The 114,232-nt window shown below is 67.3% G+C and carries 105 protein-coding genes, 3 tRNA genes and 1 riboswitch (1 of these 109 cut by a window edge); of the genes, 49 read left to right on the forward strand and 59 right to left on the reverse strand.

Annotation, left to right across the window (positions count from 1 at the left end; translation table 11 throughout):
* Positions 1–103: 103 nt before the first annotated feature.
* From ABUA37_RS00005 to lepA, 3 genes are all read right to left on the reverse strand, one after another.
* Complete coding sequence (locus ABUA37_RS00005) at positions 104–1,885, reverse strand: amidohydrolase (protein ID WP_349897050.1); 1,782 nt, start codon at positions 1,883–1,885, stop codon at positions 104–106.
* A 295-nt stretch (positions 1,886–2,180) separates the two neighbouring features.
* Entirely contained in the window at positions 2,181–2,834 is a 654-nt protein-coding gene (locus ABUA37_RS00010) for a DUF1990 family protein (protein ID WP_349897051.1), read from the reverse strand.
* Positions 2,834–4,705 carry a translation elongation factor 4 gene (lepA, locus tag ABUA37_RS00015; protein ID WP_349897052.1) on the reverse strand — a complete coding sequence of 624 codons (1,872 nt, stop codon included), beginning with the start codon at positions 4,703–4,705 and terminating at the stop codon, positions 2,834–2,836. The genes ABUA37_RS00010 and lepA overlap by 1 nt, the downstream gene beginning before the upstream one ends.
* Before the next feature lie 270 nt (positions 4,706–4,975).
* Here lepA and rpsT point away from each other — a divergent pair, with 270 nt between their 5' ends.
* The gene (gene rpsT, locus ABUA37_RS00020; RefSeq protein ID WP_349897053.1) at positions 4,976–5,236 is read left to right on the forward strand and encodes a 30S ribosomal protein S20; all 261 of its coding nucleotides are present in this window, start codon (positions 4,976–4,978) and stop codon (positions 5,234–5,236) included.
* Positions 5,237–5,340: 104 nt separating this feature from the next.
* On the opposite strand, the gene ABUA37_RS00025 is transcribed toward rpsT, so the two are convergent.
* The 7 genes from ABUA37_RS00025 to ABUA37_RS00055 form a co-directional block, all read right to left on the reverse strand.
* The gene (locus ABUA37_RS00025) at positions 5,341–5,862 is read right to left on the reverse strand and encodes a hypothetical protein (RefSeq protein ID WP_349897054.1); all 522 of its coding nucleotides are present in this window, start codon (positions 5,860–5,862) and stop codon (positions 5,341–5,343) included.
* Between the two features lies 1 nt (position 5,863).
* Positions 5,864–6,607, reverse strand: coding sequence for a hypothetical protein (locus ABUA37_RS00030; RefSeq protein ID WP_349897055.1), 744 nt, complete (start codon positions 6,605–6,607; stop codon positions 5,864–5,866).
* Positions 6,608–6,713: 106 nt separating this feature from the next.
* On the reverse strand, positions 6,714–7,748 hold the full coding sequence (gene holA, locus ABUA37_RS00035) for a DNA polymerase III subunit delta (RefSeq protein WP_349897056.1): 1,035 nt from the start codon (positions 7,746–7,748) through the stop codon (positions 6,714–6,716).
* 88 nt (positions 7,749–7,836) lie between these two features.
* Entirely contained in the window at positions 7,837–10,194 is a 2,358-nt protein-coding gene (locus ABUA37_RS00040) for a ComEC/Rec2 family competence protein (RefSeq protein WP_349897057.1), read from the reverse strand.
* Entirely contained in the window at positions 10,191–10,835 is a 645-nt protein-coding gene (locus ABUA37_RS00045; protein ID WP_349897058.1) for a helix-hairpin-helix domain-containing protein, read from the reverse strand. The genes ABUA37_RS00040 and ABUA37_RS00045 overlap by 4 nt, the downstream gene beginning before the upstream one ends.
* Before the next feature lie 122 nt (positions 10,836–10,957).
* Positions 10,958–13,474 carry a leucine--tRNA ligase gene (gene leuS, locus ABUA37_RS00050; protein ID WP_407075334.1) on the reverse strand — a complete coding sequence of 839 codons (2,517 nt, stop codon included), beginning with the start codon at positions 13,472–13,474 and terminating at the stop codon, positions 10,958–10,960.
* Positions 13,475–13,642: 168 nt separating this feature from the next.
* The gene (locus ABUA37_RS00055; protein ID WP_349897060.1) at positions 13,643–15,049 is read right to left on the reverse strand and encodes an anthranilate synthase component I family protein; all 1,407 of its coding nucleotides are present in this window, start codon (positions 15,047–15,049) and stop codon (positions 13,643–13,645) included.
* Positions 15,050–15,060: 11 nt separating this feature from the next.
* Here ABUA37_RS00055 and ABUA37_RS00060 point away from each other — a divergent pair, with 11 nt between their 5' ends.
* Together ABUA37_RS00060 and ABUA37_RS00065 are read left to right on the forward strand one after the other, a co-directional pair.
* Positions 15,061–15,897, forward strand: coding sequence for an aminotransferase class IV (locus ABUA37_RS00060; RefSeq protein WP_349897061.1), 837 nt, complete (start codon positions 15,061–15,063; stop codon positions 15,895–15,897).
* Entirely contained in the window at positions 15,894–16,580 is a 687-nt protein-coding gene (locus ABUA37_RS00065) for a DedA family protein (protein WP_349897062.1), read from the forward strand. Before ABUA37_RS00060 ends, ABUA37_RS00065 begins: the two co-directional genes overlap by 4 nt.
* Before the next feature lie 69 nt (positions 16,581–16,649).
* On the opposite strand, the gene ABUA37_RS00070 is transcribed toward ABUA37_RS00065, so the two are convergent.
* From ABUA37_RS00070 to ABUA37_RS00090, 5 genes are all read right to left on the reverse strand, one after another.
* Positions 16,650–17,441, reverse strand: a complete 792-nt coding sequence (locus tag ABUA37_RS00070; protein WP_349897063.1) for an ABC transporter substrate-binding protein — start codon at positions 17,439–17,441, stop codon at positions 16,650–16,652.
* Between the two features lie 166 nt (positions 17,442–17,607).
* Positions 17,608–18,387 (reverse strand): ABC transporter permease, encoded by a 780-nt coding sequence (locus tag ABUA37_RS00075; protein WP_349897064.1) that lies wholly within the window; start codon positions 18,385–18,387, stop codon positions 17,608–17,610.
* A complete protein-coding gene (locus tag ABUA37_RS00080) occupies positions 18,321–19,004 on the reverse strand; it encodes an ABC transporter permease (protein WP_349897065.1) in 684 nt (227 codons plus the stop codon). The genes ABUA37_RS00075 and ABUA37_RS00080 overlap by 67 nt, the downstream gene beginning before the upstream one ends.
* Positions 19,001–19,837, reverse strand: a complete 837-nt coding sequence (locus ABUA37_RS00085; RefSeq protein WP_349897066.1) for an ABC transporter ATP-binding protein — start codon at positions 19,835–19,837, stop codon at positions 19,001–19,003. The genes ABUA37_RS00080 and ABUA37_RS00085 overlap by 4 nt, the downstream gene beginning before the upstream one ends.
* 169 nt (positions 19,838–20,006) lie before the next feature.
* Complete coding sequence (locus ABUA37_RS00090; protein ID WP_349897067.1) at positions 20,007–20,651, reverse strand: TetR/AcrR family transcriptional regulator; 645 nt, start codon at positions 20,649–20,651, stop codon at positions 20,007–20,009.
* Between the two features lie 196 nt (positions 20,652–20,847).
* Here ABUA37_RS00090 and ABUA37_RS00095 point away from each other — a divergent pair, with 196 nt between their 5' ends.
* A complete protein-coding gene (locus tag ABUA37_RS00095) occupies positions 20,848–21,909 on the forward strand; it encodes an App1 family protein (RefSeq protein WP_349897068.1) in 1,062 nt (353 codons plus the stop codon).
* Positions 21,910–21,955: 46 nt separating this feature from the next.
* On the opposite strand, the gene ABUA37_RS00100 is transcribed toward ABUA37_RS00095, so the two are convergent.
* Positions 21,956–23,320: a glucose-6-phosphate dehydrogenase gene (locus ABUA37_RS00100; RefSeq protein ID WP_349897069.1), complete on the reverse strand. Its 1,365-nt coding sequence runs from the start codon at positions 23,318–23,320 to the stop codon at positions 21,956–21,958.
* Between the two features lie 29 nt (positions 23,321–23,349).
* Between ABUA37_RS00100 and ABUA37_RS00105 the strand changes: the two genes are divergently transcribed.
* The 4 genes from ABUA37_RS00105 to ABUA37_RS00120 all read left to right on the forward strand — a co-directional run bounded on the left by ABUA37_RS00105 (position 23,350) and on the right by ABUA37_RS00120 (position 27,627).
* Complete coding sequence (locus ABUA37_RS00105) at positions 23,350–25,137, forward strand: glycoside hydrolase family 15 protein (protein ID WP_349897070.1); 1,788 nt, start codon at positions 23,350–23,352, stop codon at positions 25,135–25,137.
* Between the two features lie 188 nt (positions 25,138–25,325).
* Positions 25,326–25,658 (forward strand): hypothetical protein, encoded by a 333-nt coding sequence (locus ABUA37_RS00110; RefSeq protein WP_349897071.1) that lies wholly within the window; start codon positions 25,326–25,328, stop codon positions 25,656–25,658.
* 53 nt (positions 25,659–25,711) lie between these two features.
* Positions 25,712–26,761, forward strand: coding sequence for an FUSC family protein (locus ABUA37_RS00115; protein WP_349897072.1), 1,050 nt, complete (start codon positions 25,712–25,714; stop codon positions 26,759–26,761).
* A gap of 2 nt (positions 26,762–26,763) precedes the next feature.
* A complete protein-coding gene (locus ABUA37_RS00120) occupies positions 26,764–27,627 on the forward strand; it encodes a UbiA family prenyltransferase (protein WP_349897073.1) in 864 nt (287 codons plus the stop codon).
* A gap of 3 nt (positions 27,628–27,630) precedes the next feature.
* On the opposite strand, the gene ABUA37_RS00125 is transcribed toward ABUA37_RS00120, so the two are convergent.
* The 3 genes from ABUA37_RS00125 to ABUA37_RS00135 are packed head-to-tail and all read right to left on the reverse strand — an operon-like array spanning position 27,631 to position 30,543.
* On the reverse strand, positions 27,631–29,055 hold the full coding sequence (locus tag ABUA37_RS00125; RefSeq protein WP_349897074.1) for an MFS transporter: 1,425 nt from the start codon (positions 29,053–29,055) through the stop codon (positions 27,631–27,633).
* Positions 29,056–29,059: 4 nt separating this feature from the next.
* Positions 29,060–29,743, reverse strand: a complete 684-nt coding sequence (locus ABUA37_RS00130; RefSeq protein ID WP_349897075.1) for an esterase/lipase family protein — start codon at positions 29,741–29,743, stop codon at positions 29,060–29,062.
* A complete protein-coding gene (locus ABUA37_RS00135; RefSeq protein ID WP_349897076.1) occupies positions 29,740–30,543 on the reverse strand; it encodes an alpha/beta fold hydrolase in 804 nt (267 codons plus the stop codon). Before ABUA37_RS00135 ends, ABUA37_RS00130 begins: the two co-directional genes overlap by 4 nt.
* Before the next feature lie 103 nt (positions 30,544–30,646).
* Here ABUA37_RS00135 and ABUA37_RS00140 point away from each other — a divergent pair, with 103 nt between their 5' ends.
* Entirely contained in the window at positions 30,647–32,194 is a 1,548-nt protein-coding gene (locus ABUA37_RS00140) for a molybdopterin-dependent oxidoreductase (protein WP_349897077.1), read from the forward strand.
* Here the strand turns inward: ABUA37_RS00140 and ABUA37_RS00145 are convergent.
* The 4 genes from ABUA37_RS00145 to ABUA37_RS00160 are packed head-to-tail and all read right to left on the reverse strand — an operon-like array spanning position 32,181 to position 35,174.
* The gene (locus ABUA37_RS00145; RefSeq protein WP_349897078.1) at positions 32,181–33,140 is read right to left on the reverse strand and encodes an ABC transporter ATP-binding protein; all 960 of its coding nucleotides are present in this window, start codon (positions 33,138–33,140) and stop codon (positions 32,181–32,183) included. The genes ABUA37_RS00140 and ABUA37_RS00145 overlap by 14 nt on opposite strands.
* Entirely contained in the window at positions 33,137–33,958 is an 822-nt protein-coding gene (modB, locus tag ABUA37_RS00150; protein ID WP_349897079.1) for a molybdate ABC transporter permease subunit, read from the reverse strand. The genes ABUA37_RS00145 and modB overlap by 4 nt, the downstream gene beginning before the upstream one ends.
* The gene (gene modA / locus ABUA37_RS00155) at positions 33,955–34,758 is read right to left on the reverse strand and encodes a molybdate ABC transporter substrate-binding protein (RefSeq protein WP_349897080.1); all 804 of its coding nucleotides are present in this window, start codon (positions 34,756–34,758) and stop codon (positions 33,955–33,957) included. The genes modB and modA overlap by 4 nt, the downstream gene beginning before the upstream one ends.
* Before the next feature lie 8 nt (positions 34,759–34,766).
* A complete protein-coding gene (locus ABUA37_RS00160) occupies positions 34,767–35,174 on the reverse strand; it encodes a TOBE domain-containing protein (RefSeq protein WP_349897081.1) in 408 nt (135 codons plus the stop codon).
* A 130-nt stretch (positions 35,175–35,304) separates the two neighbouring features.
* Between ABUA37_RS00160 and ABUA37_RS00165 the strand changes: the two genes are divergently transcribed.
* From ABUA37_RS00165 to ABUA37_RS00195, 7 genes are all read left to right on the forward strand, one after another.
* Positions 35,305–36,519, forward strand: a complete 1,215-nt coding sequence (locus tag ABUA37_RS00165; protein WP_349897082.1) for a molybdopterin molybdotransferase MoeA — start codon at positions 35,305–35,307, stop codon at positions 36,517–36,519.
* On the forward strand, positions 36,516–37,481 hold the full coding sequence (gene moaCB / locus ABUA37_RS00170) for a bifunctional molybdenum cofactor biosynthesis protein MoaC/MoaB (RefSeq protein ID WP_349897083.1): 966 nt from the start codon (positions 36,516–36,518) through the stop codon (positions 37,479–37,481). Before ABUA37_RS00165 ends, moaCB begins: the two co-directional genes overlap by 4 nt.
* A gap of 230 nt (positions 37,482–37,711) precedes the next feature.
* A complete protein-coding gene (locus ABUA37_RS00175) occupies positions 37,712–39,001 on the forward strand; it encodes an HNH endonuclease signature motif containing protein (protein WP_349897084.1) in 1,290 nt (429 codons plus the stop codon).
* Between the two features lie 248 nt (positions 39,002–39,249).
* Positions 39,250–39,843, forward strand: coding sequence for a sulfite oxidase-like oxidoreductase (locus ABUA37_RS00180; RefSeq protein WP_349897085.1), 594 nt, complete (start codon positions 39,250–39,252; stop codon positions 39,841–39,843).
* Complete coding sequence (locus tag ABUA37_RS00185; protein ID WP_349897086.1) at positions 39,840–40,571, forward strand: ferredoxin reductase; 732 nt, start codon at positions 39,840–39,842, stop codon at positions 40,569–40,571. Before ABUA37_RS00180 ends, ABUA37_RS00185 begins: the two co-directional genes overlap by 4 nt.
* Positions 40,568–40,831 carry a DUF6510 family protein gene (locus tag ABUA37_RS00190; RefSeq protein ID WP_349897087.1) on the forward strand — a complete coding sequence of 88 codons (264 nt, stop codon included), beginning with the start codon at positions 40,568–40,570 and terminating at the stop codon, positions 40,829–40,831. The genes ABUA37_RS00185 and ABUA37_RS00190 overlap by 4 nt, the downstream gene beginning before the upstream one ends.
* A 42-nt stretch (positions 40,832–40,873) precedes the next feature.
* Positions 40,874–41,461: a GNAT family N-acetyltransferase gene (locus tag ABUA37_RS00195; protein ID WP_349897088.1), complete on the forward strand. Its 588-nt coding sequence runs from the start codon at positions 40,874–40,876 to the stop codon at positions 41,459–41,461.
* Positions 41,462–41,583: 122 nt separating this feature from the next.
* Here ABUA37_RS00195 and ABUA37_RS00200 read toward each other — a convergent pair whose 3' ends face one another.
* Together ABUA37_RS00200 and ABUA37_RS00205 are read right to left on the reverse strand one after the other, a co-directional pair.
* The gene (locus tag ABUA37_RS00200; protein WP_349897089.1) at positions 41,584–44,100 is read right to left on the reverse strand and encodes a DEAD/DEAH box helicase; all 2,517 of its coding nucleotides are present in this window, start codon (positions 44,098–44,100) and stop codon (positions 41,584–41,586) included.
* A complete protein-coding gene (locus ABUA37_RS00205; RefSeq protein WP_349897090.1) occupies positions 44,093–45,049 on the reverse strand; it encodes a nucleoside hydrolase in 957 nt (318 codons plus the stop codon). Before ABUA37_RS00205 ends, ABUA37_RS00200 begins: the two co-directional genes overlap by 8 nt.
* Here ABUA37_RS00205 and ABUA37_RS00210 point away from each other — a divergent pair.
* Positions 45,048–46,553 carry an SDR family NAD(P)-dependent oxidoreductase gene (locus ABUA37_RS00210; protein WP_349897091.1) on the forward strand — a complete coding sequence of 502 codons (1,506 nt, stop codon included), beginning with the start codon at positions 45,048–45,050 and terminating at the stop codon, positions 46,551–46,553. The two genes, ABUA37_RS00205 and ABUA37_RS00210, sit on opposite strands and share 2 nt — an antisense overlap.
* Before the next feature lie 25 nt (positions 46,554–46,578).
* A complete protein-coding gene (locus ABUA37_RS00215; RefSeq protein ID WP_349897092.1) occupies positions 46,579–47,364 on the forward strand; it encodes a class I SAM-dependent methyltransferase in 786 nt (261 codons plus the stop codon).
* Positions 47,365–47,381: 17 nt separating this feature from the next.
* Here ABUA37_RS00215 and ABUA37_RS00220 read toward each other — a convergent pair whose 3' ends face one another.
* A complete protein-coding gene (locus ABUA37_RS00220) occupies positions 47,382–49,697 on the reverse strand; it encodes an LLM class flavin-dependent oxidoreductase (protein ID WP_349897093.1) in 2,316 nt (771 codons plus the stop codon).
* A 74-nt stretch (positions 49,698–49,771) separates the two neighbouring features.
* Between ABUA37_RS00220 and ABUA37_RS00225 the strand changes: the two genes are divergently transcribed.
* From ABUA37_RS00225 to ABUA37_RS00235, 3 genes are read left to right on the forward strand one after another with little or no spacing between them, the layout of a single operon-like run.
* Positions 49,772–50,257, forward strand: coding sequence for a MarR family winged helix-turn-helix transcriptional regulator (locus tag ABUA37_RS00225; protein WP_349897094.1), 486 nt, complete (start codon positions 49,772–49,774; stop codon positions 50,255–50,257).
* A 12-nt stretch (positions 50,258–50,269) separates the two neighbouring features.
* Positions 50,270–50,764: a cation:proton antiporter regulatory subunit gene (locus ABUA37_RS00230; RefSeq protein ID WP_349897095.1), complete on the forward strand. Its 495-nt coding sequence runs from the start codon at positions 50,270–50,272 to the stop codon at positions 50,762–50,764.
* 12 nt (positions 50,765–50,776) lie between these two features.
* Positions 50,777–51,970, forward strand: coding sequence for a cation:proton antiporter (locus tag ABUA37_RS00235; protein ID WP_349897096.1), 1,194 nt, complete (start codon positions 50,777–50,779; stop codon positions 51,968–51,970).
* Here the strand turns inward: ABUA37_RS00235 and ABUA37_RS00240 are convergent.
* On the reverse strand, positions 51,960–52,994 hold the full coding sequence (locus ABUA37_RS00240) for an EamA family transporter (RefSeq protein WP_349897097.1): 1,035 nt from the start codon (positions 52,992–52,994) through the stop codon (positions 51,960–51,962). The genes ABUA37_RS00235 and ABUA37_RS00240 overlap by 11 nt on opposite strands.
* Positions 52,995–53,026: 32 nt before the next feature.
* Between ABUA37_RS00240 and ABUA37_RS00245 the strand changes: the two genes are divergently transcribed.
* The 5 genes from ABUA37_RS00245 to ABUA37_RS00265 all read left to right on the forward strand — a co-directional run bounded on the left by ABUA37_RS00245 (position 53,027) and on the right by ABUA37_RS00265 (position 56,665).
* The gene (locus ABUA37_RS00245; RefSeq protein ID WP_349897098.1) at positions 53,027–53,575 is read left to right on the forward strand and encodes a CGNR zinc finger domain-containing protein; all 549 of its coding nucleotides are present in this window, start codon (positions 53,027–53,029) and stop codon (positions 53,573–53,575) included.
* Positions 53,576–53,614: 39 nt separating this feature from the next.
* Positions 53,615–53,706: riboswitch (TPP riboswitch) on the forward strand.
* Entirely contained in the window at positions 53,697–54,512 is an 816-nt protein-coding gene (gene thiM / locus ABUA37_RS00250) for a hydroxyethylthiazole kinase (RefSeq protein WP_407075335.1), read from the forward strand. It overlaps the preceding riboswitch by 10 nt.
* A gap of 10 nt (positions 54,513–54,522) precedes the next feature.
* Positions 54,523–55,194, forward strand: a complete 672-nt coding sequence (gene thiE, locus ABUA37_RS00255) for a thiamine phosphate synthase (RefSeq protein ID WP_349897100.1) — start codon at positions 54,523–54,525, stop codon at positions 55,192–55,194.
* Positions 55,191–56,021, forward strand: coding sequence for a bifunctional hydroxymethylpyrimidine kinase/phosphomethylpyrimidine kinase (gene thiD / locus ABUA37_RS00260; protein WP_349897101.1), 831 nt, complete (start codon positions 55,191–55,193; stop codon positions 56,019–56,021). The genes thiE and thiD overlap by 4 nt, the downstream gene beginning before the upstream one ends.
* The gene (locus tag ABUA37_RS00265; protein WP_349897102.1) at positions 56,018–56,665 is read left to right on the forward strand and encodes a TenA family protein; all 648 of its coding nucleotides are present in this window, start codon (positions 56,018–56,020) and stop codon (positions 56,663–56,665) included. The genes thiD and ABUA37_RS00265 overlap by 4 nt, the downstream gene beginning before the upstream one ends.
* A gap of 62 nt (positions 56,666–56,727) precedes the next feature.
* Here ABUA37_RS00265 and ABUA37_RS00270 read toward each other — a convergent pair whose 3' ends face one another.
* Together ABUA37_RS00270 and ABUA37_RS00275 are read right to left on the reverse strand one after the other, a co-directional pair.
* A complete protein-coding gene (locus ABUA37_RS00270) occupies positions 56,728–57,339 on the reverse strand; it encodes a hypothetical protein (RefSeq protein WP_349897103.1) in 612 nt (203 codons plus the stop codon).
* On the reverse strand, positions 57,336–57,890 hold the full coding sequence (locus ABUA37_RS00275; protein ID WP_349897104.1) for an RNA polymerase sigma factor: 555 nt from the start codon (positions 57,888–57,890) through the stop codon (positions 57,336–57,338). Before ABUA37_RS00275 ends, ABUA37_RS00270 begins: the two co-directional genes overlap by 4 nt.
* A 239-nt stretch (positions 57,891–58,129) precedes the next feature.
* On the opposite strand from ABUA37_RS00275, the gene ABUA37_RS00280 reads away from it, so the two are divergent.
* Positions 58,130–58,459, forward strand: coding sequence for a hypothetical protein (locus ABUA37_RS00280; protein WP_349897105.1), 330 nt, complete (start codon positions 58,130–58,132; stop codon positions 58,457–58,459).
* A 379-nt stretch (positions 58,460–58,838) separates the two neighbouring features.
* Here the strand turns inward: ABUA37_RS00280 and ABUA37_RS00285 are convergent.
* The 8 genes from ABUA37_RS00285 to ABUA37_RS00320 all read right to left on the reverse strand — a co-directional run bounded on the left by ABUA37_RS00285 (position 58,839) and on the right by ABUA37_RS00320 (position 65,183).
* Positions 58,839–58,915 (reverse strand) — tRNA-Ala (locus tag ABUA37_RS00285).
* 91 nt (positions 58,916–59,006) lie between these two features.
* On the reverse strand, positions 59,007–59,540 hold the full coding sequence (locus ABUA37_RS00290) for a GNAT family N-acetyltransferase (protein ID WP_349897106.1): 534 nt from the start codon (positions 59,538–59,540) through the stop codon (positions 59,007–59,009).
* On the reverse strand, positions 59,527–60,516 hold the full coding sequence (locus tag ABUA37_RS00295; protein WP_349897107.1) for a hypothetical protein: 990 nt from the start codon (positions 60,514–60,516) through the stop codon (positions 59,527–59,529). Before ABUA37_RS00295 ends, ABUA37_RS00290 begins: the two co-directional genes overlap by 14 nt.
* A 16-nt stretch (positions 60,517–60,532) precedes the next feature.
* Entirely contained in the window at positions 60,533–60,910 is a 378-nt protein-coding gene (gene rsfS, locus ABUA37_RS00300; protein ID WP_349897108.1) for a ribosome silencing factor, read from the reverse strand.
* A gap of 47 nt (positions 60,911–60,957) precedes the next feature.
* Complete coding sequence (locus ABUA37_RS00305) at positions 60,958–63,057, reverse strand: hypothetical protein (RefSeq protein ID WP_349897109.1); 2,100 nt, start codon at positions 63,055–63,057, stop codon at positions 60,958–60,960.
* Positions 63,054–63,656, reverse strand: coding sequence for a nicotinate-nucleotide adenylyltransferase (gene nadD, locus ABUA37_RS00310; RefSeq protein WP_349897110.1), 603 nt, complete (start codon positions 63,654–63,656; stop codon positions 63,054–63,056). The genes ABUA37_RS00305 and nadD overlap by 4 nt, the downstream gene beginning before the upstream one ends.
* A gap of 9 nt (positions 63,657–63,665) precedes the next feature.
* Positions 63,666–63,845 carry a hypothetical protein gene (locus ABUA37_RS00315; protein ID WP_349897111.1) on the reverse strand — a complete coding sequence of 60 codons (180 nt, stop codon included), beginning with the start codon at positions 63,843–63,845 and terminating at the stop codon, positions 63,666–63,668.
* 69 nt (positions 63,846–63,914) lie between these two features.
* A complete protein-coding gene (locus ABUA37_RS00320) occupies positions 63,915–65,183 on the reverse strand; it encodes a glutamate-5-semialdehyde dehydrogenase (RefSeq protein ID WP_349897112.1) in 1,269 nt (422 codons plus the stop codon).
* Positions 65,184–65,240: 57 nt separating this feature from the next.
* Here ABUA37_RS00320 and ABUA37_RS00325 point away from each other — a divergent pair, with 57 nt between their 5' ends.
* Positions 65,241–66,527: an MFS transporter gene (locus tag ABUA37_RS00325; protein WP_349897113.1), complete on the forward strand. Its 1,287-nt coding sequence runs from the start codon at positions 65,241–65,243 to the stop codon at positions 66,525–66,527.
* Here ABUA37_RS00325 and proB read toward each other — a convergent pair.
* The 5 genes from proB to ABUA37_RS00350 form a co-directional block, all read right to left on the reverse strand.
* Positions 66,510–67,352 (reverse strand): glutamate 5-kinase, encoded by an 843-nt coding sequence (gene proB / locus ABUA37_RS00330; protein ID WP_349897114.1) that lies wholly within the window; start codon positions 67,350–67,352, stop codon positions 66,510–66,512. The two genes, ABUA37_RS00325 and proB, sit on opposite strands and share 18 nt — an antisense overlap.
* Positions 67,342–68,919, reverse strand: a complete 1,578-nt coding sequence (gene obgE, locus ABUA37_RS00335) for a GTPase ObgE (protein WP_349897115.1) — start codon at positions 68,917–68,919, stop codon at positions 67,342–67,344. The genes proB and obgE overlap by 11 nt, the downstream gene beginning before the upstream one ends.
* A 151-nt stretch (positions 68,920–69,070) precedes the next feature.
* Positions 69,071–69,328, reverse strand: a complete 258-nt coding sequence (rpmA, locus tag ABUA37_RS00340) for a 50S ribosomal protein L27 (protein ID WP_325520454.1) — start codon at positions 69,326–69,328, stop codon at positions 69,071–69,073.
* A gap of 26 nt (positions 69,329–69,354) precedes the next feature.
* Positions 69,355–69,663 carry a 50S ribosomal protein L21 gene (rplU, locus tag ABUA37_RS00345; protein ID WP_349897116.1) on the reverse strand — a complete coding sequence of 103 codons (309 nt, stop codon included), beginning with the start codon at positions 69,661–69,663 and terminating at the stop codon, positions 69,355–69,357.
* 101 nt (positions 69,664–69,764) lie between these two features.
* Complete coding sequence (locus ABUA37_RS00350) at positions 69,765–70,337, reverse strand: hypothetical protein (protein ID WP_349897117.1); 573 nt, start codon at positions 70,335–70,337, stop codon at positions 69,765–69,767.
* A 45-nt stretch (positions 70,338–70,382) separates the two neighbouring features.
* On the opposite strand from ABUA37_RS00350, the gene ABUA37_RS00355 reads away from it, so the two are divergent.
* Entirely contained in the window at positions 70,383–70,664 is a 282-nt protein-coding gene (locus ABUA37_RS00355) for a DUF4031 domain-containing protein (RefSeq protein WP_349897118.1), read from the forward strand.
* Positions 70,665–70,708: 44 nt separating this feature from the next.
* Here the strand turns inward: ABUA37_RS00355 and ABUA37_RS00360 are convergent, their stop codons facing one another.
* A complete protein-coding gene (locus tag ABUA37_RS00360; RefSeq protein ID WP_349897119.1) occupies positions 70,709–73,258 on the reverse strand; it encodes an Rne/Rng family ribonuclease in 2,550 nt (849 codons plus the stop codon).
* Between the two features lie 458 nt (positions 73,259–73,716).
* On the opposite strand from ABUA37_RS00360, the gene ABUA37_RS00365 reads away from it, so the two are divergent.
* The 3 genes from ABUA37_RS00365 (at position 73,717) to ABUA37_RS00375 (ending at position 76,625) form a co-directional block, all read left to right on the forward strand.
* Positions 73,717–74,715 carry a vitamin K epoxide reductase family protein gene (locus tag ABUA37_RS00365; RefSeq protein ID WP_349897120.1) on the forward strand — a complete coding sequence of 333 codons (999 nt, stop codon included), beginning with the start codon at positions 73,717–73,719 and terminating at the stop codon, positions 74,713–74,715.
* 103 nt (positions 74,716–74,818) lie between these two features.
* Positions 74,819–75,703 carry a DsbA family protein gene (locus ABUA37_RS00370; RefSeq protein ID WP_349897121.1) on the forward strand — a complete coding sequence of 295 codons (885 nt, stop codon included), beginning with the start codon at positions 74,819–74,821 and terminating at the stop codon, positions 75,701–75,703.
* Positions 75,704–75,734: 31 nt separating this feature from the next.
* Positions 75,735–76,625 carry a DsbA family protein gene (locus tag ABUA37_RS00375; RefSeq protein ID WP_349897122.1) on the forward strand — a complete coding sequence of 297 codons (891 nt, stop codon included), beginning with the start codon at positions 75,735–75,737 and terminating at the stop codon, positions 76,623–76,625.
* A 33-nt stretch (positions 76,626–76,658) separates the two neighbouring features.
* Here the strand turns inward: ABUA37_RS00375 and ndk are convergent, their stop codons facing one another.
* From ndk to ileS, 4 genes are read right to left on the reverse strand one after another with little or no spacing between them, the layout of a single operon-like run.
* A complete protein-coding gene (gene ndk / locus ABUA37_RS00380; protein ID WP_349897123.1) occupies positions 76,659–77,081 on the reverse strand; it encodes a nucleoside-diphosphate kinase in 423 nt (140 codons plus the stop codon).
* Positions 77,081–77,482, reverse strand: a complete 402-nt coding sequence (locus ABUA37_RS00385) for a DUF4233 domain-containing protein (protein WP_349897124.1) — start codon at positions 77,480–77,482, stop codon at positions 77,081–77,083. Before ABUA37_RS00385 ends, ndk begins: the two co-directional genes overlap by 1 nt.
* A 23-nt stretch (positions 77,483–77,505) precedes the next feature.
* Positions 77,506–78,897 (reverse strand): bifunctional folylpolyglutamate synthase/dihydrofolate synthase, encoded by a 1,392-nt coding sequence (locus ABUA37_RS00390; RefSeq protein ID WP_349897125.1) that lies wholly within the window; start codon positions 78,895–78,897, stop codon positions 77,506–77,508.
* Positions 78,890–82,258 (reverse strand): isoleucine--tRNA ligase, encoded by a 3,369-nt coding sequence (ileS, locus tag ABUA37_RS00395; protein ID WP_349897126.1) that lies wholly within the window; start codon positions 82,256–82,258, stop codon positions 78,890–78,892. Before ileS ends, ABUA37_RS00390 begins: the two co-directional genes overlap by 8 nt.
* A 371-nt stretch (positions 82,259–82,629) precedes the next feature.
* Here ileS and ABUA37_RS00400 point away from each other — a divergent pair, with 371 nt between their 5' ends.
* A complete protein-coding gene (locus ABUA37_RS00400; RefSeq protein ID WP_349897127.1) occupies positions 82,630–83,940 on the forward strand; it encodes a flavin monoamine oxidase family protein in 1,311 nt (436 codons plus the stop codon).
* 9 nt (positions 83,941–83,949) lie between these two features.
* Here the strand turns inward: ABUA37_RS00400 and ABUA37_RS00405 are convergent, their stop codons facing one another.
* Positions 83,950–84,624, reverse strand: a complete 675-nt coding sequence (locus ABUA37_RS00405; RefSeq protein WP_349897128.1) for a Pr6Pr family membrane protein — start codon at positions 84,622–84,624, stop codon at positions 83,950–83,952.
* Between the two features lie 91 nt (positions 84,625–84,715).
* On the opposite strand from ABUA37_RS00405, the gene ABUA37_RS00410 reads away from it, so the two are divergent.
* Positions 84,716–85,414 carry a GntR family transcriptional regulator gene (locus ABUA37_RS00410; protein ID WP_349897129.1) on the forward strand — a complete coding sequence of 233 codons (699 nt, stop codon included), beginning with the start codon at positions 84,716–84,718 and terminating at the stop codon, positions 85,412–85,414.
* Here the strand turns inward: ABUA37_RS00410 and ABUA37_RS00415 are convergent.
* Positions 85,353–85,988, reverse strand: a complete 636-nt coding sequence (locus tag ABUA37_RS00415; RefSeq protein ID WP_349897130.1) for a TetR/AcrR family transcriptional regulator — start codon at positions 85,986–85,988, stop codon at positions 85,353–85,355. The genes ABUA37_RS00410 and ABUA37_RS00415 overlap by 62 nt on opposite strands.
* A gap of 57 nt (positions 85,989–86,045) precedes the next feature.
* Between ABUA37_RS00415 and ABUA37_RS00420 the strand changes: the two genes are divergently transcribed.
* The 8 genes from ABUA37_RS00420 to ABUA37_RS00455 all read left to right on the forward strand — a co-directional run bounded on the left by ABUA37_RS00420 (position 86,046) and on the right by ABUA37_RS00455 (position 97,023).
* Positions 86,046–87,686: an ABC transporter substrate-binding protein gene (locus tag ABUA37_RS00420; protein ID WP_407075336.1), complete on the forward strand. Its 1,641-nt coding sequence runs from the start codon at positions 86,046–86,048 to the stop codon at positions 87,684–87,686.
* Positions 87,671–88,654, forward strand: a complete 984-nt coding sequence (locus tag ABUA37_RS00425) for an ABC transporter permease (protein WP_407075326.1) — start codon at positions 87,671–87,673, stop codon at positions 88,652–88,654. The genes ABUA37_RS00420 and ABUA37_RS00425 overlap by 16 nt, the downstream gene beginning before the upstream one ends.
* Positions 88,651–89,454 carry an ABC transporter permease gene (locus ABUA37_RS00430; protein WP_349897132.1) on the forward strand — a complete coding sequence of 268 codons (804 nt, stop codon included), beginning with the start codon at positions 88,651–88,653 and terminating at the stop codon, positions 89,452–89,454. Before ABUA37_RS00425 ends, ABUA37_RS00430 begins: the two co-directional genes overlap by 4 nt.
* On the forward strand, positions 89,451–91,031 hold the full coding sequence (locus tag ABUA37_RS00435) for an ABC transporter ATP-binding protein (protein ID WP_349897133.1): 1,581 nt from the start codon (positions 89,451–89,453) through the stop codon (positions 91,029–91,031). The genes ABUA37_RS00430 and ABUA37_RS00435 overlap by 4 nt, the downstream gene beginning before the upstream one ends.
* 147 nt (positions 91,032–91,178) lie before the next feature.
* Positions 91,179–93,746, forward strand: a complete 2,568-nt coding sequence (gene valS / locus ABUA37_RS00440; protein ID WP_349897134.1) for a valine--tRNA ligase — start codon at positions 91,179–91,181, stop codon at positions 93,744–93,746.
* On the forward strand, positions 93,747–94,328 hold the full coding sequence (locus tag ABUA37_RS00445) for a hypothetical protein (protein ID WP_349897135.1): 582 nt from the start codon (positions 93,747–93,749) through the stop codon (positions 94,326–94,328).
* Between the two features lie 53 nt (positions 94,329–94,381).
* Positions 94,382–94,657 (forward strand): hypothetical protein, encoded by a 276-nt coding sequence (locus ABUA37_RS00450; RefSeq protein WP_349897136.1) that lies wholly within the window; start codon positions 94,382–94,384, stop codon positions 94,655–94,657.
* A gap of 326 nt (positions 94,658–94,983) precedes the next feature.
* On the forward strand, positions 94,984–97,023 hold the full coding sequence (locus ABUA37_RS00455; RefSeq protein WP_349897865.1) for a M3 family metallopeptidase: 2,040 nt from the start codon (positions 94,984–94,986) through the stop codon (positions 97,021–97,023).
* Here ABUA37_RS00455 and ABUA37_RS00460 read toward each other — a convergent pair.
* Positions 97,016–98,191, reverse strand: a complete 1,176-nt coding sequence (locus ABUA37_RS00460) for a benzoate/H(+) symporter BenE family transporter (protein WP_349897866.1) — start codon at positions 98,189–98,191, stop codon at positions 97,016–97,018. The two genes, ABUA37_RS00455 and ABUA37_RS00460, sit on opposite strands and share 8 nt — an antisense overlap.
* A gap of 35 nt (positions 98,192–98,226) precedes the next feature.
* On the reverse strand, positions 98,227–99,504 hold the full coding sequence (gene clpX, locus ABUA37_RS00465) for an ATP-dependent Clp protease ATP-binding subunit ClpX (protein WP_349897137.1): 1,278 nt from the start codon (positions 99,502–99,504) through the stop codon (positions 98,227–98,229).
* 263 nt (positions 99,505–99,767) lie between these two features.
* Between clpX and ABUA37_RS00470 the strand changes: the two genes are divergently transcribed.
* The 3 genes from ABUA37_RS00470 (at position 99,768) to ABUA37_RS00480 (ending at position 101,819) form a co-directional block, all read left to right on the forward strand.
* Positions 99,768–100,388 (forward strand): hypothetical protein, encoded by a 621-nt coding sequence (locus ABUA37_RS00470; RefSeq protein WP_349897138.1) that lies wholly within the window; start codon positions 99,768–99,770, stop codon positions 100,386–100,388.
* Positions 100,389–100,518: 130 nt separating this feature from the next.
* Positions 100,519–101,220 carry a YcnI family copper-binding membrane protein gene (locus ABUA37_RS00475; RefSeq protein ID WP_349897139.1) on the forward strand — a complete coding sequence of 234 codons (702 nt, stop codon included), beginning with the start codon at positions 100,519–100,521 and terminating at the stop codon, positions 101,218–101,220.
* Positions 101,217–101,819: a copper resistance CopC family protein gene (locus ABUA37_RS00480; RefSeq protein WP_349897140.1), complete on the forward strand. Its 603-nt coding sequence runs from the start codon at positions 101,217–101,219 to the stop codon at positions 101,817–101,819. The genes ABUA37_RS00475 and ABUA37_RS00480 overlap by 4 nt, the downstream gene beginning before the upstream one ends.
* Before the next feature lie 114 nt (positions 101,820–101,933).
* Here the strand turns inward: ABUA37_RS00480 and ABUA37_RS00485 are convergent, their stop codons facing one another.
* The 5 genes from ABUA37_RS00485 to ABUA37_RS00505 form a co-directional block, all read right to left on the reverse strand.
* The gene (locus tag ABUA37_RS00485) at positions 101,934–102,602 is read right to left on the reverse strand and encodes an ATP-dependent Clp protease proteolytic subunit (RefSeq protein WP_349897141.1); all 669 of its coding nucleotides are present in this window, start codon (positions 102,600–102,602) and stop codon (positions 101,934–101,936) included.
* A gap of 10 nt (positions 102,603–102,612) precedes the next feature.
* Positions 102,613–103,227 (reverse strand): ATP-dependent Clp protease proteolytic subunit, encoded by a 615-nt coding sequence (locus tag ABUA37_RS00490; protein WP_349897142.1) that lies wholly within the window; start codon positions 103,225–103,227, stop codon positions 102,613–102,615.
* Positions 103,228–103,313: 86 nt separating this feature from the next.
* Entirely contained in the window at positions 103,314–104,516 is a 1,203-nt protein-coding gene (locus ABUA37_RS00495) for a trans-sulfuration enzyme family protein (RefSeq protein WP_349897143.1), read from the reverse strand.
* 130 nt (positions 104,517–104,646) lie between these two features.
* Positions 104,647–106,005: a trigger factor gene (gene tig / locus ABUA37_RS00500; protein WP_349897144.1), complete on the reverse strand. Its 1,359-nt coding sequence runs from the start codon at positions 106,003–106,005 to the stop codon at positions 104,647–104,649.
* Positions 106,006–106,077: 72 nt separating this feature from the next.
* A tRNA-Pro gene (locus ABUA37_RS00505) sits at positions 106,078–106,151 on the reverse strand.
* Positions 106,152–106,312: 161 nt separating this feature from the next.
* Here ABUA37_RS00505 and ABUA37_RS00510 point away from each other — a divergent pair.
* The 3 genes from ABUA37_RS00510 to ABUA37_RS00520 all read left to right on the forward strand — a co-directional run bounded on the left by ABUA37_RS00510 (position 106,313) and on the right by ABUA37_RS00520 (position 110,764).
* Positions 106,313–106,386 (forward strand) — tRNA-Gly (locus ABUA37_RS00510).
* 152 nt (positions 106,387–106,538) lie between these two features.
* Positions 106,539–106,817, forward strand: coding sequence for a DUF2510 domain-containing protein (locus ABUA37_RS00515; protein WP_349897145.1), 279 nt, complete (start codon positions 106,539–106,541; stop codon positions 106,815–106,817).
* A 137-nt stretch (positions 106,818–106,954) separates the two neighbouring features.
* Entirely contained in the window at positions 106,955–110,764 is a 3,810-nt protein-coding gene (locus ABUA37_RS00520; RefSeq protein ID WP_349897146.1) for an SCO7613 C-terminal domain-containing membrane protein, read from the forward strand.
* Positions 110,765–110,794: 30 nt separating this feature from the next.
* On the opposite strand, the gene ABUA37_RS00525 is transcribed toward ABUA37_RS00520, so the two are convergent.
* The 3 genes from ABUA37_RS00525 to ABUA37_RS00535 form a co-directional block, all read right to left on the reverse strand.
* Positions 110,795–111,442 carry a response regulator transcription factor gene (locus ABUA37_RS00525; RefSeq protein ID WP_349897147.1) on the reverse strand — a complete coding sequence of 216 codons (648 nt, stop codon included), beginning with the start codon at positions 111,440–111,442 and terminating at the stop codon, positions 110,795–110,797.
* 21 nt (positions 111,443–111,463) lie between these two features.
* Positions 111,464–112,858 (reverse strand): sensor histidine kinase, encoded by a 1,395-nt coding sequence (locus tag ABUA37_RS00530; RefSeq protein WP_349897148.1) that lies wholly within the window; start codon positions 112,856–112,858, stop codon positions 111,464–111,466.
* A gap of 117 nt (positions 112,859–112,975) precedes the next feature.
* The gene (locus tag ABUA37_RS00535; protein WP_349897149.1) at positions 112,976–113,956 is read right to left on the reverse strand and encodes an Fpg/Nei family DNA glycosylase; all 981 of its coding nucleotides are present in this window, start codon (positions 113,954–113,956) and stop codon (positions 112,976–112,978) included.
* A 206-nt stretch (positions 113,957–114,162) separates the two neighbouring features.
* Here ABUA37_RS00535 and ABUA37_RS00540 point away from each other — a divergent pair, with 206 nt between their 5' ends.
* Positions 114,163–114,232, forward strand: partial view of a DivIVA domain-containing protein gene (locus ABUA37_RS00540; protein WP_349897150.1) — the start only. Its footprint extends 1,016 nt past the window's final position; the window shows 70 of its 1,086 coding nt (coding positions 1–70); it begins with the start codon at positions 114,163–114,165; its stop codon lies off the right edge, out of view.

Below are 114,232 nucleotides of genomic sequence, written 5' to 3' on the forward strand. Positions count from 1 at the left end.
ACCTCCTAGAACGTGGTGTGTGATTACTCACAACCTAGGAGGTCTTCGCTATCTCACGACCCGAAAAGTGCCACCAACCTGCTGACCGAGTACACCTAGGCGGTTAGGAGCGGCGTCCGTAGCGGCGGTGCCGCGGGCCCCAACCCTGCTGCGGTGCCTTCAGCTCGCCGCTGTCGTGGACGACGTCGCCGCCGACCACGGTGAGGATGGAACGGGTCTGCGCGATCTTCGACTCCGGCACGGAGAAGAAGTCCTGGTCGAGAACGACGAGGTCGGCCTGGTTGCCCACCTTGATCGGGCCCAGGTCGTCCTCGTGGATGAACCAGGTGTTGCCGGCGGTCGCCATCCTGATCACCTCGGTGCGCGTGAGCGTCTGGCCAGCGTTGATCAGGTCTCCCCTGAGGTTGCGCCCGGTCACCATCGTGTAGAAGTTCAGCCACGGGTTGATGACCGTGATGTCGCCTCCGTCCGAGTGGTAACCGGTGGGAATGCCGCTGTCGAGGATCGTGCGGTACGGCGGTCCCTGCAGCGTGCCGCTGCGCGTCGGGCCCCAGCCCACCTTGAGCCCACCGCCCAGCGCCTTCAGCTTCTCGATGTACTCGGAGTTGATGAACGGAACGTGGGCGACAACCCAGCGCAGCGTCTTGATCGAGAACTCCTGGTTCACGGCGACCCAGCCATCGATGATCGCCTTGTAGTCGGTGGTGCTGAGCGAGTGGTTCTCGTTGCGCCAGCCCGCCTTCGCCACGCGCTTCGTCGCCTCCAGCCAGAGCGGCGTTCCCATGCCGGAAAGTCCCCCGCCGGTGAACTCGCCGATCGCCCCGGTGCGCATCATGTCGTTGCCGAAGAACGGGAACGAGTTCCTGAGCCTCGCCGTGAGCTCGGGGAGAGAGGGATCGGTGTCTTCGAGGAGGAAGTCCACCCGCAGCCTCACCGGCAGCTTCTCCGCGCCGTTGAGCGCGAGGAACGGCGCGTGCATCGTGAATTTGTTCTCGCCGAAGATCGCGCCGTTCGGCTCCTCCGTGTGGAACGCGCCCGCGTCGAGGTGGGTCGTGATGCCGAGGCCCGCGTAGTACTGCAGGGCGCCGAGCGCCGTGCGCTCGCGTGATTCGTCGGAGAGGAACTGCTCGCGCAGCAGGCGCAGGGCCTGGCCGGCCGCACCCGTGCCGAATGCGCTTCCGCTCAGCGATCCGTTGTCGTTGACGGCAATCCCGTGCGCCTCGAAGAAGGCCTTGCCGAGGCCGTTCGTCACGACGCCACCCTGAGCGGCCTCGATGAAGACCGGGCGGCTCACGGCGTCGAGTTCCGAGAGGTTCGGCAGGCGCCCCTCCTGGAACTGCATCGCCGAGATCGGACCGACGGTCGTGATGAAGTGCCCGGCCGGCACATCCTTGATCCGCGCCTTGAGTCGCGCGACGGCGTCGGGAATCGTGAAGACATCCTCGAGCGGCGTGTGGTAACCGGGACGGTTGCCGACGAGCACGATGTGGTTGTGGCTGTCAATGATGCCTGGGATGACCGTTCGACCGCGGAGGTCGACCCGCGTGGTCTTCCCTCTCGCACCTCGCTCGGCATCCTTGCCCAGGGCGACAAATCGACCGTCGCTGATGAGGGCCGACCCGACGACGGTGTCGCGCTCGTCCATCGTATGAATCCTGCCGTTGACGAGGAGCAGGTCACCGTCGCCGTCCGAATTCGATGAGGATGCGTCGCCGTGTGCTGCTCCGGAGGGTGCGGCGGCCGCTGGCACCGCAAAGGCCGGCGATGCCGCGCTGAACGCCGCTGCGGCCGCGGCCGCACCACCGCCCATGAGTAGGCCACGGCGGGACATTCCCGATTCGGCCGGTGAAGTACTTTCGTCGTGGTGCTGCCTGTTCTTGCCCATGAAATCCCCTAGCTGTTGACTGGCTGTGGTGTGCGTCACTGCACACCCATGGATGCGCCCTGTCGGCGCAAGCAGACCGGCGCGTCCCCTCGATGGGTCGGTCCGGCGTGCGTCATCACGTCCTGAGCCCCGGACTTCGCTCGTTGCAAAGGGAAGCACAATCGGTTGCAGGAGAGGATGTACCCCCGCGTCCACAACGTACCCAATTCGGGGGCCGTGTGTCCACAGTTAATTTTTGTGCACAGAGAGCGCACACGCTGCGGCCGGTCGAACGCGGCCGGTACCGCGGGCGGGACTAGTCGATCGGTCCCGAGAGCGCCCTCAGATAGCGCCGCGTGTAGATGGACTGCGCGATCCGCAGGCCCGGGTAGACGATCCACCACATGGGGCTCGACGGCCGCGAGAAAGCGCGCACCTCGAACCAGACCGAGCCGTCATCGCCGAGCTCGACCATGAATGATTCCTCGCCGCTCTCCGGATGCCCCGCGAGCGTTCCGTAACCGAAACCCTTGCGCTTCTTGTCATTGATGACGTAGACGACGCGAGCGGGTGCCTTGACCGAGAACGGTCCGACGGGAATGTGCAGCCAGGCCGTGTCGCCGGGGGCGACGATCGCGGTGCCGTCCGAGCCGTAGACCGTCTCCTCGTCTTCGGATTCCGTCGGCGGCACGGGAACGCCGTCGGTGTCGAGCGACAGCGGAGTGTAGCTGAGCTCGGTCACCTCCTGCGGCGACTCCAGGGTCTCCACGCGCAGGCCGCTGCGGCGCTGGACGCCCCAGGACAGCACGGCCTGGGAGGCGAAGCTCCAGCGCAGCGGCCCGTGTCCGATGCGCACTCGCTTGACCACCGGGCGGAAGCCGGCGGGCGGATACTGCAGCAGGTCGGCGGCCTGCGTCGCGCCGACCGCGGCGTAACTGACAGGCTGCTCCCACAGTTCGGAGCCGGCCATCACTTCTTCTCTTTTTTCTCTGTGTCCCCCGACAGAGCGGCGATGAACGCCTCCTGGGGAACCTCGACGCGCCCCACCATCTTCATGCGCTTCTTCCCCTCCTTCTGCTTTTCCAGCAGCTTGCGCTTGCGGGTGATGTCTCCGCCATAGCACTTGGCCAGCACATCCTTGCGCATGGCGCTGATCGACTCACGTGCGATGATCCTCGCCCCGATCGCGGCCTGGATCGGTACCTCGAACTGCTGGCGCGGGATGAGCTTCTTCAGCCGCTCGGTCATCAGCACGCCGTAGGCGTACGCATTGTCCTTGTGCACGATGGCGCTGAACGCGTCGACCGCCTCACCCTGCAGCAGGATGTCGACCTTGACCAGATCCGCATCCTGCTCGCCGATCGGCTCATAGTCGAGCGAGGCGTAGCCCTGGGTGCGGCTCTTGAGGTGGTCGAAGAAGTCGAAGACGATCTCGCCGAGGGGCATCGTGTAGTGCAGCTCCACCCGGTCCTCGCCGAGGTACTCCATGCCCTGCAGCGTGCCGCGGCGCCCCTGGCACAGCTCCATGATCGATCCGACGTAGTCCTTGGGAGCGAGGATGGATGCCTTGACTATCGGCTCCGACACGGAGGCGATCTTTCCACCGGGGAATTCGCTCGGATTCGTCACCGTGACGGTCTTCTTGTCGTCGGTGGTGACCTCGTAGATCACGCTCGGTGCCGTCGTGATGAGGTCGAGCCCGAACTCGCGCTCGAGGCGCTCCGTGACGATCTCGAGGTGCAACAGCCCGAGGAACCCGCAGCGGAAGCCGAAACCGAGCGCGACGGAGGTCTCGGGCTCGTAGACGAGAGCCGCGTCGCTGAGCTTGAGCTTGTCGAGAGCCTCGCGCAGCACCGGATAGTCCGAGCCGTCGATCGGGTACAGGCCCGAGAAGACCATCGGCTTGGGCTCGGAGTAGCCCTTGAGCGCGACCTCTGCGGGCTTCGCGGAACTCGTGACGGTGTCGCCCACCTTGCTGAGGCGCACGTCCTTGACGCCCGTGATGAGGTAGCCAACCTCCCCGACGCCGAGTCCCTTGGTGGGGGTCGGCTCCGGTGCGCTCACGCCGATCTCGAGCAGCTCGTGCGTGCTCCTCGTGCTCATCATCATGACCTTTTCGCGCGGGGAGAGAGACCCATCGATCATGCGAACGTAGGTGATGACGCCGCGGTACGCGTCGTAGACGGAGTCGAAGATCATCGCCCTCGCCGGAGCGTCCTTGTCGCCGCGCGGGGCGGGGATGAGCTCGATGACGCGCTGGAGCAACTCCTCGACGCCCTCCCCCGTCTTGCCGGAGACGCGCAACACGTCGGCGGGGTCGCCACCGATCAGGCCGGCGAGCTCCTTGGCGTACTTCTCTGGATCGGCCGCTGGCAGGTCGATCTTGTTGAGCACCGGGATGATGACGAGATCGTTGTCGAGAGCGAGGTAGAGGTTCGCGAGCGTCTGCGCTTCTATGCCCTGGGCGGCATCGACGAGCAGGATGGCGCCCTCGCAGGCCGCGAGGCTGCGCGAGACCTCGTAGGTGAAGTCCACGTGGCCCGGCGTGTCGATCATGTTGAGGGCGTAGGTGCCCACGCTCGCTGAGCCTGTCGACGCGTCGACTGCCCACGGCATCCGCACGGCCTGGCTCTTGATCGTGATGCCGCGCTCGCGCTCGATGTCCATGCGGTCGAGGTATTGCGCGCGCATGTCGCGATCGCTGACGACGCCGGTGATCTGCAGCATGCGGTCGGCGAGCGTGGACTTGCCGTGGTCGATGTGCGCGATGATGCAGAAGTTGCGGATGAACGCGGGGTCGGTCGATGCAGGCTCCAGGGCCTTGAGTGCTTTCGGCGACACGGTATCCTCTACTGCGGTTGGGTCAACACACCATTCTCCCATGCAACCGGCGCACGGAAGACCTCCGGCGGCCCGACTCGCGAGTCGTTCAATTGTCGGATGCGGTCAGCAACTGGTAATGTTGCCTGTTGGCTTGCGCGCACGGTTCGCAACCACACGCTGTGTGGACGCACCGAAGCGCGAATCGCAGCCGGGAGCCACTTCTCGTAGCGGTGGACGGCTGCCAGAACTCATTCCAAATATCACTCGGAACTACAGAAGGTTATAGACGTGGCAAATATCAAGTCGCAGATCAAGCGCATCCTCACCAACAAGAAGGCGACGGATCGTAACAAGGCCGTGCGCAGCGAGGTCAAGACCGCCATCCGCGCGACCCGCGAAGCCGTCGTGGCCGGCGACAAGGACAAGGCCGCCGCCGCCCTTCTCGTCGCGACGAAGAAGCTCGACAAGGCTGCCAGCAAGGGCGTTCTGCACAAGAACCAGGCGGCGAACCGCAAGTCGGCCATCGCCAAGCAGGTCGCGTCGCTCTAGTCGACACAGACTTCACGACAGGGCCCCCGCTTCGGCGGGGGCCTTTCGTGTGCCGGGCGCTGCCTGGGGGTAGGCGGCCCGCAACGCGCACGCACCTCGATAAGTTACGCCCCACCCTCCACGAAGCCGCTCCCGACATCGGGTTCATTGACATAGTCCTCGGTCGAGCAGCCAACACTTCCCAGGTTGATGCGGGTCTTGAAGTCACGCCGCCAGCCGCGCTCGCCGACGACCACGGCCCACAGCGAATAGTTCGAGCCGATCTCCACCCTCATACCTGCCCGAGAGGTGAAATAGAAAGAGCGAGTGTCGTCGGGAAACTTTGCAGAATAGTAATAGCCGAGGGTGCGATATGTGGGCGCCCAACTCGTGACATCGTTCGCACCGCGCAACTCGAACTTGATCTTGAGCCGCGTCACATGATTCTTACTGAGTTCCTGCACGCCCGCCGCGCCGGCCACTGAGCAGCGAGTGCCCTGTACGACACTCGCGACCCCGCCGGACCACGCGCGCAATTGAGCACTGTCGCCGTATCCCGGTCCCCACGCCGAGGCCGCGGTTCCCGGTGCGATCACGAGGAGCGCCACGAGGATGGCGGCCGGAACGATTTTGCGAACAGCTCCCATGTCATCGACCTCCCGTGGTGCCAAGGACAGCCTTCATCCACTCGATGGCCTGCGTTTGTATGTCGGCCGCGGTCATCCGCTTGTCAGTGCTGTAGATCGTGATGACGGCGTCTGCCCCCTTCTTCGACGCCACGAGGGTGTTGGCGTATGCCTCCGGGTACTTCGGCAACCACACCGCACCGGCACCCAGAGATTCGACTGGCACCCCCCGCGCGGCGGTTGCGGGGTCCAACCACGCCGTGTGCCCCGTGCGCTTGTAGAGCGCGACTGTCATTCGGTTCAGATCGGATGTTTCCAGGTAGAGGCACCGTTCGCCCGGTTCGATCTCGAATTGCGAGCCATGTGTGACGGGAGCAGTGCGGTCACGAGCGAATCGCACCCACGCGGGCATCCCCACGAAGGAGCACGGCTGGATCTGCAGTTCGTCATTGCCATCTGGCACGGCCTCGACGTCGTCGTCCAGTGCGGGCCCGGCCGAATCCTTCGCGGGCTCCACCTCGACACCATCCGTGCTCGGCCCCGTCGCTCCCTCCGCGGGAGCATCGTCACGGGTCGATTCTGCGAGGCCAGTTGTGTCGAACGACGCGGGAAACCACTTCAGGCCGGTTGCGTCGTAGGCCACCTTCTGTGGCGCCGTGGGCGTTGGAGAGGCCTCCGGCACGTGGTCTGCAACGCACCCGCTGAGGGCGAGCGCGGCCATCGCCGTCGTACACAGGAGAACATTTGCGAATCGGGTCTTTCGCATGACGTCATCATAGGGATGAACCTGCCGCCCGGATAGTGGCAAGTGCGCGTACTCGGTGCCACCACCGTGGCGAACTCAGAGGCTTCCGGAGCGCATCGCCGGTGCTCTAAAGGGCGCCCCGCGCGCTGATCACGTTCACCATGCGTTCGAGAGCGAAGACGGGGTCGCGCTCGGCGCCCTTGACCGCGGCATCCGTCTCGGCAAGGAGTTCGATCGAGCGGCCGAGACCGGCGTCGTCCCAGCCCTGCAGGTCGCGACGCGCACGGTCGACCTGCCAGGGCGCGAGCCCGAACTGCTGGGCGAGCTGCCCGGAGCCGCCGCGGGCTCCCGAGATCTTGGCCATGGTGCGCAGCTTGCTCGCGAATGCGGCCACCATCGGCACCGGGTCGGCCCCGGACGCGAGGGCATGCCTGAGCAGGATCAGCGCCTCGCCATGCCTGCCCGCGATCGCCACATCCGCCACCCGGAATGCATTGGTCTCGACTCTGCCGGAGTAGTACTTCTCCACGGTCTGCTCGGTGATCTCCTCGCTCGCATCGGCGAGGAGCTGCTGACAGGCGGACGCGAGCTCGGAGAGGTCGTCGCTGAAGGCGGCGGTCAGGGCACGCAGCGCGCCGGAACTGACGCGCCTGCCCGCAGTGGCGAATTCGGCGGCCGCGAAATCGAACTTCTCGGTGTCTTTCTTGAGCTCGGCGCAGACGACCTCGATTCCGCCGCCGAGGCCACCCCGCAGCGCATCCAGGAGCTTCTTGCCGCGCACTCCCCCGGCGTGACGCAGCAGCAGGTAGGTGTCGTCGGCCGGCGACTCGAGGTACTCCAGGACCTCCGTGATGAACGCGTCCGTGCACTTTTCGACGCCGGTCGCACGGATGAATCTGGGCTCGCCGAAGAGCGAGGGGCTCGCCACGGTGAGCAGCTCGCCTGGCGCGTAGGAATCCGCCTCGATGTCGCTGACCTCGAGGCTCGGGTCCTCCGCCTTGAGGGTGTCGCGCAGCAGTCGGATGGCGCGGTCGGCCAGCACGGACTCGGTTCCGGAGACGAGCACCACGGGCGCCGGGCGCACCTGCTGCCAGCCGAGCTGCGGGATGGTGACGACGACCTTGGACGATGCCCTGCCTGCCTTCGCTGCGGCGGCTGCCATGCGGTACCTCCTGCTGATCGCCCTCGTGGTCGAGTCAAGCTTATGCGCGGGGACCGACCTCGATCGCGCGGCGGCGGCCTCAGTGACGTCAGCCGGTACCGGAACGCCGCGTCCGTTCGGACCACACGGACAAGCCGCCATCCGGCCGCGGCGAGACGAGCACCATTCCCTGCCGATCGGTGCGTTCCGCGATGGTGCCGACCCGCGCCAGAATCTGCAGCAGGTAGTCGGTCGGATGTCCGTAACGATTGTTTGCCCCCACGCTGATGAGGCCCACGGTGGCCGCGATGCGCTCGTAGAGCACCGGGTTCTGGTCCGCCGAACCGTGATGGGCAACCTTGACGACATCCACGTGTCCGAGGCCGCGATTGGCCGCGAGCATCCGCGCCTGCGGTTCGTTACCGAGGTCGCCGAGAAAGAGCGAGCTGATGCAGCCGCTTGCGCACGCACCGACACCGGTGAACTCGAGAGTCACGCTCGAGTCGTTGCCTGGCTCGACGATGCCAGATCTTGTGGGCGGCCACAGCACGCTCCAGCGCAGCTCGCCCAGTTCACCGGTCTCCCCACGGCTGACCTGGTCGACCGTGGCGCCACCTCGCCGCACCGCCGCGGCGAGCCTGGTGTCGTGGGCGTCGGCGGGTGGACCGATCATGGCGCGGTCGACCATGCCGATGACCGCGGACGTGCCGCCGACGTGGTCGAGATCGTAGTGGGTGAGCACGAGCAGATCGATGCGGCCGATACCAAGAACATCGAGACAGTGGTGCAGCAGGGCCGGGTCCGGCCCCGTGTCGATCAGGGCGACCCGCCCGGCGCTGCGCACGAGCACGGCGTCGCCCTGGCCGATGTCGCAGGCGGCGATCTGCCAGTCCTGGGGGCGCATGAGTGTCTGCCGCAGTCGATCGCCAGCGGCTACGCCCGCGTAGCCGACGAGGAGCAGGGTGAGCGCGAGGGCAGCGAGCCTGCGCCAGCGACGCCGCTGCGCGGCCCTCAGCAGGACGACGACAAGACCCAGCGCTATCGCGCCGGAAACGAGAGCGACCCCGGCAGCCCCGGCAGGCCACGGAATGCTCTTGCCCGGTAGCGAGTCGAAGAAGCGTGCGACCCCGGCGATCCAGCTCGAGGGCAGCCACGCCAGTCGCGCGACGAGGATGCCCGGGCCGGGCAGCCAGGGCATCAGCACGCAGGCAACGAGGCCAAGAACCGTCGCGACGGGTGCCGCCGGTTCGGCGAGCACATTGGCCGGCACGGCGTAGAGCGGAATCGACGGGTTCAGCAGGATGAGCACCGGCTGACAGGCGAGCTGTGCCGCGAGCGGCACGGCGATAACCACCGCGAGGGCCGTGGGCAGCCACCGGGACAGCATGGCGGCCAGCGGGCGGGCGAGCAGCAGCAGCCCACCGGTTGCGAGCACCGAGAGCACAAAGCCGTAGCTGCGGGCGAGCCACGGGTCTGCGACCAGGAGGCCGAGTACGGCGAGGGCGAGCACGGGCAACCCCCGCACGGGTCGGCCACTCCCCATCGCGGCCAGCACGAGGGCCGCCATCACCGCCGCACGCAGCACGCTCGGCTGCGGCGTGACGAGCACGACGAAGCCCACGAGGGTCACCACTGCGGCCGCGAGACGCCAGCCGCGCGGCAGTCCGAGCGCCGCGCCCGCTGCCATGATGAGGGCGATGATCACGGCGCAGTTCGCCCCAGAGACCGCGGTGAGATGACTCAGCGAACTCGACTTCATCGCGGCACTCAGGGTCGGGTTCACGGCGCTCGTGTCGCCGATGGCGAGGCCGGGGAGCAAACCGCCGCCGTCCCCCGGCAGCGCGGCCGCGGCATCCGCAAACCGCGCGCGCAGACCATCTGCCCAGCCCAGATACCAGGGAGGTCCGGAGCGCAGGCTCGCCGGTCGCGCGGAGAAGAACAGGAACGCGACGTCGTCACCTGCCTCCGCGGCCGCGACGGTGCCCTGCAGCAAAACCGTTGAGCCGATGGCGAGCCTGGATCCGCCACGTGTGCCGGGCGATGGATCTTTCGACGCGAACACAGTGACCGGCGCCATAACAGCACGCTGGCGGCCACCGATGGTCACGGACTCGAGCGTGGCCGTGAACCTGGCTGTGCCGGGCTGCACGGTCTGCGTCGTCACGGCGAGGCCGTGCACGAACCTTCCCGCGGATGCGGCCTGCAGCAGTGCGCTCGGGCTGCGCGTGGCGAGCTGGCCAGCCGCAACCCCCAGCACGAGGCCGCTCGAGGCTGCGGCCACGACGACGAGCGCGAGCAGACTGAAGCCGGTGCGACCGCGGCGAAGAACGGCAACCGTGGCGCACAGGCCCGCGAGCAGCCAGGCCACGATGGACGCCAGCGCAAGCAGTGAGGGAATGGTGAGGAGGACCGCCACCGTCACCCAGGCCGCGGCGACGGGCAGTGCAAGCCGCAGGTCGACGCTCACACGGTCACGAGGTCTTTGAGCTGCTGAAAGGTCTTGTCGCCCACGCCCGTGACGCTCATGAGATCCTCGACGGCGGAGAAGCGGCCATTGCTCGTGCGCCAGTCGATGATGCGCTGCGCCATCGCCGGCCCCACGCGAGGCAGGGTTTCCAGCGTGCTGAGGTCCGCGGTATTGAGGTTGACCTTTCCGCCGGCGACGCCGGGCTTGGTGGCGACGGTGGGTGCCTCGCCGACCACCGGCACGATCAACTGCTCACCATCGGAGATGAAGCGCGCGAGGTTGACCTGCGTCTGGTCCGCAGACTCGGCGAACCCGCCCGCGGCCGCGATGGCATCCACCACCCGGTCGCCGTCTCGCAGCGAGAAGAGGCCGGGGCGCGCCACGGCGCCGACGACGTGAACAAAGATCTCCGTGCCGGACTTCGCTGTGCGCGACGGGTCGCCGGCCGAGCGGCTCGCGGCGCCGGTCGCGGAGTCGGTCGGATGCGTGCCGGCCGGCAGCGACTGGGTCGCGCCGTGCGATCCGAATGTGCTGACGAGCACGGCGATGCCGAGCCCGGCGAGAAGGAGCACGATGGCGGCACCGAGGCCCAGTTTCACCCGGCTTCCACGATGCGCCAGCAGGCGACCGGACGACGTCATGCCGGAATGCTACGGAGCGTAAGTGTGCGGCCGAACGCAATTAGCGGCGGCGGTGGGCAATCATCCTCTCCTCCTGCCGTGGGAGGAGAGGCTGCCGTGGGAGGAGAGGCTGCCCCGCGAACTCAGTGCTTGGTGACGATATTGACGAGTCGGGGCGCTCGAACGACGACCGAAGCGACCTCTCGATCACCCACCGAGCGCACCACCGGTGGGAGGGCGCGAGCGAGCCGCTCGAGCTCGGCCGGATCGATCGTCGGTGACACCTCGAGGCGGTCGCGCACCTTGCCGTCGACCTGCACGACCGCGGTCACCGAGCTCTGCACGAGCAGCGTCGGGTCGGCCTTGCGCCAGCCGTACAGGGCGACAGAGGGCGGATAGCCGAGCTTCTCCCACATCTCTTCGGCCGTATAGGGAGCGAACAGGCTGAGCGCGAGGGCGACGGTCTCGGTGGCCTCCCGCACCGCGGCATCCGCCGGTCCCGCTCCGCTGTCAATCACCTTGCGGGTCGCGCTCACTAGTTCCATGAGCTTCGCGACCACGACGTTGAACTTGAACGCCTCGACAAGTCCCGGGGCCTCGGAGAGGAAGCGGTGCGTCACCCGGCGAAGCGCGACGTCCCCCGTCTTCCACTCGATCTCTTTATTGCTCGTCACGTCGTCGGCGAGGCGCCACGCCCTGGCGAGGAACTTCGCAGAACCCGCGGGCGAGACGTCCTCCCAGTTGATGTCGTCTTCCGGAGGACCCGCGAAGGCCATCGTCAGTCGGATCGCGTCGACGCCGTGCGCGTCGATCTCATCGCCGAGATTCACGCCGCCCTTGCTCTTCGACATCTTTGAGCCGCCGGAGAGCACCATGCCCTGGTTCAGCAGAGCGCTGAACGGTTCGGTGAAGCTCACGTAGCCCAGGTCGTACAGCACCTTGGTGATGAAGCGCGCGTACAGGAGGTGCAGAATGGCGTGCTCGACGCCGCCGACATACTGGTCGACGGGCGCCCAGCGGTCAGCCTCGGCCGGGTCGAACGCCTTGGTGTCGTCGTTCGGGTCGAGGAAGCGCAGGAAGTACCAGGAGCTGTCGACGAAGGTGTCCATCGTGTCGGGGTCGCGCAGCGCCGGCGTGCCGTCGTTCGGGTTCGTGACGTTGACCCAGTCGGTGGCCGCGCCGAGCGGCGAGGTGCCCTTGGGCTTCAGGTCGAGCCCCTCCGTCGAGGGCAGGCGCACCGGCAGCTGGTCCTCCGGAACGGGGATCAGTTCGCCGTCCTCCCCGTGAATGATCGGGATGGGCGTTCCCCAGAAGCGCTGGCGGGAGATCAGCCAGTCGCGCAACCGGTAGGTCTTCGCGGACCGACCGGTGCCCGCGGCCTCCAGCTGCTCGATGATGCGGCGGATCGCGTTGCTCTTGCTGAGCCCGTCGAGCGGACCCGAGTTGATCATCCGCCCCTCGCCAGCAAGCGCGATGCCCGTGGATGCGGGGTCGAGCGGCGGCAAATCGTCGGGAAGTTCGCCGTCGACGATGATCGGGATCGCTCCCGTGACAGCGGCATTCGTGTCAACGACGACGCGCACCGGCAGGGAGACCTTGCGGGCGAAGTCGAGGTCACGCTGATCGTGAGCCGGAACGGCCATCACGGCGCCGTGGCCGTAGTCGGCCAGAACATAGTCGGCCGCCCAGATCGGGATGCGCTCACCGTTCGCCGGGTTGATGGCGAAGCGGCCGAGCGGAACGCCCGTCTTCTCGCGGCTGGCATCCTGTCGCTCGATCTCGGTCTTCTTCTGCACCTGCACGAGGTAGTCGGCGAAGTCCTTCTGCACCTCGGGCGTCGAGGCGGAGACGAGCTCAGCGGCCAGCTCAGACTCGGGGGCGACCACCATGAAGGTTGCGCCGTAGAGTGTGTCCGGCCTCGTCGTGAACACCGTGACCTTGCCGTCGAAACCGGCACCGAGGCCACCCTCGATGACGAAGTCGACATCAGCACCGGTCGAACGACCGATCCAGTTGCGCTGCATGCTCAGCACCTTGGCGGGCCAGGCGCCCTCGAGCTGGTTGAGGTCGTCGAGCAGGCGATCCGCGTAGTCGGTGATCTTGAAGTACCACTGGGTCAGCTTCTTCTTGACCACGACCGCGCCGGAGCGATCAGAGGTCCCGTCAGGCAGCACCTGCTCATTCGCGAGCACGGTCTGGTCGATCGGATCCCAGTTGACCCAGCTGTCTTTGCGGTACGCGAGGCCCTTCTCGTAGAGCTTCAGGAACAGCCACTGGTTCCACTTGTAGTACTCGGGGTCGCTCGTATGAAGCTCGCGATCCCAGTCGAAGGATGCGGCGTAGCGTCGCATGCTCTGTTTCTGCTGGTCGATGTTCGAATAGGTCCACTCGCGCGGGTCGACACCGCGCTTGATCGCGGCGTTCTCCGCGGGCAGACCGAAGGAGTCCCATCCGATCGGATGCAGCACCCTGAAGCCCTGCTGGCGCCAGTAGCGCGCGACGATGTCGCCGAGCGCGAAGGCCTCGGCGTGCCCCATGTGCAGGTCGCCCGAGGGGTACGGGAACATGTCGAGGATGTACTTGCGCGGACGCTTGTCGCCCGGGTCATCGGTGCGGAACGGCTTCAGCTCGTCCCAGCGCGCGAGCCATTTCGCCTGCAGATGGGCGACGTCGTAGTCGGACTCGTGTTCACCGGTGCTGCTGTCGTGGTCGTATGCCAAAGGGGACTCTCAATTCATCGCAGAAGTAGCCGGATCGCCCTTGATCGTGTGCCCGACGAATGCGCGAGGCACGGCCCAGTCTTCAAGGTTACTGGGCGGATGCGCGGCTCAGCTACCGGAGACGCCCGCCCCCAGCACCGCGAGCAGCGCGGCCGCCTTGAGCTTGACCTCGTCGAGCTCCTCCTCGGGCACGGAGAGCGCGGTGATTCCGCCTCCGGTGCCGATGGTGGCGCCGCGATGATCGAGCACGATGCTGCGGATGACCATGGCGAGTTCGATGCGCCCGTCGAGACCGAAGTAGCCGAAGGCGCCCGAGTAGACGCCGCGCGGTCGCCGCTCCAGGCCATCCAGGATGCTCGTCGCGCTCGACTTGGGGGCGCCGGTCATCGAGCCGGCGGGAAAGCAGGCGAGCACCGCATCCACGGGGCGCGTTCCGCTGCGCAGGCGGCCACGCACTGTGCTCACGAGCTGGTGCACCTGGGCGTAGCTCTCCACCTCGAGCAGGCCCGGAACGCTCACCGAGCCCACCTCGCTCACCTTTGCGATGTCGTTGCGCATGAGGTCGACGATCATGAGGTTCTCGGCGCGTTCCTTCTCGCTCGCCTCGAGCTCGCGGCGCAGGGCCAGGTCTTCCTCCGCAGTAAGGCCTCGGCGACGGGTGCCCTTGATCGGTCTCGACTCGATGGTGCCGTCGGCATCGACGGTGAGAAAGACCTCGGGCGAGGAACTCAGCAGCGAGAACTCGCCGACCCGCAGGTACCCGCCGTGATGGCTTGGGCTCGACGCCCGCAGCGCGAGATAGCTGGCGGCAGGCTCCGCCCGGATGTCGACCTCGACCTCCGTGGTCAGGCACAGCTGGTAGGCGTCACCGCGCGTGATCGCAGCCTGGCAGTTCCGGATCATCCCGAGGTATTCGTCGTCGCTGTAGCGCCAGCGCACCTCGGTCGCCGATGGGACTACTGGTGCCGCGAGCGACTTCTGTGTCTTTCCCAGCGCCGCAAGGACGCTGTCGCGCCACTCACCCCGCTCCCCCGACCAGTCCTCACCCAGCGCGACGAGGGTCACGGTGCGTGCCGCGTGGTCGAACTCGATCATCCTGAGGACCTCGAGCCAGGCGGCGTCGGGATAGCGGGAGCGTCGCGGCACATCCGGAGCACCCATCGTCGTGGAGCGAAGCTCGTAGCCGAACCAGCCCACCCAGCCGAGCCTGAAGCCGCCGGCACCGCTACCCTGGGCGCCATCCGTGATGTCACCGCGCGCGCTCTCGTCGAGGAACTCGAAGATGTCTCCCGCCACGGTTTCGCTGTCTTCTCCCGTGCCGCTGACCGTCAGCGTGCCGGCAGCCAGCGAAGCCGTGACGAGCCGGGCGCCCTGCCCCACATAGCTGTAGCCCTTGACCGCTCCTCGACCGGCGTCGAGCCAGAAGACGCGATCGTCTGCCGCGTGGAGCGCCGCGAAGACGACATCGGGGTCGAACCAGGGTTCCAACTGATGTCGAACGACGTCGTTGCGCATAACCTAACTCTATGAGCGGAGCAGTTTCACCCGGTGCTGCGTCGCGGGTCGCCGGGCTCTATCGCTGGCAGCACGACGAACTCGAGTTCCTCGACTATTGCGACCCGGCAGAGCTGTCGCTCGAAGTCGCAGATTCCTGGCTTGTCAGCGACAGCCTCGTGCTCGCGCTCGAGCTGCATCGCTCGCGCTTCTTCGCCTCGATCAAGGCCCGCGGGTTCGATGCAGCCATCGCCGAGGAGTTCTGGGATGCCGCCGTTGACGCCATCCCGAGGACTGGCGACTGGTTCCCCAGGGTCGAGCTTGTCTCCCGCGCAGGAGCGCCGCACCTTCAGTTTCGCTTGCGGAGCGCACCGGCGCGCTCGCGATCGATCGTGCTCGCAACCCACGTCGGCGACGACCCACGCACCGCGCCGACGATCAAGGGCCCAGACCTCGCCGCGATGCTCAGGATCCGCACCGAGGTGCAGGCGCTCGGAGCCGATGACGCCGTGCTGCTGTCGCCGCTCGGCTTCGTTGTCGAGGGGGCACACACCTCGCTTCTGTGGTGGCGCGGCAACGTGCTGTGCGCTCCACCAGCAGAGTTCGGGCGGATCGACAGGGTCACGGCGAAGAGCATTCTCACCCTGGCGACCGTGCTCGGCGTGAAGCTTTCCTACGAGGCGGTTGCGCCGCGAGAACTCGAGGGGCTGGAGGTGTGGGCGGTGAACGCACTGCACGGCATTCGCCTGGTCACCTCGTGGATCGACGGGCCCGCCACCGCGGAGGAGCCCGGCCGCCTCAAGCAGTGGCGCAGCCTACTCGACACGCTGAAGAAGCCGATGTCGCCGGCGGTGGAGAGCGCACCGTGAACGACGCACTCAACTGGATTCTCGGTGTGGTGCACGAGGTCGATCCGGTGGTGCGCATCCTGCTTGCCGCGGTCGGGATCTTCTGTGAAACCTCCATCCTGATCGGGCTCATCGTGCCCGGTGACACGATCGTGATCGTCGCCGCGACGGCGACGACGAACTGGCTGGAGTACGCCGCGCTGCTGATCGCCGTGATCATCGGGGCCCTGGGAGGCGAGACTGTCGGCTTCGCGCTCGGCCACTATTTCGGCCCCAAGATCCGCTCCAGTTGGCTCGGCCGTCGCATCGGCGAGACGCACTGGGTGCGGGCCGAAAACTACCTGGACCGGCGCGGAGGCATCGCCGTCTTCATCTCCCGCTTTCTCCCCGTGCTTCACTCGCTCATCCCGCTCACCGTGGGCATGAGCACGATGCGCTACCGCAAGTTCATGGCCTGGACCGCCCCCGCCTGTGTGGTCTGGGCGCTCGCCTATGTGAGCGTCGGCTGGGCGGCGGCGGACTCCTACCGGCATCTCTCGCAGCAGCTGCACTTCGCGGGCTATGTCTTCGTGGGCGTCGTCGTGGTCTTCCTGATCCTCGTGGTGCTCGTGAAGAAGCTCATCGCCAGAAGCCAAGCGCGACACATGCTCTATCCGGGCGACGGCGACGCCAACACGATCGATGCGCCGTACGTCGAGGACTGATGCGCCGACTGCAGACGGCAGAAGGGGGCGGATGCCGCGCATCCGCCCCCTTCGCTCGCAGCGTTCTGACTACTTGACGATGCCCACCTTGGCGAGCCACGCCTTGGCGATGACCGCCGCAGACTTCTTGTCGTTGACGCTCTCTGCGTTCAGGTTGACGAGATCTTCCTGCGACAGCTTGGCGTCGACCTTGTTGAGGATCGACTCGGCCTTGCCGTCTACCTTCTTCGAGACGATCGGAGCGACGTTGTCGGGGAAGAACAGCCCGTCTGGGTCTGCCAGCGCAACAAGGTGGTTCGACTTGATGTTCGGGTCGGCCGTGTAGATGTTGGCCAACTGGATCTCGTTGTCGACGAGCGCCTTGACCGTGAGCGGTCCGCCGCTGTCTTCGACCGCCTTGAATCCGGCGGTCGTGATGCCGTACTTGTCCTTGAGCGCCTTCGGGCCATAGGGTCGCGTCTCCAGCTCGGAGTTGCCACCGACGGTGATCGGCTCCTTGACGTTCTTGAGCGAGGCGATGTCGGTGAGGTTGTACTTGTCGGCGAAGGCCTTCGTCACTGTCCAGGAGTTCTGGTCGGCGGCATCGGCCATGTCGAGCACCCGCAGGTTTTTGGGAAGCGCGGCCGCGAGAGCGGTGTGCACCGCGTCGGGCTTGCCACCGGCTGCGTTCTTGTCGAGCGCCTGCAGCAGGCTGCCGATGTACTCGGGGAAGACGTCGATCTTGCCCGCCTCGATCTCGGGCAGGTAGACCTCGCGCTGACCGATGTTGAACTGGCGATCCACCGTGTACCCACCGGCCTCGAGAGCCTGCGAGTAGATCTCCGCGACGATCTCGTTCGAGTAGTACTGCTGCGATCCCACGACGAGCGATCCGCCTGCCGCGGGGGTCTTGTCCCCCGTGGTCAGAGGGTTACTCGAAGCACACCCTGAAAGGGCGATTGCTGCCCCAACCACGACTGCGCCCAGGGCGACGAGTCGGCCTTTTCCTCCTGTGAACATGACTGCATTCCTTATCGGTAATGGGTTGTTAGCCCGTGGTCGCACGAAATCCGGATGATTTCACGCGAAGCTGTGGTGTCTGGCCGGCGACAACTCCCGCGGGCACGACGAGTCGCTGCAGGATGCCGAAGACGATCTCCGACACGATGGCGAGAACGATCACGAGGATCGACCCCGCCAGCATCTGCGGGTAGTCGTTGGTCTTGAGCCCGCGGAACAGGAAGAGACCGAGCCCGCCGCCGCCCACGTAATCCGCGAGCGTCGCTGTGGCGATGACCTGCAACGCGGCGAGCCGCAGCCCGCCTATGAGCAGCGGAAGCCCGAGCGGAATCTCCACCCGGCCCACGATCTGCCACTCGGTCATGCCCACCGCGCGCGCCGCATCGATGGTGTGTCGGTCGATGGCTTCGAAGCCCGAATACGCCCCAGCGAGGATCGAGGGCACGGCCAGCACGACGAGCGCGATGAACGGCGCCTCGAGCCCGATGCCCACCCCGAGCGCGATGATGATGAGCAGGCCCAGGGTCGGCAGGGCCCGGATGCCGCCGGAGAGTGCGATCGCGACGCTGCGGCCCCGGCCGGTGTGCCCCACGACGTACCCGACTGGAATCGCGATAACGGCCGCCACGGCAACGACGGCAAGGCTGATGACGACGTGCTGCAGCGTGCGCGTATCCACACCGTCGTAGCCGCCGAGATGCGCGGGATCGAAGATCCAGCGGATGGCGTCGGCGAAGTAGTTCATGCGATCGCCGCCCTCGCCGTGTCCCTGCGCGCAGTCGTCGCAGCCGGATTCGCTCGTGTCCACGGCATGAGCATCCGGCCGATGGCCACGAGGGCGACGTCGATTACGAGCGCGATGACAATGGTCAGCACGATCCCGGTGAGGATCTCCTCAGGGATATTGCGTTGGAACCCATCCGTGAACAGGGAACCGAGGCTGCCGATGCCGAGCACCGCTCCGACCGTCGTGAGGCTGATGGTGCTGACCGAGACGACGCGGAGTCCTGCGAGCAGCACCGGACCGGCGAGCGGGAGCTCGACGCGCCAGAATCGCGACCACCCGGAGAAGCCCATGGCGGTGGCGGACTGGGTGACATCCGGATCGACCGATTCGAGGCCGTCTGCCGTGGATCGCGCCATAAGAGCGAGGCCGTAGATCGTGAGGCTGATGGTCACGTTGATGCTGTCGCGGATGCTCGTTCCGATGAAGAGCGGCAGCACGAGGAAGAGCGGCAGAGAGGGGATCGCGTACAGCAGCGCGCTCACGGTGAGCACGAAACCGCGGCTGCGGCGGAACCGATTGGCGAACCAGCCCACGGGAACGGAGAGCAAAAAGCTCAGCAGGATGGCGGGGAGTGCCGTGGCCAGATGAGCGAGCGTGAGCTGCCCGATGAGTGGGAGGTTGCCGAGCACCCAGGTCATCGACCCGTGCTTCCGTCTGGGTCGGAGACGAGCACTCCGGCCGCCCGACCCTCGCTGTCGACGACGATCTCGCCGCGCTCGGTCTTGCGGATGCTGAGCGCGCGCTTTCCCTTCTCGGCACCGATGAAGTTCGCGACGAAGTCGTTCGCGGGCGCGGAGATGATCTCGGTCGGCGACCCGACCTGCGCCACCTTGCCGCCCTTCTCCAGGATGACGACCTGATCGCCGAGCAGGAAGGCCTCATCGATGTCGTGGGTGACAAAGACCACGGTCTTGTCGAGCTCACGTTGGAGGCGGATCAGTTCTGTCTGCAGTTCTGCCCGGACGATCGGGTCGACCGCGCCGAACGGCTCATCCATCAGCAGGATGTTCGGGTCAGCCGCGAGGCCGCGCGCGACTCCGACTCGCTGCTGCTGGCCGCCGGAGAGCTGGCTGGGGTAGCGATCGGCGAGCGAGCGGTCGAGACCGACGGTGTCGAGCAGCGCGAGCGCGCGCTCGCGAGCCGCCTTCCGCCGCATCCCGTTCAGCACGGGAACCGTAGCGACGTTGTCGATCACGGTGAAGTGCGGGAGCAATCCCGAGTTCTGCATGACGTAACCGATGCGACGGCGCAGCGCCACCGGTTCGAGGGTTCCGGTGTTCTCACCATCGATCTCGATCGCGCCGGAGGTGAGTTCCACCATGCGATTGATCATGCGCAGCAGCGTCGTCTTGCCCGATCCGGAGGACCCCACGAGCACCGTCGTCTTGCGGGAGGGCATAACGAGGCTGAAGCCTTCGACCGCGACCGTGCCGTCGGGAAACCGTTTGGTTACGTCGCGGAACTCGATCATCGATGGCTCATTCCTGGTCGTCGTCCACCCGAATGCGTGGCATCCACTCAAACACTATTCGGAGCCGCTGTCATTCCCGGATGGGTTAAATAAGCGCGGAAAAGGCCAGCACGTCACACGAGTAACGCCGCGGCGTGACGATCGCGATGCAGCGATCGCGACGACCGGCTTAGCGGGAGTAGTACCCCGCGAGGTAGTCAACGGCCACCTTGCGGGCCTCGTCGATGAACTTCTTGTCACCGTCGCCGAACGCGAAGGCGCGGGCCAGCAGGGCGTCCGCAAGCTCGAGCGCGACCTCCACCCGAAACCGCAGCTGCGCATCGTCTTTAAGGTCGAAGCGATCGCTCAGGATGGCGGCAAGTTGGCTCGCAACGGTGCCATTGCCGGTCGATCCCTGAGCACGCGGTCGAACATCGAGCACGTCTCCGAAGCGAAGGGACTTGAAGCCCGGCTCGTCGCGAAAGAAGGCCGCGATGCCGTCCACCGCGGCTTCGACGGCCCGGGCCCAGCCCGTGACGGCCGAGTCGCTCGCCCCGGCGAGACCGCGCGAGGTGAACTCGTTCAGATTGCGCGCACTGAGGCTCTGCAGAACGGCGATGCGGTCGGGGAAGTAGCGGTACACGGTGCCGATGGAAGCGCCGGCACGCTCGGCGACCATTGCCGTCGTGAGACGCTCGTAGCCGATCTCGCCGATCACCGAGGCGGCGGCATCCAGAAGCGCGGTGAGTCGCGCGGTGCTCCTCGCCTGTACCGGCTCATTCCTGAGCAGAGTGGCACCCGCAGGCAACGCGTCAACCACGTGGTGTGCAACCATTTGCGACTCCCTTTCGACTGACGACAATTCTATCCTGCCCCCGCAACGGGGGCGTCAGTTCCCACACCGGAATACATGTAAAGATCTTCCATATTTGACGTCGCCCGCGTGGCTGCAGCCCGCGGTTACGGGATTGATTGAGGCACCCTGAAAGGCCCCGGAGGACTCCCGCACACAATCGTGAAAGACTCTAGGGATGGCCAGGTCCCGCAGAGTGTCCGCCCGCGGGCGCACAACCGAGACCGAAACAGAGCCCATCATCCATCTCGCCGCGCGAATCGAAGACTCCTTCCACCGCTTCCGCGAGAAGCGCGCGCGCAAGCGCGGACTGACCCCGGTGGTCATCGCCTACACCGGTTACGGCGCCCCCGGCTGGAGCAGGGTGCTCTGCCGGGTGTTGCTCGCCAAGCCGGGCGCCGAGGACGTGCGGTACAAGAAGATTCGCGGATGGCGCAGCTTCACGAGCGTTCCCGTCAACGATGTCGCGGTTACCGTCACGATCGGCGATGTCGAACAGGTCGTCACGGCCGACCGCGGCGGCGTGGTGGACGAGGTGCTCACCTGTGACCTCACCCCCGGTTGGCACACCATCACGCTGCGCACCGAGGACTCTGCGCCCGTCGAGGCACCCGTGTTCATCGTCGATCCGGCCGTGCGATTCGGGATGATCTCCGACGTGGATGACACCGTGATGGTCACGGCGCTCCCCCGCCCGCTGCTCGCCGCGTGGAACACCTTCGTGCTCGACGAGCACGCCCGGCGACCCGTGCCCGGCATGGGCGTGCTCTACGAGCGATTGCTCCGCGCTCATCCGGGCGCGCCGGTCATCTACCTCTCCACGGGCGCCTGGAATGTCGCTCCGACGCTCAGCCGCTTCCTCTCGAGAAATCTCTTTCCTGCCGGGCCGCTGCTTCTCACCGACTGGGGGCCGACCCACGACCGGTGGTTCCGCAGCGGTCAGGCGCACAAGGCCGAGAGCCTCGCCCGGCTTGCAGGAGAGTTCCCTAACATCAGGTGGCTGCTCATCGGTGATGACGGTCAGCACGACGAGTCGCTCTACGACACCTTCGCGAGCGAGTGCCTGCCCAGCGTCGAGGCCGTCGCCATCCGTCAGTTGTCGAACAGCGAGGCCGTGCTCGCGGGTGGTCGCAGCCGTGCCGAGGAGCAGGGTGAGAAGCACGGCATCCGCTGGATCTATGGACCGGATGGCGCGAGCCTCGCCGACCAGCTCAGCGAGGCCGGCATCCTCGCTCCCTGAGGGACACCGGTTGGGCGATACCTGTTGGGCGCTACCAGGTGACCCGCTACCAGTTCCTCGGCCCGTCCGAGCCAGCTGCATAGCTGTCGAGCGCCACGTCACCCTTCTTCCAAGCGGCGAGGATGGGCGTCACGATGCGCCAGCACTGCTCCACGGCATCGTCGCGCACCGAGAGCGTCGGGTCGGCCGACAGGATGCCGGCCAGCACCTCTCCGTAGGGAATCAGTTCACCGCTCCCGAAATCGGCATCCACAGTGACCCGATCGAGCGTGAAGGGATTGCCCTCACCATTGATGTTCAGGTCGAAGCTCAGTCCCTCGGGCGCAAGCGAGATGCGCAACTCCGCCGGGGCGGGATGGCCGCTGAGCCCGGTCGGCAGGTGCGGCACGTCCTTGAACGTCACCACGATTTCCTGCCGCTTACGCGCGAGCGCCTTGCCGGAGCGCAGCACGAACGGAACACCTGCCCAGCGCCAGTTCTCGATCCCGAGCGTGATCTCGACGAGCGTCTCGGTCTCGAGCGAGGGGTCGACGCCCTTTTCCTTCGCGTACGAGGGAATCGCGCGGTCGCCGATCTTTCCCGCCGTGTAGCGCGCCCTGCGGCTCGCCGCGGCGGGGTCGCCGCCCCACGCCCTCGTGGCCCGCAGCGCCTGCGCGATCGCGCCTCGCAGGTCGTCCGCGTCGATGCTTGACGGCGGTTCCATCGCGACGATCGCGAGCACCAGGAGCAGGTGGCTCTGGATCATGTCGATCAGTGCGCCCGCCCTGTCGTAGTATCCGGCCCTGCCCTCGAGCGCGAGTTGCTCGTCGAACACGATCTCGACGCGCTCGACATTGTCGGCGTTCCACAGCTGCTCGAAGATGCGATTCGCAAAGCGCAGGCCGAGCAGGTTCAACACGGTCGACTTCCCGAGAAAATGATCGACCCGATGGATGTCCTGCTCCGGGATGAGCGTCAGAAGCTGGCGGTTGAGCGCCTCCGCGCTCTTCAGATCGGTGCCGAACGGCTTCTCCAGGGCGAACACGGTGCCCTTCGGGAGGTCCACGTCGCCGAGCGCGGAGCAGGCGGCGATGGTGACTTGCGGCGGCAGTGCGAAGTAGAGCGCGGGCGTGCCGTGGCTCGCCTCGAGAATGCGGCGGAGGTCATCCGGGTTGGTCACGTCGGCCTGCAGATAGTGGGACGCCGAGGCCACGGCGGCGGAGCGGGAGCCGCGTGCGTGGCCGGCCTTGAAGGAGGCCGCCACTCGCTTGCGCCAGGCCGCATCCGTCATCGCGTCCTGCCCGACGCCGAGCAGCTGCAGGTCACCGCCGCGGCCGCTGTCGAGAAGTTCGCCGAGCCCCGGGAGAAGAAGCCTCTGGGCTAGGTCGCCACTCGCGCCCAGAATGATGAGGGTCCCTATGCGGTCAGCCATCTTTGCAGAATAGCTGTGACACTTTACAGATGTCTCTGAAGATCGAGGATTACGCACTGATCGGCGACTGCCACACCGCTGCTCTCGTCGGCAACGACGGGAGCATCGACTGGCTCTGCCTTCCCCGCTTCGACTCCCCCTCCGTGTTCGGCGCCCTCCTCGGGGATGCAGAACACGGTCGCTGGAGACTCGCCCCCACGGGAGACGAGGTGGAGTCGAACCGACATTACGTCGAGGGGACGTTCATTCTCGTGACCCGCTGGGTGACTCCGACGGGTGAGGTCGAGGTGACCGAATTCATGCCGTACGGCGACCGCCGGGCGGATCTCGCGCGACGAGTCGTCGGCATCTCCGGAAGCGTCGAGATGGAGCAGGACCTGCGCATCCGGTTCGGTTATGGCGATGCGGTGCCGTGGGTGCGCCAGGTGCCGGAGAGGAAGGACAACGCGCTCATTGCGGTCGCGGGGCCGGATGCGATCATCATGCGCGGTCCGAAGCTGCACGCCTCCGACCACTCGCACACCTCCACCTTCACCGTGAAGGAGGGCGAGACCGTCGACCTCTCGATGACCTGGTACCCATCGCATCGCGAGCCGCCGTCGCGCCCCGACATGGAGGCGGGCCTGCGCAGGACGAAGAAGTGGTGGCACGACTGGACCGCGGCGACCACGCCATCGCCGGTCTACGAAGAACAGGTTCGCCGCTCGCTCCTCGTGCTGAGGGCACTGACCCATGAAGACACTGGCGGCATCGTCGCGGCCGCCACGACCAGCCTTCCCGAGGACTTCGGCGGCACCCGCAACTGGGACTACCGCTACGTCTGGCTGCGAGACGCCTCGCAGACCCTGCACGTTCTGCTCAACCACGGCGCGGGCGACGAGGCACCGGCGTGGCGCAACTGGCTGCTGCGCGCGGTGGCGGGAGATCCCGCCGACGTGCAGATCATGTACGGGCTGAGCGGTGAACGGCGCCTGACGGAGACCGTGCAGGAGAGCCTGCCGGGCTACGAGGGCTCGGCGCCGGTGCGGATCGGCAACGATGCCTTCAGCCAGTACCAGGGCGACGTCTTCGGCGAGGTCATGCTCGGCCTTCAGGCCGCGAGGGAAAAGGGACTCGAGGAGACCGAGTTCTCCTGGCCGCTGCAGCGCGCCCTGATGAGCTACATCGAAGACAACTGGCAGCGGCCAGACAATGGCATCTGGGAGATCCGCGGCAAGCTGCGACACTTCACGCACTCCCGCGCCATGATCTGGGCGGCCTTCGACTGCGCGGTGAAGGCCGTGCGCGACTTCGGGCTGGACGGCCCCGTGGAACGCTGGGAGTCCATCCGGGACCAGGTGCGCGACGAGATCGAGCTCAAGGGCTTCGATCACAAGCGCAACACCTACACCCAATACTTCGGCAGTAAGAACGTCGACGCCTCGCTGTTGCAGCTCTCGCAAATCGGCTACGTGCGGCCCGACGACCCACGGATGCTCGGCACGGTCGCCGCGATAGAAGAAGAACTGCTGCGAGACGGCCTTCTGCTGCGCTACCGCACGGAGACCGATGTTGACGGGCTGCCGCCGGGCGAGCATCCGTTCCTGGCCTGCTCCTTCTGGCTGGTTGAGCAGTATGCGCTCAGCGGTCGCATCGTCGACGCGACGATGCTGATGGATCGGCTCGTCTCGTTCTGCAACGACGTGGGCCTCCTGAGCGAGGAATACGACGTCACGAGCAAGCGGCAGGTGGGTAATACTCCGCAGGCGCTGTCGCACCTGGCGCTCGTGCGTGCCGCCGATGCCATCTCGAGCACACTCCCGAAGTCTGACGACTGACTTCGGCGGTTTCGCCACATTCCCCGAAAGGGGGCGGCGCGGTGCTTGACCTGCTGGATAACCGCTGGTAGCTTTCTTACTGCTCCCCTGTCTGTCCCCCTAAATGCGGACAGCATTTACAGGACAGTGGCGCACAAAGTTCTCGTACCCGACGGGAACGTTCCTTACCCGAAAGGAACAGCCTGCTGATGCACGCTGTGCTTGCGGCCCTCCCCCAGGGCACTAACGCGGTCATCCTGCCGATCGTTGTGACGATCATCATTGCCACGGCGGTGCTCGCTGGCATCGCACTCTATGTGCGACGCCAGCGGCTCGCCGGGCATTTGAACGGTCTGAACGCCTCGGCGAGCGCAGTCTCGGCAACCGGTGTTCTGCTGAGTGCGCTCCTCGTGAGCATCGCCCTCGGCAACGCCTCCATCGCGACCGCGGCGCCGGCACCGCTGCTTCCGGCCGAGAGCGGTCCCGTCGTCGTGCTCCCGATCCCGACCGACCTCGACGGCATCCAGCTTCCGACCAAGTAGCGCGGGTTCGTCCTCCCAGACGCGCCGCTTCGCCCGCGGGCTACGCTTGACCAGTGCGGTTGACCACGATCCTGCAGACCTCGTCACGCAGCCCCCTCCTCCAGGTGTTCAAGACGTCGATCGCGGCGATCGCATCCTGGCTTCTCTGTAACCTGCTGCTCGGCCAGCCGTTCCCCATCTTCGCCGCCATCGCGGCACTGCTCGTCGTGCAACCGAGCGTGAACCAGTCCCTCACCAAGGGCGTCGAGCGCAGCATCGGCGTCATCGCGGGCGTCGCACTCGCCTATGGGATGGGGCTGTTGTTCGGCTCGTCGAGCTGGATCGTGCTCGCCGTCATCGTGATCTCGCTGCTCATCGCCTGGGCTCTGAGGCTCGGGCCCGGCTCGACCAATCAGATCCCCATCAGCGCGATGCTCGTGCTCTCGATCGGCGCGCAGACTCCCGATTACGCGGCAAATCGCATCATCGAGACCATCATCGGTGCCGTCGTGGCCCTGCTCGTGAACGTCGCGATCGTTCCACCCGTGCTTCTCGAACCCGCGCACGAGGCGGTCGCCAAGCTCGCGGGTGGCGTCGCCTCCGTACTCGACGGCCTCTCGGATGCGCTGAGCGTCAAGCAGAAACCGGCGCAGCGAATGGCACTGCTCGAGGAGGCGAGGGCGCTTCGCACGCTGCGGGATGCCGCGCTGGATAAGGTCTCCCGCGCCGAGGAGAGCCTGAGCTTCAATCCCCGCGGCGGCCGGCACCGCGAGGTGCTCGAGCACGACCGGCTCTTCTTGACCTCGCTTACCGCGCTCGTGACGCAGGTACTTGGCATGGCCCGAGCGGTGCACGACCACTACAGCGACAACCTGGGGGCGGATCCCATGGTCGGTGCGATGGCGATCGAAATGGAGCGGGCGGCGCACGATCTGCGGCTCCTCGCCCGCCGACCCATAGGCGGCTCTCCCGACTCTGAACCGCCGCCGGTCACGGCTGACCTTCCGGCGCTCACCGCCCCGCTCGTGGTCGCGAAGCCGAGTGCGGAAAACTGGATCCTGGTCGGCTCGCTGCTGGAGGACCTTCGCCGAGTGCGCGAGGGCATCGTGGGACGTCAGCAGTAGTAATGACCACGAAATCGACGCGGGATGCGGCGCCGCGCTACGGAGTCGTGTCGCTTCTGCTGTCCACGCACCCCGGGCCGGCCATCGCCGTCACCGTGGTCGCGGTGGTGCTCGGCATGGCCGTGGGCCTCGAGCCGTGGCGCGTCGTGCTCCTCGGTCTCGCCGTGCTCGCGAACCAGTTCTCGGTCGGCCTCTCCAACGACTGGCTGGATGCCGAGAGGGATGCTGCGGTCGGCAGGCGGGACAAGCCCGTCGCTCGCGGGTGGATCTCCACTCGCGCGGTGCGCGGCGCAGCCTTCGCGACGGCGGCCGTCGCTATCGCGCTCACCCTGCCACTGGGACTGCCCGCGACGCTCGCTCACGCCGTCTTCATCCTGTCGGCGTGGGGCTACAACCTCGGCCTTAAGAGCACAGCACTCTCGGTTCTGCCCTATGTTCTCAGCTTCGGGCTGCTTCCTCTGATCGCCACCCTCGCGCTGCCGACTCCGGGCGTCGCCGCCGGCTGGGCAATGACCCTCGGCGCACTGCTCGGCGTCGCCGCGCACTTCGCCAACGTGCTGCCCGACCTCGAGGATGACAGGGTCACCGGCGTGCGCGGGCTGCCGCACCGGCTCGGAGGCCGGGTGAGCGGGATCGTGACGTATCTTGTGCTCGCCGCGGCATCCGTCGTCGCACTGCGGGGGCCACGCGGGCCGGTCGGCTGGCTACAGTTTGCGGGAGCTGCCATCGGAATCGCCATCGCGGTGGCGGGCATCGCGCTCGTCGTCACGCGACCGCCGAGCCGACTGCTGTTCCAGCTGATCATCCTCGCCGCACTGATCGATGTGGCCGAACTCGCCCTCGCCGGCGAACGACTGCTCGCCTGAGCATCAGTCCGCCGCGGCCTCGGCGGGGGCATCCGCGATCGGTGCCCGGTCGCTGGCATGCAGATTCCGGATGCCGAACGCCGAGATCACGCCGCCCGCGATGAGCAGCGCTCCCGTGACCACGAGTCCGCGATGCAGACCGGACACATCGAGCTTCGCGCCGATGATGATGCCGAGCATGGCGACGGCGACGAGACCGGCGACCCTCGACACAGCGTTGTTGATCGCGGAACCGATGCCCGCCTGGCTCTCGTCGATCGAACCGAGGATCGCCGCTGTGAGCGGCGCGACGGTGATCGAGAGCCCGAGGCCGAAGACAAGGGTGCCCGGCAGCACCTGGGTCCAGTAATCGGCCGTCTCGTCGATGCGGATGAGCAGGAGGTAGCCGATGCCGGCGATGATCGGCCCGATGGTCATGAACAGTCGCGGTCCGTGGCGACCGGCGAGCGTGCCGAAGACCGGCGAGAGGGCGATGTTGAGAATCGACACGGGAATCATGGCGAGACCGGCGAGCGTGGCGGGATAGTTCGCGACCTGCTGGAGGAACACGACGACGAGCAGACCACCCATCGAAAGGGCCGCGTAGATCGCAACCGTGGCGATATTGCCCATCCCGAAGTTGCGCACGCGGAACAGGCCGAGCGGCATCATCGGCTGCTTCGCCGTGTGCTCCCGCCAGAGGAAGGCCGCGAGCGCGACGACGCCGACGGCCAGCGGCAGGTAGATAACGGGGCTCGACCAGCCGTAATTGCCCTGCTCGATGAGGGCGAAGACGGGTCCTCCGAGGCCGACGATTCCGAGGATGGCGCCCGCATAGTCGATGGCCACTCCCGGCTTGCGCGCATCCTTCTGCTTGAGCACGGCGAGGAGCCAGAGCGCGACCGCGATCGGCAGCACGTTGATCACGAAGATCAGGCACCACGAGAGCAGGTCGACGAACAGCCCGCCGATGAGCGGGCCGGCGAGGAAGGCGCCGCTCGTCCATGCCGTCCACAGACCGATCGCCCTGGCCTGGGCGGCGCCGCGGAACGACGACATGATGATCGCGAGCGAACTCGGAACGAGCAGTGCCCCCGCGATTCCCTGCAGGCCGCGAGCGACCACCAGGAATTCGCCACTCGGAGCTATGCCACAGAGCAGTGAGGCCGCACCGAAGCCGACGAGGCCCCAGCGCAGCACGACGATGCGTCCGAAGACATCCGAGAGCGAACCGGCGACGAGGATGAGCGCGCCGAGCGTGATGAGGTAGGCGTCCACCACCCACTGCTGGATGCTCAGACCGCCGCCAAGATCGTGGCTGATCGCGGGCAGCGCCACATTGATCACCGAACCGTCGAGGAACGCGACGAATGAGGCGAGGATGGCGATCGCGAGCACGAGGCGCTGCGCACGCGTCATGACCTGCTGTGTTCCGGGCTTTGTGCTCATGGCCTCATTCTGGACCCGTCGCACCCCCGACGGCTTCTCGCACCGCGGCCAGGAGCCGCGGATCGTTCAGCGGGCGAAAGTGTCCGCTCAACTGCAGCTCGATGTTCCTCGCACCCTCGAGCCTGCTGCCCTCGGGAATCACCGGATCGAAGCTGCTGAAGATCGACGTGATGCGGGAGTTCGCCTCGAGATTCGCGGCGAGGGTGGCAATCGTCTCGTTGGTGGGCAGGAACGCGCGCAACGGTGCCGCCGGAGCATACCTGGCCAGGCGCGAGCCCGAAAACGGGGAATTGATCGCGACCATGCTGTCTATGCGATCGGCCACGGCATCCGTCACCATGAGCTGCTTGCCGATGATGCCGCCCTTGCTGTGCCCCACGATCACCGTGTGTCGAAGGTCACGCTCGACGAGGATGCGAGTGGCCAGTTCCGCACTGTCGGCGATCGGCTTGCGGTTGTAGCCGAGTTCTTGAACGACGTGCACCGGATGCCCGAGCCGGTTCAGCAAGTCCCCGATCGGCTTCAGAAACTGCCAGTTCTCATACACGCCGGGCAGCAAGAGGACCGGAGGCGCCTCCCCCGTGGCGTAACGCTCGGGAATCGCGGCATCGGCGAGGTAGTGCAGCTGCACCCCGGCCGCATACACGTGGTCGAGCGTCCACACCCAACTCCAGCGTGCGACGCTCATGCGGAGCCGTGTTCGACGATCATTGCCGCGACCTCGCGCGGCCGGGAGTACATGATGACGTGCGCCCCGGGCAGTTCGCGTAGTTCGGCATCCGGTATGAGCGCGGTCACGGATGCGGCCCAGTCGCGCGGCACAATCGGGTCGGTCGTGCCGCGCACCACGAGCGTCTTCGCCTGCACGCCGGGCAGTCGCTCCTCCATGTGGTCGTCGAGCAGATTCGGAACCTGGGACAGGAAGTACGGGATGCCGCAGCGGAACAGGTAGTCGGTGGCGACGATGAGGTTGGCCGCCGGCGACTCCCCCGGCAGGTCGGCGAGCAGCAGGCGCAGTTGCGTGGGCAGGGTGCGCTCGGCGGGGTTCGTCGTCGGCGCGAGCAGCACCAGACGGTCGGTGATCTCCGGCTGGTCCACCGCGAGGCGGGAGACGACCTGCGTGCCCATCGAATGGCCGACGAGGACGGGGTCGGGGATGCCCTCGAGCTCGAGGAAGCCGGCCAGGACATCCGCGTGTTCCTGGATCGACACTCGTCGATGCGGATTCGGTGTGAAGCCGTAGCCCGGAAGGTCGATGAGGAAGACGTCACCGGCCGCCGCCAGCTCCGCGGCGAGGGGGCGGAAGTAGCGGGAGGAGACTCCGATGCCGTGCACGAGCACGAAGCTGCGTGCGGGCACGCGTGCACCTGCGTGTGGCAGGCGAGTGACGCCCAATTGCAGACCGGCCACGCGGTTGAGCGTGGAACGCGAGCGGACTCCGCGGATGCTCCGCGCGCCCCGGTCGGCAACGAGGTACTCTGCGCTCACGCCTTCACCCTAACCTCGCCGAGATCGCACCCCGCTCAGGCGCAGGATTCTCTCGGCCCGCGTGCAGGCTCGAGGAGCGCCGCGAACCTATGCTGGGCACACCATGACGCCGCCCTCCACTGCCACTCCGCCGTCCCGCCGATGGTTGTGGTGTGCCATCGGCCTCACTGCGGTCATCGGGGGACTCGGCGCGGCAGAGCTCGTCGCGGCACTCATCGCACCGGCAGCGAGCCCACTGCTCGTCGTGGGTGCCCTCGTGATCGATCTCGTGCCTGGGTGGGTCAAGGATGCCGTGATCGCCCTGTTCGGCACGGCCGACAAGCTCGTGCTGCTCATCACCCTCGGCGTTCTGGTCGCCATCGTCGCAGCCTTCGCCGGGCTCCTGGAGCGCGCGCGCAGGCCGTGGGGCGGCGCGCTGATCGCGGTCGTCGGGCTCATGGGCATCGTCGCGGCGGTCACCAGGGCGAATGCCGGTCAACTCGCCGCCCTCCCGTCGCTCATCGCGATCGTCGTCGGCATGCTCGTGCTGAGGATGCTGGCGAGACGCCTCGATCGCGCCGGCGAGGCGCCAGCGACATCCGAGTCTCGTCGCGCCTTCCTCGTCGCCGCGAGCGCGAGCGCGGGGCTCGGCGTCATCGCCATCGTGGCCGGTCGCGCGCTCACCGCCGGCCAGCGCGCCACGCAAACGGTGCGCACCGCGTTCAAGCTTCCCGCCGCCGCGAGCCCGGCATCCGCGCTCTCCCCCAGCACGGCATTCGAGGTGAGCGGGCTCTCGCCGCTCGTGACGCCAAACCGCGAGTTCTATCGCATCGACACCGCGCTGCAGGTTCCCGTGGTCGACCCGAAGGAGTGGAAGCTCGAGATCGTCGGGATGGTCGACGAGGAGGTCAGCATCACCTTCGACGAACTCGCGGCGCTTCCCCTGGAGGAGAGCTACACGACGCTCGCCTGCGTCTCGAACTACGTCGGCGGCGAGCTGATCGGTAACGCGAAGTGGCTCGGCTACCCCATCAGGGAGCTGCTGAAGCGAGCGGGGCCGCACCCGAAGGCCGACATGGTGCTCTCCACCAGCGTGGACGGCTTCACCGCGGGCACACCGCTCTCCGTGCTCACCGACGACCGCAACGCGATCCTGGCCCTCGGTATGAATGGCCAACCACTCCCCTTCGAGCACGGCTACCCGGTGCGGATGGTCGTGCCCGGCCTCTACGGCTACGTCTCTGCGACAAAGTGGGTCAACCGGCTCGAAGTCACGACCTTCTCCCAGCACTCCGCCTACTGGACCGAGCGCGGCTGGTCCGAGCGCGGACCGGTGAAACTGTCCTCGCGCATCGACGTTCCGCGCGATGGTGGCGGCCCGGTCAAGGCCGGCACCGCGACGGTCGCCGGGGTCGCCTGGGCTCAGCACACCGGCATCAGCGCCGTGCAGGTGCGGGTCGATGACGGCCCGTGGAACGATGCGGAACTGGCCGACGCCATCTCGGCCGACACCTGGCGCCAGTGGAAGTGGGACTGGCCGGCCCGCGCCGGCCACCACGTGCTGACCGTGCGCGCGACCGACGCGAACGGCACCGTTCAGACGGCGAAGGTCGCCGACGTCGTTCCGGATGGCGCTACCGGGCTGCACAGCGTCGACGTCACCGTTTCGTAGGCCCAACAGCCAGCCACACGCCGGCGGCCGGAGCGAGGCGCAGCTCGGCGACCTCCGCCGCCGAGAGATCGGCGAGAATCTGCTGCGCCGAGTCCAGTCGCACGGTGACCCGCACCGTGTCGAGCTGCTGCTCGATGCTCGCGACCGTGCCCTGCCAGCGGGAGTTGGCATCCGGCGCGGCCTGCACCGTGACCGCACTCGGGGCGAAGGCCTCGCCGTCGACGAGGTTGAGTCCCATGAGCCGCGCGACGTAGTCCGTCTGCGGCGCGCGCGCGACGTCGAGCGGTGCACCGCGCTGCACGACGCTGCCGTTCTCGATCACCACGAGCTCGTCGCCGAGCACGAGCGCGTCGAGCGCGTCGTGGGTGACGACGACCGCGCATCCGTCGTACTCGCGCAGGTGACTCGCGAGCTCGGTGCGGAGCTCCGCCTTCACGGAGGCGTCGAGGGCGGCGAGCGGTTCGTCGAGCAGCAGCAGGCGCGGTTCGCCGACGAGCGCCCTTGCGAGCGCCACCCGCTGAGCCTGCCCACCAGAGAGCTGCGCCGGCCGCGCCTCGGCGAAGCGAGCAAGGCCCACCCGGTCGAGCCAGGCCATCGCACGATCGCGAGCCTCCTCTTTCGGCACGCCCGTGGCACGCAGACCGAACGCCACGTTTTCGAGCGAGCTCAGGTGTGGGAACAGCAGGTAGTCCTGAAACACAAAGCCCACGCGCCTGCGCTCGGAATCGAGGTGCACGGTCGGGTCATCAAAGGTCGTTCCGTCGAGCCGGATGCTGCCGCTGGCCGGGCGCACCAGGCCGGCGATGGCACGCAGCGCGCTCGATTTGCCCGCGCCGTTCGGTCCGAGCAGCGCAACCGTGCGCCCAGTCGGAACCTGCAGGGACAGGGCGAGCGAGAAGCCGGGTCGCTCGACCGTGAAGTCAGCGAGCAGACCGTCGCCGCTCACGCCGCGACTCCCGAAACCCAGCGGTCTCGCAGGCTCGCGAGCACCGCGACAGACACGACGAGCAGGACGAGCGAGATCACGATGGCGCCATCCGGATTCGTCTGCATGGCGAGATATGCCGAAATCGGCATGGTCTGCGTGACCCCGGGAAAGCTGCCGGCGAAGGTGATGGTGGCGCCGAACTCACCGAGGGCGCGCGCGAAGCACAGCACGGCGCCCGCGGCGACGCCTGGCAGCACGAGCGGCAGGGTGACCCGGCGGAAGATGTACCAGCGCGAGGCACCGAGCGTGGCCGCGACGTCCTCCAGCCTGCGATCGGCGCCTCGCAGGGCGCCCTCGACCGCGAGTACGAGGAAGGGCATGGCCACGAAGGCCTCCGCGATCACGACGGCGGGGGTGGTGAACGGGATGGAGATGCCGAGCCACTGATCGAGATAGCGGCCGAGGAGTCCGTTGCGGCCGAGGAGGAGCAGCAGCGCCACGCCACCGACGACGGGAGGCAGCACGAGCGGCACGAGCACGAGCGCGCGCAGCAGGCGTCTCGGCGCCGCCGCCCAGCCGTGCGAGCGCGCCAGTACCCAGGCGAGCGGGATGCCGAGCAGGAGACACAGCGCCGTGGCCGAGAGCGCGCTCACGAGCGAGAGCACAAGGGCGGAGCCGATCACGGGATTCATCAACTGCTCGGGAAGGGTCGCCCACGGCGCCCGCACGATCAGCGCGAGGAGCGGCAGCAGGAGAAAGCACAGGGCAACACCCGCGGGCACCCACAGCACGCCCGGGATACCGGAACCGCGCCTGTCGCTCGCGCCCGTCGTCACTGCTGGCTCTTCGGAAGGTCGAAGCCGGCCGCCCCGAGCACGGTCTTGCCGTGGTCGCCCAGGATGAACGCGACGAATGCCGCAGCGAGCTTCCTGTGGGTGGAGGCCTTCAGCGGCGCGATGAGGTAGTCGTTGATCGCACTGTCCGCCTCCGGGAAGGAGATTCCACTGATCCCGTCACCCGCGGCCTGGACGTCTGTGCGGTAAACGAGGGCGGCATCCACCTCGTTCAGCTGCACCTTCGTGAGCGCCGCCTTCACGTCCGGTTCCAGCGTGTCGGGGGCGGGGGTGAGTCCGGCCTTCGTGAACACGGTCACCGCGGCGGCACCGCACGGCACCTCGGGTGCGCACAGCGCGATCTTCTTTGCCGGATCGGCGAGGTCTTTGAGGCCTGTGACGTGTCCGGGATTCGATGCCGGTACCGCGATCTCGAGTCGATTGCGCACGAACACGACGGGCGCCGTGGCCGCGGCACCCGCATCCGTGACCGACTTCATCGTCGCCGGGCTCGCCGAGGCGAAGACGTCGGCGGGGGCTCCGGAGACGATCTGCGCGGCGAGGGCCGAGCTGCCGCCGAAATTGAAGGTTACGGTGACGCCCGGATGCTCGGCGTGGAACTCAGCGCCCAGCTTCTGGAAGGTTCCGGTGAGGGAGGCGGCCGCGTCGACGACGAGAGTTCCCGAGAGTGCCGAGGCCTTCGCAGCGGGGGCGGATGCCGGGACAGCGTTGGCGCTGCACGCCGCGAGCCCCAGCGTCGCGGCGACCATCGCGGACACGAGTGCTGCGCGCGGGATTCTCACTGCTGCTCCTACTGTTCGGGCAGGTCGATGACGACCGTCGTGGCCTTGACGCTCGCGATGGCGAGCGATCCGACCTCGAGCCGCAACTGGTCGACGGCCTCGCGGCTCATGAGCGACACGAGTCGGAACGGCCCCGCCTGCAGCTCGACCTGAGCCATCACGGTGTCCTTGGTGACCTTGGTGACGATGCCGCGAAGCCGGTTCCTTGCTGAGCTGCGCGATCCGCCCGCCTCGGAAGCAGCATCCAGAGCGTTGGCCTGTGCGAGCGCCGCGAGTTCGACCCCGTCGACGAGCGAGCGGCCGTTCTCGCCCTTGACGAGCGTGAGCCGACCGAACTCGGCCCAGCGCCGCACCGTGTCGTCGCTCACGCCGAGCAACGCGGCGGCCTCGCTCACTCTGAATCGATGTTGTGCCATGCCTCGAGATTACCCGTGCTGGGTCCGCTTTTGCGCCTTCACAGCCATTTTAATTCCGCTTTTGCGCACATCTAGCGCGGCTAAGGTTTAACCGCGGGGATCTCCCGACATCGCGGCAGGAAAGACGGCAATGACCTCGGTCGAAGAACACGCTCAGCACGTCAGAACGCTCCTTGCTTGGGCGCTGAGGGCGACGGATGAAGCGGTCGAGCTTCCGCTGTCGGATGCGCTCGGCAGGGTCACGGCCTCGGTGGTGCGCTCCCCCATCGACCTCCCGCTCTTCCGCAATTCGCAGATGGACGGCTATGCCGTGCGTTCCGCCGACCTGGCGCAGATTCCCGCGATCCTGCCCGTGGTGGGCGACATTCCGGCCGGTCCGGCGAGCCCGCCCGCGCTGGCTCCTGGCACCGCGGCCAGGATCATGACCGGCGCCGTCGTGCCGGAGGGGGCGGACTGCGTCGTGCCGGTCGAGGACGTGGAGCTCGAGCCGGGAAACAGGCCCGACCCGCTCGAGGGCGCGACCGTGCGGATTTTGGCGGGGCGGGCATCCGGAGATTTCGTGCGGGAGAGAGCGAGCGACCTCGCGGCGGGCGCGGAACTGCTTCCCACCGGGCAGCTGCTCGGGGCGCGCCATCTCGCCGCCCTCGCTGCGGCGGGAATCACCACCGTGGCGGTGCGCCGCAGCATTCGCGTGGCCGTGATCAGCACGGGCGCCGAACTCGTCGCGCCGGGCGACTCGCCGAAGCCTGGGCAGATCTTCGACTCGAACCTCACGGCGCTCTCCGCGGCGGTGATCGAAGCGGGCGCCGAACTCGTGCTCGCCGAGCGCAGCAGCGACGAGACCGCCGTCTTTCGCGACATCCTCGATCGTGCGACCGGGCTCGCCGACCTGGTCATCACGTCCGGCGGTATCTCGGAGGGCGCGTACGAGGTCGTGCGCGAGACCGTGGGGCCCCTCGGGGCATCCGTCGGACACGTCGCCATGCAACCCGGCGGACCGCAGGCCACCGCCGTCGTGAACGGAGTACCCGTGCTGTGCTTTCCCGGAAACCCGGTCAGCACGCAGGTGTCGTTCGCGGTCTTCGCGAGGCCACTGCTGCTCGAGGCAGCCGGGCGGGGCGCGAGCGTCACGGGCGAACGCACGCTCGCGGCCGCGCTTCGCTCCGTCGCGGGCAAGCGGCAGTTCCTGCGCGGGCGGCTCGGTGCAGGCGACTCGGTCGAACTCGTCTCCGGCCCCAGCTCACACCTCGTCGCCGCCATGGCCAGGGCGGATGTGCTCGTCGACATCCCCGCGGAGGTCACCGAACTCGGCGCCGGTGAGACCGTGAGAGTCTGGTCACTATGAACGAACTATCGCATGTCGATTCCGACGGCAGGGCCCGGATGGTGGATGTTGGCGACAAGGCCGAGTCGAGCCGCTTCGCCACCGCGGGCGGCCGCATCACCACCACGGCGGAGGTCGTTGCGCTCGTGCGCGCGGACGGCATGCCGAAGGCGGATGTGCTGTCGACCGCGCGGATCGCAGGCATCAACGGTGCGAAGAAGACGTCCGAGCTCATTCCGCTCTGCCACCAGCTGAACCTCAACTCCGTGAAGGTGTCGTTCGAACTGGCCGAGAATTCGATCGCGATCGAGGCGACGGCGAAGACCTTCGGTCGCACCGGCGTCGAGATGGAGGCGCTCACCGCGGTGGCGGTCGCGGGACTCACGCTGCACGACATGATCAAGGCGGTGGATCCCGCGGCGGTGCTGGGCGACATCCGCCTGGTGAGCAAGACCGGCGGCAAGCGTGGTCACTGGACTCGGGACGGTGTGATCCCTCCCGCCGCGGTGCGTCCGGGTACGGCGACGGTCGTGGTCGCGTCGACCACGGGCGCCAGTGGTGAGCGGCCGGATACGACGGGGCCGGTGATCGCGTCATGGCTCGTTTCTGCTGGCTACGCGGTCGACGAGGTCAGCGTCGTTCCGGATGCCGGGATCGCCGCGGAGTTGGCTCGCGTTGTTGCTACTGCCCCGGCCGTGATCATCACGACCGGCGGTACGGGCGTCTCCCCCACCGACCAGACCCCGGAGGCGACGGCCGCGCTCCTCGATCGCGAGCTGCCCGGCGTTGCCGAGGCGTTGCGCGCGAAGGGCATGGCATCGACCCCGATGGCGGCCCTGAGTCGCGGACTCGTCGGCGTCGCGGGCCAGACCATCGTGGTGAACCTGCCCGGGTCGCGTGGTGGTGTGAAGGATGGTCTCGCCGTGCTCGACGAGCTGCTGCCGCACCTCGTTGCGCAGGCGTCCGGGGATCCCCGGCACTAGCCTGTTTCGCCGGTCGAGTGGCCGCGACGTGCGAGCCCGCGTATCGACACCTTCGTGCACGTACCCCGTGGGGGCCTCGATACGCTCGTTCCTCGCTACTCGACCAGCGGGTATGACGCTGGTCGAGCGTTCCGTTGGTCGAGTAGGCCGCGACGAAGGAGCAGCCGTTATCGAGACCGGGACGCCGTGCAGTCACCTGCAATGTCGGTGGTTGCGTGTTGAGTTAGAGCATGGAAAAGGTGGTCGACACAGCGACGAGTGAGGCAACGCCCTCGCTGCACGCTGCCGTCGCCGAGACCATTTCTGACATCGTTGACGCCGTGGTGGGCGTCGAAAAGATGATCGCCGGGCTCACGGCGATGCGCGCCGAATTGCTCAATCAGGCCATCGTGTTCGCCGAACTGGAAGACCAGGTGTCGTCCACCGACAGTTCGCCTTTCATACCGTCCCAGTCGATGCAGTGGCGGTCGCTTCGGGCGGAGGTCGCGTGCGCGATGAGGATCCCCGAGCGCACGGCCGAGAACCAAATCGCTACGGCCCACGGCCTCACTCGCTCACTCCCGTTGACGCTCGTTGCGTTGAAGGTCGGTGAAATCAGCTATCGACACGCCGAGGCGATAGTCGACAGCGTCGCAGGACTCGATGCGGATGCCACAGCGGCGCTCGAAGCAGCCGCGCTCCCCTACGCGCGCAACCTCACCGTCGCCAAGTTCGAACGCAAGCTTCGCACCCTGCGCGAACGCACCAACCCCGAGACAATCGTCGAACGCCGTGAACGGGCCACGACCGACCGCGAAGTCACCTTCACACCCGGCCGCGACGGCATGGCCTGGCTCAGCGCGTACCTCCCCGCCCCGGATGCGCTGGCCGCCTTCCACAGACTCACCGAACTGGCCGGATGTCTGCGCGCCATCGACAAGACCTCCAGCGACTCAGTGCCCACGCGCGCGCTCGCGCAGGCACGAGCGGACGCCCTCCGCGACCTCCTCGTTGACGGCGAACCCGCCCTCGAAGGCCCGCGCGGCATCCGACCCACCGTGTATGTCACGGTGCCGGCGATGACCCTGCTCGGCCGTTCGGACGAGCCGGCGAACCTCGACGGCTACGGTCCGATCGACGCCGAGACGGCGCGCGAACTGGCCGCTCGTGCGCCGAGCTTCATCAGGCTGCTCACCCATCCGGAGACCGGTACCGTGCTTTCCGTCGGCAAAGACAGCTACCGCGTGCCGAGCGACCTCAAGAACTGGTTGCGGCTGCGCGACAGCACCTGCCGCTTCCCCGGATGCTCCCGCACGGCATACCAATGCGACATCGACCACACCGACGACTGGGCCTACGGCGGCGAAACCCGCCACGACAACCTCGCCCATCTCTGCCGAAGTCACCATCGACTCAAACACAACAGCGGATGGCGCGTGCAGCACAACCACTCGGTGAATGAACCGCCGGGCACGCTCACCTGGATCTCACCCAGCGGACACGAATACACGACAGAGCCCGACGTGCGCCTGCGCGCGTGACGCGGCACGACGCGGTCGCACGATCGGGTTTCGATACGCTCGTCCCTCGCTACTCAACCCACGTAGATAGGCGGGTTGAGTAGGCCGCAACGAAGGAGCAGCCGTATCGAACCCCGGGTCGCGATCGGGCTTCGATACGCTCAACCCGCGCGACGCATCCGTCCTCGACCGCAGCCGGCACCGCGAGTAGCATCGCGCTAACGCTCGGTTCGGCGGTGCAGACGCAACGGGTATCAGGAGGCCAGCACATGGGGTTCTTTTCATCAGGCTTCTCCGGGCGCGGGCGCTCCGACGACCCCGCCTTGCCGCCCGGGCAATACCTCACCGAGAGCTTTCCGGTGCTCTCCGCGGGTCCCACGCCGCGCATCGACGAGGGCGAATGGGCCTTTAGCATCACGACGGAGACCGGCGTCGTGCACGCCTGGAACTGGGAACAGTTCCGCGCACTGCCCGCCGAAGACGTGACCACCGACATCCACTGTGTCACCAGCTGGTCGAAACTCGGCACCGGCTGGCGCGGCGTCTCCCTCGACACCCTGTTCGCGGATGTCGACACCAGCGCCGACTTCACCATGACCTACTCCTACGGCGGCTACACGACCAACGTTCCGCTCGAGGATCTGCTCGGCGGCAAGGCGTGGGTGGCGTTCGAATTCGACGGCGACGAACTCGAGCCGGAACACGGCGGACCGGCCCGCATGCTCGTGCCTCACCTGTACTTCTGGAAGAGCGCGAAGTGGGTGCGCGGCATCCGCATGATGGAGAACGACGAGCCCGGATTCTGGGAGCAGAACGGGTACCACATGTACGGCGACCCCTGGCTCGAACAGCGCTACTGGTGAGCTTCGCACCGGCAACCATCGTCGCCGCGCATCCGGAGACCCCGGGTGCTCGCACCCTCACCCTCGAGGTCGAGGGATGGCAGCACCACCGCGCCGGGCAGCACGTCGACGTGCGCCTCACCGCAGAGGACGGCTACACTGCGGTGCGCTCGTACTCGATCGCATCCTCCGCAAGCTCCGCGCGACTCGAGATCACCGTCGACCGACTCGTTGACGGCGAAGTCTCGCCCTACCTCGTCGACGTTGCCGAAATCGGCGATCGCCTCGAAATACGCGGACCGGCCGGCGGCTGGTTCGTCTGGCGGGGTGACGACGACGGTCCCGTGCAGCTGATCGGCGGCGGCTCGGGTGTCGTGCCGCTCATGTCGATGATCCGCTCCCACGGCGACGCGGTGAGCCGCGCACCATTCCGCCTGCTGCACTCGGTGCGGTCGCCCGCATCCGCCCTGTTCTACGAGGAGCTACAGCAGCGCGCCACACAGGACGCTCACCTCGAGGTGCGCCACGCGTTCTCGCGCGCGACACCGCCGGGCTGGCCCACCGCGCCCGCCCGCCTCGACCGAGACGCGATCGAGGCGAGCGTGTTCCCGCCGTCGGAGGGGGCAACCTTCTATGTCTGCGGCTCCACGCCGTTCGTCGAGGCCGTCGCCGACTGGCTCGTCGACGCGGGACACGCGCCCGAGAGAATCAGAACCGAACGCTTCGGCGGAATAGGAGTCTCGCCATGACCACCGTGAGCGCGCTCGACGGCAATGCCGCGGCCGGACCGCTGCTCGAACTCTTCGCGATCGACCTGACCTCAGCATCCGGGCGGTGCGAGCATTGCGGCCGCGTCTGCGTGCTCGCAGAGACCGTGCTCTACGACCAGGCACCCGGGCTCGTGGTGCGCTGTCGCGGGTGCGACGAGGTGCTGCTGAAGCTCGTCGACAGCGGTGATCGGATCTGGCTCGACCTGCGCGGGCTCAGCTATCTCGAGATCTCACGCTGAGGCGATCGCGTAACACTGTCTGGTACGCCATACAGTCGTGACATGGATTTCGGTACCGTTCCCACACTCGTCGGCAAGAAGGTCACCCTCGAGCCACTAGCGGCGGGGCACGCGACGGAGTTGAGCGGTGCCGCGCAGGGACTCGGCCAGCTCTGGTACACACACATCCCCACCCCGCAGGGCCTGCCCGCCGAGATCGAACGCAGACTCGCCCTGCGCGAGGCGGGAAGCATGCTGCCGTTCACCATTCGCCGCAACGACACCGGTGAGGCCATCGGCATGACGACCTTCATGAACCTGGATGCCGTCAACCGGCGCCTGGAGATCGGCTCGACCTGGCTCACCCCGAGCGCGCAGCGCACCGGCATCAATACCGAGGCGAAGCTGTTACTTCTCCGCCACGCCTTCGAGGCGCTCGACTGCATCGCCGTGGAATTTCGCACCCACTGGCACAACCGCCAGTCCCGCAGGGCCATCGCCGAGCTCGGGGCCAAACAGGACGGCGTTCTGCGCAGCCACTCGATCGGAACGGACGGCACGCTGCGCGACACCGTCGTGTTCTCGATCATCGCCAGCGAGTGGCCGGCCGTGCGCCTCGGCCTGCAGGAGAGGCTTGCCGCCCACGATTAACCGCCAACCGCAGCCGGAGCGGCGAGGGGATTCATCCAGCCGGTCCCTGAGCTTGTCGAAGGGCCCGCTTCGACAAGTTCAGTGAACGAACTCAACGCTTCGACGGGCTCAGCGAACGACGATCAGAGGCGATTGACCGCGGTGAGCCGCAGCACCGCAACCCCGGCATCATTCGACTCCGCCAGGTCCACTGTCGCGCTGATGCCCCAGTCGTGGTCGCCCGCGGGGTCGGCGAAAATCTGCCGCACCGTCCACACGGCGGCGCCCTCATCGAGGATGAGCATCCCGGAACTGCGGGCATCCGCGTCGGTGCCGAGACTGTCGTATTCGGCGAAGTACGGGTCCATGGCGTCTGCCCAGACCTCCGCTGTGAAGCCGGATGCCTCATCCAGCTCGCCTAGTTCCTCGTATTTTTCGAGAGCAGCCAGTTGCACTCGCCGGAATAGTTCGTTGCGCACCAGGGTGCGGAACGCCCGCTGGTTCGTGGTGACCCCGTGCGGCGCGTGCGGCAGGACGGGTGCCGCTGCTGCTTCGAGAACGGCCGCGGGGTTCGTGAGTTCCTCCCACTCGTCGAGCAGGCTCGAGTCGACCTGGCGCACGAGCTCGCCCAGCCATTCGATCAGGTCGAGCAGTTCCTCGGTCTTCGCCTCGTCCGGGATGGTCTGCCGCGCCGCACGATAGGCGTCTGAGAGGTAGCGAAGCACGAGACCCTCGGAGCGGTTCAGTTTGTAGAAGCCGATGTAGTCGTTGAAGGTCATCGCGCGCTCGTACATGTCGCGCACGACCGACTTGGGGCTGAGTTCGAAGTCGCCGACCCACGGCTGCGAGGCGCGATAGGTGGAGAAGGCCGCGTCGAGCAGCTCCTCGAGGGGCTTCGGATGCGTCACCTGCTCGAGCAGCTCCATGCGCTGGTCATACTCGATGCCCTCGGCCTTCATCGCGGCGACCGCCTCGCCGCGCGCCAGGAACTGCTGCGCGGAGAGCACGGGCCTCGGGTCGTCGAGCGTCGCCTCGAGCACGGAGATGATGTCGAGGGCGTAGGACGGTGACGCCTCGGCTCCGTCAGCCGGCTGGATGAGGTCGAACACCGCGAGCGCGAACGGCGACAGCGGCTGGTTGAGCGCGAAGTTCGGCTGCAGGTCGACCGTGAGGAAGATCTGGCCGTCCGCGGATTGCTGCACGATCTCCGCCGTGCGCAGCGTTCGATAGATCGCAAGAGCCTGCCGCGCCAGTTCGAGCTGGCGCGGCCGCGACTCGTGGTTGTTCTCGATGAGCTCCCTCGCCTCGGCAAAGGCGTCGCCGCCGCGGCCGATGATGTTGAGCAGCATCGAGTGCGTCATCCGCATGCTGGAGGAGAGCTTCTCGGGCTCCGCAGCCACGAGGCGATTGAAGCTCGGCTCGCCCCAGGAGATGAAGCCGTCCGGGGCGCGCTTCTTCACGATCCGCTTGATCTTCTTCGGATCGTCACCGGCCTTGGCGAGCAGCCGCGCGTTCTCGGTCTCGTGCTCCGGCGCCTGCACCACCACGGTGCCCGCGGTGTCGAAGCCCGCACGTCCGGCGCGGCCCGCGACCTGGTGGAACTCGCGCGCGCTCAACTGGCGCATCTTCGTGCCGTCGAACTTGGTGAGTGCGGTGAGCAACACTGTGCGGATGGGCACGTTGATTCCCACGCCGAGAGTGTCGGTTCCGCAGATGACCCGCAGCAGTCCGCGCTGAGCGAGTTGCTCGACGAGCCGCCGATACTTCGGCAGCATGCCCGCGTGGTGCACTCCGATGCCGGCGCGCAACAGTCTCGAGAGCGTGCGTCCGAATCCCGTCGTGAACCGGAATCCACCGATCTGCGCCGCGATTTCGTCGCGTTGTTCGCGCGTGGCGACGTTCACGCTGGTGAGCGCCTGCGCCCGTTCGAGGGCGGCGAGCTGGGAGAAGTGCACGATGTAGATCGGCGCCTGGCCGGTCTTCAGCAGGTCCTCCACGGTCTCGTGCACCGGCGTCGTGGCGTAGTAGTAGTGCAGCGGAACCGGCCGGTCGACCCCCACGATGACGGAGGTGTGGTGCCCGTTGCGCTCGCTCAGGTCATTGGCCAGCCAGTCCACGTCACCGAGGGTCGCCGACATCAGGATGAACTGCACCCGCGGCAGCGTCAGCAGCGGCACCTGCCAGGCCCAGCCCCGATCCGGGTCGGCGTAGAAGTGGAACTCGTCCATCACCACCTGGTCGACCGCCGCATCGGCACCGTGGCGCAGGGCGAGGTTCGCGAGGATCTCGGCGGTGCAGCAGATGATCGGTGCGTCCGCGTTGACGCTCGAATCGCCCGTGACCATGCCGACGTTCTCGGCGCCGAACACCTCGACAAGAGCGAAGAACTTCTCCGAGACGAGGGCCTTGATCGGCGCGGTGTAGAAGCTGCGCTTGCCCGCGGCGAGGGCGGCGAAGTGCGCACCCACCGCCACGAGCGACTTTCCGGTTCCCGTCGGCGTGCTCAGGATGACGTTGTCGCCCGAGACGATCTCGATGAGCGCTTCGTCCTGGGCCGGATACAGGCTGATACCCTGCCCGCTGGTCCAGTCCACGAAGGCGGCGTAGACGGCATCCGGGTCGTCGGCGTTCGGCACCCGATCAAGCAGAGAATCAACCATGCGGATGCGCGGCCGCGACGAGCCCGTAGACGCCCTCCACATAGTTCCAGAACCCGTCCACGTCGAGGGCGTACGGGACGAGGGCGTTCGGCGTCGGCGAGTCGAAATCGACCACGGTCATGCCGTCGGTGAAGGTGCCCGCGGTCTCGACATCCACCCTCGCGGGGCGCGAGGTGAACAGCTCGGGCCTCGCGACGTAGGCAACGGCGCACACGTCGTGCACGGCCTGGCCCTGCCAGTCGGGGTCGTTCGGGTCGGTCCAGAAGGTCGACAGCGGCACGATGAGTTTGGTGCCCAGCGGGCCGAGTGCGGTCATCCGCTCGATAACTTGGGCGTTCGCGATGGCCTGCAGTGTGAGGTCGAGCCCCACCATCACCACCTGCCAGCCGGCGTTGAAAACGATGCTCGCCGCCTCCGGATCGGCGTAGATGTTGAACTCGGCGGCCGGCGTCGCGTTGCCCCGGGTGAACGAGCCACCCATGATGACGAAAGACTTTACGAGCGAGGCGATCCCCGGGTCGCGACGCAGCGCGAGCGCGATGTTCGTGAGCGGTCCGGTGGCGACGAGATCGATCGTGCCCGGCGCCGCGCGAATCGTGTCGATGATGAAGTCGACGGCGCGAGTGTCGCTGAGCGGCAGGGTCGCCGCGGGGAGCACCACGCTGCCGAGGCCACGTTCGCCGTGCACCTGGGCGGCATCCCTGGCCTCGCGCACGGTCGATGCCGTCTCCGGCACGATCGGCGCAGATGCGCCGGCCGAGATCGGCACGCTCGTGAAGCCGAGGTATTCCCGCAGTTCGAGGGCGTTGCGACTCGTGTGCTCGAGCGTGACGTTGCCGCCCACCGTGGTCACGCCGACGAGCTCGATGTCGGGGTCGCCGTGGGCGAGGAGCAGAGCGAGCGCGTCGTCAAGCCCGGGGTCGCAGTCGAGCAGAATCTTCGAGGCCATGGGTCAACCGTGCCACATCGTAGAATCTTGTGTGCCCTCCGACCATCCCATCGACCCAGCCGAACTCGAAGTGACCCTTCGGGTACTCGCGGCGATGGACGGCATCGACGAGGAGCATCCCGACTTCGTGACCGTGCGCCAGGCCACGGCGCGCATGTTCAAGTCGGTCAAAAAGACCCGGCGCCTCCAGAAGCGGGCCGAGATCGCGGATGCCGACCGTGCGGTCGTCGCGGCCACCGCCACCGGCGCGGCCGACCGCATCGACGACGAGACCCGCGGCATTCCGCTCGCGATCACCGTCGCGGCCCCGACCGCGGGAACGCTGCAGAAGCCTCGCCCCTGCTACATCTGCAAGCAGCCCTACACGCAGGTCGACTCGTTCTATCACCAGCTCTGCCCGGACTGCGCCGCGATGAGCCACGCCAAGCGCGACGCGCGCACCGACCTCAGCGGCAAGCGCGCCCTCCTCACCGGCGGCCGCGCCAAGATCGGCATGTACATCGCCCTGCGCCTGCTGCGCGACGGCGCCCACACCACGATCACGACGCGGTTTCCCCGGGATGCCGTGCGCCGCTTCTCCTCGCTGCCCGATGCCCACGAATGGTTGCATCGCCTTCGCGTGGTGGGCATCGACCTGCGGGACCCGGCGCAGGTGATCGGCCTCTGCGACGCGATGATCGAGGCCGGCCCGCTCGACATCCTCATCAACAACGCCGCGCAGACCGTGCGACGCTCCCCCGGCGCTTACGCTCCGCTCTCGGAGGGTGAGTCGCAGCCGCTCCCCGACGGGCCGCTGCCGGAGCTGCTCACCTTCGGCCACACGAACGACGCGCACCCGCAGGCGCTCGCGGCCTCGATCGCGACTCATCCGCTTCTGTCGCAGCAGGTGCTCTCGCAGGCGGGCGGCCGCACCGCGGACGAACTCACGGCCCTCGCGATGGCGGCCGGTTCGTCCTCGCTGGATCGGCTCGCGGCGGGCACAGCGATCGACGCCGGCGGCCTCGTTCCCGACCACCACGACGCCAACAGCTGGACCCAGCACGTGCAGGAGGTCGACCCGCTCGAGATGCTCGAGGTGCAGCTCGCGAACGTAACGGCACCATTCCTGCTCGTGAGCCGCCTGCGGCCGGCGATGGCGGCATCCGAGGCCCGTCGCACCTACATCGTGAACGTCTCGGCGATGGAGGGGCAGTTCGGGCGCGGCTACAAGGGACCTGGCCACCCGCACACGAACATGGCCAAGGCCGCTCTCAACATGCTCACCCGCACGAGCGCGAAGGAAATGCTCGAAACAGACGGCATCCTCATGACGAGTGTCGACACCGGCTGGATCACGGATGAGCGCCCGCACCCCACCAAGGTGCGCCTCGCCGAGGAGGGTTTCCATGCGCCGCTCGACCTCGTGGATGGCGCGGCGCGCGTCTACGATCCGATCGTGCGCGGCGAGGCCGGCGAAGACCTCTACGGTGTCTTTCTGAAGGACTACAAGCCCGCAGCCTGGTAGCGACAGATCTCCTAGACTTTCGGTCATGACCACACAGTCCCGAAAGCCCGACGGAAGCGCGGGCGACGCGGACTACGGCACGATCGGAACCGATTACTCGCGATACCGCCGGCCGGATGCGCGCATCGCCGCCCAGATCAACGCCGCCCTCGGCGACGCCACGACCGTCTTGAACGTCGGGGCCGGAGCCGGATCCTACGAACCGCTGGATCGCGAGGTCACCGCCGTCGAGCCGAGCGAATCGATGCGAGCCCAGCGACCCGCGCACCTCGCGACAGCGATCGACGCGAGCGCTGAAGCACTGCCCTTCGCAGACGACAGCTTCGACGCCGCCATGGCGACCTTCACCGTGCACCAGTGGCAGAATCTCGAGGCCGGGCTGCGCGAGCTGCGGCGCGTCACCAGGGGTCCGGTCGTCATCCTCAGCTGCGACCCCGCCGAGCTGACCCGATTCTGGCTCGTGGACTACGCGCCCGAAGTCTTACAGACCGAATCGCGCCGCTATCCGGCGCCGGCCGACATCGCGCGGATGCTCGGCGGCACGGTCGAGGTGCGCGTGCTGCCCGTGCCCCTCGACTGCACCGACGGATTTGGAGAGGCATATTACGGTCGGCCCGAAGCACTGCTCGACCCGGGTGCGCGCCTCGCCAACTCGGCCTGGAGCTTCGTCGGCCCGGAGGTGGAGCGGCGCTTCGACCGCGAGCTCCGGCGCGACCTCGACTCTGGCGCGTGGGATGTCCGCTACGGCGCGCTGCGCACCCAGCCAGAGTTCGAGGGTTCGCTGCGCCTCATCGTCGGGCTTCCCGGCTGACACTCAACGCAGCGCACTCAGGACGCTGTGAGCTCCTCTGCCATGAGTTCCTCCGCTGTGATGTCCTCGGCCGGGGCGACGTTGAAATTGTCGCGGAACAGGTTGCCCGGGTCGTACTGCAGCTTCGCCCGGCGAAGTCGCGCGAGCGTCGCAGGCGGGAACGCCTCGTCGATTCGCTCCGGGCTCAGGTCGGACTCGAAGCTCAGATAGAGGCCGGTGAAGTGCGGCTTCAGCGTCTCCCACACCGCGTTCAGTCGCTCCCTGCTCGGCCCGAGCGCAATGACCGAGAAGTTTGCTGACCGCCCGGCGTAGGCCGTGGCATCCGGCTCGATGTCCTGAACGGCGCCGCCGACGGAGCGGATCTGGAAGAAGTAGCTCGTACCGCGCTCCAGCATCTCCGCGATTCCCCGGGCGAACTCGGGCGTGATGTGCTCGACGAGGGCCGAGCGCGAGACCGGCTCGCCCCGCCCGTCGTGGCTGCCATCCTGAGCGTTGTCGAGGATGGCGCTGTAGGGGGTCAGACTCACGGACTGGTCGAGAAGCGGCGCAACCTCGGCGAAGGGCTGAAGCATCTCGATGATCGTGTCCGGCTCGCTCGAGTCGACCACGACCATCACCTGGGCAACGGTCTGCTGGCCCCGGCGAGACGCGCCCATGATCAGGAAGCTCGTGACCTCGCGCGGCGCGGCCTCGACCGTAGCGCCCCAGCGCTCGAGGAATCCCGCGGTGTCTGACGCATCGAACACGAGCTGGGCGAAACCGACCTCGCCCACTTCGTCGACCTCGAATTCGAAGGCGGTCACGATTCCGACGTTCGCTCCCGCGCCACGCACCGCCCAGAACAGTTCGGGATTCTCGTTCGCGTCCGCCCGCACGATGGAACCGTCCGCGAGCACCAGTTCAGCGGCTCGCACGTGGTCGATCGTGAGCCCGTGCTCGCGCACCAGGTACCCCACCCCACCCGCTGTCGCGAGGCCGCCGACCCCGACCCCGCCGTAGTCGCCCGAACTCAGCGCCCAGCCGCGGGGAGCGAGCGCGTGTGCGACATCCTTCCACCGCGCACCCGGTTCGATTCGCACTCTCCTGGTCGCCTCATCGAGCACCTCTATCGCCTTCATCGGTGACAGGTCGATGATGATGCCACCGTCGTTCGTCGATCGACCGCTGATGCCGTGTCCGCCGCTGCGCACGCCGAGCGGAACGTCGCGGTTTGCCCGCGCGAACGCCACCGCGTCGACGACCTCAGCCGCGGTGTGCACCTGGAGCACGAGACCGGGGGCACCGCCGCGCATGTAGGTCGAGCGCACCCGCGAGTAGCTCGCGTCGCCCGGCTCGATCGCGCTTCCGGCAATGGACTCGGGGATGCCGTCATAGTCGATGCCGTCCCGTCGCTTGCCGAGAGCGATCGCATTGCGCACGATGCCATCGGACTGCGGCACGCCATGCGAGACCTTCTCTCGCTCGACGGCCGCACGAAGGGCGGGCGCGACCTCCTCAGCAAAGCGCTCCAGGGTGCCGGGATCATCGGCGGCCACGATGAAGGTGCCGACGCCATCGTCCATGACCATCGGCAACAGCTCCTCCACCCACTGCTCGCTCGGCCCCTGCAGGAGTCCGCCGCGGACGGGCGAGAACTGCCCGCCGATGTTGAGCAGGCGGCGGATCTCGCGCGGATCGCGGCCCGCGCCGACGGCCGCCTCATCGATGGTGGCGTTCGAGGTCGCGAGGTCCCCGGGCTTCATATACCCGAGAGATGGCAGCCAGCCGTCGGCCTTGCGGCCGATCAGCCGCAGCATCCTGGGTTTGTACGCGCCGAGCCAGATCGGAATGGTGTGGGCGGGTGCCGGGCCCCGTTTCGCGCCGGCAAGGCCGTAGTAGTCACCGTCGATGCGAAGAGACGAGCGCTCGCCAGCATCCCAGATGCCACGAATGACGTCGATGGCCTCGCTCAGTGCGTCCACCGACTGTCCAGGAGTGAGGCGCCGTCCGCCCATGGCTTCGATCGCGTCCCAGAATCCGCCAGCGCCGAGGGCGAGGCTCATGCGGCCGCCGGAGAGCAGATCGAGGCTTGCCGCAGCGCGAGCCGTGACGGCGGGAGGTCGAAGTGGGAGGTTGAGAACGTTTGGGGAGAGGTGCACGCGCTCGGTGCGGGCCGCGACCCAGCTGAGCAGCGTCCACGTGTCGAGGAAGGCCGGCTGGTACGGATGGTCCTGGAACGTGACGAGGTCATAACCGAGCTGTTCGCTGAGCACGGCGAGCGACACCGCCGTCTGCGGAGGGTTGTTCGCCGGAGTGATGAACGTTCCGAACTGAAGCTCGTGCCCGTAGTACATGATTGGTCTCTTCCGTTTGTTGATGCATCAACCACCTTAGCGCGTTTTGTTGATACATCAACTAGAATGGGAACATGTCCGACTCAGGCCTTACCCAGCGGCAGGCATCCTCATGGGCGAGCTATCAGCGCATGCGAACGCGCCTCAGCGGCAGGCTTGGACGCGAACTCGTGCGAGAGACGGGGCTGTCCGAGGCGGACTACGAAATCCTCACGGCGATTATCGAATCGCCGGAGGGCTCGGTTCGCTCGCTCGCCCTGCGCTGTGGACTCGAGTGGGAGAAGAGTCGACTGTCGCACCAGCTGCGACGGATGACCGAACGCGGGCTCGTCGTGCGCGATGAGTGTGCAGAGGACAACCGCGGCTTCGTCGTCCGCGCCTCCGAGGCCGGCCGGGCAGCCGCGGAGGCCGCTCGACAGCACCACGAGGCGGCGGTGCGGCGCTACGTTGCCGACGCACTCAGCCCGGAGCAGTTCGAACTCCTCGGCGAGATCGCCGACGCCGTGCTTCGCGAGATCGACGACGACGAGCCGCAGGAGCAGTCGCTCGGGCCGCACTGATACCCTCGCCCCATGGGAGTCCGAGTTCAGCGAGTAGACCTGCCCGGCATCGGCATGCGCCACGATGTGCTCACCGCCGGAGGACGCAAGATCAGCGTGGTGTCGCACCGCTCTGGCGAGCGAGACCTGGCCATCTTCGACCCCGACGATCCCGACTCCAGCAGCGATTCGATCGTGCTCACGGATGACGAGGCGGCGGCGCTCGCCGACGTGCTGGGGGCATCCCTCATGCTCGGCCAGCTCGCAGGACTCGGCGACCAGACCGCCGGGGTCTTCACGGAGCAGATCTCGCTGCCCGCGGACTCCGCGTACGTAGGGCGCCCGATGGGCGACACCAAGGCGCGCACCAAGACGAGTGCGTCGATCGTGGCGATCGTGCGCGGTTCGCACGTCGTCCCCTCTCCCACGCCCGATGTTCGCTTCGAGCACGGGGACATCATCGTCGCCGTGGGAACTCGCAGTGGACTCGACGCACTCAGCACGCTCATCGCTCGCGGCCCAAGCTAACCCTGGATCGCCATGCATGACACGACTGTGCTGCTCATCGAAGTAGGCGCGCTCCTCCTCGGCCTGAGCATTCTCGGTCGCGTCGCCATCCGCATCGGAGTGTCCCCGATCCCGCTGTACCTCCTCGCGGGCCTCATCTTCGGCCAGGGCGGATTCCTCCCGCTCGACACGAGCGAGGAGTTCTTCAAGATCGGCTCGGAGATCGGCGTCATCCTGCTGCTCGCCATGCTCGGGCTGGAATACTCCGCGGGTGAGCTCATGACGAGCCTCAAGCAGTCCAAGCTGGCCGGACTGCTCGACGGTCTCTTCAATGCCGTGCCCGGTGCGGTCTTCGCCCTCGTGCTCGGCTGGGGACCCGTCGCCGCGGTGGCGCTCGCGGGCATCACCTGGGTCTCGTCCTCTGGCGTCATCGCCAAGGTGATGCGCGACCTCAAGCGGCTTGGCAACCGCGAGACGCCGGTCATCCTCTCGATTCTCGTGATCGAAGACCTCGCGATGGCGTTCTACCTGCCCGTGCTCTCGGCCCTCGTGATCGGCGCCGGCCTGCTCGCCGGCGCGACGACCGTGGTGATCGCGGTATCGGTCGTCGTCATCATCCTGTACGTGGCGCTTCGCCACGGGCGCTTCGTCGCCAAGCTGTTCTCGGTGCAGCACCCGGAGCCCCTCTTGCTCGGAGTGCTCGGCCTGACCATGCTCGTGGCGGGAGCCGCGGAACAGGTGAGCGTCTCGGCCGCGGTCGGCGCCTTCCTGGTCGGCATCGCGATCTCCGGCCCGGTAGCCGAACAGGCCGCGCGCGTGCTCACCCCACTGCGCGATCTGTTCGCGGCGGTCTTCTTCGTCTTCTTCGGCCTCGCAACCGACCCGAACGACATCCCGCCCGTACTGCTGCCCGCCCTCGGCCTCGCCGTGCTCACAATGACGACGAAGTTCCTGAGCGGGTACCTCGCCGCCCGACGGGCCGGTGTCGGCGCGCCGGGTCGCTGGCGCACGGGCCTCACACTCACCCCGCGCGGCGAGTTCTCCATCGTGATCGCCGGTCTCGCCGTGAGCGCGGGAATCGAGCCCCAGTTGGCACCACTCGCCACCGCTTACGTTCTCATCACGATCGTGGCGGGCCCGCTGCTCGCGCGCATCCCGGACTCGGAGCGCTTCAAGGCGCGCGTGCGCAGGCGCGCTGCGGCGGCCGACCTCGCCGTCAGCCCCTAGTCGAACGCTGAGGCCCCTCCGCCCTGGCGTTCACCGCGACGACCTCGATCGAACCGGTCGACGCCGGCTCGATTGGCGCATCCGTCTTCTCGGAGCGCACGAAACCGATGCCCACGAGGATGAGCGCGCCGCCGAGCAACTGGGCGATGCTGAGCTGCTCGCCCAGCAGGAGCCAGGCGTAGAAGGTCGCCGCGACCACCTCGAGCAGCCCGAAGAACGAGGCGAGGCGGGAGCCGAGCATGGCGCTGGCCGTGATGCTCGTCGCGTACGCGATGGCCGTCGAGATGATGCCGACGACGGCGAGCGGAATCCACCACGGTACGAGATCACCGAAGAGGTGCACCTCACCGAAGGTCGCCGTCAGCGGAAGGAGCCCCGTGAGCCCGACGAGGCCCAGCACGGCACCGCCGATCAGTAGGCCGGATGCCGCGAGGGCGACGGCAGGCAAGCCATCGTTCGGACGCGCCGCCACGAGGTAGTACACCGCGCAGCCCACCATCGCGAGCAGCGCGAAGCCGAGACCGAGCAGGTCGAAGTTACCGCCGCCGCCGGGCGAGACGACGAGCACGAGGCCGACGAGCGCGACCACGGAGCCGACGAGCACGACGGCCTTGGGCGCGCGGCGACTGCGCAGCCAGACCAGCCCGACGAGCAGGAGCGGGGCCAGATACTCGATGAGGATGCCGGTGCCTACGGGGATGCGCTGGATCGCCGCGAAGTACGCGAGTTGCGTTCCCGCGACGCCGATGAGCGCCATCCCGAGCACGCGCCAACGGCCGCGCCACAGGGCCGCCCAGTTGCCCCGCAGCATCACCGCAGCCAGTGGAGCGAGCACGATACCGCCGGTGAGCGCGCGCACCGTCACGGCCGCGGCGGGGCTCCAGCCGGCCTCGAGCAGCGGCTTCACGAAGGCGCCGGACGTACCGAAGGTCGCTGCCGCGACGAGCGCGATCACGAGTCCGAGGGATGTCGACGAGCGTTTCATGGTGTTCCTCAGTGCGAGAGCTGGTGATGCTGCAGCCACGACGTTAGTCTTGTCCCGAGTAAGGAGTCAATTTGCATTTTGCCCCTGACACCGAGGATGCCCTGACCTTCGCGGTCGCGCTGGGCAACACGATCGCCGGCGCCACCAAGAGCGGCCTGGACGAGCTCGACTCCCCGGCCTCGCTGACGGCCCTGCTCACCGAACATCGCTATTCCGGGAGGTTCGATCGGGATGAGGCGGAGTTGCGCGACGTGCTCGAGACGCGGTCGCGCATCCGTCATCTCTGGAGCCTCGACCGGGATGCCGCCGCGCTCGAGGTCAACCGGATGCTGAGCGACGCCCGCGCGCTCCCCCACCTGATGCGCCACGACGGCTTCGACTGGCACCTGCACGCCACGGCCCACGATGCGCCACTCGCCGAACGCATCCGCGTCGAGGTCGCGCTCGCGATGATCGACGTGATCCGCTCCGGCGAGACGGGACGCTTGCGCTCCTGCGCGGCCGGGGACTGCGAGGGCATCCTCATCGACTTCTCACGCAACGGATCGAAGCAGTTCTGCGGCATCCGCTGCGGCAACCGCATGAACATGATCGCGTTCCGGCAGCGAACGCGCGACTAGGCGGCCGTCGCAAGCCCGAGCGCCGCACCGACTACACTGACTCACGACGCGGGGTGCCGGTAACGGCTGAGATCACACCCGTCGAACCTGCTCTAGTTCGTACTAGCGAAGGGACGTCACCATCGTGGCTCCAAATTTTTCCGTTCCCACAGCCGCGTCCGTGGGCGATGGTTTTCGCCTGCTGCGCGAGTCGCAGCCGCTCGTGCAGTGCATCACGAACATTGTCGTGGCCCCATGGACCGCGAACGTGCTGCTGGCGGCGGGCGCAGCACCCGCAATGGTCGACAACCCACACGAGGCGGGTGCATTCGCCGCGATCGCGGGTGCCGTGCTGGTGAACCTCGGTACCCCCTACGATGACACCACTTCCGGGATGGCCGCGGCCGTGGCCTCCGCCGACGTATCCGGCACACCCTGGGTGCTCGACCCGGTTGCGGCAGGTGTCGCCGCATGGCGCACCGACGTGGCTTTCTCGCTGCTTGAGTCCTCGGCCCCGAGGATCATCCGCGGCAACGCGTCCGAGATCCTGGCCCTGGCCGGGGGAACGGGTGGAAAGGGGGTCGAGTCGGTGGATACGCCGGAGGCGGCACTCCAGGCCGCCCGCGCACTCGCGCTGCGGCACGGCACCACGGTGGCCGTCAGCGGCGCGGTCGATCACGTGACCGACGGACACCGGCTCGTGCGCATGGCGAACGGGCACCCCCTGATGACCCGCGTCACGGGCGTGGGCTGTGCGCTCGGTGCGCTGATGGCCGCCTTCGCGGCGGTGCTCGACGACGGAGTCCTGGCGGCGACAGCGGCGACCGCCGTGCTCACCGTCGCAGCGGACGCGGCCGCCGCTGTCGCACCGCGGCCCGGCAGCTTCGCCGTCGCGCTGCTCGACCAACTGGATGCCCTCTCCCCCGAGTCCGTCGCCTCACGCGTGCGGCTCGGCTGAGGAGCGCCCCATGGCCAGGCCTCCTCTGGACCTGTCGCTCTACCTCGTGACGGACACAACCCTGTGCGGAGCCTTCGGCGTGGCCGCGACCGTTGCCGCCGCCGTGCGCGGCGGGGTGACCGCCGTGCAGTTGCGCGACCCACATGCCGAGGATGCGGAACTCGTCGCCCTGGGACGAGCAGTCGTCGCGGCACTGGGCGGCACGCGCGTGCCGCTCCTCGTCAACGACCGGGTGCACCTCGTGCACGCCATCGGAGCGCAGGGCGCACACATCGGTCAGTCCGACCTCGGTGTCGACGAGGCTCGTGCGATTCTCGGCCCCGACTCCTATCTCGGCCTCTCCGCACAGACGGTGGAGCACGTGACGGCCGCCCGGCGGATGCCGTTGGAGAGCCTCGACTACCTGGGCGTCGGTCCCATCTGGGCGCAGACCACGAAGCCGGATGCCGCGGCGCCTGGCGGCCTCGAACGCCTGAATCAGGTGAGCGCGGCGAGTCCGTGGCCGTGCGTGGCGATCGGTGGCATCGACGCGGAGCGAGCAGGTCTCGTGGCGGCAACTGCGGCATCCGGGGTCGCGGTCGTGAGTGCCATCTGTGGTCGGGAGGAATCCGAGTCCGCGGCGAGGGACATCCGCGAGGCCTGGGACAACGCCAGGGCACGCGAGGGCCGGGGGCGATCATGACCGCCACCGTTGCCCTCAGCATCGCCGGCAGCGATCCGTCCGGCGGGGCGGGCATCCAAGCCGACCTGAAGACCTTCAGCGCGCTCGGCGTCTACGGCACCACCGTGCTGACGGCCCTCACGGCGCAGAATACCGTTGGTGTCACCGCCGTTCAGGCCGTACCGGCCGACTTCGTCACGACCCAGCTGGAGACCCTCGTCACCGACGTGACCGTGCACTCGATCAAGATCGGGATGCTCGCGAACGCGCCGATCATCGCTGCCGTCGGTCGATTCCTCGCGCAGCAGCGCTGCGATTTCGTCGTGCTCGACCCTGTGATGGTGGCAACGAGCGGCGACCGCCTGCTTGAGGACGAGGCGGTCGAGGCCATGCGCGCCCTGATGCCCGCCGCATCCGTGATCACGCCCAACCTGCCGGAGGCGGCCGTGCTGCTGGGCGCGCCCGTCGCCACGAGCGTCGCAGAGATGCACGAGCAGGCACACGCTCTGCTCGATCTGGGCGCCCAGCGGGTGCTGCTGAAGGGCGGTCACCTCACGGAGACGGAGCCGGGACCGGCGATGGGCGCCGAGATCGTGGACATCTTTCTCGCTCCAGGGGTCGAGCGGGAGTTGCGCGGACCTCGCGTCCCGACGACGAACACGCACGGCACCGGCTGCACCCTCTCATCGGCACTCGCGGCGCTGCGCCCACAGCGGGAGAGCTGGCTGGTCACCGCGCGAGACGCGAAAACCTGGCTCACCGGGGCACTCGCCGCGGCGGACACACTCGGCGTCGGTTACGGCCACGGCCCCGTGCACCACTTTCACGAGCACTGGAGGAACGAATGACATTCACCGACGAGCTCTGGCACGAGAGCAGCGCCGTGCTCGAGGCGATTGACCGGCTTCCCTTCCTGGTCGGCCTGGAGGACGGCAGGCTGCCGCGAGACCTTTTCAGCTACTACATGGCACAGGATGCCCACTACCTCGCCTCCTACGGTCGGGTACTGGCGAGCGCGGCCGCCCGATCAGAGCTCGCGGACGAGCTGCTGTTCTGGGCGGGCAGCGCGACCACGGCGGTCAGCGCTGAGCGACAGCTGCACGCCGCGTACGTGGCGGACTTCTCCGCGATCCCGGCCTCCCCCACCTGCACCGCGTACACCTCATACCTGTTCTCCCTGGCCGCCGGCGGATGCCATCCGGCCCTCGTTGCGGGGCTGCTGCCCTGCTTCTGGATCTACGAGGACGTGGGCCGGCGGCTCAAGGAACGCGTGGGTGACCTTTCGGCGCATCCGTATGCCGACTGGATCGCCACCTACGGCGACCCGGGCTTCGCGGATGCGACGCGGCAGGCGCGAGGCATCGTTGATCGTGCCGCGGCGGACGCGGGTCCCGCTGACCGGGATCGGATGCGCCAGGCATTCGGAACCGGCGCGCGCTTCGAGTGGATGTTCTGGGACGCGGCATGGCGGCGTGAGGAGTGGCCGGTCTGATCTGAACCGGCGCACGACAATTGTGCCGGACCTGATTGCTCGGGCATGCCCTGGTTGCGGAGCTAGCGCGACGGGGCCGGCTCCGGACTGTGCAGGCCACGCGGCACGCTCGAATGGTCCGAGTGTGGCAGCGGTGTCGGCCGAGGTCGCACGCGCTGGTCGTTCCCGGACTGGCCCTGACCCTGACCCTGACCCCGACCCCGACCCGAGCTTGGTGGTGTCGCGAACGGACCGGATATGGGCGTGGGAATCATCGACGGGGAAGCTCCGCGCTGCTGAGTCCGTGAGGGTTGCGGAGCCAGAGGTTTCGCGGGGCTGGCCGGCGCGGGGTGGCCCCGCGTAATGGAGGTGAACAACCCGGTGATCGCGTCCTGGGCGGCAGTGCGGAATTCCGGGATAGCCGCGGCGGCAGTTCCGACACCGAGTCCCATGGTCGTGACGACGGCGAGCGTCACCACCAGGGCACGTCGAGTGCCTCTGCGACGCGGACGAAGTGGCGCGACGTTCTGGTGCAGCACTGCGGCCAACTCGGCAGACGGGATCGGGACGCCACGACCGGTGATCGACCGCAATTCCAACAGCAGCGGTCGCAGCTCTTCGGCACCTGCCGGGTCTACCTCGGCGAGCAGCTCATCGACCACTTGCTCGTCGGGACGCAGATATCCGATGCTCATCGCGATCTCCAGAGTTCGACTGCGGGGTGTTCTTGTAATACGAGCAGAGCGCGACGTTGCAGCTGCTTGATCGCACCGACCGATTTATTCATGATGCCGGCGACGCGATCCAACGGTAGGTCAGCCACCACCCGCAGCAGCAGCACCTCGCGCTGGTCTTCGTTGAGAAGCGACAGGATTCTCAGAGCGTCCGCGCTTTCGGTCGCCCTCATCGCGGAGTCTTCCGCCGACTCACTCACGCGAGCGTCCGATCCCGGATCGTATTCAACGAGGTCTGGCGTTCGGGTCCGCCGCCGCTGATAGTCGACGTATCGGGCGTGCGCGATGGAGAACAGCAGCGTCCTCACCCCTTCGATCCCTCCGCGAAGGGAATTAATCCGAGGAAACAGTGCCAGGAAGACATCGTGGGTTACTCCTTCCGGATCGTCGATCCCATGCGCAGTCAAGTAGCCGAGTATCGACGGGGAATACTCGCGGTACACCTCGTCGAATGCGAAAGGAACCGGCGTCCCGAGGGACGCCGGACCTTCGGCCGGGGGCGAGTTCACCACGTGATCAGGACTTCCTCCTCGAAGAGCGCTGATCCCTCCGGGCGGGCCGGATTCCGTTTCTCACTGCTGTCGACACGAACGTGTCTCGCCCCCGCATAGATCGACCGTTGTGTTACTGCCGAGCACCCGTCACAGGCGTGTGCGCGACACCCGAGGATACCCGTCCGGGAGCTTGCGGCGTGGCGGTGTGATCCGAATGCCCCTTCACCGTCTGACCTGACGTGGTGGGGGCAGGTGACGTGGTCGATCGATGCGACGCCGAGTTGCCCGGGGCCACGATCGTCGCACAATACGCGGCGATGTCGGCCGAGCCGGATGCTGCAGTGACCAGCGAGGTGTACGCGGTCGAAGTGGCGTCCACTCCACCGTGCGCATACGCAGTGCACAGGCCAACGGCCGCAGGACCGGTCGCGTCGGGACCCACGGGAGCCGCCGTCGGCGTCTCGGTCGGGCTCGGGGTGGACGTGGACGTCGCCTCGGCGCTCGCCTCGGTGCTCACGTCCGTGCTCACGTCGGTGTCAAGAGTCAGCGGCGCCGGTGCGCCAACGAGGTCATGCGCACCTTGCTGAATCGATGGGGGCAGGACGTTGGCGGCAGCCGCGACACCGACACCACCCACTCCGACAACTCCCGCGGCCAACAAACCGACGGCGATCTTGCTACCCACAAACGCGGTAAACAATGACATGTGACATCTCCCAAAATTCAGACAAGACGAACAACGAACAACGCGGATCATCGGCCCGCACCTGAGTAATCGATGCCCGGCCCCAAAAGGTTACGCGGCCGATCACCCTGCCAGACTTCGCTGACCAGGCGCTCGACCACGGCCCCGCACGGCCGCGACCGTCGCTACTGGCGCAACACGATGAAAAAGCCCGACCGATGGTCGGGCTCTCAGTGACATATTTCGCGACTCATCTGAGACTTATGTCCCGACTCATCACATGGTGGATCCAAGGGGATTCGAACCCCTGACCCCCTGCATGCCATGCAGGTGCGCTACCAGGCTGCGCCATGGACCCATGCCGTCCAGTGAACCGGACAGCTTGACAAGATTACTACACAACCGGAGGGGGCTTGAACCGCGCCGCGCTCCGCACGGCCAGTGCGGGCTCAGCGCCAGTCGACTCGGCCGCTCGGGAAGTCTCGCATCACCAGGTCCATGAGCAGCGCGTCGTTCAGCTCGCCGTTCGGCATCCGCTGGTAGTCGCGGGCGACCCCAACGCGTCGGAATCCCAGGCGCTCGTAGCTCCGGATGGCCGGCTCGTTGTTCGCGTTCGGGTCGAGCGTGAAGCGATGGTGCCCCCGCTCCGCAAGGAAGATGATCGCCGTCGCCAATGCCTCCGCGCCGTATCTCTTGCGGTACCACTCGGCCCCGAGAAAGATGTGCATCGCCGTCGCCCGGTACTCCGGCTCGTTGTTCTCGTAGATGGCGACCATTCCGGCCGGGCGGCCGTCGATCTCGATGACCAGGTGGTCGTCAACATCGATCATCTCCGTGCGCACCCGCTCGGCCGTGTAGCCGCACCACCACTTCGAGACCTCCGGCTCGAGCAGGATCGCCAGGAGCAGCGCAGCATCCGTCGGCACTGGTGGCCTCAACCGCAGACGGTCGCCCTCGATCACCGGGTACTTAATGGTCGCCACTGGATGCTCCCTCTGCCGGGCCTTCGCTCAGCCTCGCACGCAGCCTGCGCATGGCCCCGATCGCCGCGCGCAACTCCTGCAGCTGATGCTGCGCGAGAAATCGCTGGCTGTGCTCCCCCAGGTCGTTCGCGGTCTCGCTCGTGCCCACGGTCTCGACCCTCAGGTCGTGCTCCAGGCCGAGGATCTCGACGGCGCCGGTGCCCTGATATGGAACGTAGATCGGAGTCGTCACGACGAGCACCGATCGCTCGGAGGGCTCCCGAAGGTGGGAAGCCCAGAATCGATAGGTGTCTGGCGTGTTCGCCCTGCGCAGCGCCGCCTCGGATGATGGCGCCGCGACCACGCGCAACGTCACGTCGTCGAGCCCCCAGCGCCAGGAGCGCCAGCCCGCGTTTCCACTGCCCGCGCCGGTGACCTCGGGTTCGCCGAGCGGGCCGAACGCGAGCTGCATGCCCGTCGTCATCGCATCGAATTCGTTGTCGCCGTGCACGCCCAGCACGCGGGCCAGCGAGAGCTCGTCGCCGGCAAAGGGCCGGAAGCCGCCGAGGAACACGATGCTGCGCGCACGCAGGCCCGCGACGAGAAGCTCCCGGGCAAACCGTGGCTTCACGATGCCGGCGCGGATCATGCCGCCGGTCATGAGGATCGTGTCGTATGACTCGCCCGGATCGGGATAGGGGCCAGCGAGACCGAGCGCCGGAGCCGATCGCGCGACGGCTCGCTCCAGTTCGACCGGCAGCGTCACCCGTGTCGCGAGGTTGCGCTCCGCTCCTCGTCTGAAGTCCCAGTGCGCGGCGGCGAACTCGTCCAGCCAGTCGAGCAGCGGCGCGGGGCCGAGGGCGGGCGGCGCACCGCCGGACGCGCGGACCAGGTCGCCGAGCGCCGAACTGGATGCCCACGCGTCGATCGTTGCGCGCGTGCGCTGCGCGTCATCCGCGTTGTTGCGCCACGACGGCAGCTCGAGTCGCGCGGGCACGGACTACCGCGCCGAGCTATTCCGTGGCTTCGCGCACGGGAAGGTCGATCGGGATGACCGGGCAGTCCTTCCAGAGTCGCTCGAGCGAGTAGTACATGCGGTCCTCCTCGTGGAAGACGTGCACGACGAGGTCGCCGAAGTCGAGAAGCACCCATCGGCCCTCCGACCTGCCCTCCCTGCGAAGCGGCTTCGTGCCAGCCTCGATCAGGCGATCCTCGATCTCGCTCGCAATGGCGATCACGTTGCGCTCGTTGCGCCCCGTGGCGAGCAAGAAGATGTCGGCCAGAGGAAGCGGCCCCGAGACGTCGAGTGCGACGAGGTCGTCCGCCTGCTTCGAGTCGGCAGCAACGGCAGCGAGCTGAAGGAGTTCGCGGGCGTGTTCGGTCGCGGTCACAGGGTCCTAACGGGGAGGGAGAGAGTGGAAGAGAAGTCGGTCACGGGTCAGAAGAGGTGGAGAACGAACCCGGCGACGAAGAGCACCACGACGACCGTGGCCAGTCCGGCGGTCGAGACCGCCAACACCATCGGCAGCTTGCTGCTGCGCGGCGGCTTGCCCGTGCCGATCAGCCCGCGGCTCGAGGTGTGGGTGCTCACGGCGCGAATGGCACGCACCGGAGCGGAGTCGACATCGCTGTCTTCGCGATCGCTGGCCTCAAGCAGCGCATCGACGTCAGAGTGGTCGTACTTGGCCGGATGCGCGCCCGTCGTTCCGAAGGAGCGCGGCAGGTCGATCGTGCCGGTCACCATGATTTCGCCCGTCGGGCTGAAGGGGAGCAGGAGATCCTTGGCATTCGGAACGGAGGAGATGACCAGGTGGTTGGCCGTGACGGACCCGCTGGTGACCCCGATGTTGCGAGTGAGGGTGACGCTTTCAGCATCGTCATCGTCTGCCGCGGCCTGCGTCGACCAGTGGCCGGTGGGCACCGCGAAGGGCCGACTTGCGTCGGCGATGGCCTCGGGAGCTTCGCCGCCCGCGGTGGTGCTGTCAGCGGATGCTGCCGACGACGCGGAGGATGCGGAGCTGCTGTCGCTCGCCGCGTTCTCGAGACCGGTGCTCGCGGCGGAGGTCGCCGAAGCGGCGCTCACCGGGCCATCGGCGACGTCGTCCGAGCCGGCCTGCGGAAGGGACCACGGGGCAACGAGCTTGGGCGCACTCAGGTCGGGTGTGGGAACGGGCAGCGCGCTCGGCGCGGGGGTTGCCGCAGTCTCGGCCTCTGCGGCAGGCTGCACCGTGGCCGAACGGAGCGGAGCGGGCGCCTCGGACGGAGCGCGCCCCATGAGGGCGTCGAACTCCGCGAGCGCGCTCGAAAGCTGTCGCGGGGACTGTGGCTCGGGCGCTGCTGGCGACTGCAGCGGCGGCGGAATCTGTGGTGCCTGCTGGGACTGCGCCTCAGGCTGCGCCGGGGTCTCCGGCTCCTGCAGCGCGTGCGCATCGGCCTGGGGGGCGGAGGACTCGCGAAGGGCGCGCAGCTCGCGGCGGGTGAGCGGGCGCCCGCCCTGCGCTTGCTGCGGCTGCCCGGCCGAAGCGTCCTGGGCGGCCGTAGGCTGGGCTGTCACATTCTGGGCTGGCGCATTCTGCGCTGTGACATTCTGGGCTGGCGCATTCTGGGCTGGCGCATTCTGGGCTGTCCCATTCTGGGCGGCAGCGTCGTCGGCCGCCGCAACGGGAGCTGTCTCGGGCGCGGGGACCGACGGTGCAGGAGTCCTCAGCCACGGGAACGCGATACGGGCACCGCGAGCAGGCGCCTCCGGACTTTCCGAATCCTCGGCGGCGCTCGAGTCATCCGCAGCGGCAGAGTCTGCCGCCGCGATCTCAGACTCAGCGACCTCGGGCAAAGCAGCCGCTGGTTCCTCGCTGTGCGCCGAGGCTTCGCTGCCTCCGGCTTCCGCGGGCTCGGTCTGGGCGACGGGCGTGGGACGCTGCTGGGTGTAATAGTCCAGATTGGCAGGCTCGCCCGCTGCGCCCGGCCGACCCCAGTCGGAGGGAGACAGTTCGGACGTGGATGAGAACGCTGAGCGACGGGATTCCGGCCTGAAGTCACGGATGCGGTAGATAGGCCGTTCCTCGGAGCTCGCGGACGGCGCCTCCCCCTCACTCGGCTGCGTGCCGCGCTGAGAGCGACGGCCGCTCGCCAGCGCCGCCTCGGCACGGCTGCGCGGCTGCTGAACGGCGGACGACTCGTCCTCAGAGGCGCGGTGAGGAGCCGGCGCATCCCAACGAGCAAAGGTCTCGATCTGCGGATCTGAGGGTTCTGCGACCTCGAGTCGCACATCCTGGGTGTCTACGGCCCCGTGCGTGCGGAGACCGTGCCTGCCGTCGTGCGAGGGCGGGATCGAAGCGCCGACCGACTGGCCGTCGGCCGTCGCCGGGTTGGCAAATACGGCATCCACGGTGCGCTGGGGCGTCTGCCCGCCGTCGCGGGTGTCTTCGCGCTGCTCCCTGAGTCGCAACTGTCGTCGGCTCTGAGGCTGCTGCCCCTCGCCGTCCGGCTTGTCCTGAGCTGACTCACCATGGAGCGGCTGGTCTTGCCACGCTGTCATGTCTGACTCCGATACAGGTGGTGTTTCGAGATGTACTGAACAACACCGTCGGGAACTAGATACCAGACCGGGAACCCCCGGCCGACCCGGTCGCGACAGTCGGTTGACGAAATCGCAAGCGCGGGCACTTCTAACAAGCTTACGTCTGACTCAGGTAAACCGGAAATAGACAGCGGGTGTCCCGGCCGAGTCACAGCTACGAAGTGCGCGAGTGACCAGAGCTCGGTGACGTCCTTCCAATCCAGGATCTGTGCGATCGCATCCGCGCCCGAGATGAAGAAGAGTTCGGCATCCGGACGCTCCGAGCGCAGATCGCGGAGCGTGTCGATGGTGTACGTAGGCCCCTTGCGGTCGATGTCGACGCGGCTCACGGTGAACTGCGGGTTGGCCGCGGTGGCGATCACGGTCATCAGGTAGCGGTGCTCCGCGGAGGTGGCGCGCTGCTTCTGATAGGGCTGCCCGGTGGGCACGAAGACCACCTCATCGAGGTGAAGCTGCTGAGCGACCTCGCTGGCGGCCACGAGGTGCCCGTTGTGAATGGGGTCGAAGGTGCCGCCCATCACGCCAATGCGGGCGCGACGCACCTCGGTCTCGACCACGGCGACCACCTAGTGGTGGCTGGCCCCGCTGCGCACCCTGTCGCTGTGCCGGTTGGCCACATCGCGGTAGCTCCAGGTGATGAAGCCGAGAGCGATGAACGCCGAAGCGGCAACGATGGGAAAGACCCACGTCGGCGCGACCAGCTGGGTCTCGGTCGCCGCAGCGACCACCGAATTCAGCAACGACATTCCGCTTCTCCGTTCACACGCTCACGCACGTCAACTGTTCAGACGAGCACGTCTAATCTAGCCGCTAATCTAGCCGCGGATCTGTCCCGAGCCGCGCACAACCCACTTGGTGCTCGTCAATTCACCGAGGCCCATCGGACCGCGGGCATGCAGTTTCTGCGTCGAGATGCCCACCTCGGCGCCGAAGCCGAATTCGCCGCCATCGGTGAACCGCGTCGAGGCATTCACCATGACGACCGCCGAATCCACCTCGGCGAGGAACCGCTCCGCGTTCGCGAAGTCATTGGTGATGATCGATTCGGTGTGATGGGTCGAGTAACGCCGGATGTGATCGATCGCTGCGTCCAGGTCGTCGACCACCGCCACCGAGATGTCGAGCGACATGTGCTCGATCGACCAGTCCTCTTCGGTGGTGGGCACGGCATCCGCAAAGATCGCGCGCGCCCGCTCGTCGGCGTGGACGGTCACGCCTGCCTCGCGCAGCCGCTGCAGCACGGGCGGCAGGAGGCGTTGGGCGGATGCCTCGTGCACCAGCAGGGTCTCGAGCGCGTTGCAGACGCTTGGTCGCTGCACCTTCGAATTGTGCACGATGTCCACGGCCGTGTTCGCCTCGGCCGACTCGTCGAGGAAGATGTGCACGACGCCCGCCCCGGTCTCGATCACGGGGACCTTGGACTCGGCGACGACGGTGTTGATCAGGTTGGCGCTCCCCCGCGGGATGAGCACGTCGACGTAGCCTCGGGCCTGCATGAGTTCCCTGGCACCATCGCGACCGAACTCATCGATGGTCTGCACGGCATCCGAGGGCAGTCCCACCGAACCGAGCGCCTCCTGGATGATCCCGACGAGCACACGGTTGGTGTTCTCGGCTGCGCTCCCACCGCGCAGCACGGCGGCGTTGCCGCTCTTCAGGGCGAGGGCGGCGATGTCGATGGTCACGTTGGGCCGCGCCTCGTAGATGACGCCGACGACACCGAAGGGAACGCGCACCTCATTGATGCGCAGGCCGTTCGGCAGGGTCTGTCCGCGTACGGACTCGCCGACCGGGTCGACGAGCGCGATGATCTGGCGCACCGCGTCGGCCAGTCCGGCCAGGCGCGCCTCATCCAGCCGCAGTCTGTCCTGCAGTGCGGCGCTCAACCCGTTGCCGCGGCCGTTGGCGAGGTCGAGCGCGTTGGCGTCGATGATGGCGGTCGCATTGTCGAGGATGCCGGTCGCGATCGCCTCGAGCGCGCTGTTCTTGAGGTCGGTCGTCGCGGTCGCAAGGGGAATGGAGGCGCCGCGGGCGGCCGAAAGTCGCTCCGTGAGGCTCTGTGTGGAGACGAGGGTGTCTGACATGCTCACAGTGTAGGACGAAGTTTGGTATACCAGCTGGGCATACCCTAGAGTCGGCGGATGGACCAGCTGACTCGCTCGGGCGCACGCCGCTCCCCGAACACGGCACGAATCGCACACCGCCCGCGACCGTGGCTGATGCTCGGCATCGGGGTCGCCGCCCAGGCCTCGGGCACCTTCGTCGTCACCACCCCGGCGCTCCTCATTCCACTCCTGCACACCGAACTCGGACTCGGCCTTGCGCAGGCGGGCCTGCTCGCGGCGCTCCCGACGTTCGGAATGGTGCTTACGCTCGTGGCCTGGGGCGCCGTGACAGATCGTTTCGGCGAACGCTGGGTTCTGAGCGGCGGTCTCGCGCTCACCGCCCTCAGCACGGTAGCGGCGGCTGCCGCCTCCGTCGGGCTTCGCGACCAACCGGCCGCAACGATGCCATTGCTCGGGGTTTGTCTCGTCCTCGCCGGGATGTCCGCGGCATCCACCAACGCGGCGAGCGGCCGCGTGGTGATCGGCTGGTTCCCGGCCAGGCGTCGTGGACTCGCCATGGGCATCCGGCAGACCTGCCAGCCGCTCGGCGTGGCCGTCGCTGCCGTCACGGTGCCCACGCTCGCGGCCTCTACGGGCGCTGCTGCGGCGATCCTCGTCGGTGCCCTGCTCACCGCACTGTGCGCGGTGGCGTGTGCGCTGTGGATCGTGAATCCCATGCGCACGCCCGCACCTCGCGTCGCCGGTGCTGCTGTGAACCCCTACCGGGCAAGCGCCGCGCTTCTCCGGATCCACCTGGCGTCGGCGCTGCTCGTCGTGCCCCAGTTCACTCTGTCGATCTTCGGTCTCGTGTGGCTCGTGGCCGAGCAGCACTGGACTCCCCTCGCGGCCGGCACGCTGCTCGGGCTCGCACAGTTCGTCGGAGCTCTCGGGCGCATAGGCGTTGGCGTGCTCAGCGATCGGCTGGGCTCGCGGCTGCGACCACTGCGCTGGGTGGCGGCTTCGGCCGTGGTGACCATGGCCGGCGTGGGGCTCACCGGGTCGCACGCTCCTGCCGCACTCGTCGTCGCGGCCTACCTTCTCGCCAGCTGCGCGAGCGTCGCCGATAACGGGCTCGCCTACACCTCCGTCGCGGAGCTCGCCGGGATGGGGTGGGCGGGGCGCGCTCTCGGGGCGCAGAACACCGGACAGTTCCTCGCGGCGTCCGTGGTCGGGCCGGTCATGGGGGCGCTCATCACGGCGATCGGATATCCGCTCGCCTTCCTCGTCGCCGCCGCCGCACCACTCGCGGCACTCCCGATCGTGCCACCGATGAGCGTCGAAGCCGCGGAGCCAGGCGGCGCGGGGTTAGTCGGCGCTCGGTGACGCGTCGAACCAGGTGCCGACTGGTTCGCCGGTGAGCGCGGCAGCGACATCCGCCGTCGAAGCGAGCAGCACCGCGGTACCGGATCGGGCGGCGAGCTTCGCCGCGGCCACCTTGGTCGCCGCTCCCCCGGTGCCGACTCCGGTGTTGCCGATGCCGCCGAATTCGACTCCCGCGAGGTCGTCGTCCGCCGACACGCGATCAATGCGCTCGGCCCCGGCCTCGCTCGGCGGCCTCGTGTAGAGGGCGTCAACATCCGAGAGCAGCACGAGCAGTTCGGCGTGCACGAGCTGGGAGACGAGCGCCGCCAGCCTGTCGTTGTCGCCGAAGCGGATCTCGTGGGTGGCGACGGTGTCGTTCTCGTTCACGATCGGCAGAATGCGCAGGCCGAGCAGCCGCTCCATGGCCCGCCGCGCATTGCTGCGGTGGGTCGGGTTCTCGAGGTCGCCGGCGGTGAGCAACACCTGCCCAGCGACGATCTTGTAGCGGTCCAGGCTCTCCTGGTAGCGGTAGATGAGCACATTCTGCCCCACGGCCGCGGCGGCCTGCTGGGTGGCGAGGTCGGTGGGGCGTGCGTCGAGCTTGAGGTACGGGATGCCCGTCGCGATGGCGCCGGACGACACAAGGATCACTTCGACGCCGCGCCCGTGTGCGGCAGAGAGGGCATCGATGAGCGGGCCGATCTGAGCCGTGTTGAGCCCACTGACCGAGGAGGAACCGACCTTGACGACCACACGCCGCGCCTCGGGGATCTGCTCCCGCGAGGCGATGGTGCGCACAACGGTCAGAGTGCCGGTGTCGGTCGTGTGGGTTGTCTCAGTCGACATCTGTGGGCGAATCATCCTCGTGCTGGGTCTCGGCGCTGGCGTCGGCGGTCCGATTGATCGCGAAGCCCTCATCATCATTCCAGATGCCGGCCTCGCGCTCACGAATCAGCTCAGCCCGTGCCGCAGCTTTCGCGTCCATCCGCTCGAGGTAGTTCTGCCTGCGCGTCTTGTTCGTGGCGCGATCGTTCTGCACCAGCCGAGGATCTGTGCCACGAGGAGCGGTGAGCAACTCGGCCGTCGAGGTCAGCGTCGGCTCCCAGTCGAAGACCACACCGTGGCCGGGGCCGATGATGACGGTGGATCCGGCAACGGCGCCAGCCTTGAACAGCGCGTTCTCGACGCCGGCCTTGGCGAGGCGGTCGGCGAGGAACCCGATCGCCTCCTCGTTGGTGAAGTTGGTCTGGGCCACCCAGCGCTCGGGCTTTCCGCCGATGATGCGGTAGACGTTGCCGCCAGAGCCGCCCTCGACCTTCACCGTGAAGCCGGCGTCATCCGAGGCCTTCGGCCGCAGCACGATGCGAGGAGCGACCGGCTGCGCGGCCGCCGCGACACGGTCGGCCTGCACGAGCTCGCCCAGCGCATAGGACAGTTCGCGAAGCCCGTCGCGACTGACCGCGGAGACCTCGAAGACGCGGTATCCGCGGGACTCAAGCTCGGGCGTGACGAGGTCGGCGAGGTCGCGCCCCTCGGGCACATCGACCTTGTTGAGGGCGATGAGCTGCGGTCGTTCGACCAGGGGAACCTGGCCTTCCGGAACGGGATAGGCAGCGAGTTCGCCGAGGATGACGTCGAGATCGCTGATGGGGTCGCGGCCCGGATCGAGCGTGGCACAGTCCAGCACGTGCAACAGCGCGGTGCAGCGCTCGACGTGGCGCAGGAACTCAAGGCCGAGACCCTTGCCCTCGCTCGCTCCCTCGATCAGGCCGGGGACATCCGCCACGGTGTAGCGGGTCTCACCGGCCTGCACCACACCGAGGTTCGGGTGCAGGGTGGTGAACGGGTAGTCGGCGATCTTGGGCTTGGCGGCGGAAATCGCGGCGACGAGGCTCGACTTACCCGCCGAGGGGTAGCCGACGAAGGCGACATCGGCGACGACCTTCAGCTCGAGGAGGACATCGCCCTCCCAGCCCGGCGTGCCGAGCAGGGCGAACCCCGGTGCCTTGCGCTTCGTGGAGGCGAGTGCCGCGTTGCCGAGGCCGCCCTGGCCGCCCGGAGCGACGACGAATCGCATCCCCGGTTCGCTGAGGTCGATGAGCTGGTTGCCGTCGGTGTCCTTGACGACCGTGCCGACGGGGACCGAGAGCACGAGCTCCTCGCCGTCGCCACCGTTGCGGTGGTCGCCCATGCCAGGGCCGCCCTTATCGGACTTGCGATGCGGCGCGCGATGGAATCCGAGCAGCGTCGTGGTCTGCAGGTCGCTCTCGAGCACGATGTCGCCACCGTCTCCGCCATTACCACCGTCCGGACCGGCCAGCGGCTTGAACTTCTCACGCTTGACCGAGACGCAGCCATCGCCGCCGTCTCCGGCGTTGAGATGCAGTGTCACCTGGTCGACGAAGGTAGCCATGCTCGCGTCCCTTCTGCCGAATCCCGGCTGCTCACAGCTCTTGACTGTGGGCGTTACTCAAATATGTGTGTCCGCATCCGCGCGCCAACGATTGGCCGCTTAAAGAGTTCAGGCGAGCCGAAGCTCGCCAGAACCCGAACAACTGTGAAAATCAGGCGGGTACGTCCACGATGTTGACGACCTTGCGGCCGCCCTTGGCGCCGAACTCGACCGCACCGGCGGCGAGGGCGAACAGCGTGTCGTCTCCGCCACGGCCGACGTTGACGCCGGGGTGGAAGTGGGTGCCGCGCTGGCGGACGATGATCTCGCCCGCACCGACGACCTGGCCGCCGAAGCGCTTCACGCCGAGGCGCTGAGCGTTGGAGTCGCGACCGTTACGAGTGGAGCTTGCGCCCTTTTTGTGTGCCATTTCGAAAGTCCCTAAACGTGTGAGAGCTACTTGATGCTGGTGATCTTGACGCGGGTGAGCTCCTGGCGGTGGCCCTGGCGCTTCTTGTACCCGGTCTTGTTCTTGAACTTCTGGATGACGATCTTCGGGCCGCGCTCGTCGCCGACGACCTGCGCGGTCACCGTGACCTTCGCGAGATCCTTGGCGTCATGCGTGATGCTGCTGCCGTCGACGAGCAGCACGGGGGCCAGCTCGATATTTCCATCCTTGTCGGCCTTGATGCGGTCGAGCACGACAACCGTGCCAACCTCAACCTTTTCCTGCCGACCGCCGGCGCGCACAACTGCGTAAACCACTTGGTAACCCTAACTATGTGAGAGAAGTCTCTTGGCGCAGAACAGCGGGCTCAGCCCAGCACACACCAAGGGTCAATACTACTCGAAGATTCTCGAACCGGTCAAACCTCGGTCGAGGGGGCCGCTTCGCGCTCGAACATCGGGTGCCGAACGAGCCAACTCCACGTCAAGACTACGGCCAGAACGGTCAGCGGAAGGACATTAACGCCCTGACCGAGTGTCGACGAGACGGCGACAAGGAATGCGTTGCCCCCGTCGCGGAAGAACGAATCGGTGGCCTGTCCGAGGCTGTTGGAGAAGAAGTTCGCGTTGGCGAGCCACGACAGCATGCCCATCGCGAAGTACACCAGGAACGCGAGGACGACGCCGCCTGCCGCCGCGAGAAGCGATTGCGCGATCACACGGCCCAGTCGCAGCGCCGCGAACAACGGCGCGAACAGCCAGATCACGGCGAACACGCCCACGCTGTATGCAATGGTGACGAGCAGGAATCCCGGCGAAAGGAAGGCACCGAGCGCGCCAGCCTGGTAGCCCGCGCCCTGAAAGAGCGCCGTTACGTAGAAGACCATTCCGCTGACCAGTTGTGCCGCAAACGTGAACAGCAGGATGCCCGCCGCGACCATGACCGCCGGCAGCACGCGGCCGCGCTCAGCCAGACCCTCAAATCGTGACATCGCTTCGCTCCCGTCTCGACGGCGCCCATGTCTAGACTTTTGATCATGACCGTGTTGATCGATCAGCCTATCTGGCCGGCACACGGCACGGTCTGGGCGCATGTCGTGAGCGACAGCTCGCTTGAGGAGTTGCACGCCTTCGCCGCGGCCACGAATCTGCCTCGCCGCAGCTTCGACCTCGACCACTACGACGTGCCGGAGCACCGCTACGACGAACTCGTCGCGGCCGGCGCCGAGCCGGTGACGGTGCGCGGCCTGGTCACCCGACTACGGGCAAGCGGACTGCGCGTCTCCCAGCGCGATCGTCGTAGCATCGACGGCACTTAAACGAATCGCGGCCAACCCTTCGGCCGGCCGCGATCACGCTTGAATCAGCTCGGGGTGTCGGTGCTGCCCGGCGTGACCGTGCCAGCGCTCGAGGCGCGACGGGAGACCCTGGAGCGGCCTTGACCGGGCTGCTTGGGCTCGGGCAGAGCGTCGAGCACGGAGTCCAGGATCTGCTCCGCGTCGTGCGGGCTGATCTTGCGAGCTCCGCGAGCACTCTTCTTGACCGGGATGTCGAGGATCGCGATCGCGGCCTCCGCTGCGGCCACCGAGGCGGATTCCGCCTGGCTGGGCGGCGCATCCGTCGGCTGCACGTCGGTGGACGCCGCGGCCGCGGCTTGGGCCTCTGGCGCCTCGGAGACGGACGTCGTCGAACTTGACTGTCCGGCATCCGCGGAATCTTCGGCGCTCGACTCCGCAGCATGCGGAATCGTGCTCGCGGCGATCTGGGCGAGAGCGTTCTTCACGTCGTCGGTGATGGCGTGCGTTCCGCCGTTGCCGTTCTTGGGCTGCGAACCGGAAGATCCGTTTCGACCCGAGTCCGAGCCGTTGCCACCCTTGCCGCGCCCACGGCGCTGCTCGGGCTGTGCCGTCTGGCGGTGCTTGGTGACCGGATCGTGGCGCACGATGACACCGCGGCCTGCGCAAACCTCACAGGGCTCGCTGAAGGACTCCAACAGCCCGAGGCCGAGCTTCTTGCGGGTCATCTGCACGAGACCGAGCGAAGTGACCTCCGCCACCTGGTGCTTCGTGCGGTCACGACTGAGGCATTCCACGAGCCTGCGCAGTACGAGGTCTCGGTTCGACTCGAGCACCATGTCGATGAAGTCGACAACGATGATGCCACCGATGTCGCGCAGCCTGAGCTGGCGCACGATCTCCTCGGCCGCCTCAAGGTTGTTCTTGGTGACCGTCTCTTCGAGGTTGCCACCCGAACCGACGAACTTGCCGGTGTTGACGTCGACGACCGTCATCGCTTCGGTGCGGTCGATGACGAGCGAACCGCCCGACGGCAGCCAGACCTTGCGATCGAGCGCCTTCTCGATCTGCTCCGAAATGCGGTACTCGTCGAAGGAGTCCGCGGTGCCCTCGTACTTCTGGATGCGGTCGATGAGATCCGGAGCAACCTGCCCGAGGTAGGTCGAGATCGTGCTCTCGGCATCCTCACCGTCGATGACGAGCTTGTGGAAATCCTCGTTGAAGACGTCGCGCACGATCTTGACCAGCAGGTCGGGCTCGCTGTGCAACAGGGCCGGGGCCTGCACGGTCTCGAGGGCGGCGCTGATCTCTGCCCACTGCTTGGTGAGACGGCTGACGTCGAGGGTCAATTGCTCCTCGGTCGCACCTTCGGCGGCCGTGCGCACGATGACGCCGGCGTTCTCGGGGAGCACCTCCTTGAGGATCTTCTTGAGACGCGCGCGCTCGGTGTCCGGCAGCTTGCGGGAGATGCCGTTCATCGAACCATTGGGCACGTAGACGAGGTAGCGGCCCGGGAGCGAGACCTGGCTCGTGAGCCTCGCACCCTTGTGACCCACCGGGTCCTTGGTGACCTGAACGAGCACCTTGTCGCCCGGCTTCAGCGCGAGCTCGATGCGGCGCGCCTGGCTCTTGCCCTCGCTAGAGTTCTCGGCTGCGGCGTCCCAGTCCACCTCGCCGGAGTACAGCACGGCGTTGCGGCCGCGGCCGATGTCGACGAAGGCGGCCTCCATGCTCGGCAGCACGTTCTGCACGCGACCGAGATATACATTCCCGATGAGGGATGCGTCCTGCGACTTCGCGACATAGTGCTCGACGAGCACACCGTCTTCGAGCACGCCGATCTGGATGCGGTTGTGCTTGGAGCGCACGACCATCGCCCGGTCGACGCTCTCGCGCCTCGCGAGGAACTCGGCCTCGCTGATGACCGGACGACGGCGACCGGCGTCGCGCCCGTCACGCCTGCGCTGCTTCTTGGCCTCGAGCCTGGTTGAGCCCCGGACCCGCTGTGGTTCGTTGCTCGGCTCGGCCTGCTTGCGGGGGGTGCGAACCTTGACGACCGTGTTCGGCGGCGTGCTCTCGTCGTCCCCGCGATCCTCTTCTCCACTGCGACGACGGGCTCGGCGGCGCACCGTGGGCGAGTCGCCGTCATCGTGGCGATCGGGCGAGTCGTTTCCGCGCGAAGGGCGCTGCGGAAGCTCTGGAAGGTCGGGGGCCTGGAACAGCAGGGACGTCGTCGCCACGGCCCGGGTGGGCGTCGCAGCCGGAGCGCTCTTAGCCGAGCGGCCTCGTGGCTGCTTCTCGACGGGGTCGACGGCCGGTCCGTTGCCGACCGCTGCTTCGTCGCTCTGCGCCGCGGATGCCCCAGCGGAGCCGCGCTTGACCGGCGCCTTGCGTGCGGGGGCACTCTCCGTGCCGGCCTGCTCTGCCGGCTTGCTGACCGAGTCGGCTGGCGCCGAGACGGCGGCGGCAGATGGCTCTGTGACGCTGGGAACGTCCACCGAGGGCTGCGGCGCCGCTACTGCAGCATCCACCGCCTTCTTGCGCGAGCCGAACAGGCGTCCACGCTTTCTGCCGGTCTCACTGCTTCCTGAGGTGTTTGCTTCGTTTTTCTCCACCATCGCTGGTGCACTCCTAGCCCGCTGCGGGAATCCGCGCCACCCGCCGGGTACTCTCTCGTGCGGCTCTTCGCCTGGGCGAATCCCCGCTAATCCTTGACGTTCCAGAACCGGCCGCGCACTGCTCCACTGCTTGTGGCCGCGCTGCTCGTGATCGTCACTGCTGGTGTCGACCGCGGCTTGCGGTATGCGTTCCCTCTGGTTCTGCTCGTCTTCATCCGTGCTGTTCGGAACTGGCTATCCGACGCGTTTGTGTGACTCGACACGCGTTCCGCGGCGCACGCTGCGCCCACGGTGCTCCTCTTGTTGCACCCTGTCTGAACCATGTGTCGCATCCTCGCGGCCCGGTTTTATACCCGGTAAGCATTCTTGGTGTTGCTCCGAGCGCGGCTCGGGCAACTGAGTCGATTATCGCACGCATTGCCAGCATCCCGGCATTGACACCATGCAATAATCCGAGAGTGCCTCCGATTCTCACGCAGACAGACTCGAAACCGTCGGCGATCGCCCTGGCCCCTGTCGCGGGTCTCGGCGTGCTCATCTCTTTCCTGGCCACCGTTGCGGCTTTTCGAGGGATAGAGGCAGCGGGGGCCGGCTCATCACTCGTCGGCGCGAACAACGAACTCGGTTATCCGTCATCCGCTTTCGCACTCGTGGTGTTCGCCATCGTCCTCGCCGTATCCGCTGCCGAACTCTCGGGCGCGGCGCTGCGCGACGGCTGGCGACTCGCCGTGGTCGCGGTGCTGAGCATCGGCGTTCTCTTCGAGGTCTGGGTTCTGTACCTTGCGGTAATGGGGCCCGCCGTCACGGTCTTCCATGTGCTGGAACTGGTGCTGATGGCCGCCGCACTGGTGTTCGCGGTGCTCGCCGCACCTCGCGAGCGCACCGACTACGGCCTCGGGCTGTTCCTCATCGTGGCCGGCGTGGGCGGATTCTTCGCCGCGATGCGCCTCACCGTCGACAAGGTCGGCACCTTCATCGATCCGGCGACCGCGCCGAGCTGTGACCTCAGTGTTCTCGTGCAGTGCGGTAAGAACCTCGCATCCTGGCAGGGCTCGCTTTTCGGGTTCCCCAACCCGCTGCTCGGCGTGGGCGGATGGATCGCCGTGATCATGGTGGGGCTGATGGTGCTCAGCGGGCTGAAGTTCGGCCGCGGGTTCTGGCTCACCTTCAACGTCGGCGTGGCCGGCGCTCTCGCGCTCGTGTGCTGGCTGATCTACCAGAGCATCTTCTCGCTCGCCACGCTCTGCCCCTGGTGCATGGCCACCTGGTCCGTGACGATTCCGACCTTCTGGCTGGTCACGCTGTACAACCTCAAGAGCGGTCATATTCCCGTTCCAGAGCGAGCCCGCGCATTCTTCAGAGCCGCATATGGCTGGGTTCCCCTGCTGACCTTCACGTCCTACGTCATCGTGTTCGTCATCGCCCAGCTGCGACTCGACGTCATCCACCACTGGTAGCACGGGCCCTAAGCTGATTCACGGGCCACGGTCAGCCCACACCTGACACTATTTCTCTTGTTTACCCCTTACACAGCGGCACAGAAAGTGACGGATACGCCAGATGGCAACACCCGGCAATAACAGCAACCTCGGCAAGAAGGACCGCCGGGAGGCAGCACGCGAGAAGGCGCGCCAGGACCGCGAGGCCGAACGCAAGCGCACCAGGCGCAACAAGCTCTTCCTGCAGGGCGGCGTAGGGCTCGCCGTCATCGCCATCGCCGCGGTCGTCATGCTCGTCGTCGTCAACCAGCCGAAGCCGGTCGAGCTCTCGAGCAACACCGCTGGACCTGCCAACATGATCAGTGACGGCATCCTGCTCGCGGGCAACACCACCAAGGCGGTGGAGACGCCAGGCATCAAGAAGGGTGCCGATCCCGTTCCCACCGATCTGTCAAAGCACAGCGACACGGTGAACATCGTCACCTACATCGACTTCCAGTGCCCTGTCTGCCAGGCGTTCGAAGCCACCAATGGCCAGCAGATCAAGTCGTGGGTCGACAGCGGGCTCGCATCCGTCGAAATCCACCCCATCTCGATCCTCGACAACTCGTCCCTCGGCAACAAGTATTCGACGCGTTCTGCGAATGCCGCGGCCTGTGTTGCGCAGGAGCAGCCGCAGAACTTCTACGCCGTCATGCAGGCGTTGTTCGAGCATCAGCCGGCCGAATCGACCTCTGGCCGCACCGACGCCGAGATCCTCAAGGTGTTGAAGGATGCCGGGGCCAGCGGCGACAAGATCACCAGCTGCGTCAAGAAACAAGAGTTCGCGAACTGGGTGACAGCCGCGTCGGCGCGGGTGCAGACCGCGCCGTTCCCGAACACGGTGAAGCCGACCACCCTGCGCGGCACGCCCACAGTCTTCGTCGACGGCCAGCAGTACTCGGGCGGCGTGGACGACGCCCCGGCCTTCAAGGCATTCGTGGAAGGCATCGCCAAGGCGAAGTAGCACCAGCTCGCACAGCGACGAAGGGCACGAGATGTCAACGGCCGGCAGCACCAGCAATCGGGGCAAGAAGGACCGCCGCGAGGCGGCACGCGAGAAGGCGCGCCAGGACCGCGAAGCCGAACGCATCCGCACCAGGCGCAACAGGCTCTTCCTGCAGGGCGGCGTAGGGCTCGCCATCATCGCCATCGCCGCGATCGTCATGCTCGTCATCGTCAACCAGCCGAAGTCGGTCACTCCGTCGGGCAACGCGGCCGGGCCGGCCAACATGGCCAGCGACGGCATCCTGCTGAGCGGTCCGGAGCTTGCCGCCGTGCCCACCCCTGCAATCAAGGCGGGCGGTGATCCGATCGTGACGAAGCAGGATCGGAGCAAGCTCAACATCGTCACGTACACGGACTACCTGTGCCCGTACTGCCAGCAATTCGAGACGACGAACGCGGAGCAGATCACGCAGCTCGTGACGAGTGGCAAGGCCACGCTCGAGATTCACCCGCTCGCGAACCTGGACAGCCTGTCTCAGGGAACGCAGTATTCGGCCAGGTCCGCGAATGCCGCCGCCTGCGTCGCCAATACTGATCCCAACAACTTCTTCGCCGTGAATTCGGCGCTGTTCGCCAACCAGCCCGCAGAGAGCACGCCCGGCCTCAGCGACTCCAAGATCCTCTCAGTGCTCAAGGGAGCCGGCTCGAGCGGCGACGAGCTCAGTCAGTGCGTGAAGTCACAGAAGTTCGCCGCCTGGGTGGGCGCCGCGACCGCGCGAACCCGCAACGCGACGATCCCCAATTCGTCGCTCCGGACCGATTCCCGCGGTCTCGGCACGCCGACCGTGATTGTCAACGGCGTGCAGTGGCAGCCTGCGGGCGACGACCTGACGAATGCTGCGGCCTTCGCAGCGTTCCTGGATAAGGTGCCGACCGAGTAGACGCCGGTCGCTTCGACAGGCTCAGCGAACGAGTCAGGCGAACCAGAGGGCGAGCTCGCGCGCGGCGGACTCCGGCGAGTCCGAGCCGTGCACGAGGTTCTGCTGCACCTTCTCGCCCCAGTCACGGCCGAGGTCGCCGCGGATGGTGCCGGGGGCGGCGGTGCTCGGGTCGGTGGTGCCCGCGAGGGAACGGAAGCCCTCGATCACGCGATTGCCCGCAATGCGGAGCGCCACGATCGGACCGGACTCCATGAACTCGATCAGCGGCTCATAGAACGGCTTGCCCTCGTGCTCGGCATAGTGCGCGCCGAGCAGGTCGCGGTCGGCCTGCACGAGGCGCACGTCGACGAGCTGATAGCCCTTGGCCTCGATGCGGCGCAGGATCTCGCCGGTCAGGTTGCGGGCGACGCCATCCGGCTTCACCAGCACCAGGGTCTCTTCAACGGTGGTGGACATTATTGCTCCTCAGCATGGCTCGTGGACGGGAGGGTGGACGGTTCGGAGTCGGCGGTGGCGCGCAGGGCCGCGTTGCGGCGGTCGAGCCGCACACCGGTGATGAAGCAGTAGGTCCAGATGGCCGCGAAGCCCGCACCGATGAAAAACATCAGCGGCAGGAGGAACCCGAGCGCGACGAGACCGAGCTGCACGACCCAGCCCAGCCACACGCCCGAGCGGTACCGCAGCAGTCGGCTCACAACGAGCATTACGACGATGACCGCCGCTCCCCCGCCGAAGGCGACCGTGGGCCGCAGTACGTCGAAACGGAATACCGCAAGTGTCACAAAGAACATGAGCACGGCCTCGAGACCGAGCACGATCGACAGCAGCGACTCGGTCGCCGAACGCTCTCGACGCACCCGAGGCGCTCTTCCCGCTTCGGTCACCGCTTCCAGCCCTGCTCCTCGGCGAGCACGAGGGCGTCGCCGATCATGGTGATCGAACCGGTGACCAACACGGCCCTGCGCGGCGCCGCGGCGGCCCACGCCCGTGCCTCGCCGACCGCGGACTCGAGGTCCGCGAACTCGTGGCTCACGCCGCTCTCGGTGAGCTCCGCCACGAGTTCCTCGAGCCGCTCCGCGGGAATCGCCCGCTCGGAGCTCGACTGCGTCACCTGAAACCTCGTGGCGATCGGCGCGAGCTCGCGGATGATGCCGCGTGCATCCTTGTCGGCGAGGACCCCGAGCACGACGGTGACGTCGTCGAAGGTGAAGTAGGTGCCGATCGCGCTCGCGAGCGCCTTGGCGCCGTGCGGGTTGTGCGCGGCATCGATGATCACCGTCGGCTCGACGCCGATGACCTGCAGTCGTCCGGGAGACGTCGCCGTGGCGAGGCCCTCCTCCACGACGTCCTGCGCGAGCGCCTGGGTGCCGCCGCCGAGGAACGCCTCGACTGCCGCGATCGCGACGGTGGCGTTCTGCGCCTGGTGATCACCGAACAGCGGCAGGAACAGGTCGGCGTAGGTGCCGGCGAGACCCTTGACTGCGATGACCTGTCCGCCCACGGCGACGGAGTTGCTCAGGAGAGAGAAGGCCGTGCCCTGCACGGAAAGCGAGGACTCGGTGAGCTCTGCCGCGCGCTCCAGCTCGGCCAGGGCATCCGCGGTCTGAATGGCCGAGACGACGGATGCGGCGGGCTTGATGATGCCGGACTTGGTTCGCGCAATCTCGGCGATAGTGCTGCCGAGTCGCTTCGTGTGATCGAGCGCGATCGGGGTGAAGACGGCGACCTGGCCGTCTCCGACGTTGGTCGAATCCCACTCGCCGCCCATGCCGACCTCGATGACCGCGACGTCCACCGGGGCGTCCGCGAAGCTCGCGAAGGCGAGGGCGGTGAAGGCCTCGAAAAAGGTCAGCCGGGCCTCACCTGCCGCATCGAGCTCCGCATCCACCATCGCGACGTACGGCTGAATGTCCTGCCAGTTGTTCACGAGGCTCTCGTTCGAGATCGGCTCGCCGTCGATCACGATGCGCTCGTTGACACGCACGAGGTGCGGGCTCGTCAGCAGTCCCGTGCGCAGGCCGTGAGCGCGCAGGATGCTCTCGATCATGCGGCTCGTGCTCGTCTTGCCGTTGGTGCCCGTGATGTGCACGATCGGGTACGCCCGCTGCGGGTCACCGAGCAACTCCACGACGCGCCTGGTCGGGGCGAGCCTCGGCTGAAGGCCGAGTTCGCCGACCCGGTCGAGCAGGTCCTGATAGACGCGATCGGCATCGTTCTGGAACAGGGCGTCGTCGCTCAGCTCCGGGTCGTGTGCATCGTGATTCTTAGACATTCGTGACCGATCCCATGATCTTCAGCTCGACGACCACCTCGTGCGAGTTCGCATATTGTGCCGCTTTCACCACTGAACGATACGCGTCAACGGTGCCATTCAGCGCGGCGAGGGCTTCGGCACTGCCGCTCTTGCCGTCAGCCGCGAGGATCCCGAACTGCGCGGCGAGCGTCTCGCTTGCGATCATGTCGCCGAACGGTTCGACGGCGGCAGCCTCGTCCCGGGAATCGAAGAACAGTGTGAGGGCGATGCGGTCGCTCACGTCGAGCTTCGCCGCCTTGCGGCTGTCCTGAACCGCCCGCACGAGGTCGCGAGCGAGACCCTCGGCCTCGAGTTCCGGTGTCGTGACGGTGTCGAGCAGCTCGAAGCCGCCGCCCGGCAGGAACGCGATCGCGCGCGCGTCGCCGGAGGCCTGCGGCTCGAGTTCGTACTCCTCGGGCAGCAGCTCGAAGCCGCCGACGGTGACGACTCCCTCTCGCTCGGACCAGTCGCCCGACTTGGCGGCGGCGATGACCCGCTGCACGTCCTTGCCGATGCGCGGGCCGAGCGCGCGTGCGTTGACGGTGAGCTTGTTGCTGATGCCGAACTCGCCGAGACTCTCGGACGTCAGGTCACGCAGCTCGACGCTCTTCACGTTCAGCTCATCGCTCAGGATGTCGGCGAAGGGCTCGAGGGAACTCGCGTTCTCAACCACCACGGTCAGCGCCGCGAGCGGCAGCCGCACGCGCAGGCCCCGAGCCTTGCGCAGGGCGAGACCCGAGGATGCGACCTGGCGCACGCGGTCCATGGCGTCGACGAGCTCGTCCGCCCGCGGGAAGAGCGCGGCATCCGGCCAGTCGAGCAGGTGCACGCTGCGGCCGCCGGTGAGCCCCTTCCAGATCTGCTCCGTCACGAGCGGAAGGAGTGGGGCCGCGACCCTCGTGAGGGTTTCGAGCACGGTGTACAGGGTGTCGAAGGCGTCGGCGCTCTCGCCTGCCCAGAATCGATCCCGGCTCCTGCGCACATACCAATTGGTGAGCACGTCGCCGAAGTCACGCAGCTTCACCGCGGCGAGCGGCGAGTCCAGCGCGTCGAGGTCTGCCGTCACCTCCTCGATGAGCCTGCGGGTCTTGGCCAGGAGGTAGCGGTCGAGCACGTCGGTGGAGTCGGTGCGCCAGGTGGCTTCGTAGCCCGCGGATGTTCGCCCTTCGACAGGCTCAGGGCCCACGGCGTTGGCGGCGTTGGCGTAGAGGCTGAAGAAGTAGTAGCTGTTCCAGAGCGGCAGCAGCAGCTGGCGCACTCCCTCGCGGATTCCCTCCTCGGTCACGACGAGGTTTCCGCCACGGATGACGGAGGACGACATGAGGAACCAGCGCATCGCATCCGCGCCGTCCCTGTCGAAGACCTCGGAGACATCCGGATAATTACGCAGCGACTTCGACATCTTCTGGCCGTCGCTGCCGAGCACGATGCCGTGGCTGATCACGTTGGTGAAGGCAGGCCGATCGAACAGCGCCGTGGAGAGCACGTGCAGGAGGTAGAACCACCCGCGCGTCTGCCCGATGTATTCGACGATGAAGTCCGCCGGGTTGTGGGTGTCGAACCACTCCTCGTTCTCGAAGGGATAGTGCACCTGGGCGAACGGCATGGAGCCCGAATCGAACCAGACGTCGAAGACGTCCTCGATGCGACGCATGGTGGATGCGCCGCTCGGGTCGTCGGGGTTGGGCCTGGTCAGCTCGTCGATGAACGGGCGGTGCAGGTCGGGTTCGCCGTCCGCATTGGTCGGCAGCGTGCCGAAGTCGCGCTCAAGCTCCGCGAGCGAACCGTAGACGTCGACCCGCGGGAACCTCGGGTCGTCGCTCTTCCAGATCGGGATCGGCGAGCCCCAGTAGCGGTTGCGCGAGATCGACCAGTCGCGAGCACCGGCGATCCACTTGCCGAACTGGCCGTCCTTGACGTTCTCGGGCACCCAGGTGATCTCCTGGTTGAGCTCGCCCATGCGATCGCGGAACTCGGTGACCCGGATGAACCAGCTCGAGACCGCCTTGTAGATGAGCGGGTTGCGACAGCGCCAGCAGTGCGGGTAGCTGTGCTCGTAGCTCGCGACCCGCAGCAGTCGACCGTCTGCGCGCAGTCGCTGCGTGATCGGCTTGTTCGCGTCGAAGACCTGGAGCCCTGCGATCTCGCCGAACATCGGCAGGAATTTGCCACCGTCGTCGACCGACACGATCACCGGGATGTCCGCCTCGGCGCAGGTGAGCTGGTCGTCTTCACCGTAAGCAGGCGCCTGGTGCACGATGCCGGTGCCCTCGCCCGTGGCCACGTACTCGGCCACGAGGATCTGCCAGGCGTTGGCCGTGCCCCAGGTGTCGACATCCGCGTAGTAGTCCCAGAGCGGTTCGTAGCGCACACCGCCGAGTTCGCGGCCCGTGAGCGAGCGGCTGACCGCGGCGAGCGCGTCCCCCGGCGTCGCATAGCCGAGGTCCTTGGCGTACGCGGCGATCGTGTCGTTCGCCAGCAGATACTGGGTGGTGCCGGCAGCCGAACCGTCGGCCGCACCCTGCGGCCCGGACGGCACCAGCGAATAGCGGATGTCGGGCCCGACGGCGAGCGCGAGGTTGGTCGGCAGTGTCCACGGCGTCGTCGTCCAGGCGAGAGCTCGCACGCCGACCAGACCGAGGTCCTCGGCCTTCGATCCCGTCAGCGGGAAGGTGACCGTGACCGTCTGGTCCTGGCGCATCTTGTAGACGTCGTCGTCCATCCGAAGTTCGTGGTTCGACAGCGGTGTCTCGTCGTGCCAGCAGTACGGCAGCACCCGAAAGCCCTCGTAGGCGAGGCCCTTGTCGTAGAGACGCTTGAAAGCCCACAGCACGGACTCCATGAACGTGACGTCGAGAGTCTTGTAATCGTTCTCGAAGTCGACCCAGCGCGCCATGCGGGTGACGTACTCCTCCCACTCCTTCGTGTAGGCGAGCACCGAGCCGCGCGCGGCGTGGTTGAACGCCTCGATGCCCATCTCCTCGATCTGCGACTTCTCGGTGATGCCGAGCTGACGCATGGCCTCGAGCTCGGCGGGCAAGCCGTGGGTGTCCCAGCCGAAGCGCCTGTGCACCTGCTTGCCGCGCATCGTCTGGTAGCGCGGAAAGAGGTCCTTGGCGTAGCCGGTGAGCAGGTGCCCGTAGTGCGGCAGGCCGTTGGCGAAGGGCGGGCCGTCGTAGAAGACCCACTCCTCGCAGCCCTCGCGCTGCTCGACGGAGGCCTGGAAGGTGTCGTCCCGCTTCCAGAAGGCGAGGATGCCCTGCTCGATCGCGGGAAAGCTCGGTGAGGGACTCAGCGGTTCTGCTGGCGCGCCGTCGGCGGATCCGCGTGGGTAGGTCATGTCGCTCCTCGTAGTCATTCCTGACGAGGACGACAGGTGCTCGAGCGCTCCTGCCGCGGTACCACCCCGCTTGCCGACGCTCCGCTCTCGCAGTGCGGTTCGGCCGCTTGTTCCTTGGCTGTGACGGGCCAGTCCCGTTCGGTTCTACGAGTGCCCGCCGCGCCCGCGCATCCGCGATCAACGACAAGGACTTTTCTTCCGAAGGCTCCCCGGTGATGGCCGGATCAAAGCCGCTGGATCAATTCTAGTAGTCTGGCGCAGAGATGTCCTTCACTCGTCGCAGCTTCCTTCTCGGGGCAGGTTCAGGCTTGTCCCTCCTGGTGCTGTCGGCCTGCGTCGACGAGAAGCCGACCCCCTCCCCGACTCCGACGGTGACCAGAACCCCCCTCGGGCTTCCCGCACCCGTGGGTTTCGCCCGGAGTTCCTGGTCTAAGGACCCGTACTCGCTCGGCTCGCACAGCTACATGAAGGTGGGGGCGACGCCGGAGCATCGCGATTCCCTGCGCCAGCCCATCCTTGATCGCGTCTTCTTTGCCGGCGAGGCGACCTCGAGCGACGCCCCCGGAACCGTGCTCGGAGCGCTGCACTCCGGATCCCGCGCGGCGAGCGACCTGTCGATCGTGGCGAAGCGTGGCGAGCGCATCGCGGTGATCGGGGCAGGGATCGCGGGCGCCGAGGCCGCACGAGCACTCGCCCAGGATGACTTCGAGGTGATCGTCGTCGAAGCTCGCAAGCGAGTGGGCGGACGCATCCAGACGGCGGCCCCGAAGGCCGAGGACACAAACGGCTGGCCGGTTCCCGTTGAACTCGGAGCCTGGCGCGTGGGATCGTCCGATGACGAACTGCTGTCCAAGCTGAGCGAGCTCGCGATCGCGACGGAGTCGATCAAGTCGAGGACCTTCGTCTCCCCCACCGCCCAGGCCAAGAGTTACCCTGCAGGCGCCACCGCTCTGAAGGCCAGCGTCGACTGGGCGACCCAGCAACCCCAGGATGTCTCGGTCGCGGACGCGCTCGACCAGTCGGGGGCGGCCAAGACCGCGGAGGGCGCCGCGCCGAAGGGCTTTGACGGCCAGGCGATGCTCGAGCAGTATCTCGAGTCGCTGGCGACGACATCCGGAGCCACTGCGGCGCAGCTGTCGAGCTGGTACGGAGCGGAGCAGGCTGCGAGCGATCAGGCCGCGAGCTCCCAGGTGGTGACCGGCGGCTACGAGCTTCTCGTCAAGGACGCGCTGAAAGACGTCAAGACCTACCTCTCCACGGTGGTGGCCGAGATCAGCTACACCGAGTCGGGCGTGAGCCTGAGGCTCGGCACGGGCGAGTCCCTGCGGGTCGACCGTGTCGTCGTGACTGTACCGCTCGGCGTGCTCAAGAAATCGAGCATCAAGTTCTCACCGCTGCTGCCGCTCACCCATCGAACGGCGATCGCGGCACTCGGGGTCGGCACCGTCGATGCGGTGTGGTTGCGCTTCGACAAGAAGTTCTGGACGAGCGACGCGGCGGTCTGGAACCTCGTCGGCACGGACGACGACATCACGACCTGGATCAATCTTGAGCCCGCCACCTCGGAACCCGTGCTCGTCGGGCTCGTCGGCGGTGACGCCGCGCTGCGCGTGGCAAAGCTCAGCGACGATCAGCTCAAGGCCAGCGCGATGCTTGCGCTCCGACCCTTCGCAGGCGACTGACGCGACCGCTCACTGACTCGACAGTCGCTCCAGCAGAGGCCGCGGTCGTGCCAGCATCACGACAAGCGATGAGATCGCGGCGAAGGATGCGAGGGCGATGCCGCCGAGCAGGAGAAACTCGCCGACACTGCCCACCTGCGCTGGGTCGAGGAAGAAGTAGGGGTACCAGCCGACGAAGGAGCCCCGGATGAGCGTGACGAGCCCCCAGATCGCCGTGAAGCCGGTGACGAAGTAGACGGTTCTCCACGGTGCCCTGCCGCGGCCTGGAGAACTCACCCACTCCAGCAGGGCGAGCGCGGGGAGCCAGAAATGCAGCACCTGGTCGGACCACGGCACGTCGAGCGGCAGTCCCCGCACGCCCGCCTGCTCGATGAGAAGTGCGAACACCGCACCGGCGGAGACCGTGCAGCTGAGCACGGTGGCGCGCGCGGTCGTGATCCACGCGGGCTCTCGCGCACGGCGGAGTGCGACGATACCGGCCGTGATCGTGACCACGGCGAAGGCGAGATTGCTCTGGATGGTGAGGTACGCGAAGAAGTTCGAGGCCGTGAAAGTGACGGAACCAAGACCCCAGATGAATCGCGCGATCAGGGCGGCGACGCACACCCCCGCACCGACGAGGCGAACGATGCCCACCGTCGCACGCACGGTCGCCGGGTTAACGGACGTCGTGCGCTTCACCACCGTTCAGTCCACCTCCGCTGCGACGCGCGGGTGTTCGCATCGCCACTGGCAGTCTACGAAGCTTGGCGGCCGACTCCCGTATCCTTGGGCTGTGCCGGACGCCTCCCAGACCACACTGCTCTACGAGAGCCTGCGTCTGGCGATCCTCAATCTCGACCTCGCACCCGGGCAGCGCCTCACCGAGCGAGGGCTGGAGGCGGAGTTCAACGCCTCGCGCACGCCGGTGCGCGCTGCACTGGCCAAGCTAGAAGGCGAGGGCCTCGCGCAGCGCTTGGGTCGCGGTTGGATCGTCTCCCCGATCGATCTCGATGAGCTCGAGGCTCTCGCGGAGTTTCGCGAGACGATCGAGAGCGCGGTCGTGCGCCTCGCGCTCGAGCGAGCGACGGATGCGGAACTGCGCGCGCTCGAGGCCCAGCTTCGCGAGCCTAAGGCGAGCGAAGCGCCGGACGACACTCGGATTGGACCCGACTTCCACGTCGAGCTGGCGAAGCTGAGTGGCAACCACTTTCTCCTGAGCGCGGTCGAGGGCATCATGACGAGGCTCGCGCGCACCCGATGGCTCGAGGTGCGCGTCACCTCCGGCGGCGAAGAGGCGGGCAACGAGCACGAGGACATCCTGCGAGCCCTGATCGCGCGGGACACCGGCACGGCCACGGAACTCGCGCTCGCTCACATCCGTCACACCATGCAGAGGGTCACCGACTCCCTGCGCACCAACCGCAGGGGTTTTACCGCGCGCGGGATGTCGATCGTCGGGGAACGGACTCCACCGCAGCAGCCACGCCGCTGACGACGAGGTCGAATGCCTCCGCGACGTAGTCCGCGAGCGGCCTGCGCGAGATCCCATCCCGTGCCCAGCTCTGCCACGCGGCGGAGATGGCTCCCGCGAGCGCGTTCGAACTCGCGACGATGATCAGTTCGCCTCGCGCGGCGCCGAGGCGCGGAGCGAGGAAGCCGGCCAGCACATCCGCTCGCCTGGCGAACCTGGCCAGACCGGACCCCACCGCCTCCCCCTGGCTGCCCATGACCTCGCCCTGGGTGAGGGCGAGTGGCACACGGTCCGCACCCACCTCTGCGGCCACCCTGATGATGACCTCACGCAGTGCGGGCAGGGGCGGCTCACCGGGCGGAACCGCGTCGAGTTCGTCCCGAAGGCGATCGATTCCGGCATCCACCTCGAGCCAGAGCAGGTCGCTCTTGGCCTCGAAGTAGTTGAAAAAAGTGTTGCGGCTCACGCCCGCGCGCTGCGTGATCTGCTCGATCGTCGTGGCCGCGTAGCCGCGTTCGAGAAAGAGCTCGAGTGCCGCGTCTTCGAGGGTGTCGCGGGACGACGAGCGCGGACGACCGACCGATTCGTGTCTCATGGCGACCTTCACCTCGTTTCTGGGCAATAATGTACTCGGACCAATAATAGAAGAAAGCTGACCGTGAAACGCATCATCCCCACCCTTGTCGGTATCGCCTCCATTGCCATTCTCGTTGCGGGGTGCAGCACGACGGCCCCCGCGGACACGAGCGCAACGCCCCGCTCGGGCGGAACGCTCGTCTACGCCAGCGGTGACGCGGAACCCACCTGCCTGGACCCACACGTCGGCGGCAACTACCCGCAGGCGCTCGTCGCGACCCAGTATCTCGAGTCGCTCGTGTCGAAGAACGCCAAGGGCGACATCGTTCCGTGGCTTGCCAGTAGCTGGAAAGAGGCATCGGACGGCCTGAGCTGGGACTTCACGCTCCGCAAGGGTGTGAAGTTCACCGATGGAACGCCCCTGACCTCGGAAGCCGTGGCCGCGAACATCGCGCACCTGCAGAATCCGAAGACCGCCTCATCCACCGGCTATCTCGCGCTGGCCAAGGTCACCAACGTGACGCCCGTCGACACGCTGACCGCACGCATCACCCTCAGCAAGCCTGACAGCGCGCTGCTGGACTCGCTCTCGCAGCCGTGGCTCGCCATCGAGTCGCCCACCGCACTCAAGCGCAGCCAGGAGGTGAACTGCGAATCCCCCGTCGGCACCGGTCCGTTCATGGTGAAGAAGTGGGATCGGCAGCAGTCGATCACCCTGGTGCGCAACGACGACTACACCTCGCCACCCGCGGATGCCGCACACAAGGGTGCGGCATACCTCACGTCGATCGACTGGCGCTTCCTTCCCGACTCGGCCTCCCGCTATGCCGCCCTGCAGGCCGGCACCGTCGACGTGATCGACAACGCACAGCCAGACACCATCGTCGCCGCCGAGAAGACGAAGACCCTCAAGCACGTCAACGCGCCGAGGCCCGGCGCATCCAACCGTCTCGAACTGAACTCGAGCATCGCGCCCTTCAATGACAAGCTCGTGCGCGAAGCCTTCATCCGCGCCGCCGACGTCAACGACGGCATCACAAGTCTGTTCTTCGGAACGGCGAAGCGCTCCTATTCCGCGCTGTCGAGCGTCGAAAAGGCCGGATACTCGGAACCGTCGCTGTTCGACTACGACCAGAAGGCGGCGGCACAGCTGCTCGACCAGGCCGGATGGAGCCAGAAGAACGCGGACGGCTACCGCGTGAAGGACGGCAAGGTGCTCGAGCTGAGCTTCCCGGTCAGCACCAATCAGTCGATCCCTGCCGAGCAGTCGCTCTTCGAGCAGTTGCAGGCGAGCACCAAGAAGGTCGGGTTCAAGGTGGACCTGCACCCCCTCGACCTGGCCAGCTGGTACGGAGCACTGGGCAAGAACAACTACAACCTCGTGAGCGCCCCGTACACCAAGGTCGGCCCGGATGTGCTGCGCATCCTGTTCGACTCCGATGGCACGGTTCCCGCCCCGAGCGGGTACTTCGCGAACCACGCCCAGATCAAGGACCCGGCGCTCGACGCGCTCCTCGTCGAGGCGAGCGAGTCCTCGGACCAGGCGCAGCGCGCGGAGCTGTACAAGAAGGCACAGAAGATCGTGCTCGAGGGCTACTACATCCTGCCGCTCTACGACCAGCAGAACCACTACCTGCTGGCTGAAAAGGTGGAGGGCTTCCGGGCGCTGCCGTCGGTGTCCACCCCCGTGCTCTACGACGCGTGGTTGCGCCACTGATCGATGCGGCACCGCCAGCGGTCCGACATCCGGGCCGCTGGCTGCCCTGGCTCGTGGCGAGGCTCGGCGGTGTCGTCTTCGTTCTGTGGGCGGTGGCCACCGTCACGTTCTTTGCGATCCGCCTGATCCCGGGCGACCCCGCGGAGGCGATCCTCGGCGGACCCGGCTCGCAGGCCAGCGCGCAGGCGCTGGCGCAGGCACGCGCTGACTACGGACTCGACCAGCCACTCATCATCCAGTACCTCGTCTACATCGGCAGGCTCGCCACGGGCGACCTCGGCCAGTCATATTCGCTGCACAAGTCGGTCGTCTCCGTGATCGGGGAGAACATCGGCGGGACCCTTCTGCTCGCGCTGTTCTCCCTCCTGCTCGGGGCACTCATCGCGCTCGGGCTCGCCGCGTGGTCCATGCGCGCGGGGAGGCTTGCAGCGTGGATCGGCTCGCTGCTCGAGATCGTCGCAGCGGCCGTCCCCCACTTCTGGCTCGCCATTTCGCTCATCCTGCTGTTCAGCACGACGCTCGCATGGCTTCCTCCGGTGAGCGTCCCCGGCGCCCTCGGCTATGTGCTCCCCGTCGTCACGCTCGGGGTTCCGCTCGCCGGCTTCCTCGCCCAGGTGATGCGGGACTCCATGCTTGACGCTCTCGCCTCACCGTTCGTGCTGGCCGCACGCGCACGCGGAGAGACCGAGAGTGGAGTGTTCTGGCGACACGTGCTGCGACACGCGGCGCTCCCCGCCATCGGGCTCGCGGGCTGGGCGTTCGGCTCCCTCATCAGCGGGGCAGTCATCGTCGAGACGATCTTCGCGAGAGCCGGGCTCGGCCGCAGCCTGCTTTCCGCGGTGCAACTCCGCGACGTTCCCCTCGTCGTGGGCATCGTGCTCGTCGTCGCGGCCGGCTACATTCTCATGACGACGCTCACCGACCTTGCCGATCGTCTCGTCGATCCCCGGCGCAGGAGTCACGGATGACCCGGTCGCGCCCGGCCGAGATCGTCGCGGTCGTCATACTCGCGGTCCTCGCCGTCGCGGCTCTCGCACCCGCCGTCCTCGCCCCGGCCGACCCGCTCGCGGTGCACCCGACCGCGGGCTTCCTGCCGCCGTCACTGTCGCACCTCTTCGGCACGGACGAGTCCGGCCGCGACATCTTCACCCGCGTCATCCACGGCACCGGTCCATCGCTGCTCATCGGCCTGTCGGCCACCGCCATCGGCGTCGGACTCGCGCTCGTGCTCGGCCTACTCGCGGGACTCGGGCCACGCTGGCTCGACTTCGGAACCACCCGGTTCATCGAGGTGCTGTTCGCGTTTCCCGGCCTCCTCCTCGCCCTCCTGGTCATCGTCATCTACGGGCCCGGTGCCGTGACCTCCACGATCGCCGTCGGGCTCGCGACAGCACCGGGCTATGCACGCATCATCCGCAGCCAGGTGCTCGTCGTGAAGAACGCGCCATATATCGAGGCCGCCGTGGTGCTGGGCAGGAGCCGCAGCTACCGCGTGGTCCATCACCTCCTGCCGAACGTGGCCGGTGCGCTGTTCGTGTTGGTGACCCTCGGCATCGGCCAGTCGATCGTCTGGGCGTCGTCGCTCAGTTATCTCGGCCTTGGTGCCGTGCCGCCCACGGCGGAGTGGGGTGCCATGCTGTCCGCTGGGCGCACCTACATCACGTCGTTCTGGTGGATGACCTTCTTCCCCGGAGTGTTCATCGTGCTGAGCGCTGCCGCGACAACGATCCTCGGGCGAAGCCTGCAACAGAGGGTGAGGTCGTCGTGAACCCGCTCCTGGAGGTCGAGGATCTCTCGATCGCGTTCGGCGCCCGCACGGTGGTGTCCGGCGTCTCCTTCTCGCTCGAGGCCGGCGAATGCCTCGCCATCGTCGGCGAATCCGGTTCGGGCAAGAGCGTCACGGCGCGCGCCCTCCTCGGCCTCGCGGGCGAGGGATCGCGCGTGCGGGCTACCACGATGCGCTTCGACGACACGGCCATCCTGGATGCCTCGCCGCAGCGGCTGCGCTCCCTGCGCGGCCGGGAGATCGGCCTCGTCTCGCAGGGCGCCCTGGTCGCGCTCGACCCGCTGCGGCCGATCGGACGCGAGGTCGCTGACGCGCTGCGGCTGCACACGTCGATGACCGCTGCGCAGCGCGCCGACCGCGCGATCGAACTGCTCGCCGAGGCGGGATTGCCCGAGCCCGAACTGCGATACGGTCAGCGCCCGGACGAGCTCTCCGGCGGGATGCGGCAGCGAGCGGTGATCGCGTCCGCCATCGCCATGAGGCCTCGGCTGCTGATCGCCGACGAACCGACGACCGCCCTCGACACGACGGTGCAGGCGCGCATCCTCGAACTGCTGGAACGGCTGAGGGCGCAGGGTGCCGCCATCCTGTTGATCAGCCACGATCTCGCCGTCGTGAGCAGGATCGCCTCCCGCATCGCGGTCATGCAGGGCGGCTCGATCGTGGAGGCCGGGACGACCGAGAATGTACTCTCCTCACCACAGCATCCGTATACCCGCAGCCTCATCGCCGCGGTTCCCGCGAGTCGTCCGCGAGGCAGCCTGCTCGGATCCGGTGACCTGACGCCGGCTCCCGCGCCAGAGCCTCCGACAACTGAGGCTGTACTGGTTGCCCGCGGTGTCAGCCTGCGCTTCGGTCCCAGACAGGCTGTGCACGACGTGAGCCTTAGCCTGCGTCGCGGGACGACGCTCGGCATCGTGGGCGAGTCCGGCTCGGGCAAGACCACCCTTGCCAGACTCTGCCTCGCGCTGGCGCGCCCCGACTCGGGTGACGTCGAGGTCCTGGGTGCTCCATGGTCATCGCTCTCCGAGCGCGAGCGTCGCGCGGGCAGAAGGCGCATCGGCGCCATCTACCAGGACGCGCTCAGCTCCTTCGACCCACGCTTCACCGTTGGACAGATCCTCGCGGATGCCCTGAGCGGCGGCCGCACGCGGCGAGCGGGCGCCGAGGTCAACGAGCTTCTCGAGCAGGTCGGACTCGCTCCCGAGCTTGCCCGCCGCCGCCCCAGACTGCTCTCGGGAGGCCAGCAGCAGCGCGTCGCGATCGCACGAGCCATCGCACCGTGGCCGGACATCCTGGTCTGCGATGAACCCGTCTCGAGTCTCGACGTGCTCGTGCAAGCCCAGGTGCTCGACCTGCTCGACGAGATTCAGCGCGCCCGCGGCCTCAGCTACCTCTTCATCAGTCACGACCTCGGTGTGGTGCGGCACATGAGCGACTCCGTGCTCGTGATGCGGCACGGCCGAGTGGTCGAGTCGGGGCCGACGGAGGACGTGTTCTCGGCTCCCCGGCACGATTACACCCGCGAGCTCATCGCCGCGGCACCGAGACTGACCTGAGGATCAATGCTCGCACCCACCACCCTCTCGTGCGCGGGCGCTCGGCTAGCATGGAGACCACAACCCCACACTCAGGCACCTCTTCACCGACACGGTGCCGCACATATCGAACCGGAGAACACCGTGCCGTCAGCCACGCCAGCCCCCATGCCCGACAAGCCGGCCCTCGAGGGGCTCGAAGCCAAGTGGGGCGACATCTGGGAGACCGACGGCACCTACCGTTTCGATCGTGACTCGGCCACGCGCGAGAATGTCTACTCCATCGACACCCCACCACCGACCGCATCCGGCTCGCTGCACATCGGCCACGTCTTCAGCTACACCCACATGGACCTCATCGCCAGGTATCAGCGGATGCGCGGGCGAGACATCTTCTATCCGATGGGCTGGGACGACAACGGCCTGCCCACCGAGCGTCGGGTGCAGAACTACTACGGGGTGCGCTGCGACCCGAGCCTGCCCTACGTCGAGGGCTACACTCCCCCGCTCGAGGGCGGCTCGAACGCGAGCAGCAAGGCCGCCGACCAGGTGCCCATCTCCCGCCGCAACTTCATCGAGCTGTGCGAAAGGCTCACAGCAGAAGACGAGAAGCAGTTCGAAGACGTCTGGCGGATGCTCGGCCTCTCCGTCGACTGGACCCAGAGCTATCGCACCATCGGGGCCGAGGCGCAGACAGCTGCACAGCGCGCGTTCCTGCGCAACCTCGCCCGCGGCGAGGCCTATCAGGCGGATGCGCCGACGCTGTGGGACGTGACGTTCCGCACCGCCGTGGCGCAGGCCGAGCTCGAAGACAAGGAGATGCCGGGCGCATACCACCGGGTTGCGTTCCACGGGCCGAAGTCGGATGTGCACATCGAGACCACGCGGCCGGAACTGCTGCCGGCCTGCGTGGCGCTTGTCGCGCATCCGGATGACGAGCGCTACCAGCACCTCTTCGGTACGACCGTGCGCACGCCGCTCTTCGACGTCGAAGTGCCCGTGCTCGCGCATCACCTCGCGCAGAAGGACAAGGGTTCCGGCATCGCGATGATCTGCACCTTCGGTGACGTGACCGACGTGATCTGGTGGCGCGAACTCGACCTCCCCACCCGCAGCATCATCGGCCGCGACGGTCGCATCATCGCGGAGGCACCGGAGGCGATCACGGGCGATGGTCCGACCGCGGCCTACGCGGAACTCGCCGGCAAGACCGTGTTCTCGGCCAAGCAGGCCGTCGTCGAGCTGCTGCGCGGCAGCGGCGAGCTCATCGGCGACCCGAAGCCCATCACGCACCCGGTGAAGTTCTTCGAGAAGGGCGACAAGCCGCTCGAGATCGTCTCGACGCTGCAGTGGTACATCGCGAACGGTGCGCGCGACGAGAAGCTGCGCGCGACCATGATCGAACGCGGCCGCGAGGTGAACTTCACGCCGGAGTTCATGCGCGTGCGCTACGACAACTGGGTCGGCGGTCTCACCGGCGACTGGCTCGTTTCGCGCCAGCGCTTCTTCGGCGTGCCGCTGCCGGTGTGGTACGAGCTCGACGCGAACGGCGAGCGTGGCGCCGTCATCGTGCCGGGCGAGGACGCGCTGCCCGTCGATCCGTCGTCGGATGCAGCCCCAGGGTACGACGAGAGCCAGCGTGGAGTGCCCGGCGGCTTCGAGGGCGAGGTGGACATCATGGACACCTGGGCCACCTCGAGCCTCACCCCGCAGATCGCGGGCGGCTGGGAAAGCGACCCCGAGCTGTTCTCGCTCGTGTTCCCATACTCGCTGCGCTCACAGGGGCAGGACATCATCCGCACCTGGCTGTTCTCGACGATGCTGCGCGCGCAACTCGAGAGCGACACCATCCCGTGGAAGAACGCGGGCATCAGCGGCTTCATCGTCGACCCCGACCGCAAGAAGATGTCGAAGTCGAAGGGCAACGTCGTCACCCCGGCAGCCATGCTCGAGCAGCACGGTTCGGATGCGGTGCGCTACTGGGCCGCGTCGTCGAGACTCGGAACCGACGCCGCCTTCGATCCGCAGAACCCGACGCAGATCAAGATCGGGCGACGCCTCGCGATCAAGATCCTCAACGCCGCAAAGTTCGTGTACTCCTTCCCTGAAACCGTCGAAGGGCCCGCCACGGTCCCTGAGCTCCTCGAAGGGCATCCACTCGACGCCGACCTGCTCGCCGAGCTCGGCGCCGTCGTGCGCACCGCGACGAAGGCGTTCGAGGAATACGACCACGCCAGGGCCCTCGAGGCGACCGAACAGTTCTTCTGGACCTTCTGCGACGACTACCTGGAACTCGTGAAAGAGCGCGCGTACGGCGCTGACACGCCAGAGGGCCAGGGCTCGGCGACTCACACGCTGCGCACCGCCGTGGACGTGATGCTGAGGCTCTTCGCGCCGTTCCTGCCGTTCGCCACAGAAGAGGTGTGGTCGTGGACCCACTCGGGTTCGGTGCACCAGGCCGCGTGGCCGGATGCGCCGAGCGAGGCCGCGGCCGCCGGCCTGCTGCCCGCCGTGAGCGCCGCCCTGATCGGGATCCGTCGCGCCAAAACGGATGCCAAGGCGTCGCAGAAGACCCCCGTGATCTCGGCCACGCTGCACGCGCCGGCCGCCCAGCTGACGCTGATAGAACGGGCGGTGGACGATCTCAAGGCCGTGGGCAAAATCACCGAGCTCACGCTCGTCGAGGGCGCAGAGATCGCGGTCTCCGATGTGGTGTTCGAGGAACAGGTGGAATAAATGCGCAAGCCGCTCGCGCTCGTGACGATTGCTGTGATCAGCCTCGCGCTGGTCGCGTGCGGCACGTCTGCGCCGCCGAAGGCCGCACCGAGCTCGAGTCCGACGCCAACGGCATCGGCCACGCCGAGCGCGCCGCCGCCCGCGAAGCAGGCGCAACCGACGCGCACCCGGCCACTGCCTTTGCTCACTGACCCGGACATCCTCGCGTATTGCCCAGATGAGCCCGCCGTGCACTTCGACGGCAAGGCCAGCGACGTCACGAAGATCTTGGTCTGCACCTCGGTGCCTTCAGCGAACGGCACGACCGAGAGCGCAAGTCTGGTCAACTTCGGCGCCGACGCCCTGTTGTCGGCGTATAGCGCGGCGGACGCCAAGGTCACCAAGGATCCGTGCGTCCGTGTCGCCAGGGACCCGCTACTGATCTGGATCACGCGGTCAGACGGCGCGACGCATCCGGTGTACGCGCCAGTCGATCCCTGCGGCTACCCGAGCAGCGCGGCCGTGGCCGCGTATCAGGCCCTCGGACTGCAGATTCTCTGGGAAGCCGACCTCGACGCGAACGGTACTCCCGTCTCGCCGTAATCGGTTCGCGCTATCGAGCCACAACCACCCCCTATCCCGAACAGGAGCAGCGCATGCAGTTGGGCACCAGATGGCGCGTAGGCACCGAGGCACCGCCTCGTCTTCCGGATGCGGTGCTGGACGCGGTGCGCGCGGTCGAGTCCGAGTTGCGCGACGCCGTCCCCGGCAGCGCAGAGTGGCGGTGGACACTCACCTGGCTGGAGGGCCGGCCCGTGGTCGAACTCGACGACGGTACCGTCATCCGCCTCGACCCGGTCACAGGCGCGGCGACGGTCACGGCGTGGTCGGAGGAGAGCAGCCCCGATGAGGGCGGCCCGAAGAGTGAATAGCCTTGCACAGGAGGTGGCGCTAGGACGCCGTGTGCGTTTATTCGTGCATTTCGGGTAGCTGCCTCACCGGGGCCGGCTGGGTACGCGAACGACCGCTCGCGAAGTCTCGGTGGTCACGCTCTCGCTGGTCAACGAAAGGCTGGATATCGCCGGAGGGGTAGCGGCGATGGACGCGCGGCCAGGTGCTCCATCCGCTGGGTGGGCGGGATGCGGCGCTGGCCTAGGGAGATTATGGCATGGCCCGGCGACATCGGATCGCATGTTTCGCCGGTCCCATGACCGCCGGGTGCGAAACACAGTCCTAGGCTTGGGGAGTGCCTTCCGTGATGCCGCTCGAACCGGCCGACGCCAACCCCTTCTTCGAGCGCAGCACGCTCCCCTACGAACTGCCGCCCTTCGCGTCGATTCGTGACGAGCACTACCGACCCGCCTTCGAACGCGGCATAGCCGAGCAGTTGAACGAGATAGCGGCGATCACCGCGCAGGATGCCGAGCCGACCCTCGAGAACACGCTCCTGCCGCTTGAGCGCTCCGGCCAGCTACTCGATCGGGTGACCACCGTCTTCTTCAATCGAAGCTCTGCCGACAGCAGCGAGTTCAGCGAGCAATTCGAGGAGGAATTCGCGCCCGTGCTCGCGGCGCACGCCGACGCCATCCTGCTCGACGCGAAGCTGTACGCCCGCATCCGCGCGGTGCACCAAGCGAGAGGCGGGCTGGATGCTCAGGCTCGCTACCTCGTCGAACGGTGCTTCACCGAGTTCACCCATGCCGGCGCGGCGCTCGGCGAGGACGATAAGGCGAGGCTGCGCGAGTACAACCAGCGGCTGTCGACACTCACCACCCGGTTCGAGAAGAACCTCCTGGCAGACACGAACGAGCTGGCCGTGGTCGTCGAGGACGTCCGCGAGCTCGACGGGCTGGGCGCTGGCGAGCTCTCCGCCGCGGCCGAGGCGGCGCGGCAACGAGGCCTCGACGGAAAGTACCTGATCGGCCTCGTGCTGCCGACCGGGCATCCGTATCTCGCCACACTCAGCAATCGTGAGCTGCGAGAGCGCATCATGGCGGCTTCGCGCTCGCGCGGTGCTCGCGGAGGCGCACACGACAATCGGGAACTCGTGCTGGAGATCACCCAGCTGCGAGCCGAACGCGCGCGCCTGCTCGGCTTCGCAAGCCACGCCGAGTACGTGACGAGTGATGAGACGGCCGGCACGCCGGAGGCCGTCGCCTCGATGCTCGAGAGCCTCGCTCCGATCGCCGCCAGGAATGCCCGGGCGGAACAGCAGGAACTGCGGGAGGTCCCCGGCGCACCGGAGAACATCACGTCCTCGGACTGGGCCTTTCTCACCGAGAAGGTGCGGCTCGCGAAGTACGACGTCGACACGAGCGAACTTCGGCCTTATTTCGAGGCCGAGCGCGTGTTGCGGAACGGGGTCTTCTTCGCCGCCGAGCGGCTCTACGGCATCACCTTCACCGAGCGCACCGACCTCGTCGCCTATCATCCGGATGCTCGCGTGTTCGAGGTGAGCAACGAGGATGGCTCCCCCGTCGGCCTCTACGTGCTCGACCTCTACACCCGCGATTCCAAGCGCGGCGGAGCGTGGATGAACCCGCTCGTCTCGCAGAGTGAGCTGCTCGACTCCCCCGTGGTCGTCGTGAACAACCTCAACGTGCCGAAGCCCGCGGCGGGCGACCCCACGCTGCTGAGCTACGACGAGGTGAACACCCTCTTCCACGAGTTCGGGCACGCGCTGCACGGCCTCTTCGCCCGGGTGCGTTACCCGCGATTCGCCGGCACCAGCGTGCACCGCGATTTCGTCGAGTTCCCCAGCCAGGTCAACGAGATGTGGATGCTGTGGCCCGAGGTGCTGTCGAATTACGCCGTGCACTTCGAGACCGGTGAGCCGCTGCCCGAGGCCGTCGTCGAGAAGCTGCGGGCCTCATCCGCGTTCAACGAGGGATTCGCCACGAGCGAGTACCTCGGTGCGGCCCTGCTCGACCAGGCCTGGCACCGCATCACGGCCGATGAGCAGATCACCGACGTCGGTGCCTTCGAGGCGCAGGCACTCGCCGCGGCCGGTCTCGACAATCCCGCCATCCCGCCGCGCTATTCGAGTGGCTACTTCGCGCACACCTTCTCCGGCGGATACGACGCGGGCTACTACTCCTACATCTGGAGCGAGGTGCTGGATGCCGACACGGTCGAGTGGTTCAAGGAGAACGGCGGGCTCACCCGCGAGAACGGCGATCGGTTCAGAACGCTGCTGCTCGGCGTCGGCGGTTCGAAGGACCCACTCGAGGCCTACCGCGACTTCCGCGGCCGGGACGCGGTGATCGAGCCGCTGTTGAAGCGCCGGGGGCTCAGCTAGCCGGTGTGCGCACGGGGTGCGCTTCGCGGCGCCCGCCGAGCCACAGCATGAAGGCGGCCCCCACGAGGAGTCCCCAGAAGGCCGAACCGATGCCGACGATCGTGATCTCCGACGCGGTCACCAGGAAGGTCGCGATCGCTGTGACGCGGTGCCTCGCGTCTTCGAGCGCCGTCGTGATCGAGGTGATGAGGGCGCCGAGAACCGCGAGCCCGGCGACGGCCACGATGAGGATCGGCGGTGATGCCGCGACGAGTGCGGTGGCGACACCGGCGCCGAGGCCGAGCGCCAGGTACAGGATGCCGGCCGTCACTGTGGCTATCCAGCGCTTTGATTTGTCGGGCGAGGCCTCGGGGCTCGCCATGATCGCCGCGGTGATGGCGGCCAGGTTGATCACGTGACCGCCGAACAGCGCACCGGCCGCCGAGAGCACCCCGGAGGCGACGAGCGGCGGGGCAGGCGGCGTCTCGTAGCCGTAGGTGGACATCACGACGAAACCGGGCACGTTCTGGCCCGCCATCGTCACGATGAACAGCGGGAGTCCGAGGCTCACGATCACGAGTGGATCGAACACCGGAGCCACGAAGCTGAGCTGCGGTGCGATCACCGCGCTCTGCAGCCATCCGGTTCCCGCCGAGACAATGATGACGACCGTGGCGACCAGCATCGCGCCGGGTACCGCCCACCGCGGCGCCACTCGGTACAGTACGAACCAGGTGACCACGATCGGGAGGCCGAGCAGGGGGTACTGGATCGACGCGGTTACCGGGGCGATGCAGATCGGGAGCAGGATGCCCGCGAGCATCGCGCTGGCGATCGGCTTGGGAATGCGCGTGATCGCTCGCCCGAGTGCGGGCCAGAGACCGCACAGCACGATGAGCAGCGCGCAGACGAGGAACGCACCCACGGCTGCGGCAAAGTTCGCGTGATTCTGGCCGGCCGCCACGAGCAGCGCGGCACCCGGCGTCGACCAGGCGAAGGAGATCGGCATTCGGTAACGCCAGGCGAGCACGATCGAGGCGATGCCCACGGTAAGGCACAGCACGAGTAGTCCGGATGACGCCTGCAGCTGCGAGGCACCCACGGCCTGCAGACCCGCGATGACGAGCGCGAACGAGGTGGCAAAGCCGGAGATCGCGGCGACGACGCCCGCGGTGATGGGCTGAAAGATGTGCTGGAACTTTCGGCTAGTGAGCGCGCTGCGGTCTAGGCGGACTTCTCGTGGCGCACGGGGCGACGAGGCACGATCGTGGGTGCCGCGTTCTCGATGACCGCCTGCTTCGTGACGATCACGCGGGCGACATCCTCGGTGGACGGCACCTCGAACATAATTGGGCCGAGCACCTCCTCCATGATCGCGCGCAGGCCGCGCGCGCCGGTCTGGCGCAGCACGGCGAGGTCGGCGATGGCCTCGAGCGCATCCTGCTCGAACTCGAGTTCGACGTTGTCGATCTCGAACATGCGCTGGTACTGGCGCACGAGCGCGTTCTTCGGCTTGGTGAGGATCTCCATGAGCGCGATCTGGTCGAGCGGGGTCACGGTGGTGACCACGGGGAGACGACCGATGAACTCCGGGATGAGCCCGAACTTGTGCAGGTCTTCCGGGAGCACCTCTCCGAAGAGGTTCACGTCGTCGCCCTTGCTGTGCAGCGGGGCGCCGAAGCCGATACCCTTCTTGCCCGCGCGATTCGAGATGATCTCCTCAAGCCCCGCAAAGGCGCCGGCGACGATGAACAGCACGTTCGTCGTGTCGACCTGGATGAACTCCTGATGCGGATGCTTGCGCCCGCCCTGCGGCGGAACCGAGGCGACCGTGCCCTCGAGGATCTTCAGCAGTGCCTGCTGCACACCCTCGCCGGAGACGTCTCGCGTGATCGAGGGGTTCTCGGCCTTGCGGGCGATCTTGTCGATCTCGTCGATGTAGATGATGCCGGTCTCGGCACGCTTGACGTCGTAGTCGGCGGCCTGGATGAGCTTCAGCAGGATGTTCTCGACGTCTTCGCCGACGTAGCCCGCCTCGGTCAGGGCCGTGGCATCCGCGACCGCGAAGGGCACATTGAGCCGCTTGGCGAGGGTCTGGGCGAGGTAGGTCTTGCCGCAGCCGGTCGGACCGATGAGCAGGATGTTGGACTTGGCGATCTCGACATCGTCGATCACGGCATCCGCCGCACCGATGGTGTTGCGTGCCCGGATGCGCTTGTAGTGGTTGTACACCGCGACAGACAGCGCCTTCTTGGCCGCCTCCTGCCCGATTACGTACTCCTCGAGGAAGCTGTAGATCTCCTTGGGCTTCGGGAGCTCGAATTCGCTCGAGGTCTCTTCGCCGGCCTCTGCCAGTCGCTCCTCGATGATCTCATTGCAGAGCTCTACGCACTCATCGCAGATGTACACGCCTGGACCGGCGATGAGTTGCTGTACCTGCTTCTGGCTCTTGCCGCAGAAGGAGCATTTGAGTAGATCGGCGCTCTCGCCTATACGGGCCATGCTCGGCCTCCTCCTGGTCGGGATCCCCATCGTCGCGGATCATAAAACTGTGCGGCGCTCTCGGACTCCGCTGTGCTCTTTTACGAGCCTAACCCGAGCCAGCGACGCGAACGCGCATCGTACGCAAATGCTACGCGGCGTGCCGCAATCGATGGCGAGCACCAAACCGGTTCCGTCCGCGCCCCGAATGGTCTTTCGGCGCGGGTGTTTGCCGCGACATAGACTACTCACGCAGGATCGTTTCGGTACAGCAGGGAGCAGCGATGGCCACACGCTGGGCACGCGTTGCCCGCGGCCTGGTCGCTGCGGGGCTCTCGCTCTTCGTTGCCGCGTTCTGCCACATCGCCTCCGGCGGCCTGACACCGACCCTGTTCGCACTCGTATCCTGCTTCGTCATCTCGTCCTTCGTGTGCGTGGCGCTGTCGGGCAAGCGGCTCTCGCTGCCCAAGCTGAGTGCCTCTGTCGTCCTCAGCCAATTCCTGTTCCACAGCGTGTTCAGCCTCTGGACCGCAGCGCCCAGTGGGTTCGCGCATGCTGGGCACGTGCACGGCGACGTGTTCGCCTTCACTCCGCTTTCGCCCGTCGTCCCCGCCGATGCTGGCATGTGGTTCGCTCACCTCGCCGCGGCGGCGGTGACCATCGCGGCGCTGCGGCGAGGCGAGTCGGCGTTCTGGGGGCTGCTGAGGCTCGCGCGGCTCCGGTTCGCCCGACTGTCGATGCGCTCCCTGTTCTCGATGCTTGCTCTCGCGCGCGCGACGAGCACGCCGCACCCGATCGCGCCGGTCGAACGGGTACTGCCGCTGCGTGACCTCGTTCTCCTGCACACCTCCTCGGATCATCGCGGGCCGCCGTCGCGAGCCGTTCTCGCACTCGCAGCGGTTTAGCACCGTTCAGCGAGCCGTCTCCGGTCGCCACGATCGGAGTCCCTTCACGTCGCCTTTGCGCGGCCATCCCGACGCGGCTTCACCGCGCACCAACCACAAACTCAGCAACGAATCTAAGGACCATCACGCAATGAAGAAGAAACTCTTCGCAACGCTCGCTGTCGCGGCGGGCAGCATCCTCGCCGTCGCCGTGCCGCTCTCCGCGAGTGCTCACGTCACGATCACACCGGGCGCCGCCGCGCCGGGCTCCTATGCCCTCATCACGTTCAAGGTGCCGAATGAATCGGAGACGGCGGCGACCAACAGGATCGAGGTGGACATCCCGAGCGACACGCCATTCTTGAGTGTCAGCTACGTTCCGGTGGCCGGGTGGACAGCCGACCTCGTCACAGAGACCCTGCCGAAACCCGTCAAGGTCGGCGGCAACGAACTCAAGCGGGCGGTGACGAAGATCATCTGGACCGCACAGCCCGGGCACGAGATCACGGCGGGACAGCTGCAGCTGTTCCCGGTGTCGGTTGCCGTTCCCGACACGGGCAAGGTCACGCTGAAGACCCTGCAGGGCTACAGCGACGGCAGCACGGTCAGCTGGTCCGGCACGACCGAGAAGGCCGAGCATCCGGCTCCTGTGCTCTACGTCAACGATGAGGCGCCCACCGCACACGGTGCCGCGACCTCGCCCAGCGTGAGCGCCACCGAGGTTCCCACACCCGCCAGCGCAGCATCCGGCAGCGACGTCGTGGCCCGGGGCCTCGGCATCGGAGGCCTCGTGCTCGGTGCGATCGGCCTCGTGCTCGGCGTCGTCGCCCTCCGTCGCGGAGGCACCCGGTGAATCGCCTGCTCGCGGCGTGCATAGCGCTGCTCGTGGCATGCGGCGCCGTGCTCGTCGTGAGCAGTCCCGCCCAGGCCCACAACCAGCTCGTGCAGTCGACGCCGAAAGCCGGCGAGACGCTCACGGTGCTGCCGGCGAGGTTCTCGGTCATCACGAATGATGTGCTGCTCAACCTCCGCCAGGGGCACGGCTTCGGCCTGCAGGTGAAGGATGCGAACGGCCTGTACTACGGGGACGGCTGTGTCACGGTCGACGGCCCGGGCATCTCGACGCAGGCCGCGCTCGGGAAGCCGGGGAAGTACACCGTGATCTGGCAGGTCATTTCGACCGACAGTCACACGGCGTTCGGCGAATTCGACTTCACCTGGCAGCCGTCGTCAGCGGATGCCCCGATCAGCAAAGGTTCGAAGACCCCGCCGGACTGCCACGGCACTCTCAAGCCGAATGCCACGGACCAGAGCACGACGGCTCCCGAGTCGCGCGCGGCGGCGGACAGCGAGCGAACGAGCGCCGTGCTGTGGATAGGCGGCGCCGTGCTCGCGGTCGGGCTCGCGGTCGGCGCGACACTGCTGCTGACCGGCAGAAAGAAGCCGGAATAACAGACGCCGGCCGAGTAGCGCGCGACGAACGAGCCCGCGTATCGAGACCCACCTGCGAGTTACCTCGTGGGGGCCTCGATACGCGGGCTCGCTTTGGTGAACCCGGCGTGGTCGTTACTTGGTGATCGCCGGCAGGTTCTTGCGGCTCGTCAGCACCTGGTCGACCAGGCCGTACTCGAGCGCTTGCTCGCCGCTCAGGATGTTGTCGCGATCGATGTCCTTGTTGACCTGCTCGGGCGTGCGGTTCGAGTGACGCGAGAGCGTCTCCTCGAGCCACAGGCGCATCCGCTGGATCTCCTGGGCCTGGATCGCGATGTCCGAGGCCTGGCTCGAGCCCTCAGAACCCGCTGCGGGCTGGTGGATCAGGATGCGGGCGTTCGGCAGTGCGAGTCGCTTGCCGGGCGTGCCAGCGGCGAGAATGACCGCCGCGGCCGAGGCGGCCTGACCGAGCACGACGGTCTGGATCTGCGGCCGCACGTACTGCATCGTGTCGTAGATCGCCGTCATCGCGGTGAACGAGCCACCGGGCGAGTTGATGTACATGACGATGTCGCGGTCTGGGTCCTGGCTCTCGAGCACGAGGAGCTGGGCCATCACGTCGTCGGCCGAGGCGTCGTCGATCTGCACGCCGAGGAAGATGATGCGATCCTCGAACAGCTTCGCGTACGGGTCCTGGCGCTTGTAGCCGTAGGCCGTGCGCTCCTCGAATGTCGGCAGGATGTAACGGGCCTCAGCCGCGGGGGCCAGGCCGCCTGCGGGGCGATTGAATCCGGTGAATTCCATGGTCAAGTCCCTACTTCTTCGCCGCGTCGGCTTCAGAGATGTTGTCGTCGGTGCCGCCGCCGCCGACCACGTCGGAGGCGAACTCGCGCAGGTGGTCCACGAAGCCGTAGTCGAGCGCCTCACGGGCGTTGAACCAGTTGTCGCGGTCCGCGTCGAGGAGGATCTGCTCGACCGACTTGCCGGTCTGCTCTGCCGTCAGCTCGGCCATCCGCTGCTTCATGTCGAGGATGACCTTGGCCTGGGTCTGGATGTCGGCCGCGGTTCCGCCGAAACCGCCGGACGGCTGGTGCAGCAGCACTCGCGCGTTCGGGGTGATGTAGCGCTTGCCCTTGGTGCCGGACGAGAGCAGGAACTGCCCCATCGACGCCGCAAGGCCGATACCCACCGTGACGATGTCGTTCGGCACGAACTTCATCGTGTCGTAGATCGCCATGCCCGCGGTGATCGAGCCGCCGGGCGAGTTGATGTACAGGAAGATGTCACGCTTCGGGTCCTCCGCTGCGAGCAGAAGGATCTTCGCGCAGATCTCGTTGGCGTTGTCGTCCCGCACCTCTGAGCCAAGCCAGATGATGCGGTCCTTGAGGAGTTGGTCAAAGATACTGCTGACCAATGCCGGTTGGGCCATTGTCGCGCTCCGTTTCAGTTATCGCTTGGTTCGAATCTATCGGAGCGACTGAGCCCGTTCGGGCGTGTTCGCCCTCGGCAGATTAGCTAGGCGAAGGTGGCGTCGAGGGCCGCGCCAAGGTCCGCGATGAGGTCGTCCGGGTCCTCGAGTCCCACCGAGAAGCGCAGGTGGCCGAGCGTTCGAAAACCGTCGGGGTAGTAGGCGACGCGCGGCCCGCTCGTACCCACGTGCACGATGAGCGACTCGTCGTGGCCGAGCGAAACCGCGGACGTGATCACCCTGAGGTTCGAGACGAAGCGATTCTGCACATCCGAGTCGCCCTCGACGGCGAAGGCCATCATGCCGCCGGCGCCGTGCGGCAGGATGCGCTGGGCGAGTTCGTGCTGCGGATGCGATGCGACACCCGGGTAGTAGAGGTACGCCACCCGCGGGTCGGCCTCGAGAAACTCGGCCACGCGCTGGGCACTCTCCACGTGCTGGCGCAGCCGCAGCGGCAGCGTCACGGAGCCCCGCATGATGAGCCAGGCATTGAACGGGCTGATCACTCCCCCGACGTCGACCATGGCATCCGCCTTGATCCTGCCAATCAGCTCGGCCGAGCCGATGACCGAACCACCCATCGCGTCGCCGTGGCCGTTGATGTACTTGGTGAGCGAGTGGATGACGAGGTCGGCGCCATCGTCGAGCGGCCGGCTGATCGGCGGCGGCGTGAAGGTCGAGTCGATGCTGAGGAGCACGCCGGCCGCGTGGGCGATCTCGGCGAGGGCGGCGACATCCGCGAGTCTCGTCGTGGGGTTCGCGATCACCTCGGTGTGCACGAGCACGGTGTTCGGGCGGATGGCCGCGCGAACCGAGTCGAGGTCGGAGGTGTCGACGAAGGTGGCTTCGATTCCGTAGCGCTCCGGAAGGAGTTCATTGAATAGGCGAAAGCTCGCCTCGTAGGTCTGGTCGGCGATGACGACGTGGTCGCCGCTCTTCAGCAGTGTGAAGAAGACCGCGTGCAGTGCCGCGACTCCGCTCGCGAGGGCGACCGCGTCCTCGCCACCGTCGAGCAGCGCGAGCTTCTGCTGCAGGTGCTTCTGGTTCGTTCCGCCGTTGCGCGTGTAGATCGTGTGCTCGGACGAGGACCAGCTGATCGAGCTCGGGTCCTCGGGCAGCGCGTACGAATTCGCGAGGATGAGCGGGGTGCGCACGGCGCCGCTGCCCGGGTCGATCACATTGCCGGCGTGCACCGCCTGCGTCAGCGGTCGGAGGGTGATGGGGTCATGCTTATCGGGACGCGCGCTCATGCTTCAACGGTAGGCCCCGCGCAGGGTCCATGACGTCGCGGTGCCGTCCGCACAGAGAAAAAGGGCCAATCCGTGCGGTATGGGCCAACGTTTCGGCCCGGATCGCACGAATTGACCCAGTTTCGAATGTCTAGTGGCTGTGACCCTCGTGGTCGTGGTCGTGGCCCTCGTGGTCGCCCGCGTCGGCCTCGACGAAGTTCTCGTCGTCTTCGAGCACACCGGCCGTGAAGGACGACAGGTCGACATCCTTACCCTTGCTGTCGACGACCTTCGCCTTGCTGAGCACGACGGCGAGCGCCTTGCCGCGGGCGATCTCGCCGATCATGCCGGGGATCTGACCGTTCTGGTCGAGCACCTTGATGAACTCGCCGGGCTCCATGTTGTACTGGGCTGCGCCCTGCACGAGGTACTGGGTGAGCTCGTCCTGGCTCACCTTGATCTCCTCCTGCTCGGCGATGACGTCGAGCAGAATCTGGCTGCGGAATGTCTTCTCGCTCGACTCGGTGACCTCGGCGCGGTGCACATCGTCTTCGAGGCGGTTCTCGTTCTCAAGGTGACGGTGCACCTCGTCGAGCACGAGCTGCTCCGGAACCGGGATGTCGAGGGATTCAAGCAGCTTGTCCACGACCTGGTCGCGCGCCTGGGTGCCCTGCTGGAAGACCTTGGACTTGCCGAGCTGCTCGCGCACATCGGCCTTCAGTTCGTCGATCGTGTCGAACTGGCTCGCGATCTGGGCGAACTCGTCATCGGCCGCGGGAAGCTCGCGCTCCTTGACCGCCGTGAGCTTCACGGTGATCTGGGCCTTCTCGCCCTCGTGGTCGCCACCGAGCAGAGCGGATTCAAACGTCGTCGTCTCGCCCGCGGTGAGCGAGTCGAGCGCCTCGTCGATACCCTCGATGAGTTCGCCTGAGCCGATCTCGTAGGAGATGGCGTTCGCGGTGTCGACCTCTTCGCCCGCGATCTCGGCCACGAGGTCGAGCTGGGCGAAGTCGCCCGTCTTCGCGGGGCGGTCCACGGTGATGAGGGTGCCGAAGCGGCTGCGCAGGTTCTGCAGCTCGGTCTCGACCTCGTCATCCGTCACCTCGACAGCGTCGACGGTGAGCTTGAGGCCATCGAGCTTCGGCACGGTGAACTCGGGGCGAACGTCGACCTCGACGGTGACCTCGAGGTCTCCGCTGAAGTCCTTCACGTTCGGCAGGCCAACGATGTCGGCCTCCGGGCGACCGAGCGGACGGAGCTTCTGCTCGTCGACCGCCTGGCGGTAGAACTTGTCGAGCCCATCGCTGACCGCGTGGTTCAGCACCTCTTCACGGCCGACGCGCTGGTCGATGATGGGCGCGGGAACCTTGCCCTTGCGGAAGCCCGGAATGGTGATGGACTCCGCGATGTGGCTGTAGGCGTGATCGACGCTGGGCTTCAATTCCTCCGGCGTGACCGCGATGCTCAGTTTCACGCGGGTGGGGCTGAGCTTCTCGACGGTGGTCTTCACGTTGTGCTTCTCCTGTTTGTTGTCGTGCCGTGCTCGTCGTGCACCGCGGTTGTCCTGTGCACTGCTGTTCTGTCGGGGCGACAGGATTCGAACCTGCGGCCTCTCGGTCCCAAACCGAGCGCTCTACCAAGCTGAGCTACGCCCCGGGATTCCGTCGAACTGCCGATACATGGGGGTTCGGGAACGGGTGTCAGCCGCGCCCGAAAATCGGCCTCGGCAAGTCTAGCTGAGTTGGCGGTATCGCCCGAGCATCCGCCGCTTCTGTATTAGGCTGACTACCGCGCAAGCGGCCGCAGGGCATTGCTGCGGGGATGTAGCTCAATGGTAGAGCCTCAGTCTTCCAAACTGATCACGCGGGTTCGATTCCCGTCATCCCCTCCACGTTCGCAGAGCGAACACTAACTACCCCCCAATTGGGGACAGCAGACCGCCTGGTTTGTCCTCTATTCTGAGGACACCGCACCCGAAGCGGCCTCCGCGGTAGGCCAATGTCGCACCCGAATGCCCAGCGGCAGGGCACCTGCAGGATAAACATGTCCATTGCTTTCGCCCCCGAAGCAAACCGTTCATTTGTCACCGAAATCGCCCCCGAGACGGAATTCGATGCCGATGCGGCCTTCGCGAACGACCTCAGGGTCGCCCGCGAACCGCAGCCGGTCGTCGTAGCCCCCTTTGGCTGGTACCCCGACCCCGCAGGCAGCCCGATGCTTCGCTGGTGGAATGGAACTGCCTGGACCAATCGTCTTGAACCGGCGCGTCCGGAACTGCAGCCTGCCGCTGGGTATTCGACTCAGAATCTGCTGACCCGCTAAACACACTGGCGCCCGCCGGTCCGCTCCCCCACGGGGCGGCGAGCGTCACTGTTCTCCACAGACCGCGTCCCTCCCCCCGGCGACGTGCGTACTCCCCGCTAGTCTGAGCCCGACGAGTTCAGGGGAGATTCAGTGCCATGGCCGATACCGACGCCGATTTCACTCGCTACGCCGGTCGCGTCTCGTTCCCGCGAACGCCGGATGACCTCACCAACACCGCGATCTGCCCCGCCTGTCTCCATCCGCTGACGAGCAGGGTGTGCGCGGTCTGCGCGCTCGATCTCAATCATCCGGCCGCCGCCGAACTCTTCCAGGTTTCGACGGATGCCGCTGCCGTGCTCAAGTCGCGGATCTCGCTGATCGGTCGCATCCGTTTCGAGACCGCGCGCCTCATCGAGCAGCAGGCAGCAGAGCGCGGTGCGGACGCCGCCATATCGGTCCCCGCCGCGTTCCCCGCGCCCACACTCCCCTTAGCAACGAGCCCCGCACCCGCCGCCGCCGCCGCGGCGCTCACGCCCGACCGAGGCGCTCCACGCCGGTCGAGCGTGCAGCTGGTCATGCTCATCGTGGGCGTCTCGCTCCTGTCGATCGCGGCGATCTTCTTCCTGGTGTTCGCGTTCATTACCTACGGGCTGCTCGTTCGCAGCCTCATCATCGGCGGCATCACGATCGCCGCGATCGTGACCTCCTCCGTGCTGAACAGCCGCAGACTGCACTCCACCGCCGAGGGGATTGCCGTCTTCGCCGCGATCCTCGTCTATCTCGACGCCTTCGCGGTGCGCGCGAACGACCTGGCGGGTCTCGCCTCCGCCGAGAGCGCGAGCTACTGGGGCACCGCCCTCGTGGCGTCGGCAGTCGCGTTCGTGCTGTGGCACCGTGCCTCCGGGTTACGGGTACCGAACGTCGTGGGTTTCGCCGCGCTCGCTCCGGGACTCGGCCTGCTGGTCGGCGGGCTGGCCGTTGGGCTCGACACCCCCGCCCGCTACTTCGCCGCGTTTGCCGCCGCCGGGGCCGCGGGGCTCGCCCATCCGTTTGCCCGCACAGCGGTGACGAGCGTTGCGAGGCACACTGAGGTCGTTGTTCTCCTGACGATGTCGTCGTTCGCCCTCGTCTGCGCGTCCTTCACGGCGTTCGTCGTGCAACCACAGAACGAGTCGGCTGCGGCGATCGCCCTCATCATGGTCGCCCTCATCGGTGCCGCCGAGGTGGTCATCACGGTGCGTGTCGCAACGTCTCTCCTCGCACGAGCCTTCGCCGCTGTCGCCTCGAGCATCGGCGCCGTTGCGGCGGCAATGACCGGCACGGCCGTCTCGATGCGCATGGGCGAGAGTGAGACGCTGCTGTTCTGGCCGGTGCTGGTGGCCACCATCGTCGCGCTCGCGCTGGAGGCTCTGGCACGCCGCGCCGCCCGTACGCCGTATTCGGTCGCCGCCGTGACGGCCGCGATTTCCGCGGGCGCCGTTGCCGCGCTGGGACTTGTCATTGCGGCCGGGCTCGCCATTGCCGTGGCGCTCGGCCTGGCAAGCTCAGGTCCGGCGAACCCGTGGAGCATGGCGGCGTGGCGCACGGCGGCCGAGCGGAGCACCCTCTTCGAGCTGACACTCGCCGGGCTCGCGCTCGTCGTTGCCCTCACGGCGGCAAGTTGGGCTGCCGCTGGCCTCCTCAGGCGACGGGGTCCGATTCTGCTCTGGGCCTTCGGAGCACTCGTCGTGCTCGCCGTTCCCCTTCTCGAGTCGCTGTGGCTGATCGTCTCCGGCTGGTTCCTGGTCGCGATCATCGCTCTCCTCCTCTTGATCGCCTCGGGGCGAACGGTGAACGCGCGCGGTACGCTGCGGCTTCCGATCGCCGCCGCGGGCGCGGCGGCCGCGGCGCTCGCGTACTCGGCGTCGTGGCTCAGCATCGACAGCTGGGGAGCGGCCACGCTGGCCAGCATCCTGCTGCTTATCGGTGCCCGCTTCGTTCCGGATGCGGCAGCCCGGATTCCGCGCGCCGCCCTGCTGGGTTGCGCCGCGATCCTCGCGATCGTGGGTGCCGCGGCGCTCGCACACCAGCTCGGCGGCGATGCGTCGAGCTGGCACTCCTCGATCAACGCGCTCCGCTTCGTCGGCATCCTCGGGGTGCTGCTCCTCGGCGCCGCTCTCCTGCCTGCACCTGCGGCCCCGGAGTCCGGCGCGAGCCTGTCGGCGCTCGACAGGCGCGTGCTGTTCTGGCTTGCCGCGCCGACAACGCTCATCAGCTCGGGCGCCGCGGCAATCGCGTTGAACGATCGATCCTCCGAGACCACTGCGAGCGGACTGTTGCTGCCGGAACACGGGACCAGCCTCATCCTCGCGCTCATGGTTCTCGCGGTGCTGCTTCCCTGGGCCACCGGTGCGCGAGCGGCTTCGCTGCGTGCCGAGCGGGCACTCGCCTCGCTCGCGATCGCGCCCGTGACCTATTGGGTGGTCGACTCCTTCGCCACCACCGCACAGCTGCCGCAAGACTCTCGCCACGCGACCCCGATCGTTGCATCGCTGCTCGTGGCGGTCGGATCCCTCGTCGTTGCAGTGCGGCGCGGCAACAGCTCCTCGCGGTGGTTCCGGGAACTGGGCATCGCCGTCGTCGCCGTTCCCGGGGTGCTCTTCACCGTGATCGGTGGCGATCTGATCGCGTGGTTTGTGCTGCTCATCGCGGCCGTGACCGCGCTCATCCTCGCCGTCAGTCCCGACGGCCTGTTTGCCTCGACGTCACGCCGCAGACACCTCGGCTGGCTCGCCGTCGTGCTCGCGACCGCGGGGCTCTGGCTGCGTCTCAGTAACGAGCGCGTCACGGCCATCGAGGCATACGTGCTTCCCGTCGCGGCGGTGCTGCTCGTGGTCGGCGCGCTCATCTGGAACTCCGCCCGCTCGCGCGGAACGCACAGCACCGTGGCTCCTCTCGTATGCCTCGGTGGCCTGCTCGTCGCCATCCTTCCGATTGCCGCGGAGTCCGCGACGGGACCGGTACTGCGCGCCTACTTGATCGGCGTCATCTCGGCGATGCTGCTGCTCGTCGCGACATTCAGCGCCCGCAGCGGCGGCCTGCGGCCCTACCTTGCGGCAGTCGCGCTCGCGGGCGCCCTCGGAGTACTCGTCACGAGCATCGGGCGCTCCTACTTCCTCGTCGTAGAGGGGGGCACCGCAGACGGGAGGCTCGAATTCTGGATCGGCAGCTGTCTGGTCATCCTCACCGCCGCCGCGTTCGGGGTCGTGCGCAGCGACGCGGATACCCCGAGGGCGGTGAGAGCTCGCGAGCTGGCCTCACGCATCCTTGTCGTGGTCGCCATGACCGTCGTGCTCGCCTTCGAAGCCGCGAACCTCGCGTCCACCGGTCTGGGTCTCGCTCGGGCGTTCCTCACCCTCGTGCTGTTCCTCGCGATCTACCTCACGGGCGCGCTCCGGGGTCGAGCGCCCCTCGATGGTGCGGTCGGCTGGATTGCGCTCGGTTACGCTGCCGCAATCGGGTTCCTCGCCATCGTGACCGGTGCGATTGACCCGCTCGAGTTCGCCACCGTGCCCATCGCGCTCGCGCTGATCGCCGATGGCGCGGTGCGGCTGGCGGAGGATCCACGGGTGCGCAGCTGGGCAGCACTCGGCCCGGGCCTGGCCGTTCTGCTCGTTCCGTCACTGCTCGCGAGCGCCGAGGATCGTCCGCTCTGGCGGCTCGTCGGACTCGGCGTGGTTGCGGTGTCCGTGCTCATCGCTGGCGCGGTGCGCAGGCTCCAGGCACCGTTCATCGTGGGCGCCGTCGTCGCACTCGTCCACGGCATCGCGACATTTTCCACCGAGATCCGGATCGCCTACGAGTCGCTTCCCTGGTGGCTGTGGCTCGGCATCGGGGGCGTGCTGCTCATCGCGATCGCCGCGCGCTACGAGAGGCGCATCAAGAACCTCAGGGACGTCGCGCTGCGGATCGCTTCGCTGCGCTGAGCTGCAGCGCAGCGAACCGCGGGACGTCGTTCAGCGCTGCAGCCAGGTGAGCACGGCGAGAACGCGGCGGTGATCGTTGCCGGAGTCGTCGAGCCCGAGCTTCTGGAAGATGGCGGTGACGTTCTTCTCCACCGCACCGACCCCGATGAACAATTCGGAGGCGATGGCGCCGTTCGTGCGCCCCTCGGCCATCGCGACGAGCACCTCACGTTCGCGCGGGGTGAGGGTCTCGAGCGGATCGTGCCTGCGACCCACGAGTTGCGCGACGACCTCGGGGTCGAGCACCGTTCCACCCGCGGCGATGCGGTCGATCGCGTCCCTCACCTCATCGAGCGAGGCGACGCGATCCTTCAGCAGGTAGCCGATCCCTCCGCTGCCGGATGACAGCAGCTCCTGCGCATAGGCAACCTCGACGTACTGCGACAGCAAGAGGATGCCGAGCCTCGGCATCAGTTGCCTGGCCCGGATCGCGGCGCGCACGCCTTCGTCGCGGAAGGTCGGCGGCATTCTGACGTCGAGAACGGCGAGATCGGGCGCAAGCGACTCGAGATCCGCGAGCAGCACCTCGGCATCCGGATAGGAGCCGACGACGTCCACCCCGGCCTCGCGCAGAACGCGGACGAGCCCTTCGCGCAGCAGCACCGAATCGTCGGCAACGACCACGCGAAGGGCACTCATGCCCCAAGCCTATGGGCCCGGCTATGAGGTCTGCGACGCGATAGCCGACGCGATCGGCAGCTGTGCGGAGATGACCGTCGGTCCACCCGCGGGGCTCTGCACGTCGAGCGTGCCGCCGATCCCCCGCAGCCTCTCGTGGAGGCCGGCAAGACCGTGGCCATCGAGAATATCCGCACCCCCGCGGCCGTCATCCGTGATGACGAGGTCCAGCCACGTCTCGTCGCTCTCCGGCGGCCGCCTGAGCGCGACGGTGACCCGGACCATCGTCGCGTCCGAGTGCTTTGCCGCGTTGGTGAGCGCCTCGCTCGCCACGAAATACGCGTTCCGCTCGATCTCCTGCGGCAGCTCTGTGCCCTCGGGCAGTTCGCTGACGATCCTGGCGGGGATCGCGCTGCGCACGGCCGCGGACTCGAGCGCGGCCACAAGCCCGCGATCCATCAGGATGGGCGGGGCAAATCCGCGAGACAGCGCACGAAGTTCCTCGAGTGCGTCTCGCGACTGCTGCATCGCCTCGCTGATGAGGGTGCGAGCCTGCCCCGGGTCGGCATCCAGCCGGCGGTCCGCCGCGGCGAGATCCATCTGCAGGCGTACCAGCCGCTGCTGCGGCCCGTCGTGGATGTCACGCTCGAGTCTGCGCAGCGAGTGCCCCTCGGCCGCGATGGCTGCCCCGCGAGACTCACTGAGGTCCGTGACCTGGCGCTGGAGCGCATCCGATCTGAAGGCACCGAGCACCCCGACGGCGATGCCATGGTGCGCGAGCGTCAAACCGCGCGTGACGAAGGGCAGCGCGGCCAGCAGGACCACGCCGAGAACGAAGCTGTACAGCGCGTCGAAGGAATCGAGACTCGAGGTGTCGCCGCGAGCGCCGAACAGCCAGGCGATCGAGCGCGCGAGTCCCCAGTTATCTGTGTCCTTGGTGATGAAACGCTCCCAGAACCAGTAGCTTAGTCCTCCGAGCGCGCCAGAGACCCACACCACGGTCACCGTCCAGCTCACGAGCGTCACGACGAAGTCGATGATCATCGTGTGCAGCAGGTACAGCCAGTAGTGACCGTTGCCGAGCACCGCCTTCAGCCAGGGGAAAAAGCCCGCCTTCGCGCGGCTGTCCTGCCATTCTGGCCTCGTCACCGCCGGACGCCCCGCCCACTCGAGTCGAACGAGCTCAAGCGTGCCGAAGCCGCGGGAGACGTACAGGGCAGCGATGATCAGGATCAGGCCGATGAAGAAGGTGACGAGGGTACCGATGCCGGCCGTGAAGAGCGTCAGCGTGACGGCATAGCCGGCCACCGCGATCGGGAGTCCGAGCAGCAGGAAGCCCAGCTCGCGCGGAACGAGCCGCCACAGCCGGAGGTAGGGATTGGAGGATCGGGCCACGCGCTCAAGCGTGGCAGAGAGTGGAGCCTCTGCGGTTGTCATGGGGAATCCTTCTGTCTGGGGTGGTGCTTCCAGCCTCGCCACCGCAGGCCGCCGCAAGAACCCGGCCACCCGGCGAATCGGACGTGGGGTTATCCCCCCTCCCGGCGCGAGCCTCGATCAGGCCTGGTCCTTCGGGCACCAGTAGAGCTTGCGCCCCGCGGCCATCTCCATGACGATGTGGGTGCCGCAGACGCGGCAGGGAAGACCCTCGCGGTGGTACACCCAGTGGCGGTCTTCTCGATTGGCCAGGGCCTTGCGCTGCGCTTCGGCGTCGAGCCCCTCCATCGTGAGCATCTGGCCCGTGCGCACTCCCACCTCCAGAAGGTGCGCCCAGTCCCGCCACAGCTCACGCACCGCCTCTTCGGGCACGAGCTTGCCGGGCGTGTGCGGGTTGAGCCGCGCACGAAACAGCAACTCGGCGCGATAGACGTTGCCGATGCCGCTGACGACCGACTGATCCATGAGCAGCAGACCGATGGGGGTCGAGGTCTTGCGCACGGCGGCGGTGAACCGTTCCTCGCCCTCCTTGTGGTCGTCAACGAGCGGATCGGGGCCGAGCTTGGCGAGGGCCGTCACGACCTGCTCGGGGGTGAGCACCTCGCAGGCGGTCGGACCGCGCAGGTCGGCGACGGCATCCGTCGTCAGCAGCCGCACTCGCACCTGCCCGACCGGGTCCGGCGGAAAGGGTGCCTCCTCCTGCGGCTGTTGGAGCGTCTCCTGCTCCGACATGCGCAGTCGCGTCCTGCGCGGGGCACCGATGCTGTGCAGCGAATCCTCGCCCGCCGAATCCACGATGGTGCCGCGCTGGTTGGTCTGGCCCATGCGGCCGTTGGCGGATGCCGTGGTCGCGTCCGCGGTGATGTCGCCCGCGAAATCCCACGCCCCGTAGAGGCCGAGGTGCACGCGCAGCGACAGTTCGTTGTCGAACTCGAGGAACAACTGTTTGCCCACCGCCCTGGACTGCACCAGACGGTGCCCGCTGAGCCTCGCGGCACCCTCGGCGAACCGGCCCTGCGGTGAGGAGACCGTGACGACCTGGCCCACGAAGTGGAGTGCGAACTGGCGGGCAATGCGGTGGACGGAATGACCTTCTGGCATGCTCACTGTTTAGCACGCACCACTGAGCTTTTTGCCGAGATCGGGGGCACGCGAGGCTCGGCCGGATCTTTCTCGGATTGAGGGCCGCGGCGCGCTATCATGACAGCCTAAGAGGGTTATCTCTTACATCGTCCGGACGCCAGCCGGGGGCCTGCATACGCGTCACACGAGGACAAGGTGCGCGCTCGAATCACGAGGAGCTTCAATTGACCGCCTACGACGACAACGTCATCGAGTTCCGCCGCGCCATCCGTGGCTACGATCCGGGCGACGTCG

This window comes from Parafrigoribacterium soli (genome assembly GCF_040227235.1).
Lineage (GTDB): Bacteria > Actinomycetota > Actinomycetes > Actinomycetales > Microbacteriaceae > Parafrigoribacterium_A > Parafrigoribacterium_A soli.

Bases quoted from the DNA above. Each gene is read 5' to 3' on its own strand.
- ABUA37_RS00005 (WP_349897050.1), bottom strand. From the start codon at position 1,885: ATGGGCAAGAACAGGCAGCACCACGACGAAAGTACTTCACCGGCCGAA.
- ABUA37_RS00010 (WP_349897051.1), bottom strand. From the start codon at position 2,834: ATGGCCGGCTCCGAACTGTGGGAGCAGCCTGTCAGTTACGCCGCGGTC.
- ABUA37_RS00025 (WP_349897054.1), bottom strand. From the start codon at position 5,862: ATGGGAGCTGTTCGCAAAATCGTTCCGGCCGCCATCCTCGTGGCGCTC.
- ABUA37_RS00030 (WP_349897055.1), bottom strand. From the start codon at position 6,607: ATGCGAAAGACCCGATTCGCAAATGTTCTCCTGTGTACGACGGCGATG.
- holA (WP_349897056.1), bottom strand. From the start codon at position 7,748: ATGGCAGCCGCCGCAGCGAAGGCAGGCAGGGCATCGTCCAAGGTCGTC.
- ABUA37_RS00045 (WP_349897058.1), bottom strand. From the start codon at position 10,835: ATGACGTCGTCCGGTCGCCTGCTGGCGCATCGTGGAAGCCGGGTGAAA.
- ABUA37_RS00055 (WP_349897060.1), bottom strand. From the start codon at position 15,049: ATGCGCAACGACGTCGTTCGACATCAGTTGGAACCCTGGTTCGACCCC.
- ABUA37_RS00060 (WP_349897061.1), top strand. From the start codon at position 15,061: ATGAGCGGAGCAGTTTCACCCGGTGCTGCGTCGCGGGTCGCCGGGCTC.
- ABUA37_RS00080 (WP_349897065.1), bottom strand. From the start codon at position 19,004: ATGACCTGGGTGCTCGGCAACCTCCCACTCATCGGGCAGCTCACGCTC.
- ABUA37_RS00085 (WP_349897066.1), bottom strand. From the start codon at position 19,837: ATGATCGAGTTCCGCGACGTAACCAAACGGTTTCCCGACGGCACGGTC.
- ABUA37_RS00090 (WP_349897067.1), bottom strand. From the start codon at position 20,651: ATGGTTGCACACCACGTGGTTGACGCGTTGCCTGCGGGTGCCACTCTG.
- ABUA37_RS00095 (WP_349897068.1), top strand. From the start codon at position 20,848: ATGGCCAGGTCCCGCAGAGTGTCCGCCCGCGGGCGCACAACCGAGACC.
- ABUA37_RS00100 (WP_349897069.1), bottom strand. From the start codon at position 23,320: ATGGCTGACCGCATAGGGACCCTCATCATTCTGGGCGCGAGTGGCGAC.
- ABUA37_RS00105 (WP_349897070.1), top strand. From the start codon at position 23,350: ATGTCTCTGAAGATCGAGGATTACGCACTGATCGGCGACTGCCACACC.
- ABUA37_RS00110 (WP_349897071.1), top strand. From the start codon at position 25,326: ATGCACGCTGTGCTTGCGGCCCTCCCCCAGGGCACTAACGCGGTCATC.
- ABUA37_RS00120 (WP_349897073.1), top strand. From the start codon at position 26,764: ATGACCACGAAATCGACGCGGGATGCGGCGCCGCGCTACGGAGTCGTG.
- ABUA37_RS00125 (WP_349897074.1), bottom strand. From the start codon at position 29,055: ATGAGCACAAAGCCCGGAACACAGCAGGTCATGACGCGTGCGCAGCGC.
- ABUA37_RS00130 (WP_349897075.1), bottom strand. From the start codon at position 29,743: ATGAGCGTCGCACGCTGGAGTTGGGTGTGGACGCTCGACCACGTGTAT.
- ABUA37_RS00140 (WP_349897077.1), top strand. From the start codon at position 30,647: ATGACGCCGCCCTCCACTGCCACTCCGCCGTCCCGCCGATGGTTGTGG.
- ABUA37_RS00160 (WP_349897081.1), bottom strand. From the start codon at position 35,174: ATGGCACAACATCGATTCAGAGTGAGCGAGGCCGCCGCGTTGCTCGGC.
- ABUA37_RS00165 (WP_349897082.1), top strand. From the start codon at position 35,305: ATGACCTCGGTCGAAGAACACGCTCAGCACGTCAGAACGCTCCTTGCT.
- moaCB (WP_349897083.1), top strand. From the start codon at position 36,516: ATGAACGAACTATCGCATGTCGATTCCGACGGCAGGGCCCGGATGGTG.
- ABUA37_RS00175 (WP_349897084.1), top strand. From the start codon at position 37,712: ATGGAAAAGGTGGTCGACACAGCGACGAGTGAGGCAACGCCCTCGCTG.
- ABUA37_RS00180 (WP_349897085.1), top strand. From the start codon at position 39,250: ATGGGGTTCTTTTCATCAGGCTTCTCCGGGCGCGGGCGCTCCGACGAC.
- ABUA37_RS00190 (WP_349897087.1), top strand. From the start codon at position 40,568: ATGACCACCGTGAGCGCGCTCGACGGCAATGCCGCGGCCGGACCGCTG.
- ABUA37_RS00195 (WP_349897088.1), top strand. From the start codon at position 40,874: ATGGATTTCGGTACCGTTCCCACACTCGTCGGCAAGAAGGTCACCCTC.
- ABUA37_RS00200 (WP_349897089.1), bottom strand. From the start codon at position 44,100: ATGGTTGATTCTCTGCTTGATCGGGTGCCGAACGCCGACGACCCGGAT.
- ABUA37_RS00210 (WP_349897091.1), top strand. From the start codon at position 45,048: ATGGGTCAACCGTGCCACATCGTAGAATCTTGTGTGCCCTCCGACCAT.
- ABUA37_RS00205 (WP_349897090.1), bottom strand. From the start codon at position 45,049: ATGGCCTCGAAGATTCTGCTCGACTGCGACCCCGGGCTTGACGACGCG.
- ABUA37_RS00215 (WP_349897092.1), top strand. From the start codon at position 46,579: ATGACCACACAGTCCCGAAAGCCCGACGGAAGCGCGGGCGACGCGGAC.
- ABUA37_RS00220 (WP_349897093.1), bottom strand. From the start codon at position 49,697: ATGTACTACGGGCACGAGCTTCAGTTCGGAACGTTCATCACTCCGGCG.
- ABUA37_RS00225 (WP_349897094.1), top strand. From the start codon at position 49,772: ATGTCCGACTCAGGCCTTACCCAGCGGCAGGCATCCTCATGGGCGAGC.
- ABUA37_RS00230 (WP_349897095.1), top strand. From the start codon at position 50,270: ATGGGAGTCCGAGTTCAGCGAGTAGACCTGCCCGGCATCGGCATGCGC.
- ABUA37_RS00235 (WP_349897096.1), top strand. From the start codon at position 50,777: ATGCATGACACGACTGTGCTGCTCATCGAAGTAGGCGCGCTCCTCCTC.
- thiE (WP_349897100.1), top strand. From the start codon at position 54,523: ATGGCCAGGCCTCCTCTGGACCTGTCGCTCTACCTCGTGACGGACACA.
- thiD (WP_349897101.1), top strand. From the start codon at position 55,191: ATGACCGCCACCGTTGCCCTCAGCATCGCCGGCAGCGATCCGTCCGGC.
- ABUA37_RS00265 (WP_349897102.1), top strand. From the start codon at position 56,018: ATGACATTCACCGACGAGCTCTGGCACGAGAGCAGCGCCGTGCTCGAG.
- ABUA37_RS00270 (WP_349897103.1), bottom strand. From the start codon at position 57,339: ATGAGCATCGGATATCTGCGTCCCGACGAGCAAGTGGTCGATGAGCTG.
- ABUA37_RS00305 (WP_349897109.1), bottom strand. From the start codon at position 63,057: ATGACAGCGTGGCAAGACCAGCCGCTCCATGGTGAGTCAGCTCAGGAC.
- ABUA37_RS00315 (WP_349897111.1), bottom strand. From the start codon at position 63,845: ATGTCGTTGCTGAATTCGGTGGTCGCTGCGGCGACCGAGACCCAGCTG.
- ABUA37_RS00320 (WP_349897112.1), bottom strand. From the start codon at position 65,183: ATGTCAGACACCCTCGTCTCCACACAGAGCCTCACGGAGCGACTTTCG.
- ABUA37_RS00325 (WP_349897113.1), top strand. From the start codon at position 65,241: ATGGACCAGCTGACTCGCTCGGGCGCACGCCGCTCCCCGAACACGGCA.
- proB (WP_349897114.1), bottom strand. From the start codon at position 67,352: ATGTCGACTGAGACAACCCACACGACCGACACCGGCACTCTGACCGTT.
- obgE (WP_349897115.1), bottom strand. From the start codon at position 68,919: ATGGCTACCTTCGTCGACCAGGTGACACTGCATCTCAACGCCGGAGAC.
- rpmA (WP_325520454.1), bottom strand. From the start codon at position 69,328: ATGGCACACAAAAAGGGCGCAAGCTCCACTCGTAACGGTCGCGACTCC.
- ABUA37_RS00350 (WP_349897117.1), bottom strand. From the start codon at position 70,337: ATGTCACGATTTGAGGGTCTGGCTGAGCGCGGCCGCGTGCTGCCGGCG.
- ABUA37_RS00355 (WP_349897118.1), top strand. From the start codon at position 70,383: ATGACCGTGTTGATCGATCAGCCTATCTGGCCGGCACACGGCACGGTC.
- ABUA37_RS00360 (WP_349897119.1), bottom strand. From the start codon at position 73,258: ATGGTGGAGAAAAACGAAGCAAACACCTCAGGAAGCAGTGAGACCGGC.
- ABUA37_RS00370 (WP_349897121.1), top strand. From the start codon at position 74,819: ATGGCAACACCCGGCAATAACAGCAACCTCGGCAAGAAGGACCGCCGG.
- ABUA37_RS00375 (WP_349897122.1), top strand. From the start codon at position 75,735: ATGTCAACGGCCGGCAGCACCAGCAATCGGGGCAAGAAGGACCGCCGC.
- ndk (WP_349897123.1), bottom strand. From the start codon at position 77,081: ATGTCCACCACCGTTGAAGAGACCCTGGTGCTGGTGAAGCCGGATGGC.
- ABUA37_RS00390 (WP_349897125.1), bottom strand. From the start codon at position 78,897: ATGTCTAAGAATCACGATGCACACGACCCGGAGCTGAGCGACGACGCC.
- ileS (WP_349897126.1), bottom strand. From the start codon at position 82,258: ATGACCTACCCACGCGGATCCGCCGACGGCGCGCCAGCAGAACCGCTG.
- ABUA37_RS00415 (WP_349897130.1), bottom strand. From the start codon at position 85,988: ATGAGACACGAATCGGTCGGTCGTCCGCGCTCGTCGTCCCGCGACACC.
- ABUA37_RS00430 (WP_349897132.1), top strand. From the start codon at position 88,651: ATGACCCGGTCGCGCCCGGCCGAGATCGTCGCGGTCGTCATACTCGCG.
- valS (WP_349897134.1), top strand. From the start codon at position 91,179: ATGCCCGACAAGCCGGCCCTCGAGGGGCTCGAAGCCAAGTGGGGCGAC.
- ABUA37_RS00445 (WP_349897135.1), top strand. From the start codon at position 93,747: ATGCGCAAGCCGCTCGCGCTCGTGACGATTGCTGTGATCAGCCTCGCG.
- ABUA37_RS00450 (WP_349897136.1), top strand. From the start codon at position 94,382: ATGCAGTTGGGCACCAGATGGCGCGTAGGCACCGAGGCACCGCCTCGT.
- ABUA37_RS00455 (WP_349897865.1), top strand. From the start codon at position 94,984: ATGCCGCTCGAACCGGCCGACGCCAACCCCTTCTTCGAGCGCAGCACG.
- clpX (WP_349897137.1), bottom strand. From the start codon at position 99,504: ATGGCCCGTATAGGCGAGAGCGCCGATCTACTCAAATGCTCCTTCTGC.
- ABUA37_RS00470 (WP_349897138.1), top strand. From the start codon at position 99,768: ATGGCCACACGCTGGGCACGCGTTGCCCGCGGCCTGGTCGCTGCGGGG.
- ABUA37_RS00475 (WP_349897139.1), top strand. From the start codon at position 100,519: ATGAAGAAGAAACTCTTCGCAACGCTCGCTGTCGCGGCGGGCAGCATC.
- ABUA37_RS00485 (WP_349897141.1), bottom strand. From the start codon at position 102,602: ATGGAATTCACCGGATTCAATCGCCCCGCAGGCGGCCTGGCCCCCGCG.
- ABUA37_RS00490 (WP_349897142.1), bottom strand. From the start codon at position 103,227: ATGGCCCAACCGGCATTGGTCAGCAGTATCTTTGACCAACTCCTCAAG.
- ABUA37_RS00495 (WP_349897143.1), bottom strand. From the start codon at position 104,516: ATGAGCGCGCGTCCCGATAAGCATGACCCCATCACCCTCCGACCGCTG.
- ABUA37_RS00515 (WP_349897145.1), top strand. From the start codon at position 106,539: ATGTCCATTGCTTTCGCCCCCGAAGCAAACCGTTCATTTGTCACCGAA.
- ABUA37_RS00520 (WP_349897146.1), top strand. From the start codon at position 106,955: ATGGCCGATACCGACGCCGATTTCACTCGCTACGCCGGTCGCGTCTCG.
- ABUA37_RS00525 (WP_349897147.1), bottom strand. From the start codon at position 111,442: ATGAGTGCCCTTCGCGTGGTCGTTGCCGACGATTCGGTGCTGCTGCGC.
- ABUA37_RS00530 (WP_349897148.1), bottom strand. From the start codon at position 112,858: ATGACAACCGCAGAGGCTCCACTCTCTGCCACGCTTGAGCGCGTGGCC.
- ABUA37_RS00535 (WP_349897149.1), bottom strand. From the start codon at position 113,956: ATGCCAGAAGGTCATTCCGTCCACCGCATTGCCCGCCAGTTCGCACTC.